The organism is Gordonia araii NBRC 100433 (assembly GCF_000241265.1).
GTDB lineage: Bacteria > Actinomycetota > Actinomycetes > Mycobacteriales > Mycobacteriaceae > Gordonia > Gordonia araii.
Genome location: NZ_BAEE01000011.1, coordinates 1 through 97306 on the forward strand (window position 1 = coordinate 1; position 97306 = coordinate 97306).

At 69.4% G+C, this 97306-nt stretch carries 67 protein-coding genes; 45 read left to right on the forward strand and 22 right to left on the reverse strand.

Features of this window, described 5'->3' with window-relative positions; genetic code table 11:
* From GOARA_RS01280 to GOARA_RS01300, 5 genes are all read left to right on the forward strand, one after another.
* Nucleotides 1-402 (forward strand): DNA alkylation repair protein (locus tag GOARA_RS01280; protein ID WP_007320465.1); only part of this gene is annotated, 402 nt, incomplete at its 5' end.
* Between the two features lie 69 nt (nucleotides 403-471).
* A complete protein-coding gene (locus GOARA_RS01285) occupies nucleotides 472-885 on the forward strand; it encodes a hypothetical protein (protein ID WP_007320466.1) in 414 nt (137 codons plus the stop codon).
* The gene (locus tag GOARA_RS01290) at nucleotides 882-1784 is read left to right on the forward strand and encodes an FAD:protein FMN transferase (RefSeq protein WP_007320467.1); all 903 of its coding nucleotides are present in this window, start codon (nucleotides 882-884) and stop codon (nucleotides 1782-1784) included. The genes GOARA_RS01285 and GOARA_RS01290 overlap by 4 nt, the downstream gene beginning before the upstream one ends.
* Complete coding sequence (locus GOARA_RS01295) at nucleotides 1781-3343, forward strand: FAD-dependent oxidoreductase (protein WP_007320468.1); 1563 nt, start codon at nucleotides 1781-1783, stop codon at nucleotides 3341-3343. The genes GOARA_RS01290 and GOARA_RS01295 overlap by 4 nt, the downstream gene beginning before the upstream one ends.
* A 160-nt stretch (nucleotides 3344-3503) precedes the next feature.
* Nucleotides 3504-4298: an LLM class F420-dependent oxidoreductase gene (locus tag GOARA_RS01300; RefSeq protein ID WP_007320469.1), complete on the forward strand. Its 795-nt coding sequence runs from the start codon at nucleotides 3504-3506 to the stop codon at nucleotides 4296-4298.
* A gap of 68 nt (nucleotides 4299-4366) precedes the next feature.
* Here the strand turns inward: GOARA_RS01300 and GOARA_RS01305 are convergent, their stop codons facing one another.
* The 3 genes from GOARA_RS01305 to mftR all read right to left on the reverse strand — a co-directional run bounded on the left by GOARA_RS01305 (nucleotide 4367) and on the right by mftR (nucleotide 6579).
* Entirely contained in the window at nucleotides 4367-4750 is a 384-nt protein-coding gene (locus GOARA_RS01305; protein ID WP_007320470.1) for a DoxX family protein, read from the reverse strand.
* Nucleotides 4751-4872: 122 nt separating this feature from the next.
* Complete coding sequence (locus tag GOARA_RS01310) at nucleotides 4873-5931, reverse strand: ferredoxin--NADP reductase (protein ID WP_007320471.1); 1059 nt, start codon at nucleotides 5929-5931, stop codon at nucleotides 4873-4875.
* A gap of 36 nt (nucleotides 5932-5967) precedes the next feature.
* Nucleotides 5968-6579 carry a mycofactocin system transcriptional regulator MftR gene (gene mftR, locus GOARA_RS01315; protein ID WP_007320472.1) on the reverse strand — a complete coding sequence of 204 codons (612 nt, stop codon included), beginning with the start codon at nucleotides 6577-6579 and terminating at the stop codon, nucleotides 5968-5970.
* 107 nt (nucleotides 6580-6686) lie between these two features.
* Between mftR and mftA the strand changes: the two genes are divergently transcribed.
* The 6 genes from mftA to GOARA_RS01340 are packed head-to-tail and all read left to right on the forward strand — an operon-like array spanning nucleotide 6687 to nucleotide 10703.
* The gene (mftA, locus tag GOARA_RS19615; RefSeq protein ID WP_138947481.1) at nucleotides 6687-6794 is read left to right on the forward strand and encodes a mycofactocin precursor MftA; all 108 of its coding nucleotides are present in this window, start codon (nucleotides 6687-6689) and stop codon (nucleotides 6792-6794) included.
* Complete coding sequence (gene mftB, locus GOARA_RS01320; protein ID WP_007320473.1) at nucleotides 6794-7135, forward strand: mycofactocin biosynthesis chaperone MftB; 342 nt, start codon at nucleotides 6794-6796, stop codon at nucleotides 7133-7135. The genes mftA and mftB overlap by 1 nt, the downstream gene beginning before the upstream one ends.
* Complete coding sequence (mftC, locus tag GOARA_RS01325; protein ID WP_007320474.1) at nucleotides 7132-8406, forward strand: mycofactocin radical SAM maturase; 1275 nt, start codon at nucleotides 7132-7134, stop codon at nucleotides 8404-8406. The genes mftB and mftC overlap by 4 nt, the downstream gene beginning before the upstream one ends.
* 54 nt (nucleotides 8407-8460) lie before the next feature.
* Nucleotides 8461-9657, forward strand: a complete 1197-nt coding sequence (gene mftD, locus GOARA_RS01330; RefSeq protein ID WP_170265687.1) for a pre-mycofactocin synthase MftD — start codon at nucleotides 8461-8463, stop codon at nucleotides 9655-9657.
* A gap of 2 nt (nucleotides 9658-9659) precedes the next feature.
* The gene (locus GOARA_RS01335; RefSeq protein ID WP_007320476.1) at nucleotides 9660-10157 is read left to right on the forward strand and encodes an SRPBCC family protein; all 498 of its coding nucleotides are present in this window, start codon (nucleotides 9660-9662) and stop codon (nucleotides 10155-10157) included.
* A gap of 6 nt (nucleotides 10158-10163) precedes the next feature.
* A complete protein-coding gene (locus GOARA_RS01340) occupies nucleotides 10164-10703 on the forward strand; it encodes a DUF1990 domain-containing protein (RefSeq protein WP_007320477.1) in 540 nt (179 codons plus the stop codon).
* Nucleotides 10704-10721: 18 nt separating this feature from the next.
* Here the strand turns inward: GOARA_RS01340 and GOARA_RS01345 are convergent, their stop codons facing one another.
* Complete coding sequence (locus GOARA_RS01345) at nucleotides 10722-11102, reverse strand: type II toxin-antitoxin system VapC family toxin (RefSeq protein WP_007320478.1); 381 nt, start codon at nucleotides 11100-11102, stop codon at nucleotides 10722-10724.
* Nucleotides 11099-11356 carry a hypothetical protein gene (locus GOARA_RS01350; protein WP_040521389.1) on the reverse strand — a complete coding sequence of 86 codons (258 nt, stop codon included), beginning with the start codon at nucleotides 11354-11356 and terminating at the stop codon, nucleotides 11099-11101. The genes GOARA_RS01345 and GOARA_RS01350 overlap by 4 nt, the downstream gene beginning before the upstream one ends.
* An 84-nt stretch (nucleotides 11357-11440) precedes the next feature.
* On the opposite strand from GOARA_RS01350, the gene GOARA_RS01355 reads away from it, so the two are divergent.
* Complete coding sequence (locus GOARA_RS01355; protein ID WP_007320480.1) at nucleotides 11441-12241, forward strand: mycofactocin-coupled SDR family oxidoreductase; 801 nt, start codon at nucleotides 11441-11443, stop codon at nucleotides 12239-12241.
* A gap of 57 nt (nucleotides 12242-12298) precedes the next feature.
* On the opposite strand, the gene GOARA_RS01360 is transcribed toward GOARA_RS01355, so the two are convergent.
* Both GOARA_RS01360 and GOARA_RS01365 read right to left on the reverse strand, forming a co-directional pair.
* Nucleotides 12299-12625: a Cif family virulence factor gene (locus tag GOARA_RS01360; protein ID WP_007320481.1), complete on the reverse strand. Its 327-nt coding sequence runs from the start codon at nucleotides 12623-12625 to the stop codon at nucleotides 12299-12301.
* 26 nt (nucleotides 12626-12651) lie between these two features.
* Nucleotides 12652-13407: an SDR family oxidoreductase gene (locus GOARA_RS01365; protein ID WP_007320482.1), complete on the reverse strand. Its 756-nt coding sequence runs from the start codon at nucleotides 13405-13407 to the stop codon at nucleotides 12652-12654.
* Nucleotides 13408-13477: 70 nt separating this feature from the next.
* On the opposite strand from GOARA_RS01365, the gene GOARA_RS01370 reads away from it, so the two are divergent.
* Nucleotides 13478-14170: a TetR/AcrR family transcriptional regulator gene (locus tag GOARA_RS01370; protein WP_007320483.1), complete on the forward strand. Its 693-nt coding sequence runs from the start codon at nucleotides 13478-13480 to the stop codon at nucleotides 14168-14170.
* A gap of 13 nt (nucleotides 14171-14183) precedes the next feature.
* Here the strand turns inward: GOARA_RS01370 and GOARA_RS01375 are convergent, their stop codons facing one another.
* Complete coding sequence (locus GOARA_RS01375) at nucleotides 14184-15110, reverse strand: SMP-30/gluconolactonase/LRE family protein (RefSeq protein WP_007320484.1); 927 nt, start codon at nucleotides 15108-15110, stop codon at nucleotides 14184-14186.
* A gap of 63 nt (nucleotides 15111-15173) precedes the next feature.
* On the opposite strand from GOARA_RS01375, the gene GOARA_RS01380 reads away from it, so the two are divergent.
* The gene (locus GOARA_RS01380; RefSeq protein ID WP_007320485.1) at nucleotides 15174-15791 is read left to right on the forward strand and encodes a TetR/AcrR family transcriptional regulator; all 618 of its coding nucleotides are present in this window, start codon (nucleotides 15174-15176) and stop codon (nucleotides 15789-15791) included.
* 1 nt (nucleotide 15792) lies between these two features.
* On the opposite strand, the gene GOARA_RS01385 is transcribed toward GOARA_RS01380, so the two are convergent.
* Nucleotides 15793-16899, reverse strand: coding sequence for a CaiB/BaiF CoA transferase family protein (locus GOARA_RS01385; protein ID WP_007320486.1), 1107 nt, complete (start codon nucleotides 16897-16899; stop codon nucleotides 15793-15795).
* Between the two features lie 156 nt (nucleotides 16900-17055).
* On the opposite strand from GOARA_RS01385, the gene mftE reads away from it, so the two are divergent.
* From mftE to mftG, 3 genes are read left to right on the forward strand one after another with little or no spacing between them, the layout of a single operon-like run.
* Nucleotides 17056-17760, forward strand: a complete 705-nt coding sequence (gene mftE, locus GOARA_RS01390) for a mycofactocin biosynthesis peptidyl-dipeptidase MftE (RefSeq protein WP_040521391.1) — start codon at nucleotides 17056-17058, stop codon at nucleotides 17758-17760.
* Nucleotides 17757-19169 carry a mycofactocin biosynthesis glycosyltransferase MftF gene (mftF, locus tag GOARA_RS01395; RefSeq protein ID WP_007320488.1) on the forward strand — a complete coding sequence of 471 codons (1413 nt, stop codon included), beginning with the start codon at nucleotides 17757-17759 and terminating at the stop codon, nucleotides 19167-19169. The genes mftE and mftF overlap by 4 nt, the downstream gene beginning before the upstream one ends.
* Nucleotides 19166-20449, forward strand: coding sequence for a mycofactocin system GMC family oxidoreductase MftG (gene mftG, locus GOARA_RS01400; protein WP_007320489.1), 1284 nt, complete (start codon nucleotides 19166-19168; stop codon nucleotides 20447-20449). The genes mftF and mftG overlap by 4 nt, the downstream gene beginning before the upstream one ends.
* 71 nt (nucleotides 20450-20520) lie before the next feature.
* Here the strand turns inward: mftG and GOARA_RS01405 are convergent, their stop codons facing one another.
* Nucleotides 20521-21009, reverse strand: a complete 489-nt coding sequence (locus GOARA_RS01405; RefSeq protein ID WP_007320490.1) for a hotdog fold domain-containing protein — start codon at nucleotides 21007-21009, stop codon at nucleotides 20521-20523.
* 139 nt (nucleotides 21010-21148) lie between these two features.
* Between GOARA_RS01405 and GOARA_RS01410 the strand changes: the two genes are divergently transcribed.
* The 4 genes from GOARA_RS01410 to GOARA_RS01425 all read left to right on the forward strand — a co-directional run bounded on the left by GOARA_RS01410 (nucleotide 21149) and on the right by GOARA_RS01425 (nucleotide 24610).
* On the forward strand, nucleotides 21149-21493 hold the full coding sequence (locus tag GOARA_RS01410; RefSeq protein ID WP_007320491.1) for a hypothetical protein: 345 nt from the start codon (nucleotides 21149-21151) through the stop codon (nucleotides 21491-21493).
* Nucleotides 21494-21529: 36 nt separating this feature from the next.
* Nucleotides 21530-22675 (forward strand): hypothetical protein, encoded by a 1146-nt coding sequence (locus tag GOARA_RS01415; protein ID WP_245548327.1) that lies wholly within the window; start codon nucleotides 21530-21532, stop codon nucleotides 22673-22675.
* A 301-nt stretch (nucleotides 22676-22976) separates the two neighbouring features.
* On the forward strand, nucleotides 22977-23501 hold the full coding sequence (locus GOARA_RS01420; RefSeq protein ID WP_007320493.1) for a hypothetical protein: 525 nt from the start codon (nucleotides 22977-22979) through the stop codon (nucleotides 23499-23501).
* 584 nt (nucleotides 23502-24085) lie between these two features.
* A complete protein-coding gene (locus GOARA_RS01425; RefSeq protein WP_007320494.1) occupies nucleotides 24086-24610 on the forward strand; it encodes a hypothetical protein in 525 nt (174 codons plus the stop codon).
* 98 nt (nucleotides 24611-24708) lie between these two features.
* On the opposite strand, the gene GOARA_RS01430 is transcribed toward GOARA_RS01425, so the two are convergent.
* Both GOARA_RS01430 and GOARA_RS01435 read right to left on the reverse strand, forming a co-directional pair.
* Nucleotides 24709-26226, reverse strand: a complete 1518-nt coding sequence (locus tag GOARA_RS01430) for a DUF4153 domain-containing protein (RefSeq protein ID WP_007320495.1) — start codon at nucleotides 26224-26226, stop codon at nucleotides 24709-24711.
* A 211-nt stretch (nucleotides 26227-26437) separates the two neighbouring features.
* Nucleotides 26438-27262 carry a tyrosine-protein phosphatase gene (locus GOARA_RS01435; protein WP_007320496.1) on the reverse strand — a complete coding sequence of 275 codons (825 nt, stop codon included), beginning with the start codon at nucleotides 27260-27262 and terminating at the stop codon, nucleotides 26438-26440.
* Between the two features lie 405 nt (nucleotides 27263-27667).
* Here GOARA_RS01435 and rpsJ point away from each other — a divergent pair, with 405 nt between their 5' ends.
* Genes rpsJ through rpsQ form a run of 11 tightly spaced genes read left to right on the forward strand, consistent with a single transcriptional unit; the run spans nucleotide 27668 to nucleotide 32986 of the window.
* On the forward strand, nucleotides 27668-27973 hold the full coding sequence (gene rpsJ / locus GOARA_RS01440; protein ID WP_007318892.1) for a 30S ribosomal protein S10: 306 nt from the start codon (nucleotides 27668-27670) through the stop codon (nucleotides 27971-27973).
* A 16-nt stretch (nucleotides 27974-27989) separates the two neighbouring features.
* Nucleotides 27990-28649: a 50S ribosomal protein L3 gene (rplC, locus tag GOARA_RS01445; RefSeq protein WP_007320497.1), complete on the forward strand. Its 660-nt coding sequence runs from the start codon at nucleotides 27990-27992 to the stop codon at nucleotides 28647-28649.
* Nucleotides 28646-29311 (forward strand): 50S ribosomal protein L4, encoded by a 666-nt coding sequence (rplD, locus tag GOARA_RS01450; protein ID WP_007320498.1) that lies wholly within the window; start codon nucleotides 28646-28648, stop codon nucleotides 29309-29311. The genes rplC and rplD overlap by 4 nt, the downstream gene beginning before the upstream one ends.
* A gap of 2 nt (nucleotides 29312-29313) precedes the next feature.
* Complete coding sequence (gene rplW / locus GOARA_RS01455) at nucleotides 29314-29619, forward strand: 50S ribosomal protein L23 (RefSeq protein ID WP_007320499.1); 306 nt, start codon at nucleotides 29314-29316, stop codon at nucleotides 29617-29619.
* 37 nt (nucleotides 29620-29656) lie between these two features.
* Nucleotides 29657-30496, forward strand: a complete 840-nt coding sequence (gene rplB / locus GOARA_RS01460; protein ID WP_007320500.1) for a 50S ribosomal protein L2 — start codon at nucleotides 29657-29659, stop codon at nucleotides 30494-30496.
* A gap of 17 nt (nucleotides 30497-30513) precedes the next feature.
* Nucleotides 30514-30795 (forward strand): 30S ribosomal protein S19, encoded by a 282-nt coding sequence (rpsS, locus tag GOARA_RS01465; protein WP_006367915.1) that lies wholly within the window; start codon nucleotides 30514-30516, stop codon nucleotides 30793-30795.
* Between the two features lie 2 nt (nucleotides 30796-30797).
* On the forward strand, nucleotides 30798-31208 hold the full coding sequence (gene rplV / locus GOARA_RS01470) for a 50S ribosomal protein L22 (RefSeq protein ID WP_007320501.1): 411 nt from the start codon (nucleotides 30798-30800) through the stop codon (nucleotides 31206-31208).
* Nucleotides 31208-32056, forward strand: a complete 849-nt coding sequence (gene rpsC / locus GOARA_RS01475; protein WP_007320502.1) for a 30S ribosomal protein S3 — start codon at nucleotides 31208-31210, stop codon at nucleotides 32054-32056. Before rplV ends, rpsC begins: the two co-directional genes overlap by 1 nt.
* A 2-nt stretch (nucleotides 32057-32058) precedes the next feature.
* Entirely contained in the window at nucleotides 32059-32475 is a 417-nt protein-coding gene (gene rplP, locus GOARA_RS01480) for a 50S ribosomal protein L16 (RefSeq protein ID WP_007320503.1), read from the forward strand.
* Entirely contained in the window at nucleotides 32475-32705 is a 231-nt protein-coding gene (gene rpmC, locus GOARA_RS01485; protein ID WP_007320504.1) for a 50S ribosomal protein L29, read from the forward strand. Before rplP ends, rpmC begins: the two co-directional genes overlap by 1 nt.
* Entirely contained in the window at nucleotides 32702-32986 is a 285-nt protein-coding gene (rpsQ, locus tag GOARA_RS01490; RefSeq protein WP_007320505.1) for a 30S ribosomal protein S17, read from the forward strand. Before rpmC ends, rpsQ begins: the two co-directional genes overlap by 4 nt.
* 143 nt (nucleotides 32987-33129) lie before the next feature.
* On the opposite strand, the gene GOARA_RS01495 is transcribed toward rpsQ, so the two are convergent.
* Genes GOARA_RS01495 through GOARA_RS18730 form a run of 5 tightly spaced genes read right to left on the reverse strand, consistent with a single transcriptional unit; the run spans nucleotide 33130 to nucleotide 37322 of the window.
* Nucleotides 33130-33741, reverse strand: coding sequence for a TIGR00645 family protein (locus GOARA_RS01495; RefSeq protein ID WP_007320506.1), 612 nt, complete (start codon nucleotides 33739-33741; stop codon nucleotides 33130-33132).
* A gap of 45 nt (nucleotides 33742-33786) precedes the next feature.
* Nucleotides 33787-34179, reverse strand: a complete 393-nt coding sequence (locus GOARA_RS01500) for a PPOX class F420-dependent oxidoreductase (protein WP_007320507.1) — start codon at nucleotides 34177-34179, stop codon at nucleotides 33787-33789.
* 25 nt (nucleotides 34180-34204) lie between these two features.
* Nucleotides 34205-35035 (reverse strand): ABC transporter permease, encoded by an 831-nt coding sequence (locus tag GOARA_RS01505; protein ID WP_007320508.1) that lies wholly within the window; start codon nucleotides 35033-35035, stop codon nucleotides 34205-34207.
* Nucleotides 35032-35850, reverse strand: coding sequence for an ABC transporter permease (locus GOARA_RS01510; RefSeq protein ID WP_007320509.1), 819 nt, complete (start codon nucleotides 35848-35850; stop codon nucleotides 35032-35034). The genes GOARA_RS01505 and GOARA_RS01510 overlap by 4 nt, the downstream gene beginning before the upstream one ends.
* Nucleotides 35851-35852: 2 nt before the next feature.
* Nucleotides 35853-37322 carry an ATP-binding cassette domain-containing protein gene (locus GOARA_RS18730; RefSeq protein WP_007320510.1) on the reverse strand — a complete coding sequence of 490 codons (1470 nt, stop codon included), beginning with the start codon at nucleotides 37320-37322 and terminating at the stop codon, nucleotides 35853-35855.
* Nucleotides 37323-37572: 250 nt separating this feature from the next.
* On the opposite strand from GOARA_RS18730, the gene GOARA_RS01520 reads away from it, so the two are divergent.
* The 6 genes from GOARA_RS01520 (at nucleotide 37573) to GOARA_RS01540 (ending at nucleotide 88817) form a co-directional block, all read left to right on the forward strand.
* Complete coding sequence (locus GOARA_RS01520; RefSeq protein ID WP_040521404.1) at nucleotides 37573-45657, forward strand: non-ribosomal peptide synthetase; 8085 nt, start codon at nucleotides 37573-37575, stop codon at nucleotides 45655-45657.
* A 2-nt stretch (nucleotides 45658-45659) separates the two neighbouring features.
* On the forward strand, nucleotides 45660-66458 hold the full coding sequence (locus tag GOARA_RS18735) for a non-ribosomal peptide synthetase (RefSeq protein ID WP_007320512.1): 20799 nt from the start codon (nucleotides 45660-45662) through the stop codon (nucleotides 66456-66458).
* Nucleotides 66455-84238: a non-ribosomal peptide synthetase gene (locus tag GOARA_RS18740; protein WP_007320513.1), complete on the forward strand. Its 17784-nt coding sequence runs from the start codon at nucleotides 66455-66457 to the stop codon at nucleotides 84236-84238. Before GOARA_RS18735 ends, GOARA_RS18740 begins: the two co-directional genes overlap by 4 nt.
* A 59-nt stretch (nucleotides 84239-84297) precedes the next feature.
* Nucleotides 84298-84522: an MbtH family protein gene (locus tag GOARA_RS01530; protein WP_007320514.1), complete on the forward strand. Its 225-nt coding sequence runs from the start codon at nucleotides 84298-84300 to the stop codon at nucleotides 84520-84522.
* Between the two features lie 210 nt (nucleotides 84523-84732).
* Nucleotides 84733-85038, forward strand: coding sequence for a hypothetical protein (locus GOARA_RS01535; RefSeq protein ID WP_007320515.1), 306 nt, complete (start codon nucleotides 84733-84735; stop codon nucleotides 85036-85038).
* A 41-nt stretch (nucleotides 85039-85079) separates the two neighbouring features.
* Nucleotides 85080-88817, forward strand: a complete 3738-nt coding sequence (locus GOARA_RS01540) for a GH92 family glycosyl hydrolase (protein ID WP_007320516.1) — start codon at nucleotides 85080-85082, stop codon at nucleotides 88815-88817.
* Between the two features lie 234 nt (nucleotides 88818-89051).
* Here the strand turns inward: GOARA_RS01540 and GOARA_RS01545 are convergent, their stop codons facing one another.
* Entirely contained in the window at nucleotides 89052-89777 is a 726-nt protein-coding gene (locus GOARA_RS01545) for an acetoacetate decarboxylase family protein (RefSeq protein WP_050947122.1), read from the reverse strand.
* A 131-nt stretch (nucleotides 89778-89908) separates the two neighbouring features.
* Nucleotides 89909-90856: an alpha/beta hydrolase gene (locus GOARA_RS01550; RefSeq protein ID WP_083834741.1), complete on the reverse strand. Its 948-nt coding sequence runs from the start codon at nucleotides 90854-90856 to the stop codon at nucleotides 89909-89911.
* 385 nt (nucleotides 90857-91241) lie between these two features.
* Here GOARA_RS01550 and rplN point away from each other — a divergent pair, with 385 nt between their 5' ends.
* The 6 genes from rplN to GOARA_RS01580 all read left to right on the forward strand — a co-directional run bounded on the left by rplN (nucleotide 91242) and on the right by GOARA_RS01580 (nucleotide 94557).
* Entirely contained in the window at nucleotides 91242-91610 is a 369-nt protein-coding gene (gene rplN, locus GOARA_RS01555; protein WP_007320519.1) for a 50S ribosomal protein L14, read from the forward strand.
* A gap of 1 nt (nucleotide 91611) precedes the next feature.
* Complete coding sequence (rplX, locus tag GOARA_RS01560; protein ID WP_007320520.1) at nucleotides 91612-91929, forward strand: 50S ribosomal protein L24; 318 nt, start codon at nucleotides 91612-91614, stop codon at nucleotides 91927-91929.
* Between the two features lies 1 nt (nucleotide 91930).
* Nucleotides 91931-92506, forward strand: a complete 576-nt coding sequence (gene rplE / locus GOARA_RS01565; RefSeq protein ID WP_007320521.1) for a 50S ribosomal protein L5 — start codon at nucleotides 91931-91933, stop codon at nucleotides 92504-92506.
* 15 nt (nucleotides 92507-92521) lie between these two features.
* Nucleotides 92522-92707, forward strand: a complete 186-nt coding sequence (locus tag GOARA_RS01570; RefSeq protein ID WP_007319192.1) for a type Z 30S ribosomal protein S14 — start codon at nucleotides 92522-92524, stop codon at nucleotides 92705-92707.
* Between the two features lie 121 nt (nucleotides 92708-92828).
* Entirely contained in the window at nucleotides 92829-93755 is a 927-nt protein-coding gene (locus tag GOARA_RS01575; RefSeq protein ID WP_007320522.1) for a TIGR03564 family F420-dependent LLM class oxidoreductase, read from the forward strand.
* Nucleotides 93756-93765: 10 nt separating this feature from the next.
* The gene (locus GOARA_RS01580) at nucleotides 93766-94557 is read left to right on the forward strand and encodes an acyl-[acyl-carrier-protein] thioesterase (RefSeq protein ID WP_007320523.1); all 792 of its coding nucleotides are present in this window, start codon (nucleotides 93766-93768) and stop codon (nucleotides 94555-94557) included.
* A gap of 25 nt (nucleotides 94558-94582) precedes the next feature.
* On the opposite strand, the gene GOARA_RS01585 is transcribed toward GOARA_RS01580, so the two are convergent.
* From GOARA_RS01585 to GOARA_RS01595, 3 genes are read right to left on the reverse strand one after another with little or no spacing between them, the layout of a single operon-like run.
* Nucleotides 94583-95104, reverse strand: coding sequence for a DUF4334 domain-containing protein (locus tag GOARA_RS01585; RefSeq protein WP_007320524.1), 522 nt, complete (start codon nucleotides 95102-95104; stop codon nucleotides 94583-94585).
* Between the two features lie 46 nt (nucleotides 95105-95150).
* Nucleotides 95151-95411: a hypothetical protein gene (locus tag GOARA_RS01590; RefSeq protein ID WP_040521406.1), complete on the reverse strand. Its 261-nt coding sequence runs from the start codon at nucleotides 95409-95411 to the stop codon at nucleotides 95151-95153.
* 20 nt (nucleotides 95412-95431) lie between these two features.
* A complete protein-coding gene (locus GOARA_RS01595; RefSeq protein WP_007320526.1) occupies nucleotides 95432-96376 on the reverse strand; it encodes an NAD(P)-dependent alcohol dehydrogenase in 945 nt (314 codons plus the stop codon).
* Nucleotides 96377-96460: 84 nt separating this feature from the next.
* Between GOARA_RS01595 and GOARA_RS01600 the strand changes: the two genes are divergently transcribed.
* Nucleotides 96461-97102, forward strand: a complete 642-nt coding sequence (locus tag GOARA_RS01600) for a TetR/AcrR family transcriptional regulator (RefSeq protein ID WP_007320527.1) — start codon at nucleotides 96461-96463, stop codon at nucleotides 97100-97102.
* Nucleotides 97103-97306: the final 204 nt, after the last annotated feature.

Below are 97306 nucleotides of genomic sequence, written 5' to 3' on the forward strand. Positions count from 1 at the left end.
GCCGCCGGGCGGGTCAACAATTGGGATCTGGTGGACTCCTCGGCGCGGCAGATCCTCGGTGAGTGGTGCCTGTCGTCGGGGGATTTCGGTGAGCTGGTGTCGTATGCGCGCGACGAATCGCTGTGGGACAGGCGCGTCGGGATCATCGGCACCCACGCGTACCTGTGGGTCGGCGATCCGTCGGCCACCCTGGCGGTCGCGCCCATCGTCGTCGACGATCGTCGGGACCTGATCCAGAAGGCCTTCGGCTGGATGCTGAGGGAGATGGGCAAGAGGGTGTCACGCGAGTCGCTGACCGACTACCTCGACGCGCACGCACCCGAGTTGGGTCGAACGGCGCTCAGCTATGCGATCGAACACCTCGAGCCAGAGTTGCGCGCGCATTACCGTTCCCTGCGCTGACGCCGCCGTGTCTTTGGTCAATCGTCCAAAGCTCTGTCGGTGTGTCTGAGTTAGGCATACGATACTTGCATGTTCACGGAACCAGCTCCACGATCGACCACGCATTTGGTCGCGGCCCGCGCCGCAGGAATCATCGCAGCCACCGCCGCGTTGGGGCTGGCACTCACCCCCGCGACCGCATCGGCCGCGAACTACAAGAACGGTTCGTTCTCGGGTACCGGGACGTACACGCTGCCGGTCGGGACCAGCGATCTCGGCGTTCAGATGGCGCTGGCGAACAACGTCGTCCGCTCGGCGTCGGTGACCTACTCCGCCCTGCCCATCTCGCGGGAGTTCCAGACGAGGTGGTGGAACGCGTCAAGGGGCAAGATCGTCGGCAAGAACATCGACCAGATCCACGTCGGCAAGACCGCCGGATCGTCGCTGACCCCGAACGGCTTCAACGGCGCGCTCGCGCAGATCAAGAGTCAAGCGCGCCGGTGACCCGGCCGCCGTCGGCCCGCCCGACCGAGCCGGGCGCGGCGTCCGACTGGGTCTTCGACGCGCTCGGCACCCAGTGGGCGATCACCGTGCCCGAGCCGCTGCCCGCGTCGGCAGTCGAAGCGGTGGAAGCCGAACTGGACCGTATCGACGTAACGTGGTCGCGGTTTCGCGACGACTCGTTGGTCGCGCACGCGTCACGCGAAGCCGGCACGTATCCGCTCGCCGCATCCGACCAGCCGCTGATCGACTGGTACCGACGGCTCTACGACGCGACGGGCGGGGCGTTCTCGCCGTTCGTCGGCCAAACCCTCGCCGACGCGGGCTACGGCCCCGGCTACTCCCTGAACCCGGCCGAATCGGTGACGCCGGTGCCAGCGTGGGACGACGTCCTGACTGGATACCGGGGCGCCTTGGAAGTCGTTGCTCCGACGATGATCGACGTCGGCGCGGCGGGCAAGGGTTTCGCCGTCGACCGGGTCGCGCGGATCGTCGCCGAGTACACCGACACGTTCATCGTCGACGGCAGCGGCGACATGGTCGTGTCCGAGCGGACCACGCCGGTTCGCATCGCGCTGGAGCATCCGGCCGACCCGATGCAGGCGATCGGTGTCGTCGAATTGGCAACCGGCGCGATCTGCGCGTCGGCCGTGACCCGGCGGTCGTGGGCCGACTGGCACCACGTCGTCGACCCCCGCACGTCGCGACCGACCGTCGATGTCGTCGCGACCTGGGTGGTCGCCGCGTCGACGATGATCGCCGACGGTCTCGCCACCGCGTTGTTCTTCACTCCGGCTGATGAATTGCACGATCGGCTCGGCATCGACTTCCGCTTCGTCACGATCTTCGCCGACGGTACCGCCGACTACTCACCGTGGCCCGGACTGGAACTGTTCTCGTGAATCGCCTTGTGCCGGCGTGGCTTTCGCCGCACCGGACCGTGCTGCTGGCCCTCGTCGCACTGGCGGTCTACACGTTCGCACTCGCCGCCGTCGACATCGGCGACGAAGGTTTCGGCTACCGGCCGGCCGCACTCGTGCGCTCGTTGGTCGTCGTCATCGTCGTATCGGCCGTCGTCACATACGCCTGCGCCGCGGTCGTGCGGGTACCGCCCAATTCCGACTCGTGGCTCATCACGGCGCTCATCCTGTTCTTCGTCATGCCGGTGGGCGTCGACGCGGGGACGCTGAAAGCGGCGGCCCTCGGAGCGGTCGCCGCGTCGTTGTCGAAGTACGTGCTGGTGTGGCGCCGGCGGCTGATCGTCAACCCGGTCGTCGCGGGCGCGGTGACCTGCTACGTCTTCTCGTACGCCCAGATCGGCGGCATCGCGTACCTCTCGTGGTGGGTGGCCTCGCGGGAATTGCTCATCCCGATGATCGTGATCGGGGTCCTGACCATCACCGCCTTGCGCGAGTGGCCGTTGATCGTCGCCTACCTCGCGGCGGCGTTGTCCACGGCGGCGATCGCCGCGGCGGTGCACCCCACCGGCCACACTCTCGCGCTCATCCTCAACTCGACGCCCCTGCTCTTCTTGGGCGTGTTCATGCTGCCGGAACCGTTGACCTCGCCGGCCACACGTCGGCCGCGGCTGGCGTACGGGGCGCTGGTCGGCACACTGATGTACAGCTCGATCTACGTGAAGGTGACCGAGACGTACGCGTTCGGTTTCGATCCGGAGATCGCACTGCTGGTCGGATGCCTGTTCGCCTTCGCCGTGCGTCTCGCGTCGGGGACCGCGCGGCGCGTGCCACTCGACGTCTCGACGTCGCCGATGGTCGCTTCGACCTATCGGGTGTCGGCCGATGGTCGGGTCGCGTTCCGTCCCGGTCAGTGGGCGACGGTGAGCACGCCGCACTGGCGCTGGCCGCTCTGGGTGCGGTCGCGCCGGGTGTTCTCGTTCGCCTCCGCGCCGAACGCGTCGTCCGACGCCGGCCTCGTCGAGTTCGGTTTCACCGTGAGCCACACGCCGTCGCGGTTCAAGGACGCCCTGATCGGCGGGGCGCGCCGGGCATACGTGGACAACGTCGGTGGTGACTTCGTGCTGGCGCCGCGGGTGCGGCGCAGCAGTAGGGTCGTGTTGATCAGCTCCGGCATCGGAATCACGCCGTTCGCGTCGATGCTGCGTTCGCTGCTCGACGACGGGGAGGATCTCGCCGGGTTGGCGATCGTCCACGTCGTCCGGGCGGCCGATCGCGCCGCGTACGCCGATCTGGTGGAACGCGCGGCTGCGTCGGGGGCCCTGGTCGGGTGCGTGGTGTCGGCGGAACTGGCCGACGGGTTCGACGCGGAGTCGTTGCGCGAGGTTCTGCCGTCCGCGTGGACTAGTGCCGACGCGACGCACTATTTCATCTCCGGCGCCCCGGCTTTCGTTGGGAGCACGGCGCGCTCGGTGCGGCGGGTGGATCCGAGGACCCTGTTGCGTCCTTGGCGGATCCACACCGATTCGTTCACCGGGTATTGAGATCCGCGCCCGTCGTCGCCGAGCGTGCCCAGTTTCCCGCCGATCGTGCCCAGATTTCCGCCGAGTGTGCCCAGTTTCTCGCCGAGTGTGCCCAGATTTCCGCCGAGTGTGCCCAGTTTCTCGCCGAGTGTGCCTTCGGTCGACGCCGTAGGATCGCCGCATGACAACGATTCGCGTGGGCGTTCAGATTCAACCTCAGCAAGCCCCCGACTACCGGTTGATTCGCGACGCGGTGTTGCGCGCCGAAGACATCGGCGTAGACATCGCCTTCAATTGGGATCATTTCTTCCCGCTCTACGGCGATCGGGACGGCGCACATTTCGAGTGCTGGACGATGCTGGGTGCGTGGGCTGAGCAGACGTCCAGAGTCGAGCTTGGCGCCCTGGTCACCTGCAACTCGTACCGAAACCCCGAGCTCCTCGCGGACATGGCGCGCACCGTCGACCACATCAGCGGAGGGCGGCTGATCTTGGGAATCGGCTCGGGCTGGTTCGAGCGCGACTACGACGAATACGGCTACGACTTCGGCACGAAGGGGTCGCGCCTGGACGATCTGGCGGAGGCGATGCCACGGATCGTCGACCGCTGGGGCAAGCTCAATCCGCCTCCGACGCGAAAAGTGCCGGTGCTCATCGGGGGGAGCGGGGAGCGCAAGACGCTGAGGATCGTCGCTGAGTACGGCGACATCTGGCATTCGTTCGCCGACGTCGACGCCTACCGGCGGAAGTCGGAGGTCCTCGCGCGACACTGTGCCGACGTCGGGCGCGACCCGGCTCAGATCGAGCGATCAGTCGCGGTCGGTGGAACCGGGCAATCCGTCGACGATGTCTTGCGTCAAGCCGACGAGATGGTCGATCTCGGGGTCGGCCTGATCACCATCGACACGGGAGGCCCGGACTACGACCTCTCGTACGCCGAGGGCCTTTGCCGCTGGCGCGACGGTCGCAACGGCTAACGAGTGGCCACTCGGCGTGGGTGAGGTGCCCACTCGGCGTGGGTGAGGTGCCCAGTCGGCGGTGGGGGTTACTCGGTGGAGGACGAGTCGGAGTCGCGCCAGACCTTGATCGCCAGCGCGATCATGGGTATCTGCAAGGGGAGCCGGGCGAGGGCCAGGCCCTTCAGCACCGGACCCTTGTCTTGCCAGAGGCGCACCATGTTCACATTGGCCGGGAAGACGGCCGTGAACAGCAGCGCCGCCAGCCCCGCTGCTCGGCGACGCAGACTCGGCACGAGCAGAGCCGCGCCGATACCGACCTCGGCGACGCCGGAGGCATAGGTGTAGTGCCGGGGATCGCCGGGCAGTTCCTTGGGCACGATCGTGTCGAAGGGCTTCGGCGCCACGAAGTGCAGAATGCCGGGAACGATGAGTATCGCGGACAGGATCTTGGCCAGCCGGTCGTTGTTCATGAATCCCGATCATAGGGGTGACTGGGCACGGTCGGCGAGATCGTGGGCACGGTCGGCGGGAATCTGGGCACGGTCGGCGGGAATCTGGGCACGGTCGGCGGGAATCTGGGCACGGTCGGCGGTCAGAACTCGATCTTGAGGCTGTCCGACGTCGGGCGCGCCTGGCAGCCGAGGATGTAGCCGTCGGCGATGTCGTCAGGATCGAGCGCGCCGGCGTTCTCCATCTCGACCGTCCCCTCGGTCAACGTGCATGCGCAGGAACCGCATTCGCCCTCTTGGCACGAGTACGGGGCGTCGAGCCCGGCGGCCAGCATGATGTCGATCAGCGTGCGCGAACGCGGCCACGCGAGGTTGTGCGTCTCGCCGTCGAGTTCGACCTCGACCTGTGCCGCCTCGGCGGCTTCTTCCTCGCTCACCGCTTCGTGCTCGACGTCGACGAACGGGTCGCCGCTCAACGAGTTGTAGACCTCGGTGTGCACGTTGTGGTGGTCGAACTTGGCCTTCGCCAGCGCCTCGTGAACGGCGTCCATGAAGGGGCCGGGTCCGCAGATGTACGCCGAATGCGTGGCGGCCATCGGCTTGAAGAACGTCGCGAGCGCGCGCACGTCGGGCAGCCCCTGCAGCGACTCCAGCCAATGCACGACGGTGAGCCGGCCGGGGTTGGCGTGGTGCAGCTCGCGGAGGTCGTCGGCGAAGATGACGTCGGACTCGCTGCGATTGGCGTAGAAGAACGTGATCGGTCCGGTGCCCGTCTTCAGTGCCGTTTTGAGAATCGACATCACCGGCGTGACGCCGGACCCGGCGGCGATGAGCAGGAGGGGGACGTGGATGTTCGCGGGTGTGAAGACCCCGGACGGCGGCAGCGCCTCGATCTGCGATCCGGCCGCCAGGTTGTCGCAGACCCAGTTGGACCCGTAGCCGTCGGGAGTGCGTTTGACGGTGACTTTCGGCTGCTTGTCGGTGGCCGGTGCCGAGGACAGTGAGTAGCACCGCGCGACCGCGCCGGTTTGATCGCTCGGGATGCGCAGGGTGAGGAATTGGCCCGGCAGGTAGTCGGTGAACTTCTCGCCCATCGACTCGGGGACCTCGAACACGATGCTGCGCGCGTCGGACGTCTCGTCGACGACCTCGGCGACCGTCAGAATGACGCTGCGCGAGCCGTGCGGGGTCAGGTCGGCCATTCGCCCTCCTCTGCCAGATTTAGAACGTGTTCTAATTTAGCGCATCGTGGGGCCGGTTTGCGAGAGCGCGGCGTCGATCCCCACCGCGAGCAACCGACTTCCCTCGACGAGGAGGGTGCGCAGCCTAGCGGCGCTCGGATCCATCGGGCTGGCCAGCCACTGCTCATAGGCGGCGAGTGCAGTGCCCAGGGCGAGCCAGCCGATCAGCTGCGGCTGGTAGTCCTCGGGCCGCCGGCCCAGCCGCGTGGCCGCATAGGCGGCGATCGCCTGGCGCCAATCGGCGTACATCAGCATCGAATGCGCCTGCAGGGCGGGAACCGTGAGCAGCAGGCGCATGCGTCGGCGGTGCCGCGCCGCATGCTCCTCGGGGAGGTCGTTGAACTCGACCAGCGCCTCGGCGAGGGCATCGGCAAGCGGCAGATCGTCGGGAAGTTCGGCGAGCAGCGCGCGCATGTCGTCGAGATGGGCGTCGAAGTCGCCCCAGGCGATGGCATTCTTCGACGGGTAGTAGCGGAACAGGGTCCGGCGGGCGATGCCGGCGGCGTCGGCGATCTCGTCGACGCTCGTCGTGTCGAATCCGCGGCGATCGAAGAGGTCGATGGCGATGTCGCTGATCCGCGTCCGCGTGGTGACCGGCCGCCGGCTCATTCCGTCCTCCTTCGGCCGGTCGCAAGAACTGGGGTGTTGTGTTTATGCACTCGGTGCCATTATATTCGATCGTGATCCACATCACTAGCCCAACAGGAGGTTGGATCATGGCCGATCAGAACAATGTCGATCAGCAAGGTGTCACCGACACGGGACTCGTCAGCGAATCGCTGGTCGAGGAGGTCTCGATCGACGGGATGTGCGGGGTCTACTGATGAGTGCCCCCGTTTCGGCAACCCACCCCGGCGGTCGCGAGGCCGCCGGGGAGGGTGTCCCGGCTTTCGACATCGGCGCCGCGTGGCAGCTCAACCCCAAGGTCGCGGTGCGCCCCGAACCCTTCGGTGCGCTGCTGTACCACTTCGGCACTCGTAAACTTTCATTCCTCAAGAACCGGACTGTCGTCGGAATCGTGCAAACGCTGCACGAGTACCCCGACGCGGACTCAGCCCTCACCGCCGCCGGCATCGACGCCCAGTCGCGCCCGCTCTATGTGCAGGCGCTCACCGCGCTCGCCGATTCCGGCATGATCATCCGCATTCAGGAGCCAGCCCAGTGACCACTCTGGAATTCCCCGCGGACGTCCGCGACCGTGAGAAGCCCCCGGTCGTCGGCCGTCTCGTCGACCAGTTCGAGCGCGGACTCGACGCGCCGATCTGTCTGACCTGGGAGTTGACCTACGCCTGCAACCTCGCCTGCGTGCACTGCCTCTCGTCGTCGGGCAAGCGCGACCCGCGCGAGCTGTCCACCGAGCAATGCAAGGCGATCATCGACGAGCTGCAGCGCATGCAGGTGTTCTACGTCAACATCGGCGGCGGCGAGCCGACCGTGCGCCCGGATTTCTGGGAACTCGTCGACTACGCCACCAGCCACCAGGTCGGCGTGAAGTTCTCGACCAACGGCCTGCGCATCACGCCCGACGTGGCCGCGCGCTTGGCGGCGTCGGATTATGTCGACGTCCAGATCTCGCTCGACGGCGCCACCGCCGAGGTCAACGACGCGGTGCGCGGCCCCGGATCCTTCGACATGGCCGTCCGCGCGTTGGAGAATCTGCGCGACGCGGGCTTCGCCGACGCCAAGATCAGCGTCGTCATGACCCGGCACAACGTCGCACAGCTCGACGAGTTCAAAGCGCTGGCCGACCGGTACAACGCGACGCTGCGCATCACGCGGATGCGCCCGTCGGGCCGCGGTGCCGACGTGTGGGACGACCTGCACCCGCTGCCGCACCAGCAGCGCGAGCTGTACGACTGGCTCGTCGCGCACGGCGACCGTGTGCTCACCGGTGACTCCTTCTTCCACCTCTCGGCGTTCTCGTCAGGCGCCGGCAGCGGCCTGCCCGGCCTGAACCTGTGCGGCGCCGGTCGCGTGGTCTGCCTGATCGACCCGGTCGGCGACGTCTACGCCTGCCCGTTCGCGATTCACGAGAACTTCCTCGCCGGCAATATCGCCACCGACGGCGGGTTCCAGGAGATCTGGCAGCGTTCGGCGCTGTTCACCTCGTTGCGCGAACCGCAGAGCGCCGGTGCGTGCGCGTCGTGCAACCACTTCGACGCGTGCCGAGGCGGGTGCATGGCGGCGAAGTTCTTCACCGGGCTGCCGTTGGACGGGCCGGACCCCGAATGCGTGCAGGGCTACGGCGAGCAACTGCTCGCCGGTGAGCGCACCAAGCCGACCGCGAACAAAGATCACTCGCGCGGCGTGCCGCTCACGCTGATGACCCGGCCACCGGAGCAGCCGCCCGCTCGGGGCTGCGACGAGAACCCGCTTGCGGGATTCCTGCCGACGACGGCGACGGGCTGCTCGTCGTCGTCCTGCAGCACCTGTTGATTCCCCGCCAACCGCACATCCCGAGGAGTACCCGTGTCCAAGTTCGCCGAGCTCATGGAGCGCAACCCGTGGCGCCGCAACCCGTGGTTCGAGACCGTCGGGGAGGCGCAGCGCCGGGCTCAGAAGCGACTGCCCAAGACGGTGTACTCGTCGCTGGTCGCGGGCACGCAGGCCGGCATCACCGTCACCGATAACGTCGAGGCGTTCAACGAGCTGGGTTTCGCCCCGCATGTCGTCGGCGCGACGCCGGAACGCAACCTCACCACGACGGTGATGGGGCAGGAGATCTCCTTCCCGGTGCTGATCTCGCCCACCGGGGTGCAGGCGGTCGACCCCGACGGTGAGGTGGCCGTCGCGCGCGCGGCCGCCAACCGCGGGACCGCGATGGGCCTGTCGAGCTTTGCTTCCAAGCCCGTCGAAGAGGTCACCGCCGTCAACGACAAGATCTTCTTTCAGATCTACTGGCTGGGCAGCCGCGAGGACATCCTCGCCCGCGCCCAGCGCGCCAAGGAAGCCGGCTGCAAGGGCTTGATCGTCACGACCGACTGGGTGTTCAACGTCGGCCGGGACTGGGGCAGCCCGGAGATCCCCGAGAAGGTCGACGTGCGGGCGGTCGCCAAGCTGGCGCCGGAAATTATCACCAAGCCGCGCTACGCGATGAGCTGGTTCCGCGACGGCAAGCTGATCATCCCGGACCTGTCGGCGCCGAACATCGCCCACAAGGGCGAAGACGGACCGACGTTCTTCGACGTCTACGGCACCTGGATGAACACGCCGCCGCCCACCTGGGAAGACCTGCAGTGGCTGCGCGAGCAGTGGGACGGGCCGTTCATGGTCAAGGGGATCACGCGGCTCGACGACGCGAAGCGCGCCGTCGACATCGGCGCGTCCGCGATCTCGGTGTCGAACCACGGCGGCAACAACCTCGACGGCACGCCCGCGACGATCCGCGTGCTGGGCCCGATCGCCGACGCGGTCGGGAACGACGTCGAGGTCCTGCTCGACGGCGGCATCCGTCGCGGCAGCGATGTCGTCAAGGCGCTGGCCCTCGGGGCGAAGGCCGTCATGATCGGCCGCGCGTACCTGTGGGGTCTCGCCGCGAACGGGCAGGCCGGCGTCGAGAACGTCCTCGACCTGCTGCGGATGGGCATCGACTCGTCACTCATGGGACTCGGCAAGGACGACGTCGCGAAGCTCTCGCGCGACGACCTGATCATCCCGGACGGCTTCGAGCGAGAGTTCGGGAACTGATCATGCGCTATCGGGATCTGCCCACCGTCGAAGTCGAGGCGAAGATCGCTGCGCCGCCGGAGCAGGTGTGGCCGGTGGTCACCGACATCACGCTGCCCGTCGAACCGGCCGGCGAGTTGTACGACGCACAGTGGATCGGAGGGGCCGTCGCTCCGGCCGTCGACGCACAGTTCGTCGGCCGCAACCGCAGTGATTTCGTCGGCGAGTGGGAGACGGTGTGCACGGTGATCGACCTCGAGCCCGGTCGGCGCTGGGTGTGGAGCGTCGGTGCGGCCGACATGGAGCCGTGGGCGCAGTGGGGGTTCGAGGTGGACCCGTCCCGGGACGGGTCGGTCGTGCGTCAGTTCGCCCGGATTGGGCTAGGTTGGTCGCCGCTCAAAGGTGCGATAGACGCCTCGCCGGAGAAGGAAGGCCGGATCATCGCGGGACGGATGGCGGTTCTGCGCGAGGCGATGACGGCCAATCTGGAGGAAGTGCGCCGGCGCTGCGAGGCCGGCTGAACCGGCATGACGACGCAGACTGTGCGGCCGCTGCGCGCCGACGACGAGCTTCGGTTGCGCGCGGAGCCGTTCACCTACGAGCAGGTGGGGCAGACGGCCGTCGGTCCGGTTGCCGGGTACCGCTGGTTCGAGAAGTCGGCCGTGCTGCGGCGCCGCGATTTCGAGCAGGCGGCCGCCGACGTGATGCGCTGGCAGATCCAGGCCCGGTCGGGTCTGCGTGTCTGGACTTCCGACTCGCCGCTGCGGGCGGGCACGGTGATGTTCATGCGTCTCGGGCCCGGTCCGCTGTCGCTGCGCATTCCCTGCCGCGTCGTCTACGTCATCGATGAGCCCGATCTCCGGGGATTCGGCTACGGCACGCTGCCCGGGCACCCGGAGACCGGAGAAGAGCGGTTCGAGCTCCGTCGGCTTCCCGGCGGCGAGTTGTCGGTGACCATATCGGCCTTCTCCCGCCCCGACACGATGATCGCCAAGGCCGGCGGGCCGGTGTCGCGGCGGGTACAGGACTACATGACGGACCGGTACCTGCGGGCGCTCGACCGATAGCGCTGTCGCCTGCCGCGATCAACACCCGACGACGTTCACCCCGCGGTTTCGTGCGACCTCGCCGAGACGTCGATCGAAGGTGGCGAGGGAGGAGGCTTCCCGCTCTGCGGCGACCAAGACGCAGCAGTCGGGCATCTTCAGTCCGGTGGCAGCGCGAATCCGCGCGAGTTCGACCGGCTCGCCCGGTGCGTGTGACACCTGCTCGATCCCGAGCTTCTCGATGACCTCGAGGGTCTGTGATTCCGTCCCCGACCGTGCGGGATGGACCAAAACCTCGGCTAGCGACAACGGGTGTATGGCCAGTCGCTCCTCGGTGTCGAGGATCTCGAGTGCTGCCTCCGCGTGAGGGTCTTCGACGCCGAGATGGGCGATCAGGATCGCCGCGTCGAGGACGATCATTCGGGCCAGTCCTCGCGGAGTTCCTCCAGGTATCGATGCGGGTAGGGGACGGTGCCCTGGGTCTGCCGCAACAGGCGTCGCCGAGCAGACCGCCGGGCCTCGCCCGACGCCTCGAGCGCTTCGGCGCCGCGGGCCATCAAGCGGACGATCAGCTCCGCGCGCGGAACACCGGGCCACTCGCGCTCGGCGACGGCCAGGGACTCCGCGACAGTCGGCGTCTGAGTGACCTGGATGCGTTTGAGGGCGGTGGGCATAACCTGAGTGTACCACTGCTGAATAAGGTGGTACACCGGTCTGTTGCTTGCCTGCCGCAAACTAGAACGTGTTACAGTTCCCGCATGGGACAGTTCGACGGCCAGGTCGTCTACATCACCGGTATCGCCCGAGGTCAAGGGCGCAATCATGCGGTTCGATTCGCCGCGGAGGGCGCGTCGATCATCGGCTTGGATATCGCGACGAAGGTCGCCGACCACCAGACCTATCCGACGGCGACCGAGGCCGATCTCGCCGAGACGGTCCGGCTCGTGGAGGAGGCCGGCGGCAAGATCCTCGCGCGCCAGGGCGACACCCGTGATCTCGCCGTTCAGCAGCAGCTCGTCGCCGAGGGCATCGAGACGTTCGGGCGTATCGACCACGTCGTCGCCAACGCGGGCATCCTCACCTGGGGCCTGACGTGGGAGCTGACCGAGGAGCAGTTCACCGACGTGGTCGACGTGAACCTCGTGGGCACGTGGAAGACGCTCAAAGCCGTCGTCCCGCCGATGATCGAAGCCCGCAACGGCGGGTCGATCACCATCATCTCGTCCACCGCGGGACTCAAGGCGATGCCGGCGCAGTCGTCGTACTCGGCGTCGAAGTTCGGGCTGCGCGGCCTCGCCCAGTCGGCGGCGAAAGAACTCGGCAGCAAGCGCATTCGGGTCAACACCGTGCATCCCTACGCGGTGAACACCCCGATGGGCGTGGAGGACTCGGAGGCGTTCAAGGCCTTCGAGACCTTCGGCGAGCACTTCCCGTCGATGATGAACCACTACCCGGTGGCTACTCTCGACGACCTTTCCGACGCGGTGCTCTACCTCGCGAGCGCCAAGGCGGTCACCGGCGCGGAGTTCCAGATCGATATGGGCAGCTCAAAGGTATAGCCGATCCAAAAGGCGGCAACCCCAAGGCGTCGCCCCGACCCCCGCGCCGGCGACACGCTATCCCTCCCGGATCGTCATCGACGCGATCTTGTCGCCGTCGACGACGAAGGTGAACCTGCTCAGCCCGTTCGCCCAGCTGCTGCGCCAGTCCGCGACCACGGTCGTGGAGTCGCCGGTCGTGGTCGCCTCGGCGACCGTCATGGTGCCCTTGGCTCCGATGAACTCTTTGTCGCTCCAGCCCTTGATGGCGTCGCGGCCGGTGAAGATCCGGCCCCAGTCGTCGACGAATCCCTCCTCGGTGAAGGCGTCGAGGAAGGCCTGCTCGTCGTGCCGGTTGACCGCCTCGATAAACAAGGTCACGGGTTCGGGCGTCGTCGTGCTCATGGGTAATCCCTTCGGTTGTTCGTCCGTCAGCGAGTGGTGTAGCCGCCGTTGGCGAAAATCGTCTGACCGGTGATCCACCAGCCGTCCGTGGCCAGGAAGGTCACGATCGGCGCGATGTCCTCGATCTGCGTCAACTGTCCTCCCATTCCCTGCGACTTGTGGAACTCCACTCGTTCCGGTGTCTCCTGACCGTAGAAGAACGGCGTGTCCATCGGTCCGGGGGCGATGGCCGTCACCGAGATGCCGCGCGGCGCGAACTCCTTCGCCGCGGCTCGGGTGAAGTGCTCCACGGGGCTCTTTCCGCCGGCATAGGTGGAGTAGCCGTCGGTGAAGGCCCCGAGCAGCGACGTGACGATCGTGACGATCTTGCCGTCGTCAGCCAGGTTGCGGCCGGCCTCCTTGATGAAGAAGTACGCGGCTTTGCTGTTGATGTCGAACATCGAGTCGTACTCCTCCTCGGTGGTCTCGACGATCGGCTTCCGCAGCACCTTGCCGACGGTGTTCACGGCGACGTCGACCGATCCCAGTGCCGACGACGCGTCGGCGAACAGCCGCTCGACGTTCTCCGGGACGGTCAGGTCGCCGGCCAGGATGACGGCCTTGCCTCCTTGTGACCGGACGCGTTCGGCGGTCTCCTCTGCCTGGGCGGCCGATTCGGGCGAGTTGTAGTGCAACGCCACATTGGCCCCCTGCGCCGCGGCGAGCTGGCTGACCAGGCCGCCGAGGTTCTTCGCGCCTCCGGCGATCAAGACGTTCTTTCCATTGAGTGAGCGAGTGCTCATCGCTGTTCCCTCCTATGTAACGGTGATATGTATACCTATAGCGGCGATACAGGTTTACTATAACGGAACTATGGAGAAACCGACAAGCGATACACGGACGCGCCTGCTCGACGCGGCGGCCGAGCTCATCGCCGCAGCCCCCGGGGAGGAGTTCTCGCTGCGCGACGTGTGCGATCGCGCCGGCGTCAAGATGCCGACGCTCTATCACTTCTTCGGCAACAAGCAGGGCCTGACGGAAGCCGTCGTGGAGCGCGGTTTCGAGCAGTACGCCGCGACGAAAGCGCAGCGAGAATCCAGCGGCGATCCGATCCAGGACATCCGGGACGGTTGGGACGCGCACGTGGAGTTCGGCTTGGCCAACCCGGGCGTCTACGCGCTGATGTACGGCACCGTCCGTCCGGGCGATCCCGCGCCGGCCCAGGCGAAGCCCACCGCGATGCTGCGGGAATTGGTCCGCCGGGCCGCCGAGCAGAACCGGCTGGTCGTGCCGGAGGAGCAGGCGGTCGGGCACATCCTGGCCGCCAACATCGGCGTGACGCTGCGCCAGATCATCCTGGCCCAGGCGGACCCGGAGCTGTCAGCGGCCATGCGCGACGGCGTCATCGCGGCGATTACCGGGACACCCGACGTCGGTACGTCGGTGCCGCGCGAGGCGCTGCTCGTCACCCTAGATCACGCGGTGCGCAACCCGGCGATTCTCGGGTCTGCCGAGACGGCGCTGCTGGCCGATTGGCTGCAGCGCCTGGTCGATTCGCAGACCTGAGGGAGGCGGCGCTCTAACGCTGGAACTGAAGCACGTTGCCCAGGTCGGTGCCGACCGCGAATCGTTTGGGATCGTGCGGATGGGCGGCGACCGAGGTCACCGGCTGGCCGACCTGCACGCCGCAGAATCTTCCACTGCCCGCGTCGACGATGTAGAGCTGTCCGGTGCTCGATGCGACGGCGAGCCGATTTCTTCCGACGCGTGCGAGGTCGTCGAGGAATCCGGGAAGCGGGGCGGTGAGGTCCGCGGCGACGGTCGTCCTGGCCGGCTCGGAGACGGGTACCCGCAGGACGCGACCGGTGAGGCTGGTCGTCATCGTGACGTAGAGGTTGTCGCCGATGACCGCTACGCCGTTGATGCTCGTCCCGTTGACGGTCGCCGTCGGCCTCAGATTCTGCGGTGCCCGTGCCGACCACGCGTGATCGATGGTCCCGTTGCGACGCAACCGCACAACCCCGCGCCAGGTGTCGCCGACGTACCCGAAGCCGTCGTCGTCGAAGGCCAGTCCGTTGGGCAGGCCAAGGCCGCGTGCAAACACTCGTGCCACCGGTTTGGGCGACTTCGGGTCGAAACGGTAGATCACACCGCTGGTCGTCAAGCCGGGAAGGCTGCTGGTGAACGAGGTGACGTACATCTGGCCGCCGGGTCCGGACCGCACGGCGCCCGGAAAGGGCACCGATACGCTGCCGACGACGCGTCCTGCGCGGTCCAGTCGTTGGACCGCGCTGCCCGCGGTGCGGGTCACCCACAACCGGCCGTCGGGGTCATAGCCGATGTTCTCGGCCCAATCGATCCCCGGAGTGCGGGGAGTCGAGGTCGCGATGAGCCGGACCGACTCGCATGTCGACGCGGCTGCGGGTCCGGCCGTGGCGGATCCGGCGCCCGCTGCCATGCCCACGGCACACGCCGCGATCGCTGTACGTCGAATGAGGTTCCGCACCGTGTGCTGCCTTCCGTTGACTGGACTGCAGAATAGGCACGCGCCGCCATATTATGCAACACTATGACGCTTAATGTGATGATGGATCGGATGAGCGAGGACGACGCGGGCCGGCCGCCAGGCCGACCACTCGAAGTGGACATCAGCCGTCGGGTCAACGACGCGGTGCTCCAACTGCTCGCCGACAAGGGCTACCACGGCTTGTCGATCAGCGACGTCGCCAAGCTTGCCGGCGTTCCGCGCTCGACCCTCTACCGTCGGCGGGAAACCACCGCGACCCTCAGCGTCCAGGCAATCAGTGCGGTGGTCCCCGCGGTCCACGACATCGATAGCGGTCAACCGCTCGACGACCTCGTCGCGTCGATCACCGACTTCGTCCGTCGTTTCACCGCCTGCGAGCACACCCCGGTGGTGATGGAACTGCACGCATTGGCGTTGCGCGACCAAGAACTGGCCAGGCTGACCGCCGCCTATCTCCGACCGCGCGGGGAAATCCTGGATCGCATGATCGCGCGAGCCCAGGCGGCCGGCGTGATCAATCCGGACATCGCCAGCGGCGTGGTCCGAGATCTCTTGATCGGTCCGCTGTTCTATCGGTGGCTGGTCCCTAAGCAGGCATTGGACGAGTCGGTCGTCGAAACCATCGTCGCCGGGGCGTTGCGCGGGGTCGCACCGCCCTGAGTCAGTCGTTCCAGATCGTCGCCGGATCGGTCGCGGCGCGCTGCGGCCCGGTCGGCGTCTGCGGTTGGGTGCGGGAGAAGCGCGGCGCCACCTGTGCCTGCATGACCCCGTCGATCTCGACGAGAGTGCCGCGCGCGGCCAGGTGCGGGTCCTGCGGCGCCTCGACGAAGTCGAGGATCGGCGAGACACACGCGTCGGTGCCGTCGAAGACCGCCGCCCATTCGTCGCGGGTCTTGGTCTTGAACACCTCGGTGAACTTGGCCTTCAGCTCGTCCCATTTGCCCATGTCCAGCTGGTGCGGCAGGGATTCGGGGTCGAGTTCGAGCCCTTTGAGGAGTTCGGCGTAGAACTGCGGCTCGATGGATCCGACAGCCATCCACTTGCCGTCGGACGTCTCGTATACCTCGTAGAACGGCGCGCCGGTATCGAGAAGATTCGCGCCGCGCTTGTCCTGCCACAGGCCGGTGCCGCGGAACGACCACATCATCTGTCCGAGCACCGATGCACCGTCGACCATGGCGGCGTCGATCACCTGTCCCTTGCCGGAGACCTGTCGCTCGACGAGGGCGGACAGGATGCCGATGACGAGGAACATCGAACCGCCGCCGAAGTCGCCGACCAGGTTGAGCGGGGGCGTCGGCTTCTCGTCGGCGCGGCCGATGGCGTGCAGCATGCCGGTCAGCGAGATGTAGTTCATGTCGTGGCCGGCGAGTTCGGCGCGCGGACCGTCCTGTCCCCAGCCGGTCATCCGGCCGTAGACGAGGCCAGGGTTGACCGCGGCCAGGTCGTCGGGGCCGAAACCGAGGCGTTCCATCACCCCGGGGCGGAAGCCCTCGATGATGGCGTCGGCCTTGGCGACCAGGTTGAGAATGGTCTCGCGGTCGGCGGGGTTCTTGAGGTTCGCCTCGACGACGCGGCGGCCGCGCAGCAGCGCGTCGGCGTTGCGGCCCTCCTGTGGCAGATCGCCCGGTCGCTGTACCCGGATGACGTCGGCGCCGAGGTCGGCGAGCAGCATCGCGGCGTGCGGGCCGGGGCCGATGCCGGCGAACTCGATGACGCGGATCGAACGCAGTGGGCCGGGCCGGCCGGAGTCGTGAGTCGCCGTCATTGCAGAGCCTCCAAGAGTTGCTGGCCGTGTGAGCACGGCCGATTCCAGTTCGGGTTGCCATCCAGCATTTCACACCAAGCGAACGCTCGGCCGAAGGTGGTCGGGACGGGTGATCGCCAGTACCGCCCGGCCGCGCACACGACTACACTCGGCCGAATGACTGATGCGCAGTTGGGGGCGCGAACGTCGACCGAAATCGCTGGCCACGATGTTCTCGTGCTGGTCCCGCTCGGCTCCACCGAGCAGCACGGCCCGCATCTGCCGCTCGACACCGACACGCGAATCGCGACCGAGGTGGCGCGTCGCGCCGCGCCGCGGATCGACGGGACCGTGCTCGTCGCGCCGCCGATCAACTACGGGGCGAGCGGCGAGCACGAGGGGTTCACCGGAACGATCTCGATCGGCACGGACGCGTTGCGTTCGCTGCTCGTCGAGTACGGCCGCAGCGCGTCCCGCTGGGCGTCGCGGCTCGTGTTCGTCAACGGGCACGGCGGCAATCTCACCGCCTTGGCCGACGCGGTGGTCCTGCTTCGCTATGAAGGCCGCGATGTCACCTGGTTCGCTTGTGCCCCGCCCGGCGGCGACCCGCACGCCGGACACGCCGAGACGTCGATCTTGCTGACGCTGGCGCCCGAGGTCGTCGACACCGGCGCCGCGGCGGCCGGCAGCACGGTCGCGCTGGCCCAGATCCTCGACGATCTGCGCACGGGAGGCGTCGCGGCCGTCAGCCCCAACGGTGTGCTGGGCGACCCCACGACGGCGAGTGCCGAGCACGGTGCGCGGATGGTCGAGGCGATGGTCGACGACCTCATCGCGTCGGCCGCCGCCTGGGCCCCGAACGAGCAGGGGCGGGTTCGGTGACGCCGACCGACACGGCCCTTCCCAAGGGCTTTCAGGCGCAGATCGACCTGCGGTGCGCACGCGACCGCGATTGGCGCCACCTCGTCGGGGGGGCGCCGACGAGGTTGTTGCGCCTTTCGGAGCGGGCGGCCGGGATGGTTTCGGCCGAGGGGCGGATCACCGTGCTCGACGATGCTTCCGGCGAGCTGGTCCGCACACTGCTCGACGCCAACGTCGCACACCCGCGCCCGATGTTCGGCCCGCACGACGAATCGGTGACCGTGGTGATCCCCGTCCGCGACAACCAGCCCGGCGTCGACCGGCTGCTCCGCGCGGTCCACGGGCTGCGGGTGATCGTCGTCGACGACGGGTCGGCCGCGCCGATCACGGTTCCCGAGGACGTGCGGCTGCTACGTTTCGACACCAACCGCGGACCGTCGGCGGCGCGCAATCACGGTGTGGCACAGGCGGATACCGAGTTCGTCATCTTTCTCGACTCCGATGTCGTCCCGCTCGCCACCCCGGGTGCTGCCGCCGATTGGGTCACCGCCCTGACAGCGCACTTCTCCGATCCCGCCGTGGGACTGGTGGCGCCACGGATCGTCGGTCTCCCAGCGGCCGAGCCGAACCTGGTCGAGCGGTACGAGGCGGGTTTCTCATCGCTGGACATGGGTCAGCGGGAAGCGGCGATCAAGCCCGGCAGCCGCGTGCCCTACGTGCCCAGCGCCGCGATGGTGGTCCGGCGCCGCGCGTTCACCGGGTTCGACGAGGATCTGCGCGTCGCCGAAGACGTCGACCTGTGCTGGCGGATGGCGGCACAGGGCTGGTGCTTGCGCTACGACCCGGTCGCCCGCGTCGCCCACGAACATCGGTCGACGCTGCCGTCGATGCTCGGCCGCCGCCGCTACTACGGCACGGGCGCGGCTTTTCTCGCCGACCGCCATCAGCGCAAGGCGGCTCCGCTGGCCATGCGGTGGCCGATCGCGGTCGCGGTCGTCGCGCTGCTGACGCGGACCCGGCTGGGATTGGCGGTCGGGCTCCTCGGCGCGGGCTACGCGGGGTGGGCGGTACGTCGGCGCCTGGGTGAGATGCCGGGGCGCGACCGGGTTGCTGCATCCCTCACCGGACAGGCCTTGGCGCACGGGCTCGTCCAAGCGGGCGGTGCGGTCTGCCGGCACTATTGGCCGATCGGGCTGGTGACGGCGCTGGTTTCGCGCCGGTTCCGCGTCCTGGCAGCGCAGGTGGCGGTGGTCGACGCCGTCGTCGCGTGGATCCGCCACGCGCAGGCCGCCGGCCGGTCGCCGAAGGTGGACCCGCTGTCGTTCCTGGTCCTGCGCCGCCTCGACGACCTGGCCTATGGCACCGGGCTGTGGCAGGGGGCGCTGGCTCAGCGCGACGCGACGGCCTTGCTGCCGGTCATCGGGCGATGATCGCCGACGTCCTGGTGGTGGGCGCGGGGAGCGCCGGTTGCGTGGTGGCCGAGCGCCTGTCGCGCAATGCCGATCGACGGGTGGTGGTGCTCGAGGCCGGACCCGAGGTCACCGGTGGCGATGTGCACCGCCTGGACCGGATGCTGCTCGGCTCGGTAGCTGCGCCGAGCCGGTACGCGCGGTGGTACCGGGCCGACCCGCCCGTCGTGCGCGGACGCGCGGTGGGCGGATCGTCGGTGGTCAACGGTGGGTATTTTCTGCGGGCACATCGCGACGACTTCGCCGAGTGGGGCGGACCGTTCACAATGGACGCGATCACCGCGGCCTACGACGAGCTGGACGGCGGGGTGCCGGGTGGTGCGCCCGCGGGGAGGATGTCGGTCGGCCCGGTGCGCGACGACGAGGTCGGGCCGTTGGTGCGGCGACTCGAAGAACGATGGGCGGCTGCGCCGCCGGGTCCTTGGCCGGGGGTCGGGATACAGCGGGTTCCGGTGAACCGGTGCGACGGGCAACGGTGGAGCGCGGCCGACGCCTATCTCGCCCCGGCGGGGGACCGCCCGAATCTGACGGTCCGCGCCGACTGCTCGGTATCCCGGCTGGTCGTCGAGAGCGGCAGGGTCGTCGGAGTGGTGTTGTCCGGCGGTGAGCAGGTGCGCGCCGGTGAGGTCGTCGTCTGTGCCGGCGGGCTGGGCAGCGCGGCGTTGTTGATGCGCAGCGGTGTCGTCGACGGGTCGTTGCCGGCCTTCGAGCATCGTGAAATCTTGGTGCGCTACGCGCCGGCGGTGCGCCCAGAGCCGGCCCCGGTTCTACTGCCCAGTGTGGCGCACACCGCCGACGGTTCCGAGATCCGTTGGTACGCCGATGATTTCGCGCGATTCATCCCGGGTCTGGCCTCCTCGACCGCCGTCGTGGGGGTTGCGCAGATGCATCCGCCGCGGCCGGGGGAGCTGCGGTGGGACGGGGAGCGGCTGGACGTCGAGCCGGCCGGGATGCGCGTCGACGAGGTCAGTGCGGCGGTGGCCGAAGTCGTCGAGGCGTTGTCGTCGGCGGAGCTGGCCGATGTCGTCGTCGACGGGTCCGTCGCGGTCGATCCGGCGGTGGGTACGTCGCAGCACGGCTGGGGTGCCATGGCGATGGGGGAGCGGACCGACTGGTTCGGCGCCGTCGACGGGGTGGCCGGGCTGCGGATCGTCGACGGGTCGATCCTGCCGAACGTGAGCAGTGGTCCGCACGCGACCGTCATGATGGTCGCGATCGTCATCGCGGACGCCCTGAGCTAACCAGTCCCGCGCGGTTTCGCCTATCCCTCATCGATCGATGACGGATCGGCGAAACCATGCTGGATCGAGGATCAGGCCGGTGTGACCCAGGTGGTGATGTCGCAGTGCACGACCTCGTCGCCGTTGGTGTCGCGGACCGCGATGTTGACGACCACGTCGCGCCCCTCAGTGAGCGAGTCCCAGTTGATCGGCTCGGCCAGGCGCGCCTCGGCGGTCAGTCGCGTCTTGGCCTTGGCCAGGTACTGCGTGTGCATCTCCTTGGGGATCCACCGATGCGTCGTCGGGGTCGTCGCCTCCATCAGCATCCCCATCGCCGTCTCGGCGAGGTTGCACGCCGCGATCGCGTGGAAGGTGCCGAGATGGTTGTGGACGCCGAACCAGTTGGGGGCGGTCACCTTGCAGTAGCCGGGCTCCATCTCCTTGACCAGGGGCAGGATGGTGCCGAAGTACGGGACTTTGGCGACCATGCCGACGGAGAAGAGGGCGTTGCCGACGGTGTTCTTCGGGAGTCGGCGGCGCAGGGCGTAGGTCGCGCTCGGGCGCGGGTTCGCATCAGACATGCGAGCTATCTTACTCCATAGTAAGATCGTTGGAGTAGGCTACTCGGCCGTGGTCGCCTGAGTCTGTGGGCGGATTGAGGCGTCGTCATCTTCGTTGTCCGAAATGCTAGGTTGGGTGCCACGAAAACGGACAAAAAGCATGCAAGGGGGACCCGTGTCAGGTGATTTCGTTCTCGATCCCAGTGCAATCACAGCCGCAACGGCGGAGGTTTCGGAGTGTGCTTCGCGGCTGATGGCGCTGTCGGTGGATGGTGCTTCGACCTTCGACCTGGCGGGCAAGTTCACGGGTGCGACGGCCGACATGGGTGGCGCTGGCGAGGTGGCGAACCAGAAGATCCAGACGACGTTGTCGAATGCGTCGGGCACGGTCGCCGCGTTTTCCGAGGCGGTGGACGGCGCCAAGAACACGACCGAGCAGACCGACCAGCGGAGTTCTGATCAGTTCAAGGCGTTGACGCCGTACCCCGCCTACCAGAGCGAATAGGACGACGTCTCGATGCCTCCGAGTTACAACGAGGTGATGGGCTGGCAGCCCGGTTCGCTGGGGGATGCCGCAACGGCCTTGGGCACGCTGCAGTCGACTGTCCACACCGAATCGTCTGAGGCCGGCGATCCTGTGCGCGATATCGAGCCTGCGGAATGGAAGGGCAAGGCCCGAGGCGCTGCGGATGCGCGGGCCGAGGCTCTGACGCGCTGGCTTCGCGGTGTGGCCGCCGAGTTCGGTGAACTCGTGACGGCGCTCAACGACGGGGAGAGGAACATCCGCGATGCGCGGACGGCGCTGCGCAACCGCACGACGCAGGCTGCCGGCGAGGGGTACATCTTGCAGCAGGCGAGTCGCAGTTACCAAGTCGACTTCGACGCCTCTCGTGCGGAAGACGAGGATGCGGAGTTTGACGCCAACACCGCCCATCAGCATCAGACCGCACTGCGCCAGTTGGGTGAGGCGGCCGACCAGGCGGTTACCGATACGCGGAACGCCATCAATGCGGCCCTCGGAGAACTAGGGGTAATGGCCCCGTCCAGTCTGGCGGCCAACCGGGGCGCCGTGGACCCGAGGCTCGCGGCTGAAGATAAGAAGGCCGTGGAGAACGGGACGGCTACGCCTGCGCAGTTCGCGCGATACTTGCGGGCCATTACTTTCACGCCGGAGCAGCTTGAGAGGATCGCGGCGGGAGATTTTAGTGGAATCAGCCCGTCGCGGCTCAAGTATTGGGAAAACCTGGGTTATAGCAAGGAAGACTTGCCAGGGCTTGCTGCATCGGGGGCGCTCTCGGCTATCAATAAAGACGCGACCATGCTAGCCAAGAATACTGATAGTTACCGGCATCGCTCAAAGGTCCATCAAGGAGCCGGTCCTAACGGGGTGGCTAGAGTCAACCAGGTTGCGAAGGTGCTGGGACGTGGGACTTTCGTCGCCGGGTTCGCATTGACCGCCTACAGCGAATGGGACCAATATGATCAGGGTAAGCAAGACGGCGGAGATATGGTCGCAGGTACGGCTGGAGGGATTGGTGGGGGTCTCGCTGGCGCTGCAGCGGGAGCCGCCTTAGGCTCGATGATTGCTCCAGGGATCGGAACTGCGATTGGTGCTGGAATTGGCGGTGCACTCGGGAGTGATTTCGGCTCTAAGGGAGTCAAATTCATTAAGGGTCTGTTTGGATGAGGATCGTTTGATGACTCGTTGTCCGAAGAATTCGAGATATGTCCGCGATAGAAGCAAGAAGGAGGATCTTGTGCGAGAGTCATCAAGTCGGAAGGGAAATCCAGGACGACACCGGCGGAAGCCGGAGTCGATCACGACTGAGGCTCGGCGGCTTGAAGATTTCCTCGGCGAGGACTTGTCAGAACGCTTGAAAGTCCTGGTGATCTCCTTACCTTCCTTGGTTACATTCATGCTCGGGTTGATCGCTGGCGGCAAAGTCTTACCATGATAGGAGAAACAGAGTCGTGCGGCGGGCCCTAGTATGATTTACGTAGTCGAGCATGTGGTCGCCAACTACGGCGGCGACCCTCAGCTTCGCGCCAACACTTCAGAGTTGGACTTCGCGCTGCCGTCGGCGTGGTATGACTTGGGTGTCGGAGAGGCTCACCGGTATATGGCGAGTCGCGTGTTGTTGCGATCGTCGGAGCCGACCCCACCGTTTGTGCCGAATGTCGCGATCCAGTACATCAGTTTGGGGATTACCGAGGTGATACGTGTCGGTGAGCTGGATACGACGATGGATCTGCATGCCCTTGATGCTGAGGTGATCGACCATGAAGTCCGCTGCGGCGGCTATCTGTGCGTCGACACCGGAACGTACTCCACGGATGGGTTCGAAGTAAAGACCCGCCGGTCACAGTTGACCTACTCGGTGCCGGGTGATTCGATGTTGGCGATCCTCACCGCCACCGCGGCTCTCGATGGGTGGGACGCAGTGGAACTTGAAATTGCGACGATGGAGGACGGGTGGCTCACGGCGACGATTCCGACAGATGGTTCCGACTGAAGACGTATTTCACGGGGCGGTTCTCAGCGCTGGTGACTTATCCGATTTTGGCCTTTGCGGTTGGATTCTTGATCAGCTATTTTCTTTAGATAGAGCGAGTAATGATTTCGGCGAGCGGTTTCACACCCGACCGGTTTCTTTCATACGCCACAGATCGGTGCGGGGTTGACGAAACGATACGGAGGCGTGTCGGGGGAGCTGGTTTCATCCCCAGTGCAGTCACTGCTGCCTTGGCGGAGGTGTGTCGGAATGTGCTTCGCGGCTGATGGCAATGTTTCGACCTGGCGGCCAAGTCCACTGCGTGTGACGGAGATTTTGTGAAGGGCTGGTTCAGTTGATGTCACCCGATAGAACTCGACGCCGGGGGGCCAAGCCACGACACCTGGCGAGGTCGAGGGCGGAGTCGTGGGGGGCTCGTCATCTACCGCCACAGCGCGGCCTGGCCAAGTACGTGGATGAAACCCAAATTGATCTGCTCGTATGGAACCTGATGTGCGGCTGCTCCGGCATTGCTTTTCTGGCCGGTCTCATTGCCGGTGACAAGGTGTCCCAGTGGTAATCGTCTCGGCCGATCGAGTGGGTCCATGATTTACGTGATGGAGCATGCGATCGCCAATTATGGGAGTGTCGCGACGCTGCGGGCATCGACGCCGGAGTTGGACTTCGTTCCTCCGTTGGCTTGGTATTACCTTGGTGTCGAGGAGGCTCATCGGTATATGGCGAGTCGGGTGTTGTTGCGTTCGTCGGATCCACCGCCGCCATTTGTGCCCAATGTGGCGATTCAGTACTTCAGCTTGGGTATCACTGAGGTGATACGGGTTGGTGAGCTGGACACGACGATGGATCTTCAAGCGCTCGGCGCCGAGGTTGTCGACCATGAAGTCGGCCGCGACGGGTATCTCTGCGTCGACAGTGGCACCTACTCCGCTGATGGGCAGGATTTACAGGTGCGTCGGTCGCAGTTGACCTATTCGGTCCCGGGCGATTCGATGCTGGCAGTCTTCACCGCCACCGCGACCGTCGATGAGTGGGGTGCAGTGGAGCTTGAGATCTCGACGATGGAGGACAGTTGGCTCGCGGTGACGATCCCGACAAGTGGTTCAGACTGAGAACCTATTTCACCGGCTGGTTCTCGGCACTGGTCACCTACCCGATCATCTCCTTCACGCTCGGGTTCCTCATCACCTATTTCTTCTAGCGAGGTCCCCTAGTAGCGAAAGTTGCCGCAGCCCGCTGGCGAGGCGTCCGTTTCGTCGGGCTTCGCGGGCGGAACTCGGTGACGGGAAACGTTGAACTCGCGCCACGACGAACTGTCGTCGTGGTTCCGGTGGAAGCGCCACATCGCGCAGGCCCGGGCCGGCTCGGGGAGCCGGTCCAACTGTCCGTACGCGTCGGACGAGAGGCCGCCCAGGTACCAGGCGTCGATCTTCTCGACGGACGTCGCGCGGTCGATGTTGGTCTTGGCGATGAACCGGTCGGGGTTGATCAGCGCGAACGCGAGCGCGCTGAACACGGTGAGGAGCACCAGGCGTCGGACGAGGGGCCGGGCGTCGAAGTTCAGGCCGACAGCAGCCAGCGCGATGATGACGGCGGCCAGGAAGACCTCGAAGTAGAGGCCGAAGATCCGGTCCTGCGTCGCACCGTAGGCGTTGATGTACCGCTCCATTCGGAGGAACGCGGAGACGACGACGAGCAGCGTCGCCGCGAACAGCCCGCCGAATAGGATGCGTGCGGTCCGGCGCTGGCGCTCGTCATGGCGATCGATGAACCACCACGCCGCGGTCGCCACGATGATGACCAGCAGGGTCACGACGAGCAACTGCCAGAAGCCGCGCACCGCGTACTGCGAGTAGGTGAGGTTGGCGGTGCGCTGCACGTAGTCGTCGCCGCCGAACAGCGCGCGGGCCTGCATGGCGAGGAACAGCACGAACAGGGCGAGCAGCGCGCCGATCGGCACGGCCCAGGCCCACACCGGCGGGTAGCGGCGTTCAGTCGGTTCCGGATAGGTGAACTGCGCGTGCGCCAGGAGCGTTCCGGTCAGCGTCACCCAGGCGATGAACACCCCCGCGACGATCGCCGCGATGAAATCGCCCGAGAAGGGGTTGGACAGGTCGAAGTCGACGAGCTTGCCGAAGGTCGGGTCGGCGCTGGCGAACAGCGAACCGAAGATCAGTAGGAGCAGCAGTGTCACCAGGGCGACGGCGCCGCCGAGCAGTGCGACGCGCACCCGCGACGCCGACGATCGCGACGCCGGACGGCGACGTCGAAACGGCTCGCCCAACGCGATGAACGGTGCGACGAGCGGCGACAGGGCGGCGAACAGCACGCCGGTGAGGTTGTGGGCCGACGTCAGCAGCAGCAAGGTCGCGCAGACGGCGACGAAGAGGCTGATGCCGTTGACCCAGCCCGCGTCGAGGAACAACGGAACGAGCAGCAACCCGGCGATGCCCGCGGTCAACGGAATCCAGTACGACCGCTGACGTGCGCGGATCTCGGCGGGGGCGGACGCGATGATCAGAGCCAGGACCGCCAAGCCCGTGACCGTGGTGCCCAGGCCGGTCTCGTCGATCCGCCAGAAGATCGCGCCGATCACGCCGGCCACCCCCGCGGCGATCAATGCCGCGTAGGGCAACGGCGACGTGTTGGCCCGCTGGGAGATCTCGGACTGTGGCCGCGGCGGGATGGGTGGCGGCGCGTACTGAGGGGTCGGTCCTGCGTAGGTCATCGGTGTCCTTGTCGTCGGCGACGGTTTGCGTCGGGAAACGATCGAATCACGATAACGAAGGGATGGTCGGATTGGTTCCGACGACCTGATCTGGGCACGGTCGGCGGGAAAGTGGGCACGGTCGGCGGGAATGTGGGCACGGTCGGCGGGAAAGTGGGCACGGTCGGCGGGAAAGTGGGCACGGTCGGCGGGAAAGTGGGCACGGTCGGCGTCAGGAGGGGGAGACGAGGAACCGTTCGCGCAGGTGGGCTTGGGCGTCCGCGTCGATGCCCAGCGCCTCGTCGAAGTAGCGGTCGATCGTTCCGTAGTCGTCGGCGACCTGCGCGAAGGAAGCGGCGAGATAGGTCTCGTCGACGCCGAGCAGGGCCCGCAGCAGCTCCGGATTGCCGCCGGCGTCGGCGAAGCGGGCGAACAGCGGCCGCAGCGCGGGCAGGAGCCGGTCGTTGGTCAAGAGGTAGTCGCGATAGATATCGGCGCGCTCGACGCCCATGAGATGCAGAAAGGTGGCAGCGGCCCAGCCGGTGCGGTCCTTGCCGGTGGCGCAGTGGAACAGCATCGGCGCCGGCTCATCGGTGAGCAGGTGGGTGAAGAAGCCGCGGAAGGCGCGTTTGGCGCTGTCGAGTTCGACGAACGCGCGGTATCCGCGGACCATGAGATCGCGCGCCTGTGCCGTGGTCATCTGCTCGGACATCGCGCGGGCGACCTCCGGATCCTCCAGCAGGGAGTGCAGGTTCGCCGGCATCGACTCCTCGGCCACATCGGCGAGGACGTCGAGGACGACCTGCGTAGCCCCGGGGAACGCCGGATCGGGAGAGGCGGATCGCTCCTTCTCGGTGCGCAGGTCCACGATCGTCTTCAGGCGCAGGCCGGTGAGACCGGCCGCGTCGTCGGCGTCCAGCGCCGCGAAGTCGTTGGCCCGGAACACCGTGCCGGGCCGCACGACCCTCCCGTCGGCGGCGGCCCAATGGCCGAGGTCGCGGAAGTTGGCCACGGACGGGAACGGACTGGGGGCGCCGGGGGCGGTACGCGCGGGCATGATGCCCACGTTAGGGCACGTGCGGCCCGGCCGAGACACCGCCGCCGGCGAGTACGCCCGAGGCGTCTCGACGCGATTTGGAATGCCCGGCGGGGATGGTGCATACTTGTCGGGTTGCCTTGATCGGGCAGCGCGGTTCACTGCGGTCTCGATCATGGGAGCCGATACTCGTGTTCACCGCGGGAATCGAGCGTGTAACGCGCGGGGGATCATCCTCCGCGGCCCGACACGCCCGACCGCGTGGACCGGATGGCAAGACCCGTCGCCGATCTCACCGGCGACACGTACAACGACAGATGAACAGCGTCGATCCGCGGCCATAGACCGCGGACTGTGATCGCCGAGTTGCCGGTGCCCACATGCGTGCGTTCGTCTGTCGAGAACAACTGACGGAAGAGGACCAGCGTGGCGGGACAGAAGATCCGCATCAGGCTCAAGGCCTACGACCACGAGGCGATCGACGCTTCGGCGCGCAAGATCGTGGAGACCGTGACCCGTACGGGTGCACGGATTGTCGGCCCGGTGCCGTTGCCCACCGAGAAGAACGTGTACTGCGTCATCCGCTCGCCGCACAAGTACAAGGACAGCCGCGAGCACTTCGAGATGCGCACCCACAAGCGACTCATCGACATCCTCGACCCGACGCCGAAGACGGTTGACGCGCTCATGCGCATCGACCTGCCGGCCAGCGTCGATGTGAACATCCAGTAGGCGAGGGATTCGAGCAATGACGAATCAGAGCAGCACGAAGGGTCTGTTGGGCACCAAGCTCGGCATGACCCAGGTGTTCGACGAGAACAACCGAGTTGTCCCGGTGACCGTGGTCCAGGCCGGACCGAACGTGATCACCCAGATCCGCACCGCCGAGCGCGACGGTTACACCGCCGTGCAGGTCGCCTACGGGGCCATCGACCCCCGCAAGGTGACCAAGCCGGTCGCGGGCCAGTTCAGCAAGGCCGGGGTCACCCCGCGCCGCCACGTCGCGGAGATCCGCGTCGCCGACGCGAGCGAGTTCGAGATCGGTCAGGAACTGACCGCCGAGCTGTTCGCCGATGGCGCGCTGGTCGACGTGACCGGCACCTCCAAGGGCAAGGGCTTCGCCGGCGTCATGAAGCGCCACGGCTTCGCCGGCCTGGGTGCCAGCCACGGTGCGCACCGCGTGCACCGCGCGCCGGGCTCGATCGGTGGCTGCGCCACCCCGGGCCGCGTGTTCAAGGGCATGCGCATGGCCGGCCGGATGGGCAACGACAAGGTGACCACGCAGAACCTCACCGTCCACAAGGTGGACACCGAGGCCGGTCTGCTTTTGATCAAGGGCGCGATCCCCGGCCGCAAGGGCGGCATCGTGGTCGTGCGTGATGCCGTGAAGGGTGGTGCAGCCAAGTGAGCACCGAGACCAAGACCAACCTGAAGCTGGACGTCAAGACCGCCGACGGCAAGACCGACGGCAAGGTCGAGCTTCCCGCGGAGATCTTCGACGCCCCGGCGAACATCGCGTTGATGCACCAGGTCGTGGTGGCCCAGCAGGCCGCCGCGCGCCAGGGCACCCACTCGACGAAGACCCGCGGCGAGGTCCGCGGCGGTGGCGCCAAGCCGTACCGCCAGAAGGGCACCGGCCGTGCGCGTCAGGGTTCGAACCGGGCGCCGCAGTTCGCCGGCGGTGGCACCGTCCACGGCCCGCAGCCGCGCGACTACAGCCAGCGCACCCCCAAGAAGATGAAGGCCGCCGCACTGCGCGGCGCCCTCTCCGACCGGGCGCGCAACGACCGCATCCACGTGATCACCGAATTGGTCAGCGGCCAGACGCCGTCGACCAAGGCGGCCCGCAAGTTCCTGGAGCTGCTCAGCGACCGTCGCAAGTTCCTCGTCGTGCTGTCACGCGAGGACGACGCCGCCTGGCGCAGCGTCTCGAACCTGCGCAACGTCGCGCCGATCGCGCCGGACCAGCTGAACACCTACGACGTGCTGGACTCCGACGAGGTCGTGTTCACCGTCGAGACGCTGAACGCCTTCATCGAGGGCAACCAAGGCAAGAAAGAGGAGGCCTAGGCATGGCTACGCACGCAGATCCGCGTGACATCATCCTGGCGCCGGTGATCTCGGAGAAGGCCTACGGGCTGATCGAGGACAACGTCTACACCTTCCTGGTGGCGCCGTCGTCGAACAAGACCGAGATCAAGATCGCGGTCGAGAAGATCTTCGACGTGAAGGTGGCGAGCGTGAACACCGCGAACCGTCAGGGCAAGCGCAAGCGCTCCCGCGGCGGCTTCGGTCAGCGCAAGTCGACCAAGCGCGCGATCGTGACCCTGGCCGAAGGCAGCAAGCCGATCGAGATCTTCGGGAGCCCGGGCGCGTAGGCGGCCGGAACCGGAGACGAGTAGAGGACTTTGACTCATGGCAATTCGTAAGTACAAGCCGACGACACCGGGTCGTCGCGGTGCGAGCGGCGCGGACTTCGCGGAGGTCACCCGTGATCACCCGGAGAAGTCGCTGGTGCGCCCGCTGCACGGCCGCGGAGGCCGTAACGCGCACGGACGCATCACCACGCGCCACAAGGGTGGCGGGCACAAGCGCGCCTACCGGCTGATCGACTTCCGTCGCAACGACAAGGACGGCGTCAACGCCAAGGTCGCGCACATCGAGTACGACCCCAACCGCACCGCGCGCATCGCGCTGCTGCACTACCTGGACGGCGAGAAGCGCTACATCATCGCGCCGAAGGGTCTGAACCAGGGCGACGTCGTCGAGAGCGGCCCCAACGCCGACATCAAGCCGGGCAACAACCTGCCGCTGCGCAACATCCCGACCGGTACGGTCGTGCACGCGGTGGAGCTGCGCCCGGGCGGCGGGGCCAAGATGGCCCGCAGCGCCGGCGCCTCGATCCAGCTCCTCGGCAAGGAGGGTCCGTACGCGACCCTGCGCATGCCGTCGGGTGAGATCCGCCGCGTCGACGTGCGCTGCCGCGCCACCGTCGGCGAGGTCGGCAACGCCGAGCAGAGCAACATCAACTGGGGCAAGGCCGGCCGTATGCGGTGGAAGGGCAAGCGCCCGACCGTCCGCGGTGTCGTCATGAACCCGGTCGATCACCCGCACGGCGGTGGTGAGGGCAAGACCTCCGGTGGCCGTCACCCGGTCAGCCCGTGGGGCAAGCCCGAGGGCCGCACCCGTAAGAAGAACAAGGCGAGCGACAAGCTCATCGTCCGGCGCCGTCGCACCGGCAAGAACAAGCGATAACAGGAGGGAGTTAGAGAATGCCACGCAGCCTCAAGAAGGGCCCGTTCGTCGACGACCACCTCCTCGCGAAGGTGGACGCGCAGAACGAGAAGGGCACCAAGCAGGTCATCAAGACCTGGTCGCGCCGCTCGACCATCATCCCCGACTTCATCGGTCACACCTTCGCCGTCCACGACGGTCGCAAGCACGTGCCGGTGTTCGTCTCGGACAACATGGTCGGCCACAAGCTGGGCGAGTTCGCCCCGACCCGTACGTTCAAAGGTCACATCAAGGATGACCGGAAAGCGAAGCGCCGGTAACCATGACTACCAAGACTGACAACCCGCAGGCCCGGGCCACCGCCCGGTTCGTGCGCACGACGCCGATGAAGGCGCGTCGCGTGCTCGCGCTGGTTCGCGGCAAGAAGGTCGACGAAGCGCTGGACATCCTGCGCTTCGCGCCCCAGGCCGCGAGCGAGCCCGTGTACAAGGTGCTCGAGTCCGCGATCGCCAACGCCGAGAACAACCAGGATCTGGACCGCCGGACCCTGGTCGTCGCCGAGGCGTTCGCCGACGAGGGCCCGACCATGAAGCGGTTCCAGCCGCGTGCCCAGGGACGTGCGTTCCGCATCCGCAAGCGCACGAGCCACATCACCGTGATCGTCGAGAGCATCTCTGACGCGTCCGCCGGCGGACGTGCCCGGTCGCGCCAGCCCAAGAAGGGAGCCCAGTAGTGGGTCAGAAAATCAACCCCCACGGCTTCCGTCTGGGCATCACCACCGACTGGAGCTCGCGTTGGTACGCCGACAAGCAGTACGCGGAGTACGTGAAGGAAGACGTCGCCATCCGCAAGCTCCTTTCGACGGGGCTCGAGCGGGCCGGCATCGCCAAGGTGGAGATCGAGCGCACGCGTGACCGCGTCCGCGTCGACATCCACACCGCTCGTCCGGGCATCGTCATCGGCCGCCGCGGCGCCGAGGCCGATCGCATCCGCGGCGACCTGGAGAAGCTCACCGGCAAGCAGGTGCAGCTGAACATCCTCGAGGTGAAGAACGCCGAGTCGCAGGCTCAGCTCGTCGCCCAGGGTGTCGCCGAGCAGCTGAGCAACCGCGTGGCGTTCCGCCGTGCGATGCGCAAGGCGATCCAGTCGGCGATGCGTCAGCCGAACGTCAAGGGCATCCGTGTCCAGTGCTCGGGCCGCCTCGGCGGTGCCGAGATGAGCCGTAGCGAGTTCTACCGCGAAGGCCGCGTTCCGCTGCACACCTTGCGCGCCGACATCGACTACGGCCTGTACGAGGCCAAGACCACCTTCGGCCGCATAGGCGTGAAGGTCTGGATCTACAAGGGCGACGTCGTCGGTGGCCGCCGCGAGCTGGCAGCCGCTGCCGCCGCTCCGGCCGGTGACGACCGTCGTTCGCGCCGTCCCAGCCGTCCGCGTCGCAGCGGTGCCTCGGGCACCACGGCGACCAGCACCGAGGCGGGGCGTGCGGCAGAGTCCGCCGTCGCCGAGGGTGCTGACGTTGCGGTCGAGGCTGCGCCCGCGACCGAGCCTGCGTCCGCGCAGGAGAACCAGGAGAGCTAGCCATGTTGATCCCACGTCGGGTTAAACACCGCAAGCAGCACCACCCGAGCCTCAAGGGGCGAGCCTCCGGCGGCACCAAGGTGACCTTCGGCGACTACGGCATCCAGGCGCTCGAGGGTGCGTACATCACGAACCGTCAGATCGAATCTGCGCGTATCGCCATCAACCGGCACATCAAGCGTGGCGGCAAGGTGTGGATCAACATCTTCCCCGACCGTCCGCTGACGAAGAAGCCCGCCGAGACCCGCATGGGTTCCGGTAAGGGTTCGCCGGAGTGGTGGGTGGCCCCGGTGAAGCCGGGCCGCGTGCTCTTCGAGATGACCTACCCCAACGAGGAGATTGCCCGCGAGGCCCTGCGCCGCGCGCAGCACAAGCTCCCGATCAAGACCCGTATCGTGACGCGAGAGGAGCGCTTCTGATGGCACTGGGAACTGCTGCTACCGAACTGCGCGAGCTCGACGACGCTGAGCTGATCGCTCGCCTCAAGGAGTCGAAGGAAGAGCTGTTCAACCTTCGCTTCCAGACGGCGACCGGTTCGCTCGACAACAACCGCCGGTTGCGCGTCGTGCGTCGCGAGATCGCCCGTATCTACACCGTCATGCGCGAGCGCGAGCTCGGGCTCGCGGGCGGGCCGGAGGCTGACGCATGAGTGAGGACAAGAACGTGACGACCGAAGAGACCCGGGCCAGCCGCAAAGAGCGGATCGGCTACGTGGTCAGCGACAAGATGCAGAAGACGATCGTCGTCGAGCTGGAGGACCGCAAGAGCCACCCGCTGTACGGCAAGATCATCCGCACCACCAGCAAGGTGAAGGCCCACGACGAGAACGGGGACGCCGGTGTCGGCGACCGCGTGCGACTCATGGAGACCCGCCCGCTGAGCGCGACCAAGCGCTGGCGCCTGGTGGAGGTGCTGGAGAAGGCCAAGTAGGCCAGCTGGTACCGCCGAGACTACAACCGGCCCGCTTCCCCCTGAGGGAGGCGGGCCGGTTGTCGTTGGCAGGCCGACAATTTCGTCCGCTGTGGCCGGTGTCGTGGTCATAGTGACCACTGATGGGCGCCCAGACGACGTTTTTAGTCGGTCGGCGACGGGTCGTCGACGATGTTGGCCGACGTGTGGTTGATCGTCGCCGCCTTGGCGGAGAGCCAGTCGACGTAGGCCAGGCCGATCGCCGAGAGGATGAATGCCATATGGATGATCGTCTGCCACATCAGCTTGTCCGTGCCGTGCGGCGTGTTGACCGTGGCGCCGGCCTCGATGAACGACTTGAGAAGGTGGATCGACGAGATGCCGATGATCGACATCGCCAGCTTCACCTTCAGCACGTTCGGGTTGACGTGTGAAAGCCACTCGGGCTTGTCGGGGTGGCTCTCCATGCCGATGCGCGAGACGAAGGTCTCGTAGCCGCCGATGATGACCATGATGAGCAGGTTCGCGATCATGACCACGTCGACGAGGCCGAGCACGATGAGCATGACCTGCTCTTCGGAGAGGCTTCCGAAGTCGGTCACCAGGTGGATGAGTTCTTTCCAGAACACCACCACGTACACGGCTTGGGCGACGATGAGGCCGATGTAGAGCGGTGCTTGCAGCCAGCGGCTGACGAAGATCGACGACCCGATGAAGCGGACGAAGGATTCCTGGGCTGGGTGCCTCGGGGAGATTTGCGGAGGAGCGGTTTCCATAACGTCGAACAGCGTAGCCGACGGATCAGCGTCGGTGCGTGCTTGTCATTCGGCTGCGCGCAACTCGATCCCGATGTTGTTCTTCGCCCCGCCCCGCAGCTTGGAGAAGAAGGTGAAACCGCGTCCGATCAATCCGTAGCGTCGGTTGATCGCGCCGTAGACGTCATTGTTCTGCGCGGGGTCGAGCAGACGCGCGACGGCCTCGACCGGTTCGCCCTTGACCTTGCCGCGCACGTCGCAGGCGGCGATCGTGACGCGCGGGGTGTTGCGGATGCGCTTCACCTTCCACGCGGACGATTCGGAGATCACCCACGCCGCGCCGTCGTCGGCCGGCGACGGCGCGATCCACACCGCGGTCGGTTTGGGCCGGCCGTCCTTGGTGAAGGTGGTCAGGCTGACGTATTGCGAGCGGGCGACGTCGTCGAAGGTCGGTGACATGTTCTCGATTATTCCCGACGATGAATCAGTTCCGCGAGGTCGCCGCCTTGGCGTAGCCGCGCAGGGCCGGATAGGCGAAGACCGCGACCAGCGCGATCGCCCATGCGACGACGATGAGGAGGTTACCGGCGACGGGTCCACCCGCGGCGAGGTTGCGCATGACCTCGATGGCCGGTGTCATCGGCTGGTAGCGCACCAGCGGCTGCAGCCAGCCCGGGTATCCGTCGGCGGGGGCGAAGCCGGAGTTGAAGAACATGAGGACACTGCAGAGCAGTGACAGCAGCGGCACGATGGGCCCGCCGGGCGGGAAGGTGACCGCCAGCGCGAGGACCAGCACGGCGAACATGCCGCCGAAGAGCAGGGCGACGCCGAAGATTCCGAGCACCGGGAGGAACCCCTGCGTGAAGCGGAACCCGATCGCGTAGCCGGCGACGAGAAGAATGCCGGTGGTGATGACGATCCGGACGAGTTCCGCGGCGACCCGCGAGCTGAGATCGGCGGTCCGGTTGATCGGCAGCGTCGCCAGCCTGGCCAGGAGGCCGGTGCTGCGTTCGGTGTTCAACCGCACGGCAGCGGCGATGGAGCCGAACATCGCACTGATCAGAATGACCATCGGCACCGTGCCGAAGGCGCTGTCCTGCCCGGTCGCCGAGCCGATGACGTCCCCGAGCACCACCTTGAACAGGATCAGCGCCAGCAGCGGGCTGACCAGCGCGGAGATGAGGGTGAACGGGTCGCGCAGCCACACCATGACCTGGCGGCCGGTGAGGATCCACGTCTGCGACATCCAGCCGCGCGGTGCTGGAGCCGCCGGTGGACCGGCAGCGACCCGTCCGATGCTCGTCGGTTGCGTCATCGCCGACGCCCCTTCCGCGCCGCGAAGAAGGTGAGGGCCGCGGCGAGCACGGCCAGGCCGGCCACCCACGCGACGGCGGCGCCGGCCCGGGTCGCCGACCCCGCGCTGTCGAATTCGCGCATGGCCTCGGCCCACACCGAGATCGGCTGGTGCTCGGCGAATCCGCGGATCCACGCCGGAAACCGCTCGGCCGGGACGAAGCCGGTGGACACCATGCCCAGAATCAGGATCGGCAGGGTGAGGATCTGGCTGGTGGCCTGCGGGGACGGCGCGAGGATGCCGAGAGCGTCGCCGATGGTGAACGCCAGCGCCCCGATCGCGGCCGCCAGCGCGAGCAGCGCGACGGTGCCGGTGACACCGCCGTGCGGGCGCCAGCCGATGAGGAGGACAACGGCCACACCGCACACCAGCGAGACTGCCAGCATCAGCAGGTTCGCGGTGAACCGTGCGGCCGGCGGTACCAGCGAGTGCATGGGCAGTGACTGGAAGCGCGCGGTGATACCGGTCGTGCGGTCGATCGAGGACCGTGCCGCGGCGGCCGACGCGGTGAAGGCGACGGATTGAAGCAGGATGATCGGCGTGAGGAACTGCGCGTAGTCCATGCCGGGCGCATCCATGACGCTGCGCAGCGGAAGGTAGAAGCACACCGCCAGGAAGGCGGGGGAGACGAACGCGAACACGATCTCGCCGCTGACCACGACCTTGCGCATGGCCCGCGCGGACAGCGTCCACCATTGGCGCGCGGCGTTGGGCGTGACGTCGGCCCCCCGGACGAGGACCGATCCGTCCGACACCGGCGGTGCGGCGATGGCCACGGCTATCGAGTCCCCGGGGGCTGGTTGCCCGGCCCGGTCAGCGCGAGGAAGACGTCGTCGAGCGAGGGGCGCCGCATGGTGATGTCGGCCAGCTCGATACCGGCGTCGGTGGTGCGCCGGACGATCTCCACCAAGACGTCGGTGCCCGACGGCGCCGGTACCGAGAGTGAGACGTCGTCGCGGTGACCGGTGTGTCCGAGTAGATCGGCCAGCACCGACTCCAGGTGGCGAAGCTCGGTGAGGTGCGCGGGCGTGACCTGGCAGTAGGAGCTGCCGGTCTGGTTCTTGAGTTGCTCGGCCGTGCCCGCCGCGATGATCCGCCCGTGATCGATCACGACGATCTCGTCGGAGAGGAGGTCGGCCTCCTCCAGGTACTGGGTGGTCAGCAGGATGGTCACGCCCTGCTCGCGCAGGCGTTCCACCAGATTCCACACGTCCTGCCGGCTGCGCGGATCCAGACCGGTGGTCGGCTCGTCGAGGAACACCACCTCCGGCGACGTCACGAGCCCGCATGCCAGGTCGACGCGGCGACGCATCCCCCCGGAATACTCCGAGACGCGCTTGGCTCCGGCTTCGACGAGGTCGAACTGGGCGAGCAACTCGTCGGCACGCTGCTGGGCCTGCGCCTTGCGCAGTCCGTGGAGCCGGCCGAACAGGACGAGGTTCTCCCGCCCGCTGAGGGACTCGTCGAGCGCGGCGAACTGGCCGGTCAGAGCGATGCGCCTGCGGACCTCTCCGCCCGCCTTCACGACGTCGTGGCCGGCGACGCTGGCGGAGCCGGAATCGGGCTTGAGCAGTGTCGTCAACAGGTTGACGGTGGTGGTCTTGCCTGCGCCGTTCGGGCCGAGGAGGGCGAGCACAGAGCCGGAGGCGACGGAAAACGTGACGCCGTCGACCGCGATCTGGCCGTCGAAGGACTTGGTCAGGCCGGTGGCCTCGATCGCCGGGGCGCTGAGCGGGACACGGGTACGGGCGACGCGGGATGCCGAGGTGCGCGGCGGGACGGGCGTCTGCTCGACGAGCCACCCGGTCGATATCGGGGCAGACGGGGGACCGGACGGCGGCTCGGCCGGGATCTCGGTGACCGGCTCGCTGCCGTAGTAGTCGTCGTAGACCTCGGGCGCATCGGCGGCGACCGGCGTGATGTTCGGCGAGGACACCGGCTCGGGTTGTTCGGGCACCTCCACGCGGGCGTGTCTCCCGGTGCGCGTCACCGGGCTCGACGGCGTGATGTTGGTCGGCCGCGGGACGGCCGGGCGGATCGGCACCGTCGGCGCATCGTCGATGAAGGCCGGGGCGGCCGGGGCCTCGGCGGCCCACGGATCGCCGACCTGACGCTGGGCCCCGGACACCGGCTGCCGCGTCGCGGCCGATTCCACATGCCACTGAATCCGCGGAGGGGTGTTCGGCGTAGGCTCGGCGTCGGAACGGTCGTACACGACCCAGCCACCGACCTCCTCGTCGCCTGCCATGGTCGCTCCCCCTCGGTGATCGGCTGCGTGACGCTTTTCGATGTCGGCGGTCGCACCGTTACCGTCGGTATACTCGGTCGTTCGTTCGGCCCAAGTGCGACGCCGCTACGGGTGTGACCCGTGAGGACCACGTTAGCGTTGCCTGGGTAAAAGGCTGCGGTGACACTCGCGGCGGTCGCCGTCGGGTTGGGTAACAACCGGGCAGGTGAACGCGAAATACTTCATTGACGCGCGTTAGGAGGTCGGGGTGATGTCGCAGCGCACGCACGGAGATGCCGTGGGTTCGTCGGATATCCTCCCGCTGACCCCGGCGCAGCGCGGGATGTGGTTCGCCGAGAACCTCTCGCCGGACTATTCGGTGAACGTCGCGCAGTACCTCGATCTGCGGTACGAACCGGGAGCTTTCGACCACAAGTTGTTCGCCGACTGCACCAAGGCGGCGTGCCAGGTCCTCGAGTCCCCGTACGTGCGCGTCGTGGACTACCCCGACGGCACGCCGGGACAGGTCGTCGATCTCGACCTGGACTATTCGGTCGAGATCCTGGACTTCCGCGACGAGGCGGACCCCGAGACGGCGGCGCTGGACTGGATGAAGGCCGAATACCAGCGGCCGATCGATCTCTACCGGGACGACCCGGTGGTCGCCAAGCTCATCCGGATCGCTGACGATCGCACCTTCTGGTACGGCCGCGGCCACCACATCGTCATCGACGGTTACGCGGCGCTGACCATGGTGCGGATGACCGTCGACCGGTACAACGCCGCGCGCCGGGGCATGGAGCTGGCGGAGAAGCCGGGCGCCACGATGACCGAGATCGTCGCGGACGAGCAGAAGTACCAGGAGAGCTCCCGCCGGGAGAGCGACGGCGCACACTGGCGCGAGGTGATGGCGGATCTGCCGGAGCGCGTGACCCTGAGCCGGCGACCGGCGGCGACCGGCCTGGCCCCGCAGAACATCGTCGCGAGCAGCGCGCTGACGCCGGAGGTGCAGGCGCGGGTCGAGCAGGTCGCCGCCGATCTCAACAGCTCGATGGCGATGGTGCTGGCCGCCGCGTACGGCGCTTTCCTCTACCGCATGACCGGCAACGACGACGTGCTCATCAGCCTGCCGGTGACCGGCCGGGCCACCGCGAAGATCAAACGGGCCGGCGGCATGCTGTCCAACATCCTTCCCGTCCGGATGAAGGGTCTCGCGGGAGTGACGGTGGCCGACCTGGTCCGTTCGGTCCAGGTCGAGATGACCGGCGCGCTGCGCCACCAGCGTTACCGGTCCGACGACATCCGTCGCGACGCGGGGCTCGACACCGACGCCGTCGGTTTCGGCCCGACCATCAACATGGTGTTCTTCGACGCGCCGATCGAGATCGACGGCGCCACCGTCGATTACCGCATCCTGGCGTCCGGGATCCTCGAAGACCTGCTGGTGAACCTGTACCAGGCCAGTCCGAGTGCGCCGTTGGTCGTCGACCTGCACGGCAACCCCTACCGCTACACCCAGGCCGAGATGGACATCCACCACCGCCGGTTCATGGCCTTCGTCGAAGGGTTCGTGGCTGACGCCGCCGCGCCGGTGCGGGCGTTGCCGCTGCTGCTGCCCGGGGAGGAGGCGAGGCTGCGGGAATTCGAGCGCGGACCGGCGCGCGAGGTCGCCGACGAGCATCTCTTGGACCGCTTCGTCGCGCAGGTGCGCTCGACGCCCGACGCGATCGCCGTCTGCGACGGCGATGCCGAATACACCTACGCCGAATTCGACGCGATCCGCTCGGCGACGGCCCGTCTCCTGCGGGAACACGGCGTCGGCACCGGCGACCGCGTCGCCGTCGTCCTGGAACGCGGAATCGCCCAGGTCGCCGCCGTCTACGCGGTGGTGACCCTCGGCGCGGCCTATGTCCCGATCGACCCGCAGGACCCCGCCGCCCGACGCGAATCCGTCTTGGCCGCGGCGAGACCGACGGTCACCGTCGACGAGCGGTTCCTCACCGACAACGACTTCTCGCCGACCGCTGCGCCCGCGGAACCTCCCGAACCTCTCGCGGGGACGGGCAGCCCGCCCTACGTCATCTTCACCTCCGGCTCGACCGGCACGCCGAAGGGCGTCGAAGTGGGGATGGCGGCCGTGGTCAACCGCCTTGCCTGGATGCGCGAAGACCACCCGCTCAGTCCGGCCGACGCGGTGCTCTACAAGACCCCCATCACCTTCGACGTGTCCGTCGGAGAGCTGTTCGGTCCGCTGCAGGTCGGTGCGCGCATGGTGATCGCCCGGCCGGGAGGGCATCGCGACCCGGAGTATCTGAAGGCGCTGATGGCGGAGCGGGAGGTGACCGTCACCCATTTCGTGCCGTCGATGCTCGACGTGTTCCTCGAGGCGGTGGGTACCTCGTCCTCGGCCGGCACCGGCCTGCCGCCTTCGCTCCGCCGGATCATCACCTCGGGCGAGGCCCTGACGTGGGAGCTCGCCGGCGGCGTGCGCGACTGCGGCGACGTCGAGCTGCTCAACCTCTACGGCCCCACCGAGGCCGCCGTCGAGGTCACCGCGTACCGGGTCGCCGGCGTCGAGGACGCCGGCGGCGTCCCGATCGGGCGGCCCGTCGCGAACACCGAGATCCTGGTGCTCGACAAGCACCTGCGACGGCTGCCGGTGGGCGCGGTCGGGGAGATGTACCTGTGCGGTTCGCAGGTGGCCCACGGTTATATCGGCCAGCCCGGGCTGACCGCCGAGCGGTTCGTCGCGCACCCCTACGCCGACGGCGAGCGCATGTACCGCACCGGAGACCTCGTCCGGTGGCGCGACGACGGCAACCTGGAATACCTGGGGCGCGTGGACTTCCAGGTGAAGATCCGCGGCCAGCGCGTCGAACTGGGCGAGATCGAGTCGGTGCTGCTGGCCGACCCCGCCGTCGACTCGGCGGCCTCGGTGGTCCGGGAACTCGACTCCGGGACCAGCGTGGTCGCCTACGTCCGTGCTCCGCACGCGGACCCGGAACTGGTCGACCGGCTCGAGAAGCACTGCACCGCGACGCTGCCCGCGCACATGGTGCCCGCCGCCGTCGTCGCTCTCGACGAGTTCCCGACGACGTCGTCGGGCAAGCTGGACCGCCGCGCGCTGCCCGAGCCCACGATCGTCGACCGGGCCGCGGTCGACTACGTCGCACCGGTCTCGGAGGTGGAGAAGAAGATCGCCAACCGGATCGAGGAGGTCCTAGGGCTGGAACGGGTCGGCTTGCGCGACAACCTGTTCGCCCTCGGGGCCGACTCGCTGGCGGCCGCGCGGCTGGCGACCCAGTTGCGGACCCGCGACGACCTGGAGGTCCCGCTCACCGCGATCTTCGCCGGCCCCGACGTCGCCGCACTCGCGCGGGCAGCCGATACCGACTCGGCGGCGCAGCACCCGCGGCTCACCGCCGCCGAGCGGCCCGACACGATTCCGGTGTCGGCCGCGCAGACCAGACTGTGGTTCATCAACCGGCTCGATCCCGACTCGGCCGCCTACAACATGCCCGGCGCGGTCCGACTCGGGCCCGAGGTCGACTTCGCCGCTCTGCGGCAGGCGATCGCCGACGTGGTCATTCGCCACGAGTCGTTGCGCACCCGGTTCGTGGAGGTCGACGGCGAGCCGACCCAGGTGATCGACCCCGTCGAGACGGTGACCCCCGACGCGGTGGTCGGCGTCGTCGAGACCGACGATGTCGACGCCGCGGTCGCTCGCACCGCGTCGACCGGGTTCGATCTCGCCGGCGGCGCGTTCCGCGCAGTGCTGCTGCGCGGTCCGGACGCGAACGTGCTAGTCGTCGTCCTGCACCACATCGTCGGCGATGGGGCGTCGCTGCGCCCGCTCATCGCCGACGTCCTGATCGCCTACAACGCGCGGCGCCACGGGTTCGCACCGTACTTCCCGCCGCTGCCCGTCCAGTACGCCGACTACGCCCTCTGGTACGACGAACTCCTCGGCGACCCCGCCGAGCCCGCATCGCTGGCGCACCGCGAGATCGAATACTGGGCTCGGCGCCTCGACGGCGCGCCCGAGGTCATCACCCTGCCCACCGACCGGCCCCGGCCGCGGCGCCCGTCCGGCCGCGGGGACTACGTCGACCTGATGCTCTCCGAATCGGTGCTCGCGTCGCTGCGCGACCTTGCCGCCGGAGCGGGCGTCACCCTGTTCAGCGTCGTGGAGGCAGCGCTGGCCGTGGTGTTGTCGCGGCTCGCCGACAGCGACGACGTGGTCATCGGCACCGCCGTCGCCGGACGCGACGAACCGGAGGTCGCCGACCTGATCGGCATGTTCGTCAACACCGTTGCCCTGCGGTCGACGATCAGGCCCGAACTGACCGTGCGCGAACTGCTCGGCCGCGCCCAACAGGGCCGCGCCGAAGCGCTGGCGCACGCGACCACCCCGTTCGAGCAGGTCGTCGACGCCGTCGCGCCCAGCCGAACCCTCGCCCACAGCCCCATCTTTCAGGTCGCGCTCACGATGGTCACCGATGCGGTCGCCGGGATCGACCACGAACTCGGCTTCGAGGTGATCTCCTCCCGCGTGCCCGCCGCGAAGTACGACTTGGCGCTGACCGCGACGGAGTATGTCGGCGCCGGCCGGATGGGCATCGAGTTCAACTACGCCACCGATCTGTTCGACCGTGCCACGGTCGAGTCCTTCGCCGACTACCTGCGGCGGGTTCTGACGTCGATGGCACAGCACCCGGACCTGTCGGTCGGCCGGATCGACCTGCTCGCGCCCCGGCAGATCGCCGACGCGGTCGGCACGGTCGAGCCGGTCGCTTCGCCGCGCACGCTGCGGGCCTTCGTCGCCGAATGGCTCGCCACCGCCTGCGCCCGCGACGATCAGGCTCTCCTGGTCGGCGATGCGACGCTGACCGCCACCGCGGCGTCGTCACGCATCAACCAGCTCGCCCGCGAACTGATCGCCCGTGGCGCCGGGCCCGCGACGACCGTCGCCGTGCGCATCCCGCGTTCCGTCGATTCAGTGGTCGCGATGCTGGCGACCGCCGTGACCGGCGCGGCGTTCGTCTTCATCGACCCGAAGAATCCGGTCGGGCGGCAGGAGGCGCTGGTCGCCGACAGCGGTGCCGTACTGGGGATCACGACCACCGCGGTCGCCGCGCCCGGCGACACCGTCGACTGGGTGGTGCTGCAGGACGAGTCGACCGAGCTGCACCTGGCCGGTCACCCGACGACCGCGGTAGCCGACGCCGAGTTGCCCCGCCCGATCCATCTCGACGAGACCGCCTACCTGATCTACACCTCGGGATCGACCGGCCGTCCGAAGGCCGTCGACGTCACCCATCGGGGATTGGCCAACCTGATCGCCAATCAGCGCTCGATCCTCGGATTGGACGGCGAATCGGTCGTCCTGCACGTGGCGTCCCCGGCCTTCGACGCCATGGTGTTCGAGCTGACGATGGCGATCGGCGCGGGTGCCCGCCTGGCCGTCGCCGCCCCCGACCGCTTCGCCGGCCCCGAGCTGGAGCAGACGATCGCCGACGGCGGGGTGACCCACGCGGTGATGACGCCGACCGTGCTCGCCACCCTCGACCCGGCCGCGGTTCCGACGCTGTCGACCGTCCTCAGCGCCGGCGAGGCCTGCCCCGACGAACTCGCCCGCACCTGGGAGGAGCGCAGCCGGTTCTTCAACCTGTACGGGCCCAGCGAGTTCACCATCTGGGCGACGGCCGACGGTCCGATCTCCGTCGGCGCTCCCATCACGATCGGGCCCGCGCTGCCCGGTGTGCGGGCACTGGTGCTCGACAGCGGACTGCGGCCGACGCCGCCCGGCGTCGTCGGCGATCTATACCTGAGCGGCATCCAGGTCGCGCGCGGCTACCGCAATCGCGCGGATCTGACGGCTGCGGCGTTCGTCGCCGACCCGTTCGGCACGGGCGAGCGCATCTACCGGACCGGCGACCGAGTCGTCCGTCGGGCCGACGGCAAGTTCGTCTACCACGGTCGAAGCGACTTCCAGCTCAAGATCCGCGGCCTGCGCATCGAACCGGGCGAGATCGACGCGGTTCTGGCAACCCACCCGACGGTCGCCAACGCGCTGTCGGTGGGCGTGAACGGGCCGGCCGGTGACACCGTCCTGGCCACCTACGTGGCCCCCCGGCCGGGCGAGACGATCGTTCCCGATGCGCTCCTGGCCTACGCGCGCGACCACCTGCCCGATCACCTGGTGCCGCAGACGGTCAAAGTGGTCGACACGTTCCCGCGGACACCGATCGGCAAGATCGACCGCGCCGCGCTTCCGGCCATCGAGTTCGCCACCGCCGCCTACGTCGCCCCGCGCACCGAACTGGAGGCCACGGTCGCCGGCGTCGTCGCGTCGGTGCTCGGACTCGACCAGGTCAGCGTGACGAGCGGGTTCTTCGAAGTCGGCGGCAACTCGCTCTCGGCGGCGAAGCTGGCCGCGCGCCTCTCGGCGACCCTCGACCGGCCCGTCGGGGTGGAGGCGGTCTTCGAGGCGCCGACCCCGGCAGAGCTGGCCGCCCGTCTCGCCGATGAGCACCGTGGCGTGGTGGCCCCGCCGCTCGTCGCCCGGCCGCGCGCCGCCATGGTGCCGGTGTCCGCGGCGCAGCGGGGCATGTGGCTGCTCAACCGGGCCGATCCGGAGTCCTCGGCCTACAACGTCGCCCTCACGCTCCGACTGTCCGGGGCGCTCGACGTCGAAGCGCTGCGCGCGGCCCTCGTCGACGTCATCGACCGGCACGAGTCGCTGCGCACCATGTACCCGATGATCAACCGGGTACCGGTGCAGGTCATCGAGAGCACCGAAGCCGTCGCCGCCCAGGTCGACCTCCCGGTCACCGACCTCACGACCGGCGGCGCCGACGACGTCGCCGCCGCGCTGGCGAACGTGACCGATACCGGATTCGACGTCACCGCGGCCGTTCCGATCCGTGCCGCACTGCTGCGAACGGCGGAGGACGAGCACATCATTTCGCTGGTCGTCCACCACATCAGCGTCGACGGAGCGTCGATGTCGCCGCTGGCCCGCGATCTGATGGTGGCCTACGAGGCCCGGCACGGCGGTGCCGCGCCGCGCTGGGAGCCACTGCCGGTGCAGTTCGCCGACTACGCGATGTGGACCGCCGAGCGGCTGGCGATCGCCGGCGACGACGGGGTGCCCGAACGAGAGCGTCAACTGGCGTACTGGGCCGGCCGTCTCGACGGTGCGCCCGAGTTGCTGGGACTTCCCACCGACCGGCCGCGCCCGGCGGCTCCGACCTTCGCCGGCGGAGTGGTCGAGTTCGAGATTCCCGCCGAGCTGGCCGACCGATTGACCGAAACGGCCCGGGCTCACAACGCGACGCTGTTCATGGTCACCCACGCCGCGCTGGTCGCCCTGCTGCACAAGGTGGCCGGCCGGACCGACATCGTGGTGGGCACTCCCTACGCCGGCCGCGGCGCGCAGGCGCTCGACGACGTCGTCGGCATGTTCGTCAACACCATCGCGTTGCGGACCGCCGTCGAACCGGGCGAACCCTTCGAGGATCTCGTGACGGCCGTCCGGCGCAGCGACCTCGCCGACCTCGCGCATTCCGACGTGGCGTTCGAGGAGGTGGTGACCGCGCTCGGGCGCGGCAGCACCGCCGGATACAACCCGTTGTTCCAGGTGTTGTTCACCTTCCAGAACCTCGCCTTCCCGACGGTCGAGCTCGCCGGTCTGCGCGTCGAGCCGGAGTCGGTGCCGACGGCCACCGTGCAGACCGACCTGGCGCTGACCCTGTTCCCCAGTGATCCGCTCACCGGCCGCGTCGACGGCGGGATCCGCGCGACCTGGACCTACGCCAGCGAATTATTCGATGAGAAGACGGTCAGGCGGTTCGCCGATTGGTACGTCACGCTCCTCGAAGCGGTCGCCGACAACCCGGCCGTCGCGGTCGGCGACCTCGCTTTGGAGACCGTCGTGCGGCCGACCGCCCCCGACGTCGACACGTCGGTGCCGCTCCCGCTGCCGCAGGCCGTCGCCGTGGCGGCCTCCTCGGCGCCGGACCGGATCGCCACCGAGCTGGACGGCGCCTCGGTCACGCTGGGCGAGTTGGCCGCGGGTGCGGCCGCCCTGGTCGCGGTCCTGCCGGATTCGGACGGCGGATCGGCACTCACGACCGCACTCTTCTCGGCGTTGCCGGGATTGGCCGTCGGCGGCCCGCAGGCGTTGGACCAGGTGCTCACCGAACTGCGGCACAACTGTGACGACGTGTTGCACGGCAACGGCGACGACGTCTTGTACAACGACGGCGACCGAGCCCGTAACGTCGACGGAAGAACCGACGAAAACCCGGCTGTAACTCTGCCCGCCTCGACGGACGAAGGAACCCCTGATTAACGATGCCCGAAACGCAGATGCGCATCGCGGCTTTGTGGGGTAGCTCGGGCGAGGAGCAACCGGTACGCGCGCTCATCGCCGCCGCGGCCGAGACGGCACCGGCCGCGGTCGCCTTCGCTGGCGCAGGCGGTCCGATCGAGTTCGGCGTGCTCGCGGAGCGCGTCGAGTCCACCGCGCAGATCTTCGAGGCCAGCGGTGTCGACGCCGAAGCCGCCGTGGCCGCGGCCATCACACCGCTGGCCGTCCCGCCGGGCAGTGCTCAGGCCGAGACCGCCTCGCGGGTGGCGGCCGCGGTGGCCGACATCCGGTCGGCGGCGGCGGGCATCCTGGGAACGACGGAGTGGACCACCCTGCCCCCCCTGCTGCGATCCGCCGCGCACCGCCATCCGGACCGCGTCGCCGTCGTCGATGAGGCCGGCGCCAGCCGAACCTACGCCGATCTCGACTGGAGCAGCGATCGGATCGCGGCGGCACTGGCCCGCGCCGGCGTGACCCGCGACGCGGTGGTCGCACTCGCCTTCCCGCCGACCGCTGACATGATCGTCGCCATCCTCGGCGTCCTGAAATCCGGAGCCGCCTACGTGGCGCTCGACCTGGCGAGCCCGGCCGAGCGGATCGCCTACGTCGTGGCGGATTCGCAGGCGGTGTCGGTCGTGGCCGACGACACTTCGATCGGTGCCCTGCCCGCGCTGGACGTGCCGGTCGAGAGGTTCGGCGACCTCGTCGCCGCCGACGCCGCCGACGCCGCCGAGGTCGTCCCGGTTGGCCCCGGCCCGGAATCCGCGGCCTACGTCATCTACACGTCGGGATCGACCGGACAACCCAAAGGCGTTGTCGTACAACATAATTCCGCTGTCCGATTCCTGCGCTCGATGCAGGAGCTGGTGCCGTTCACCGCCGACGACACGATCGGTCTGTTCGCGTCGTACACGTTCGACGCGTCGGTGTGGTCGATGTGGTCGGCGCTGGCGCACGGTGGACGGCTCATCGTCGTCGGCACCGACACCCGCGCGAGTCCCGACCTGCTCGCAGGGCTCATCGAACGAGAATCGATCACCAGCATCAACCTGACCCCGTCGGTCTTCTACCCGTTCACCGACGCCGTTCGCCCGGGTGGCCGAGTGGCGCTGTCCGACTCGCTGCGATACCTGCACCTGGCCGGCGAAGCCCTCGACATCCAGGCCGTGCGCGGGTGGTTCGACGACCGTGAGCAGGACGGCCGGGAGGTGCGCCTGTTCAACATCTACGGCCCCACCGAGGCGACGGTCCAGGTCACGCTGCGGGCGCTGACACCGGACTACCTCGCCGAGGCGGCCACCGCCGACATCGGGTTCGCGATCCCGGGCACCGAGGTCACGATCCTCGACGACCGGCTGCGCCCGGTGCCCGACGGGGTGCCCGGCGAGATCTACGTCTGCGGGCCACTGGTCACTCGCGGCTACCTGAGACGGTTCGGCCTCACCGCGGCGTCGTTCGTCGCCGACCCCCTCGCCGGGTCGACGTCGCCGTCAGGGGTTTCCCTACCGCCCGGCGCCCGGATGTACCGCACCGGCGACATGGGGCTGCGACGCGGCGGCGCGATCGAATACCTCGGTCGGCGCGACGGGCAGGTCAAGCTGCGCGGCTACCGGATCGAACTCGGCGAGGTCGAGGCGGCACTCGCGGCCGCACCGACCGTCGTCGCCGCCGGTGCCGCCGTCCGGGAAGCGGACGGCGGACAGCAGGTGCTGGTCGGCTACGTCGTCTCCGACGCTGCGCCGCCCGACACCCAGGCCATCCGCGACTCGGTCCGCGCCCATCTACCCGGATACATGGTCCCCGACGTCGTCCTACCGTTGGACGCGCTGCCACTGTCGACGTCGGGCAAGCTCGATCGCGCCGCGCTGCCCGCCCCCGATTTCGGCGTCGAGGCCGAATACGTCGAACCCGCCACCGATGCCGAGCGGGACATGGTGCGCATCGTAGAAGAGGTGCTCGGCGTCTCACCGATCAGCGTGACCGCGTCCATTTTCGACCTCGGCGGCAATTCGCTCATCGCCGCGCAGGTGGCCGCGCTCTGCGGTGAGGAACTCGACCTGGCGGTATCGGTGCGCGATGTCTTCGACGCGCCGACCGTGCGGGAACTGGCGAGCCGGGTGGCGGGCAGTCACCGGGCGCGGCGGCCAGAACTCGTCGCCCACGAACCCCGCCCGGCGGTCATTCCGCTCTCCCATGCGCAGCGCCGGATCTGGTTCATCTCCGAACTCGATCCCGAGACGGCGATTTACAACATGCCGTTGGTGCTCCGTTTCGACGGGACGCTGGACCCGGCAGCGCTGGCCGGCGCCTTCGACGACGTCGTCGCGCGCCACGAGGTCATGCGCACGCGCTTCGGCGTCGAGGACGGCGTGCCCTACCAAGAGGTGCTGGTCCACGGGAGCTACGCGCCCGATGTCGCGATCGATCCGCCGACGCGGCTGGAGCCCGGCCGGGCACCGCTCGACGCCGCCGTCGCGGAGGTCGCCGGCCGGGGCTTCGATCTGCGGGCCGCGCCACCGGTACGAGCGCGGCTGTTCCAGCGCGGACCGGACGATTTCATTTTCGTGCTGATCGTCCATCACGTGATCGCCGACGGCGCGTCGCTGGCGCCGCTGTCGGGCGACCTGGTCGCGGCCTACGTCGCCCGCACGGCCGGCGAGGAGCCGCGCTGGCCCGCGCTGCCGGTGCAGTACGCCGACTTCACGTTGTGGAGCCACGAGCTGCTCGGCGATCCCGATTCGCCTGCGTCGGTGGCCGGCGGTCAACTGGGCTTCTGGGAGAAGGAGCTGGCCGGCGTGCCGGAAGCGATGGCGCTGCCCACCGACCGGCCCCGCCCGCCGGTGCAGTCGCAGCGCGCGGCCGCCCACGCCTTCGACGTGGACCCGCGGCTCGTCGAACTGCTCGACGACTTCGCACGGCACCGCCAGACGTCGCGGTTCATGGTCCTGCACGCGCTGTGGGCGGCGTTGCTGCACCGGTTGACCGGGGATCGCGACATCGTGATCGGAACCCCGTACACCGGTCGCGGGGAGCGGGCCCTCGACGACCTCGTCGGCATGTTCATCAACACCGTCGCGTTGCGGACGCCCGTCGATCCCGCGGCGACGTTCGCCGAGCTCGTCTCGACGGTACGGGCGCGCGACCTGGCCGCCCTGGACAACTCTGACGTGCCCTTCGACCTCGTGGTCGAGCGCGTCGACCCGGCGCGCAGCACGTCGCACGCGCCGATCTTCCAGGTGATGCTGCTGTTGCACGAGGCCGACGACGCGAGCTTCGCGCTGCCGGGCGTCGCGGCGGAGATCGTCGAGGTCTACCGCGACCTCACCGACAACGACATGGCGATCACTTTCATCGAACGCGGTGCCGGCGAGGAGAGCGGTCTGCACGGCGTCGTCGAATACAACACCGACCTGTTCGACGAGACGACCATCCGATCGTTCACCACCATGTTCGACGTCGTGGCGCGCGAACTGCTCACGGCACCGGAAACCCCCGTCGGCGATGCGGTGCTGCTTGCGCCCGCGCAGCGCGACGCGGTCCTGACCGCGGACCGCGGAGCGCGCATCGACGTTCCCGACTGGACGCTGGCCGACGCCGTCGCCGCACAGATCGCCGCGACGCCCGACGCGATCGCACTGAGTCACCGCGACCGCGACGTGACCTACCGGGAGTTCGGCGCACGAGTCGCGACCCTCGCACGCGAATTGATCGGTGCGGGCGTCGGGCCGGATGTGGCAGTCGCCGTCTGTATCCCGCGATCGGTGGAGATGATGGTCGCCATCCACGCGGTGGTCGCCGCCGGCGGCCAATACGTCCCGATCGACGTCGACACGCCCGCCGAGCGGTTCGACTACATGGTGGAGACCGCCGGGGCCCGCGTCGTCCTGATCTCCGCGCACGAACAGCGCCCGGCAGCGCTCGGCACGGCCGACGACGCCGTGCGGATCCTGCCCGTCGACGCCGAGGCGCCGGTCGACGAGCGGGTCGCGCCGGTGACCGACACCGAGCGGCTCGCGCCGCTGCGGACCGATCACGCCGTCTACACGATCTTCACCTCCGGCTCGACCGGGCGGCCCAAGGGCGTGACCCTCCCGCACGACGCGGTCGTCAACCGGCTCCACTGGGGCTTGCACCAGCTGCCGATCACCGGCGCCGGGAGCGCAGCGAGCGGGCCGAATCACCACGAGTCCGACGATCTGGTGGTCCTCAAGACGCCGTACACCTTCGACTGTTCGGCGGCGGAGATCTTCGCCCCGCTGATGAACGGCACGCCGCTGCTCGTCGCCGACGCCGATGGGCATCTGGATCCGGTGTACATGGCCGAATTGATGGCGCAGCGCGGCGTCACCATGGCCCACTTCGTTCCGTCGATGCTGGCGGTGTTCCTGGAATTGGCGGGCGAATCCCGGCTCGCCCGCCTCGACCGGCTCCGCATCATCTCCACGACCGGCGAAGCGCTCCCACCGTCGGTGGCCGCGCAGGTCCGCGCCGCGCTGCCGCACGTCACGCTCTACAACCTCTACGGGCCGACCGAGGCGGCCATCGAGATCACCTACGCCGAGATCGGCGACGACATCGGCCATACCGTCCCGATCGGCGTCCCGGTGTGGAACTCGAGCGCGCACGTGCTCGACCCGCGGCTGCACCCGGTGCCCGACGGGGTCGCGGGCGAACTCTACGTCGGCGGTGTACAACTGGCGCGCGGTTACGCGGCCCGTCCCGACCTGACCGCCGACCGCTTCGTCGCCGACCCGTTCGCGGGTGAGTCCGCACCCCCGGGCGCGCGCCTGTATCGCACGGGCGACCTGGTCCGGCGCAACCGATCCGGCGATCTGGAATACCTGGGCCGCACCGACTTCCAGGTGAAGCTGCGCGGCCAGCGCGTCGAGCTCGGGGAGATCGAGGCGGCGCTGACGCAGGCGCCCGGCGTCGTTCACGCCGCCGCGACCGTGGCCAAGGGCCCCGACGGCGGCGAACACCTCGTCGCCTACCTCGCCGGTGCGCCCGAAGAAGGGGGAGCGGCGGCGATCGACCTGGCGGCGGTCAAGGCGGCGATCGCCGGGCCGCTACCGGAGTTCATGCGTCCCACCGTGTGGATGCTGCTCGATGAGGCGCCGCGCAATTCCGCCGGCAAGCTCGACCGCAACGCGCTGCCGCCGCCGGAGTTCACGGCGGGGGAGTACGTCGCTCCGGCGACCCCCGCGGAGAAGGAGATCGCCGAGATCGTCGCCGAGGTGATCGGTACCGAGCGCGTCGGCGTCACGGATTCCTTCTTCGACGTCGGCGGCAACTCGCTCTCGGCGACCCGCGTGATGGCACGCGTCGGCGAGGCGTTCGGCGTCGACCTGGGTGTCCGGGCGCTGTTCGACGCGCCGACGGTGCGCGAGCTGGCTCGTGTCGTCGACGAGGAGACCGGTGGGCAGTCATCCACGAGCGCGTCCGTCCCGCTCGTCGCCCAGGAACGGCCCGAGCGCATTCCGCTCTCCTTCGCCCAGCAGCGGATGTGGTTCATCAACCAGTTCGACACCTCGTCGGCGGCCTACAACATTCCAGTGGTCCTGGATGTGACCGAATCCGGGACCGGCGCCGGGAGCGGTAGCGAGCGGGCCGAATCCGGAACCGGTTCGCTCGACCTCGCCGCTTTGCGGCTGGCGGCACACGATGTCCTCGCCAGGCACGAGGTGCTGCGCACGACCTACCCGGCCGACGAGAACGGCCAGCCCTATCAGCTCATCGCCGATTCCGCCGATGCGGCCGAGCGTCTCGACTTCGCCGTCGTGGAGGCCGGCGATCCGGCCGGTGTCGTGGCCGAGGAGGTCGGCCGGGGATTCGACGTGTCGGTGCAGCTGCCCATCCGGATCCGGTTGATCCGGCAGGAGCCGGACCGTTCGACGCTCGTCGTCGTCCTGCATCACATCGCGGCCGACGGCGAGTCGGGTCCGGTGCTGGCGGCCGATTTGGTGACCGCTTACCGCGCCCGTGCGGTCGGTGACGCGCCCGGCTGGGCGCCGTTGCCGATCCAGTACGCCGACTACGCGCTGTGGCAGACCGCCGTGCTCGGATCCGATGACGACGACGATTCGCTGGGTGCCAGGCAAACGGGGTTCTGGACCGCCGAGCTGGCCGGTGTGCCCGAAGTCCTCGACCTGCCCGCCGACCGGCCGCGACCGGAGTCGTCGTCGGGGGCCAGCGGGTCGGTCGACTTCGGCGTCGGCGCCGACGTGCGCGACCGTCTCGTCGAACTGGGCCGCGAGCACGGGGCTTCGCTCTTCATGGTCGCGCACGCCGCGGTGGCGACCCTGCTGGCGCGCCTGTCGGCGACGACGGACATCACGATCGCCACGCCGGTCGCCGGTCGAGGACTCGGCGCCCTCGACCGACTGGTCGGCATGTTCGTCAATACGCTGGTGCTGCGCAGCGAGTTCGACCCCGCATCGACAGCCGGAGACCTGCTCGTCCAGATCCGCGACCGCGATCTCGCGGCCTTCGACCACGCCGACCTGCCCTTCGAGAAGGTCGTGGAGGCCATCGACCCGGTGCGCTCGGATTCCTTCGGGCCGCTCGCCCAGGTCCTGCTGGTGTTCGTCGCCGCCGAACAGCGGCCGATCACCGTCGACGGCCTGACACTGACCCCGGTCGATCCCGGTGCCGGGGCCGCCAAGTTCGACCTCACCTTCGGCGTCGCCGACCGGCAGGGAGCCGGTTTGGGCGGGTCCCTCGTCTATGCCGCCGATCTGTTCGACGAGTCGACGGCGCGGTGGTTCGCCCGTGGCCTCGAGGCGGTGCTCACCGCGCTCGCCCGCACCGGGGGCACCCTGCGGCTCGGTGACGTGGATCTGCTCGACGACGCCCAGCACCGCGCGGTGGCCGCCGCCTCGGTGGGCCCCGCCGTGCCGCTGCTGCCCGAGACGATTCCGGATGCCGTCGATGCCGCGCTGCGCGGCAACCCGGACGCGATCGGACTGGTCACCGACGACGCCGAAGTCGCCAACGGCCGCTTCGCGGGGCTGGTCGCCCACTACGCGCGCATCCTCATCGCCGAGCACGGCGTCGGCCCCGACGTGGCGGTCGCGGTCTGCATGCCGCGCGGGCTCGGCATGGTCCTCGCCATCCACGCGGTGCTGGCGGCGGGCGGCCAGTACGTCCCGGTGGACACGTCCCTGCCGCCCGACCGCGCCGACTACATGTTCGACGACGCCCAGGTGCGGGTCGTGCTGCTGGCGCCGGGCGACGAACCGGCGCCGATGGCGGGTCGCACCATCGCGACGGTTGCCGTTGACCCGGATGCCGCGGTGACACCGGAGTCGTCGGCACCACTGCGGGCCGTCGAGCGGCTGGCGCCGCTGCGCGGGGACAACGCCGCGTACACGATCTTCACCTCGGGGTCGACGGGCCGGCCCAAAGGCGTGACCGTCTCGCAGCGGTCGGTGCTCAATCGCCTGCGCTGGGGATTGGCGACGTTCCCACTCGGTGCGGACGACACGGTCATCCTCAAGACCCCCTACACCTTCGACGTCTCGGTGCCGGAGCTGTTCGCGCCGCTACTCGCCGGGGCGCGCATGTTCATCGCGCGCGACGGCGGCCACGCCGATCCCGACTACCTGATCGACGTGCTGGAGACCAAGGGCATCACCTCGGTGCACTTCGTGCCGTCGATGCTCGCGGTGTTCCTCGACGTCGTCGACGACTCTCGCCTGCGGGCGCTCACCGGCATTCGCTACGTGTTCGCCTCCGGTGAAGCACTGCCGGCGTCGCTGGCCAAGCGGACCCGCGAGATCTGGCCGTCGTCGGGTTTGCACGACCTGTTCGGTCCGACCGAGGCGGCGGTCGAGGTCAGCCACGCCGATCTCGATGTCGTCGGGCACACGGTGCCCATCGGCTATCCGATCTGGAACACGGCCACCTACGTCCTGGACTCGCGGCTGGCCCCCGTCGGCACCGGCGTGCCCGGCGAGCTGTATCTCGGCGGTGTCCAGCTGGCCCGCGGCTACGCCGCGCGGCCCGACCAGACCGCCGACCGATTCGTCGCCGACCCCTTCGCCGGGTCGACGACGCCGGGTCGAGCGGAGCGAGGGGGTCATTGGTCGGGGGTGTCCATTCCGTCCGGTGCCCGGATGTACCGCACCGGCGACCTCGTCGCCCGCAACGCCGACGGCGCGCTGGAATACCTGGGACGCACCGACTTCCAGGTGAAGCTGCGCGGCCAGCGCATCGAACTGGGCGAGGTGGAATCAGTCCTCGCCGCGGTGCCCGGTGTCGTCCACGCCGCGGCAACGGTGGCGAGCGCGCCAACCGGTGCCGAACACCTCGTCGCCTACCTTTCCGGACACTCCGACATCGACCTGGACGAGGCGAAATCGAGCGTCGCGCAAGCACTTCCGGAGTACATGGTGCCCACCGTGTGGCAGGTGCTCGACGAGGTGACGCTCAATTCGGCCGGAAAGCTCGACCGCCGCGCGCTGCCCGAGCCCGACTTCGCGTCGGCCGTCGCGGGCGCCGACCCGGTCGCACCGCGATCGGCGGCCGAGCGGCGCATCGCCGATATCGTGGCGGGTGTCCTCGGCGTCGACCGGGTCGGTGTCACCGACTCCTTCTTCGCGCTCGGCGGCGACTCCATCATGTCGATCCAGCTCTCGTCGCTGTTGCGGGCAGAGGGCTTCGAACTGGGACCGCGCGACATCTTCGAGCAGCGGACCGTGCGCGGCCTGGCCGCTCTCGCGTCGACGGCCGAGGCGACGGTCCTCGACGAATTGCCCGGCGGCGGAATCGGTGAGGTCGATCTGACACCCACCATCTCGTGGATGCTGGAGAACTCCCCGCGCCCCGGGGCCTTCCGCGACTACTCGCAGGCCTTGGTGTTGGCGCTGCCCGCGGAGGTCGACGATGACGGCGTCGTGACCGCGCTCGACGCGGTCATCGCCCGGCACCCCATGCTTTCGGCGCGATTGGCCGACGGCGGGGACGGGCGCGCGACGATGACGGCGGGCAACGACGTCGGCTCGGTCGCCGACCGGCTCACCGTCGCCTCCTCGCCGGCCGTCGTGGGGTCCGCCGAATTCGACGACGCGCTCCGAGCGGGCCACCGCGAGGCGCTGGCCAGGCTGGACCCGGCGTCGGGTGCGATGGTGGCCGCGGCCGTTGTCCGCGCCGACAGCGGTGTCGGGCGCCTGATTCTCGCCATTCACCACGCCGTGGTCGATGCCGTGTCATGGCGCGGGATCGTCGGCGATCTCGTCGCCGCCTCGGCGCGCCTCGGCGCGGGGGAGCCCGCCGACCTGCCGCCCGCCTCGGGAACGTCGATGCGGCGCTGGGCGCGCGCCCTCGCCGAACTGGGTGAGAAACGGCGCAACGAGATACCGCTGTGGCGCGAGCACCTGCCCATCTCGCCCGCGCTGGCATTGCCGGAACCGGGGCTGGTGGCCGAGACGTCGAACATCGCCGTCACGGTGCCGTCCGAGGTGACCGAGACGGTGCTGACCCGGGTGGCCGACGCCTTCCGCGCCGGTGTGGACGACGTGCTGCTGGCGGCGTTGCTGATCGCTGTCGCCCGCCTCGACGGCGGCAGCGCGGAGTCGGCCGCGGTACTCGTCGAGGGCCACGGCCGCGTCGAGTCGGTCGCACCGGGCGCCGACCTGTCGAGCACCGTCGGCTGGTTCACCAGCGTCTCCCCGGTGGCGGTCGGCACCGCCGACCTGCTCCGGGACGATCTCGTGCGCGCCGTCAAGGCCGTCAAGGAGGCGGTCGCCGCGCGGCCCGACGACGGGATCGGCTTCGGCCCGTTGCGCTGGGGGCCGGGCGCCGACCCGGATCTGGCGCACCGGCCGCTGCCGCCGATCGTCTTCAACTACCTCGGCGCGGCCACCGCGGGTGCCGCCGCGGCCGGCGGCGTCGACGAGATCGCCTTCGCACCTGTCGCGGACGCGCCGGCGCTGCCCGGAACGATCACCGGTGAGATGATCGCGCCGGCGCTCGCGGCGAACGTCAACACCGTGAGCGACCCGACGGGCCGACGATTCGCCATCGACCTCGCGGCGCCGGAACGCGTCCTCGACGCCGCGGCCCTCACGGCCCTCGGTGAATCGATGAGCCAGATCCTCGCCGACCTCGTCGACGAGGTATCCGAACGGGATCCCGGGCCTAGTCCGTCGGACCTGCCCGGACTGGACCTGGACCAGGACGAGATCGACGCCATCCGCGCTGCTCACCCGGGCGCCGAGATCTGGCCGCTGTCACCGCTGCAGCACGGACTGCTCTTCCAATCCGAACTGGCCGCCGAGTCCGCGGGCGGAACCGACCCGTACCTGATGCAGGCGGTCGTCGAATTGCGCGGCGACCTCGACGGCCAGCGCCTGCGCGCCGCCGCCCAACAGTTGCTGGACCGCACGGCCGTGCTGCGATCGGCCTACCGGCGCACGGCGAACGGGCAGGGAGTCGCCGTCGTCGCGCCGCACGTCGAAGCCCCGTGGCGCACCGTCGACCTCCGCGACATCGATGACGAGCGGGCGCGCTCGGCCGCCGACGAGGTGGCTCGCGACGAAGGGTGCGCCCGGTTCGACCTCGCGCATTCGCCGCTGATCCGGTTCGTCCACGTACTGCTTCCGGGCGAGGCAAGCAAGCTCGTCATCACCAATCACCATCTGCTCGCCGACGGATGGTCGAGTCCGCTCGTCCTGGGCGAGCTGTTCGCGTCCTACGCCGACCCGGCCCGCGCGGACACCGGTGAACGGACCGACTACCGCGACTTCCTCGAATGGGTGGCCGGCCGCGACGAGGAGGCGTCGCGGCAGGCGTGGCGCGAGTTCCTCGCCGACGTGTCCGGGCCGACTCTCGTCGCACCGCGGACCCCGCGGCCCGACGAGGTCAGCGTGGACCACCGCATCACGTTGGGGCCCGAGACGACCGCGAAGCTGACCCGGTTCGGGCGAGAGCATGAGATCACCACCGCGACGCTGCTGCAGTTCGCATGGGCCGTGGTGCTGCACCGGTTCACCGGGGCCGACACGGTGATTTTCGGTGAGACCGTGTCCGGCCGACCGCCGGAGCTGGCGGGCGCCGAGTCGATGATCGGCCTGCTCATCAACACGGTGCCGGTCGCGGTCACCGTCGACGGCGACGCGACTGTCCTCGACGCTCTGGGCGATCTCGGGCGCCGCAAGGCGGGTGTGCTCGAACACCAGCACCTGTCGCTCACCGCGATCACCGCGGCGGCCGCCGGTCCGAAGGCAAGCTCGCCGCTATTCGACACGCTGACCGTCTACGAGTCCTACCCCGTCGACGCGCGAGGGCTGTCGGCCGCGGGCGAGGCGCTCGGCGTGCACATCGCCGACGCGACGGCGAGCGACTCGACGCACTACCCGCTGACCCTGGCGGCGGCGCCGGACACCGGCGACGGGGTGGCCGATATCGCGCTGACGCTCAAATACCTGCCGAGCCTGTTCTCCCGCGACGAAGCAGCGTCCTTCGCGGCCGCGGTCACGTCGGTGCTGGCGGCGGTAGCCGAAGGCGACGGTCGCCGGGTGGCGGACCTGCCGCTGGTCGCACCCGATGCGCCGGCCGGGCCGCCACTGCGGCCCGGCGTCGAGCCGGTACTCCTGCGCGACCTGTTCGCAGTGGCGGCGAGCAAGCACCGCGGCCGCGTCGCGGTGATCGCCGGATCGTCGTCGATGACCTATCGCAAGCTCGACGAGGCCTCCAACCGTCTCGCGCGCGTGTTGCTGGAAGACGGCGTGGGTCCGGAAGTGCTCGTCGCGCTCGCGATCCCCCGGTCGGTCGAATTGCTCATCGCGATCTGGGCCGTCGCCAAAACCGGCGGCGGCTACGTGCCGATCGATCCGGATTACCCGCCGGCGCGGGTGACCGCGATGCTGGAGGACTGCGGAGCCGAGACCGGTCTCACGACATCGGCCGCCGACGGTCTGCCCGGCCTCCCGGGCGGCGACTGGCACCGCATCGACGGCGGGGATCTCGTCACCCGCTACCGGGCTGCCGACTCGGGGCCGCTGGCCAAAGCCGACCTGCCGCCGACGAGCGTCGACAACACGGCCTACGTCATCTTCACCTCCGGCTCCACCGGCCGCCCCAAGGGCGTCGCGGTCACCCACCGCGGGCTCGCCAACTTCGCCACCCAGGAGGCGCGACGGTCCGGCGTGGGCGAGGGCGCCCGGGTGCTCGGCTTCGCGTCGCCGAGCTTCGACGCCTCGGTGCTCGAATACCTGCTCGCGACGATCTCCGGCGGCGCCCTTGTCTATCGGTCCGCCGACGCCGTCGGGGGCGAGGCGCTGGAGCGGGTCGTCGCGGGCAAGGCCGTGACGCACGGATTCCTCACCCCGTCGGTGGTCGCCTCCCTCGACCCGGACGTGTGGGAATCGCTGCACGCCCTGTTCGTCGGGGGCGAGGCGGTTCCCGAGTCTCTCGTCGAGCAGTGGGCGTCGGCCGGCCGACGCGTGCAGAACCTTTACGGGCCCACCGAGACGACGATCGGCATCACCATCAGCGATCCCCTGCAGCCGCGAGAACCGGTCGTCCTGGGCGAACCGCTGGACGGCGTCGGGCTCATGGTGCTCGACGACCGGCTGCGTCCGGTTCCGCACGGCTTCCCCGGGGAGCTGTACGTCTACGGCAACGCCCTCTCGCGCGGCTACCTCGAACGGCCGGGGCTGACCGCCGACCGCTTCGTCGCCAACCCCTACACCCCCGGCAGCCGCATGTACCGCACCGGCGACCTCGTCACCTGGTGCGGCGATCCGCGAGACCGGCTGGTCCTGCGCTACCACGGCCGCAACGACGACCAGATCAAACTGCGCGGGCTGCGCCTCGAACTGGGCGAGATCGAGGCGGCCCTCGCGCGGGCCGACGGTGTCACCGCGGCCGTGGTCGTCGGCGTGCGTGCGGACGGGGCGATCGCCGAGCCGGGGGACAACGTCGTCTCGGCACTCGCCGCCTACATCGTCGCCGGGCCCGAGGTCGACATCGACAGCGTTCGAGAGCAGATCGCCGCCGACCTGCCGGCGCACGCGGTGCCGTCGACGATCACCCCCATCGGCACCCTGCCGCTCACCCCGGTCGGCAAACTCGACCGCCGCGCGCTGCCCGCCCCGACCATCGCGGCCGGCGGGGCCGGCCGTGTCGAGCCGGCGGGGCCGGTGGAGAGCGCGATCGCGGGAATCTTCGCCGAACTGCTCGGCACCGACGACGTCGGAGCGACGGACTCCTTCTTCCTCCTCGGCGGAAACTCCCTGTCGGCGGCCCAGCTCGTCGCCCGGGTCGGCCACGCCTTCGACACCCGGATCGGCATCGCCGACCTCTTCGACGCCCCGACCGTTCGCGGCCTCGCGGCCGTCGTCGGCGAGTCGACGGCGCCCGCACTGCCGCCCATCACTCCCGGCTCCTCCGCCGAGACCCCGATCCCGCTCACCTACGCGCAGCAACGGATCTGGTTCATCAACCGCTACGACCCCGATTCGGGCGCCTACAACATCCCGGTGCTGCTCCGGATGCGCGGCGCCGTGGACATCGACCGGCTGCGCGCAGCGCTGCTGCGGGTGATGACGCGCCAGACGGTCCTGCGGACCGTCTTTCCGATCGACTCCGATGGTCGGCCCCGGCAGCAGCCCGTCTCGGCCGACGTGGCGGACCAGCGGCTGGACTGGGCGGTCGTCGACACCGCCGACGCGGCGCGCGCCGCATTCTCCGACGGATTCGACCTCACCCGCGACCTGCCGATCCGCGTCCGGATCGTACGCGAAGGGCCGGACTCCGCGGTGGTCGCGATCGTCGTACACCACATCGCCGCCGACGGCCAGTCGATGCCGGTCCTCGCACGCGATCTGCTGGCGGCCTACGGGGCGCGGGGCGGTGGCCCGGGCGAGGAGCCCGAAGTCACCTACGGCGACTACGCGCGGTGGCAGCGCGAGAACCTCGGTGCGGTCGACGAACCGGAATCGGTGCTGGGCCGCCAATGGGATTATTGGCGCCAACGCCTGGCCGGCTTGCCCGAGGTCACGGATCTGCCGATGGACCGGCCGCGCGGCGCGGAGTTCGACCCCGCGGGCGGCCGGCTGACGGTGACCATCGACCCGGACGCCGTGAATTCCCTGCGCCGGCTCGCGGAGGACACCGGCACGACCGTCTTCATGGTGTTGCACGCGGCGCTGACCGTCCTCGTCGCGCGGCTCACCGGCTCGGGTGACGTCGTCGTCGGCACGGCGGTCGCCGGGCGCGGCGATCGTGCCCTCGACGCGCTCGTCGGCATGTTCGTCAACACGGTGATCCTGCGAACCGCCGTCGACCCGTCGCACACCGCCGCCGAGGTCTTGGCGTCGGTGAAGGCGACCGACGTCGAAGCGATGGCCCACGCCGACCTGCCGTTCGAGGAACTCGTCGAAGCGCTGGCCCCGGCGCGTTCACGGTCGCACTCGCCGCTGTTCCAGATCGGCCTCAACCACGTGCTCGTCGCGGCGGACACCGCGACGACGTTGGAGGTCGACGGCGTCGCGGTCGAGCAGATCGACCCGGGGCCGCTGCCCGCGAAAGTCGATCTCACGGTCGACGTCCGCGAATCCGTGGACGCCGGCGAGCCCATCAGGGCCGAGTTCACCTATGCGACGGCGCTTTTCGACGAGGAGACGGTCGCCGGGTTCGCCGGGGCGTGGCAGGCGATTCTGTCCGCGATGACCGCCGACCCGTCGATGCCGGTCGGTGACGTCGAGTTGTTGCCCGAGGGACTCGGCGGCGAACTGGTGCCCGCGCACGGGCCGGCGCCCAGCGCCCCGGCGACGGTCCGGGAACTCCTCGCGTCCGTCGGGCCCGACCCGTCCCGCGCTGCCGTCGTCGAGGGCGATGTCGCGGTGAGCTATGCGGACTTCGAGGCCCGGACCAATCGCCTCGCCCGGTTGCTGGTCGAGCGCGGGATCGGCGCGGGCGATGTGGTCGCCGTGGCGATGCGCCGATCGATCGACTCGGTCGCCGCCACGTGGGCCGTGCTCAAGGCGGGGGCCGCCTACCTGCCGGTCGACCCGCGCCTGCCGTCGGCGCGAGTGACGGGAATGCTCGACGACGCGCAGGTGCGCTTCGGCCTCACGCGCACGGTCGAGTCCGGCTTCTCGGCCCCGGGGGAGTGGGTCGCCGTCGACTCCGCCGAGACCGTCGAGGCGCTGTCGCGACAGGACGCGACCCCGGTCTCCGATGCCGAACTCGTCCGCGTGCCGACGGTCGACGACGTCGCCTACGTCGTCTTCACCTCGGGCTCCACCGGGCGTCCCAAAGGCGTGGCCGTGACCCATCGCGGCATCGCCAACCTCGTCGGCTCGCTGCGCGGGCTGACCGGCACGGAGGTCGCCGAGCCGCGCGTGCTGCACGTCGCCTCGCCGAGTTTCGACGCGGCCTTCTTCGAGATGGCATGGGCCTACTTCGGCGGAGCCACGCTGGTGGTGTCGCCCGCCGACGTGTTCGGCGGCCGCGAACTCGCCGGCGTCATCGCCGGCGGTGCGGTCACTCACGCCGTGATCACGCCGTCGGTGCTGCGCACGGTGGAGGCGAGCGGTGTGCCCGGCCTCCGGGTCATCGCGACGGCGGGCGAAGAGCTGCTTCCCGAACTCGTGCGGTCCTGGACCGGCCGCCGGTTCATGAACCTGTACGGACCGACCGAAACGACCGTGTGGGCCACCGTGTCCGAGGCCGCCCCCGACGAACCCGTCGTCATCGGGCGCCCGGTCGCCGGCATCGGCGCGATGGTCCTCGACGCGCGGCTGCGCCCGGTCCTGCCCGGGGTCGTCGGCGAGCTGTACCTGGCCGGCGACCAACTGGCGGCCGGCTACCTCGGACGGCCGGGACTGACGGCGGGCACCTTCGTCGCGTGCCCCTTCGGGCCGCCCGGATCGCGAATGTATGCCACGGGAGACCTGGTTCGATGGCGCAGTGCGGGCGGGCAATGGCAGCTCGAGTTCGCCGGTCGCGACGACTTCCAGGTGAAGGTCAACGGCCAGCGCGTCGAACTCGGCGAGATCGACGCGGTGATCGGCTCCTACGCCGGAGTCGCGTCGACGGTCACCGTCGGCAACGACGACCAGAACGGCGTCACCCGGCTGGTGACCTACGTCGTCGGCACATCGCTCGACGTTGAGACTGCACCCGCGCTCATCGTCGATCATGCCCGCGAGCATCTGCCCACCTACATGGTCCCGTCGGCTGTCGTAGTCCTCGACGCCCTGCCGCTCACGGCGGTCGGCAAGCTGGATCGCACAGCACTGCCGACCCCGGAATTCGGCGCGCAGACGCCGTTCGAGGAGCCGGGCACCCCGACCGAACACGCGGTCGCCGAGGTGTTCGCCGCTATCACCGGCGCCGACCGGCGCGTCGGGGCCCGCGATTCGTTCTTCGACCTGGGCGGCACGTCGTTGGCGGCCACCCGGGCGGCCGCGCAGCTCGCGGACCGGCTCGGCGTCGACGTCACCGTGCGCGACCTCTTCGACGAGCCGGAGGTCGCGGGGCTGGCCCGTCTGCTGGGCGCCCGGGACCGGCGCACGAGCCCACCGCTCGGTCCCCGCGACCGGCCGACCCCGCTTCCGCTCTCGGCGACCCAGCGTCGCATGTGGTTCCTCAACCAGTTCGACACCGACTCGGCCGCTTACAACATTCCCATCCCGGTGCGGCTGCGCGGGGAACTCGACCCGGCCGTGCTGCGCGAGGCGGTGGGCGATGTGATGGCCCGCCACGAGGTTTTGCGCACGGTGTACCCGTCGGGGACGGATGGGCCGCGCCAGGAGATCCTCGCCGCCGACACGGCGCGCGCCCGGCTGGACGCCGCGGCCGTCGGATCGTCGGCGGAGCTGCTCGCGGCGGCCGGGCAGGGATTCGACGTCGGCGAACAGCTACCGCTTCGCGTGCGATGGCACCAGCATGCGGAGGACGGTGAACCGATCCTCGACCTGCTCGTCGTGGTGCACCACATCGCGTTCGACGGGCAGTCGGCGCCGGTGTTCGTCGGCGATCTCGTCGCCGCGTACCAGCGCCGCGCCGGCGCCGGGAGCGAAGCGAGCGGGCAGGCCCCGCTTCCGGTGCAGTACGCGGACTATGTGCTGTGGCAGCTCGAAGTGCTGGGCGACGTCACTGATCCCGATTCCGAGATGGCCCGCCAGTTCGCCCACTGGCGCGAACGGCTGGCCGATCTGCCCGCCGTCACCAACCTGCCCATGGATCGTCCGCGTCCGGCCGTCGCCGACCAGCGAGGCGCCCGCCTGCGCATACCCATCGACGAGTCGACGGTCGCCGGGCTCGCCGAGCTGGCCGCGCGGCACGGAGTCACGACATTCATGACCCATCACGCGCTGCTGTCGGTGCTCGTCGCACGGATGGCGGCCACCGACGACGTGGTCATCGGCACCCCGATCGACGGGCGCACCGAGACGGCGCTGCACGGACTGGTCGGCATGTTCGTCAACACGCTCGTGTTGCGTACGCGCGTGGACGCCGGGATGCGTCTCGACGAGTTGCTCGCGCACGTGCGCGGAGTCGACGTCGAGGCCTTCGACAACGCCGCCGTCCACTTCGAGCAGTTGGTCGAGGCGCTCGCGCCCGAGCGGTCCACCGCGCACGCGCCGCTGTTCCAGATCGCCCTCGCCGTCACCGATGCCTCCGCGCAGCCGTCGGGTTCGGTGGAGCTCGAGCGAGCCGGCGTGCGGGTCGAGCCGCTGCCGGCCGATGTGGACGAGGAGAAGGTCGACCTGACGCTCAGCGTCGTCACCGGCGGCGAACGGGACGAGAACTACCTCGAGTTCTCCTACGCCACCGCCCTGTTCGACGAGTCGACCGTCCGGCGCTTCGCGCAAGTGTGGCAGCGCATCGCCACGGCCGCGATCGCCGATCCGGGGGTACCCGTCGGCGACATCGACATCGTGGGCTCGACCACTGAGGGGGCCACGTCCGCTCATTCGGGTGGTCGAGTGGACGCGACGAAGGAGCGGCCGTATCGAGACCCGGTGGGCCGAGGGCCTGGGCCGGGTGGTCTCGATACACCGACTCGCTCCGCTCGTCGGCACTCGACCACCGAAGGGGCCACCACCGCCCATTTGGGTGACTCGACCACCGAAGGGGCGACCACCGCCCATTTGGGTGACTCGACCACCGAAGGGGCGACCACTGCCCATTTGGGTGACTCGACCACCGAAGGGGCGACCGCCGCCCATTTGGGTGGTCGAGTGGACGCGACGGAGGAGCGGCCGTATCGAGACCCGGTAGGTCGAGTGCCTGGCGAGCCTGCGAGCCAGGTGTATCGAGACCTGGTAGGTCGAGTGCCTGGCGAGCCTGCGAGCCAGGTGTATCGAGACCCGGTGAGCGAAACCGGCACCCTCGTCGACATCCTTGCCTCCCGCGACCTGGATCCGTCGCATCCGGCGCTGATCTGCGGCGACGCACAGCTGGACTACGCCGAGTTCGAGTCCAGGACGAACCGCGTCGCCCGTGCTCTCATCGCCCGCGGGGTCGGTCCCGAGGACGTCGTCGCCGTCGGCATCGTCCGCTCGATCGATTTCGTCGTCGCGGTGTGGGGGATCGTCAAGTCGGGCGCTGCCTACCTGCCGATCGACCCGGCCTACCCCGAGCAGCGCATCGCCTACATGCTCGACGACAGCCGCGCAGCGCTGGGCATCACCGCGGAGGGAGCACTCGACGCCGCCGACGGTGAATGGCTCGACCTGGCCGCGCTGCTCACCGGCGCCGGAAGCGAAGCGAGCGGGCCGAATTCGAGCGTCGGCGGGGGCGATGCCCCCGTCGCCGACGGAGATCGGCGCGGCTCGGTCTACCTGAACACCCTCGCGTACCTGATCTACACGTCGGGCTCCACCGGCACGCCCAAGGCCGTGGCGGTCAGCAACGCCGGCATCGCCGACCTCGTCGCCGCTCACCGGGCGGTGACCGGCAGCCGCGTCGACGATCCGGATACCCGCGTGCTGCACGTCGCGTCGCCGAGTTTCGACGCCTCCTTCTTCGAGATGATCTGGGCCGTCGCCGCCGGGCACACGCTGGTGATCGCACCTGCCGAGGACTACGCGGGACCTGCGCTCGACGAGGTCATCGAGGCCGGCGAGGTCACCGACATGGTGATCACGCCCTCGGTGCTCGCGTCATTGGATCCGGGCCGGGCGGAGACGGTCCGCAACCTGGCGACGGCCGGCGAGGCCTGCCCGCCGGAACTCGTCGAGCGCTGGGCGGCGCGCGGACGCCGGCTGTTCAACTTCTACGGGCCGTCGGAAACGACCGTGTGGGCCACCAGGGGCCGCCTGCTCCCGGGAAAGCCGGTGACCATCGGTCGCGCGATCGGCGGCTTCACCGCCCACGTCCTAGACGCGCGGCTGCATCCGGTCCCGACCGGCGTGGTCGGCGAGCTGTACCTGGAGGCCGACGGCCTCGCCCGGGGCTATCTGGGACGACCGGGTCTGACCGCGACCAGCTTCGTCGCCAACCCCTTCGCGGGGGGTGACGCGAGCGGGTCCCGCCTGTACGCCACCGGCGACCTGGTCCGTATGACGGCGTCGGGCGACCTCGAGTTCGCCGGCCGCTCCGACCACCAGGTAAAGATCAACGGCCAGCGCGTCGAACTCGGCGAGATCGAGGCGGTCCTCGCCGATCAGCCCGGCGTGCGCCAGGCCGTGGTTCTGGGCGTCGACGACGAGAGCGGGGCGACGCGTCTCGTCGGCTACCTCGTCGGCGACGGCAGCGCCTCGGTGGAGACCGACTCCGTCGCCGCAGCGGCGGCGCGCCGCCTGCCCGGCCACATGGTGCCCGCACATCTGATCGAGATACCGGAGTTGCCGCTGACCCCGTCGGGCAAGCTCGACCGGGAGGCCCTGCCGGTGCCCGACGGTGGGACGACCAACGAGTTCGTCGCGCCGGCCACCGATGCGGAACGCACCCTGGCCGGAATCGTGGCCGGTCTGCTCGGGCGAGACGACGTGTCGGTGACCGAGTCCTTCTTCGCGCTGGGCGGCGACTCGATCATGTCGATCCAGCTCGCCTCGGCCGCGAAGGCCGCCGGGCTGGCGCTGACCCCGCGGGAAATCTTCGAGTACCGCACCGTGCGCGCGATGGCGCGGGCGGCCGCCGAGGAAGCGACGGTGGCGGCGCTGGCCGAACCGTCCGGCGGGGCCGACGGCGAGGTCCCGCTGCCGCCGATCGTCGCCTGGATGATCGAGCAGTCCGATGGTCCGAGTGACTACGCCGATTTCTCCCAGGCCATGGTCCTGCGAGCGCCGCGAGGACTCGACGAGTCGGGGTTGCGGACAGTGCTGGCCGCGGTCGTGCAGACCCATCCGGCGCTGAGCGCGACGCTGGACCAAGACTTCGCCACCGCGATCCTGCGAACCGGGTCGACCGAACCCGACGACGCCGTGTGGACCTCGCATCGCGTAGTCGATTCCGCGGTCGGGAGCGAAGCGTTCGCCGACGCCGTACGCTCGGCCCACGCGGATGCGCTGGACCACCTGCATCCGACAGTCGGGCTGCTGGTCGCGGCGGTGCTGCTCCGCGACCCGAGCGGCGACGGACGCGTCGTGCTGGCCATCCACCACCTGGCCGTCGACGCGGTGTCGTGGCCTATCCTCTTCGAGGACCTGGCCACCGCGTGGGGTCAGTACCGCGACGGGCGGCCGATCGAGCTCCGCGGCGAGGCGACCTCGGTGCGCGGCTGGTTCACCGCGGTGGCCGAGGAGGCATCCGCGCGTGCCGACGAACTCGGCTACTGGCTGGACCGACTGCCGGAAACACCGACTGACTTGGGGGGCCGACGATGAGCGCGGCGCGGACGGTGCACATCCGGGTGCCCGCGGACGTGACCGAAGCCGTGCTGGGCACGGCTCCCGAGGCTTTCGCGACGGGCAGCACCGAGATCATGCTGGCGGCCCTGGCCCGCGCGGTGCGCGGCTATCAGCGCGATGCCGGAATCGTCGACGACCGTCCGGTCTCGGTGCAGGTCGAGCGCCACGGGCGCGACGACGCGGTGATCGCGCACAGCGAGGGTCGCGCCGACCTCACCCGCACGGTCGGGTGGTTCACCACCATCGCGCCGGTGCTCCTCGATCCAGCCGACGATGCGGTCCACGCGGTGAAGGCGGCGAAGGAGGAACTCGCCGGTCAGCCCGACGCCGGTGCCGGATTCGGCGTCCTGCGCTACGGCGCGGATTCGCCGCTGCGGCAACGGCCGTTGCCGAGCATCGGGTTCAACTTCTTCGGCGCGGGTGCGGCCGCCGGAGCCGACACCGCGCCGGATCTCGCTGACGAACTCCTCCCCGCCGCCGACGGGCCGGTGCTGCCCCCGTCGCTCAGCGCGCGCATGCGCCCGGCCAACGCGTTGACCGTCAATGTGAGCACGGTCGCGAGCGACGGTGGACGAGAGCTGGCGGCCGATGTCGGCTACGACCCCGCCGTCCTCGACGAGGACGAGGCGGCAGACCTCGGACGACGCTGGGTCGACGAGCTGCGAGCGATCGTCGAGTCCGTGGCTGCTGGCGATGTCGGTCTGAGCCCGTCGGACGTCCCGGGCGCGCAGATCACCCAAGCCGACCTCGACGATCTGGCCGCGCGTTACCCGGGCGCGGCCGTCTGGTCGTTGTCGCCGTTGCAGCGCGGCCTGTACTTCCAGCACGAGTTGGTCGCCGACGAGACCGACGGGCTCGACGTCTACGCCACGCAAGCGGTCATCGGTTTCGAGGGCAAGGTCGACGAGGCGCGGTTGCGCTCGGCGATCGCCAACGTGCTCGCCCGCCACCGCGCGTTGCGGGCCGGCTTCGTCCGTGCGGCGAGCGGGACGGTGGTCGCCGTCATCCCGTCCGAGGTCGATCCGCCGGTCGAGGTCCGCGACGTTTCCGACGATCCGGACGCCCTGGACGCGCTGGCCGGCGCGGAACGTCTACGGCCGTTCGATCTCGCCGCTCCGCCGGTCATCAGATTCGTCCTGGCGCGCGGCACCGGGAGCGACAGCCTCGTGGTGACCAACCACCACATCCTGTTCGACGGCTGGTCGGGGCCGCTGGTCCTGGCCGACCTGCTGAGCTACTACGCGACCGGCGGGCCGGCCATCCCCGGCGCCGATGTGCGGCCGGGGGCGCAGGGCGACTTCGCGGACTATCTCGCGCAGATCGCCGCGACCGACCAGGCGACGAGTATCGCCGCATGGCGCACCGCGCTGGCCGGACTCGACGGCCCGACCCTCGTGGGCACCGGTGCGGGAGTCGACCGCGACGGTTTGCCCGAGCAGGAGCGCTCGCACCTCGGGCCGGAGCTGACCGCACGGCTCGCCGCGATGGGACGCGAGCGGCAGGTCACCGTCAGCACGGTTCTCCAGGCGGCCTGGGCGGTGTTCCTGTCGCGGCTGACCGGCAACACGACCGTCTGCTTCGGCGAGACCGTCTCCGGCCGGCCCGCGCAGCTCGACGGGGTCGAGACGATGATCGGCCTGTTCATCAACACGCTGCCGGTCGCGGTCACCGTCGACCCCGATCAGACCGTCACCGAGCTGGTCGACGGCATGCAGCGCGCGAAGGTCGACGTCCTCGACCACCAGCACGTGAGCCTCGCCGAGATCGCTGGCGCCGTCGGCGAGCAGGTGCTCTTCGACACCCTGACCCTGCACGAGTCCTACCCGATCGACGCCGAGAGCCTCGAGAACGCGGCCCCGGCCGGCGACGGCCTCGCCGTGCGCGACATCGACATGGTCGACGCCACGCACTATCCGCTGAACCTCTACACCGCGCCGATCCAGGGTCGGGAGCCGGGCGAGCAGAACGAAACGGTTGCCGCAGACGACGTCGCCGTCACGTTCAAGTACCTGCCGGGCGAGTTCAGCGCCGCTCAGATCCGGGCCTTCGCCGAGGTCTACTTCGAGATCCTGCGGACCATGGTCGCCGACCCGGACCGGCGCCTGCGCGATATCGACCCGGCGTCGGAGGGGCTGCGCCGCGAGGCGCTGGACCGTGCCGTCGGGCCCGTGGTGGAGATCTCGCGGGACACGCTGCCCGACGGACTCGCCGCGCAGGCGGCCAAAACCCCGACGGCCGTGGCGCTGCGGTTCGGCGACCGAGAGGTGACCTACCGCGAGTTCGCGGCCCGGGTGAACACCCTGGCCCGTGAGCTGATCGCGCTCGGCGTCGGTCCGGAGGATGCGGTCGCGGTGTGCATGCCGCGTTCGGTCGAGATGTTGATCGCGCTGCACGCCATCGTGGCCGCCGGTGGCCAATACGTGCCGATCGACACCGAAGCGCCCCCCGAAAGAACCCAGTACATGCTCGACACGGCGGGCGTGGCCCTGGCGCTGGCGACCGACGCGGACATCGAACCGCTGCGCGGAACGTCGGCGCGCACGGTGGTCGTGGACGCGCGGGAGCCGGTCGACGAGGCGGCCGCGGATACACCGATCGCCGACGTCGACCGCCGGAGCCCGCTGAGGCCGGCGCACGCGGCGTACACGCTGTTCACCTCCGGCTCGACGGGCCGGCCCAAGGGCGTGACGCTGTCGCACGAGGCCGTCGTCAACCGGCTGCTGTGGGGCAACGACGAGTTCGGGTGGGGCGCCGACGACATCGTCGTGCAGAAGACCCCCTACACCTTCGATTGCTCGGTGCCCGAACTGTTCGCGCCGTTCCTGGTGGGGGCCGCGCTGGTCATCGCGAAGCCCGGCGGACACGCCGATCCGCTCTACCTCGCCGACCTCGTCGCCACGACCGGAGCGACGTCGATGCACTTCGTGCCGTCGATGCTCTCGGTCTTCAACGACATCGTCGGGGGAGTGCCCGGCGTACGCGACGGGCTGGCGAGTCTGCGCTGGATCTACACGACCGGCGAGGCGCTGCCGCCCGCGGTCGCCGCGCGCACCCGCGAACTGATCCCCGGGGCACGGTTCTACAACCTGTACGGGCCGACCGAAGCGGCGATCGAAATCACCTATGAACCCGTCGAGACGGTCGGCGATCGCATCGGCATCGGTGTGCCGGTGTGGAACTCGACGGCGTACGTCCTCGACGAGCAGCTGCGGCCGGTCCCGCCGGGGATGCCCGGCGAACTGTATCTGGGCGGGGTCCAGCTGGCCCGCGGCTATGCCGCCCGCCCAGATCTGACCGCTGAGCGGTTCGTGGCCGATCCATTCGCCGGGACGACGACGCCGTCGGGGGAATCGACACCTCCGGGGTCGCTGCTGTACCGCACCGGCGACCTGGTGCGCATTCTTCCCGGCGACGATTCGGCCGCCGACCGCCTCGAGTACCTCGGCCGCACGGACTTCCAGGTGAAGCTGCGGGGGCAGCGCATCGAACTGGGCGAGATCGAATCGGCGATCGCCGGGGCACCCGGGGTGGTGCACGCCGCGGCCACCGTGGTCAGCGCACCCGGCGGCGCCGAGCACCTGGTCGGCTACTACGCCCCCGCGAGCGCCGACGAGGGGACCGTCAAGGCTGCCGTGGCCGACGCGCTGCCGGAGTACATGCGGCCGACGCTGTGGGTGCCGCTGGACGACATCGTGCTCAACACGGCCGGAAAGCTGGACCGCAACGCGCTGCCGTCACCCGAGTTCGCCGCCGAAGCGGCGTTCCGCGCACCGTCGACGCCGGCCGAGGCGGCGATCGCCGATACCTTCGCCGACCTGCTCGGCCTCGACGAGGTCAGCGCCGATGCCGACTTCTTCGATCTCGGCGGCAACTCGCTCACCGCCACCCAGTTGGCTGGACGCCTGTCGGCACTGACCGGCACCCGCGTCGGGGTGCGCGTCCTGTTCGAGTCGCCGACGCCGGCAGCTCTCGCCGCACTCCTCGATCTGGACGGGTCCGCCGGTCGCGACGATCAGCCCGTCGCCGAACGGTCCGCCGAACTCCCGCTCTCGCTGGCCCAGCAGCGGATGTGGTTCCTCAACACCTTCGACCCCGATACGACGGCCTTCAACCTGCCGCTCGCCATGCGCCTGCTCGGGCCGCTCGACGACGCCGCCATGGCGGCGGCCGTGCACGACGTCCTCGAGCGTCACGAGGTGCTGCGAACCCGCTACCCGGCGACCGACGACGGCGGCGCGCGTCAGGAGATCGTCGACGCCGACACCGCAGCGGCCGAGGTCGGGTACGCCCGGCACACGGTCGCCGATCCGATCGCCGCGACGGCGGCCCTCTGCGGCCAGACCTTCGACGTCACCCGTGACATCCCCATCCGCATCGCGGTGTTCGCCGCGCCGGAGGGCGGCGAACAGGTGCTGGCGGCCGTCGTCCACCACATCGCCGCCGACGGTGTCTCCCTGGGGCTGATCGGCACCGAAGTGATGACCGCGTACGCGGCGCGGGCCGCGGGCACGGCGCCGCAGTGGCAGCCGCTGCCCGTCCAGTTCGCCGATGTCGCGCTGCGCCAGCGCGAACGTCTCGGCTCACTCGACGACCCGCAGTCGGAGTTGGCGAAGCAGTACGCCTACTGGCTCGACGCGCTGTCCGGTCTGCCCGAGGTCACCGAGATTCCCGGCGACCGCGCCCGTCCGCCGGTGGCGTCGATGGCCGGCGACACGACCTACTTCACGGTGCCGCCCGAGGTCGTCGACGGAGTGCGCGACGTCGCGCGCTCGACCGGAGCCACCGACTTCATGGTCGTGCACGCCGCGCTCGCCGCCCTCATCGCCCGGCTGGCCGGCACCGCCGACGTCGTGGTCGGCACCCCCGTCGCCGGGCGCGGCGACCCGGAGACCGCGGGCACCGTCGGCATGTTCGTCAACACCCTGGTCCTGCGCACGCCGGTCGATCTCGCCGGCGACGGCGAGGAACTGGTGCGCGCCGTGCGGGCGGTGGATTCGGCGGCCCTGGACAACTCCGAGGTGCCGTTCGAATACCTGGTGGAGGCGCTCGCGCCGACGCGGACCGAGGCGCACACGCCGCTGTTCCAGATCCAGCTCGCCTTCCAGAACTTCGCCGCCGGCAGCGACGGGGCGGGCGGCGTCGCCGGACTGGTCGTCGAACCGGTTCGCCCGCCGGTCACCGCCGTGCAGAACGACCTGACCTTCGTTTTGGCGCCCGACGGTGCCGGCGGCTGGACCGGGCAGCTGCCGTATGCGACCGACCTGTACGACGACGAGACCGCGCAGCGATTGGCGCGGCGCTTCGTCGACCTCCTCGCCGGACTGGTCGCGAAGCCTCACCTGCCCGTCGGCGACCTGCCGGTCCTCGACGACACCGAGCGCAGTGAGATCGAGCGCTGGTCGCGCGGGGAGGACCGGGAAGTCGCGGACGACCTCATCCCCGAGATTCTGGCCGCGCGCGCCGCGGCCGCCCCCGATTCGACCGCGCTGGTCTTCGAGGGGCGAACGGTCTCCTACGGCGAGTTCTCGACGCGGGTGAACACCCTGGCCCGCGAGTTGATCGCACTCGGCGTCGGGCCCGAGGACGCGGTGGCCGTGTGCATGCCGCGTTCGGTGGAGATGCTCGTCGCGCTGCACGGGGTGATCGCCGCCGGCGGCCAGTACGTGCCGATCGACACGACGGCGCCGGCCGAGCGGGTCGAGTACATGCTCGACACCGTCGACGCGAAACTGCTGCTGGTGCGGCCCGACGACACGACGCATCCCGTCGCGAGGGCAGCCGCGGCGGGCGGAGCCCGCGTCCACCCGCTCGACGCCACCGCGGCCACCGCCCCCGCCGCCCCGGTCGTCGACGCCGAACGCCGTGCGCCGCTGCGACCGGACCACGCCGTGTACACGCTGTTCACCTCGGGATCGACCGGCCGGCCCAAGGGCGTGACGCTGAGCCACCGCGCGGTGCTCAACCGCCTGTGGTGGGGGCTGGACGAGATCGCGTGGAACGCCGACGACGTGATCGTGCAGAAGACGCCCTACACCTTCGACTGTTCGGTGACCGAGCTGTTCGCCCCCTTCCTCGTCGGCGCCACCCTCGTCGTCGCGCGCCCGGGCGGACATGCCGACCCGCGCTATCTGGCCGACCTCATCGCGACCGAGCGGGTGACCTCGGTGCACTTCGTCCCGTCGATGCTCGCGGTCTTCCTCGACGTCGTCGACGACGAGCAGATGGCTCGGCTGACCGACCTGCGCCACGTGTCGGCGACGGGCGAGGCGCTGCCGCCCGCCGTGGCCGCGGAGGTCCTCGACCGTCTCGACGTCGACCTCTGGAACCTCTACGGCCCGACCGAGGCCGCCGTTGAGATCACCTACTCCAAGATCGGCGAGGTCGGCGATGCCATCCCGATCGGCAAGCCGGTGTGGAACTCGACCGCCCTCGTGCTGGATGCCCGGCTGCGGCCGGTGCCGGCGGGCGTTCCCGGCGAGCTGTACCTGGGCGGCGTGCAACTGGCCCGCGGCTACGCGGCGCGCGGCGACCTGAGCGCCGAGCGCTTCGTCGCCAATCCATACGGCGCGCCCGGCGAGCGGATGTATCGCACCGGCGATCTGGTGCGATGGAACACCGCGGGCGCCGGGAGCGAAGCGAGCGGGCCCATTCGACACGGCGAACTCGAATACCTGGGCCGGACCGACTTCCAGGTGAAGCTGCGCGGGCAGCGCATCGAGCTGGGCGAGATCGAGTCGGTGATCGCGGCGGCACCCGGCGTGGTGCACGCGGCCGCGACGGTGGTCCCCGGCCCGGGCGGCACCGAGCACCTGGTCGGCTACGTGAGCTCGGCCGGCGGTCCGGCCGTCGACACAGAGGCGGTCAAGGCCTCTGTGGCCGCGTCGCTGCCGTCCTACATGGTGCCGACGGTATGGGTCGCACTCGACGACGTCGTGCTGAACACGGCCGGAAAGCTGGACCGCAACGCGCTTCCCGCCCCGGATTTCGAGACGGTCGCCGCGGAGTTCGTCACTCCCGCGTCGCCCGACGAGACGGCGGTGGCCGGCGTCTTCGCCGAGGTCCTGGGCGTCGAGCGGGTCAGCGTCACCGAATCGTTCTTCGATCTGGGCGGCAACTCGCTCTCGGCGACCAAACTGGCCGCGCGGGCCGGCGACGCGCTCGGTGCCGACATCGCGGTGCGCGACGTCTTCGAGGCGCCGACGGTCCGCGACCTGGTCGCCAGGATGGCCGGCGGCGCACCGGTGGCCCTGCCGCCGGTGACCGCGGTCGAGCACCGCCCGCACCGCATCCCACTGACGAACGCGCAACGGCGGATGTGGTTCATCAACCGCTTCGATCCGACGCTGCCGACCTACAACATTCCGATCGGGCTGAGGATCGGCGGAGACCTGGACCTCGACGCGCTGCGGGCGGCCGTCGACGACGTCATGGCGCGGCACGAAGTGCTGCGCACGCTGTTCCCCGATCACGACGGCGTGCCCTACCAACTCGTGTTGCCGGCCGACGACGCCGCCGACCTGGTCGACTGGGGCGTCGTCGAGGATGACGAAGCCCTGGCGACCGCGGCCGGCACCGGCTTCGACCTCGCCGAGGAACTGCCCATCCGGATCCGGCTGCGGCAGGTGGCGGCCACGGAACACGTCCTGCTGGTCGTGGTGCACCACATCGCGGGCGACGGGCATGCCGGCCAGGTGCTGGCGCGCGACCTGATCGGCGCCTACCTCGCCCGGGCCGCCGGCACCGCGCCGACGTGGTCGCCGTTGCCGGTCCAGGTTGCCGACGTCGCCGTGTGGGAGGAACAAGTCCTGGGGGCCGCGGACGATCCCGGCTCGGTGCTCGGCGCGGAACTGGAGTTCTGGCGCAAAACACTCGAGGCGGCGCCGGATCTGCTGGAACTGCCGACCGACTTCGCCCGCCCGCCGGTCGCGTCGATGCGCGGGGCCCGGACCGATTTCGAGCTGTCCGCCGCGACCGCCGGCGCGGTCACCCGGTTCGCCCGGGAGCACCGGGTGACGCCGTTCATGGTCGTGCACGCCGCGCTGGCGGCGCTGCTCGCGCGATTGGCCGGCACCGACGACGTCGCCGTCGGCACCCCGATCGCCGGCCGGGGACGGCGCGAACTCGACGACGTGGTCGGCATGTTCGTCAACACGCTCGTGTTGCGCACCGAGGTCGACCCGCGCGCGAGCTTCGCCGAACTGGTCGATGAGGTGCGGCGCGTCGACCTCGACGCGTTCGCCCACGCACATCTTCCGTTCGAGTACCTGGTCACCGAGCTGGCGCCGGTCCGCTCGGAGGCGTTCGCGCCGTTCGCGCAAGTCCTCCTGACTGTCGAAGAAGGTGCCGGCCCCCAGCCGGGCGACGAGACGGCCGGCGGCCTGTCGCTGTCGCCGCTGGACGTGGGGGAGGTGCCGGCGAAGGTCGACCTGCTCGTCGGCGTGGTCACCGATCCGCGAGACGGCCAGCCGTGGCGGGGGAGCATCGAGTACGCGACCGACCTGTTCACCGCCGAGACCGTCGCCGCGTTCGCGGCCCGGTTGGAAGCGCTCCTCGCTGGCTTCACCGCATCGCCGGAACGGCCCGTCGGATCGGCACCGTTGCTCAACGCCGCCGAGCGCGCCGAACTGCTGCCCATGCGGTCGGGTCAGGGCGTGGCGCCGGTGGTTTTGGCCGACTTGTTCGCCGCTGCGGCGGCAGAGGCGCCCGACGTGCTCGCCGTCGTCGACGGAGACGGGCAGCGGTTGACGTACGGCGAGATCGACGAGCGTTCCAACCGGCTGGCGCGGTGGCTGATCGGTCGCGGCGTCGGGGCGGACGACCTGGTCGCCTTGGCGATCCCCCGATCGGCCGAACTCCTGGTCGCGGTGTGGGCGGTGGCGAAGACCGGTGCCGGATACGTCCCGATCGACCCGGACTATCCGGCGCAGCGGCGCAGCACCATGGTCGACGACAGCGGCGCCCGCGTCGGGCTGATCGCCGCCGGACTCGACGACAACGGAGACGCCGGCGAGTGCCGGTGGGTCCGCTTCGGCGCGGAACTCGACGGCGAGCTGGCCGGGCTGTCGTCGTCGGCGATCGCCCCGGCCGAGCGAGTGCGGCCGGTCACCGCCGAGAACCTCGCCTACGTGATCTACACGTCCGGCTCGACCGGCAAGCCCAAGGGCGTCGCGGTGAGCCACGCCGGCATCGCGAACCTCGCCGCCGCCGCGGCCCGCGACGTCTCGGTGCCCCGCGCCGCGCGGGTGCTGGGCTTCGTCTCGCCGAGTTTCGACGTGTCGGTCTTCGACTACCTCGTGGCCACGACCGCGCGGGCCACCCTCATGTACCGACCGGGCCCCGTCGTCGGCGGTTCCGAACTGGAGCGGTGGATCGTCGACAACCGCGTCGAGTACGGGTTCCTGACTCCGTCGGTGCTCGCCTCGTTGGACCCGGCGAACACCGGTTCGCTTCGAGTGCTCTACGCCGGCGGCGAGGCGATTTCGAAGTCGCTGGTCAACCGCTGGGCCCCGCACCTGGAGCTGCGGAACCTCTACGGGCCGACCGAGGCGACGATCGCCGCGACGCTGTCGGCACCGCTGCGGGCGGCCGATGAGCGGGTGCCGCTGGGTGCCCCGGTGCTCGGGGTCGAGCTGTTGGTGCTGGATTCCTCGCTGATGCCGGTCCCGGTCGGCGTGAGCGGAGAACTGTATCTGTCGGGCCCCGGTCTCGCCCGCGGCTACCTCGGCCGATCCGCACTGACCGCCGAGCGGTTCGTCGCGGACCCGCACGGTGGGGCGGGCCGGCGCATGTACCGGACCGGCGACGTGGTCCGCTGGATGCGCGATCACGACGGCGCGCTGATCCTCGACTACGTCGGCCGCAGCGATCACCAGGTGAAGTTGCGCGGCCTGCGGATCGAGGTCGGCGAGATCGAGACGGCACTCACCGGCGCCACCGGGGTCGCCGCCGCGGTCGTCCTGGGAGTGAACGACACGGGTGTGCAGTCGACGGGCGAAAGCACCGGGGTCACGGCCCTGGCCGCCTATGTCGTACCCGAGCGCGGGGCCGGCCTGGATCCGAACGACATCCGGTCCGAGATCGCGGCCGGACTGCCGGCCTACATGGTGCCCTCGTCGATCACCGTCATCGACGAGTTGCCCATGACCCCCGTCGGCAAGCTGGACACCGCCGCGCTGCCCGCACCGGTGTTCGCCGCGGCCGACGAGCACGTCGTACCGCAGACGACGGCCGAGCAGGCGATCGCCGCCGTGTACGCCGACCTTCTCGGCGTCAGCCGCGTCGGATCGACCGATTCCTTCTTCGACCTGGGCGGCAACTCGTTGTCGGCGACGCGCCTGGTGTCGCGCGTCGGCGAAGTCCTCGGCGTCGAGATCGGGGTCAGGGACGTCTTCGAGGCGCCGACGGTCGGGGAGCTGGCCGCCCGGGTCGCCCGGGCGACCGAAGCGGCGCTGCCGACGGTGACCCGGGTCCAGTCGCGCCCGCCCGCCCTCCCGCTGTCGTTCGCGCAGCGGCGGATGTGGTTCATCAACCAGTTCTCGCCCGGTGCGTCCGCGGGCTACAACGTGCCGTTGGCGGTGCGCCTGACCGCGGACGCCGGGGGCGCAGGGCTGGACGTCGCCGCGATGCGCGCCGCCGTGGCCGACGTGATGGCGCGCCAGGAAACACTGCGGACCCGCTTCGTCCAGACCGCCGACGGGGAGGTCGTCGCGGTTATCGCCGATCCCGCGCGGGCGGCAGGCGAACTGGACTGGCTGGAGCTGGCCGCATCGAGTCCCGACGAGGCGACCGCCACCGCTGCCGACATCGTGACCAGGGGATTCGACGTCTCGACCGATCTTCCGATCCGTGGCGCGGTCATCGAGCTGGCGCCCACCGATCACATCGTCGTGCTGGTGCTGCACCACATCGCCGCCGACGGTCAGTCGCTGACGCCGCTGCTCGACGACCTGGTGCGCGCCTACCTTGCCCGGTCCGCCGGGCGGTCGCCGGATTTCGCGCCCTTGCCGGTCGACTACGTCGACTACTCGCTGTGGCAGCAACGGGTGCTGGGCGACCCGGACGACCCCGAATCGCGGGCCGCCCAGCAGCTGGCGCACTGGACCGGCCAACTCGCGGGACTGCCCGACGTGATCACCCTGCCGACCGACCGGCGCCGCCCGGCCGTCGCCAGCATGCGCGGGGCGGCCGTCGACTTCACCGTCGACGCCCAGGTGCGCGCCGCGGCGCGCCAGCTCGCGGCGGCACACGGCACCACCGAGTTCGCCGTGACCCAGGCGGCGGTGTCGGCGCTGGTCGCCCGACTGTCGGGTACCAGCGACGTCGCGATCGGCATACCGGTGGCCGGTCGCGGCCAGCGGGAACTCGAACCCCTGGTCGGCATGTTCGTCAACACCCTCGTGCTGCGGGCCGAAGTCGAGTCGTGGGACTCCTTCGACGCGCTGGTCGACCAGGCGTCGGGCGTCGTGGTCGACGCCTTGTCACACGCCGACGTCCCGTTCGAGCACGTCGTCGAGGCACTCAACCCGGTGCGTTCGGAATCCTTCGCTCCGCTGACCCAGGTGTTCTTCACGTTCGAGCAGAACGATCCGGTCGACGTCGACCTGGGCGGGCTGCGGGTCCGGGGCGTCGATCCGGGCGCGACCGCGGCCAAGGTTGACCTGAACTTCGCACTGTCGGTCGATGCGCGCACCGACGGCTACGCGGGCCAATTGATCTACGCGACAGACCTCTTCAACGAGCAGACGGCCGCCGCCATCGCCGGCCGCTTCACCGCGCTGCTCGGGGCCCTGGTGCGTTCGCCGCACGCGGCGGTCGGCGACCACCTCATCCTCACCGACGCCGAGCGCGCGCACCTGGCGGCGCAGACGGCGCCGGTCGCCGACACCGAGCACGCCGACTCCTCACTGGTCGAACGATTCGCCGCGGCGGTCGCCGCGAACCCGTCGGCGACCGCGGTGCGGGCCGGTGCGTCCGAACTCCGCTACCGCGACCTCGACCGGGCATCGAGCGCCATCGCCGCCGCCCTGGTCGAGCGCGGCACACGTCCGGGGGACCTCGTCGGCGTCGCGACGTCGCGGTCGACCGACCTGGTAGCAACGATCCTCGGGATTCTCAAAGCGGGTGCCGCCTACCTGCCGTTGGACACGACCAATCCGGTCGAGCGGCTGCGCTACATCGTCGACGACGCGCACCCGCGCGCTGTCGTCGTGGACGAGCACACCGCCGACCTGCCGGTGTGGTCGACGATGCCGGGTTCGGTCGCCGTGCTGCGCGTGGACGAGCTGCTGGACGCCTCACCGCTCCCGGATCCGGTCGCGCTGCCGTCGGCGGCCCGCGCCTACGTGATCTACACGTCCGGATCGACCGGCCAGCCCAAGGGCGTCGAGGTGACCCATCGTGACGTGCTCGTCCTGCTGGACACCGCGCAGGCCGACTTCGGGTTCGCCTCCGACGACGTATGGACGATGTTCCACTCGTACGCCTTCGACTTCTCGGTGTGGGAGATGTTCGGCCCCCTACTGACCGGCGGATCGGTCGTCGTCGTCGACCGCGACGTCGCCCGCTCGCCCGACGAATTCCTGGAGTTGCTGGCCGCCGAGTCGGTCACCGTCCTCAGCCAGACACCGTCGGCGTTCGCCCAGCTCGCGCTCGCCCGTAGGCGACGGCCGGCGGAGCTGTCCCTGCGCCATGTCGTGTTCGGCGGCGAGGAGTTGCCCTTCGACCTGGTTCGCCAGTGGTTCGACGACAACCCGGCCGATACGGCGACGCTGGTCAACATGTACGGGATCACCGAGACCACCGTGCACGTCAGTTACCGGCCGCTCGACGCCGCGACGGTCACCGGCGGGGAGGCCAGCCTCATCGGCCGGCCGTTGCGCTCATTGGCCATCCACATCCTCGACGACCGGCTGCAGCCGGTCCCCGACGGCGTCGTCGGCGAGATGTACGTCGCCGGAGGGCAACTCGCCCAGGGGTATCTGGGCCGCCCGGGACTCACCGGCACCCGATTCGTGGCCAACCCGTTCGGCCCCGTGGGCAGCCGCCTCTACCGGACCGGCGACCTCGCACGCCGGGTACGCGGCGACATCGAGTACCTCGGCCGCGGCGACTCGCAGGTCCAGCTGCGCGGCTTCCGCATCGAACTCGGGGAGGTGCGCTCCGCGCTGCTCACGGTCGGAACGGTGCGCGACGCCGCGGTCGTGATCAGCGGCGAGGGCGCCGGGGAGATGCTCGTCGGATACGTCGTCACCGACGACGGCACGGTCGACGCGGCAGCGGTGCGCGAGGCCGCCGCGCGGCTGCTGCCCGCCTACATGGTCCCGTCGGCGATCGTCGCGCTCACGGCGCTGCCGCTGACGGCGAACGGCAAACTGGACCGGCGGGCACTGCCGAAGCCCGAGGCGTTGCCGACGGCGGCGGTGGAGGCCGTCGGACCGCGCGAGGAGATCGTCGCCGCGATCTTCGCCGAAGTGCTCGGCGTCGACGAGGTCGGCGCGACCGACTCCTTCTTCGACATCGGCGGCAACTCGCTGTCGGCCACGCGCGTGGCGGCCCGCGTCTCCGAGGCGCTCGACACCGGCGTCACCGTGCGCGACGTTTTCGAGGCGCCCACCGTCCGCGACCTCGCCGCCCGTTCGGGGGGTGCGATCGCGCGCGGCCCGCTGGTGGCCGGGACACGACCGGAACTCGTCCCGCTGGCCTACGCGCAACAGCGGATGTGGTTCCTCAACCAGTTCGACACCTCGTCTCCGGCCTACAACATCCCGGTGGCCCTGCGGGTGCGCGGCGGTGTGGACACCGACGCACTGCACGCCGCGCTCGGCGACGTCGTCACCCGCCACGAGGTGCTGCGGACCGTCTATCCGACCGTCGACGGAGCACCGGTTCAGCGCGTGCTCGACGCCGGCACGGCCCGTTCCCAGCTCGACTGGGCAGTGGTCGCGTCGGCGGGTGAGGCGCTGGAGCTGGGCTCCCGCGGCTTCGACGTGACCGTCGATCTGCCCATCCGAGCGCGCGTCGCCGCCGATGTCGACGGTCACGTCGTGATGATCGTCGTCCACCACATCGCCTCCGATGCCGAGTCGATGCCCGTCTTCACCAGAGACCTGATCGCCGCCTACGTCGCACGGACCGGCGGGTCGGAGCCGGGTTGGACGCCGCTGCCGGTGCAGTACGCCGACTATGCGATCTGGCAGCGCGAGCAGCTCGGCGACCCGGCCGACGACGATTCGGTTTTGGCCGGGCAGACCCGCTACTGGGCCGAGAAGCTCGCCGAGCTGCCGGAGGTCACCGACCTCCCGGCCGACCGGCGTCGGCCGGCGGTGGCCGACCTGTCCGGTGCCGCGCTGCGCTTCGAGTTCGGGCCGCGGCGCTCGGCGGCCGTCCACCGGATAGCGCGGCACACCGGAACCACGCCGTTCATGGTGCTGCACGCCGCCCTGGCCGCGACCGTCTCGCGGTTGGCGAGCACCGACGATGTCGCGATCGGGGCGGCGGTCGCCGGTCGCGGCCAGGCCGAACTGGACGAGCTGATCGGCATGTTCGTCAACACGGTCGTGTTGCGCACCCAGCACCGCGGCTCCGATACCGCCGAACAGTTGCTCGGTCAGGTCGCCCAGGTCGCGATGGACGCGTTCAGCCACGCCGACGTGCCCTTCGAGCAGGTGGTCGAGGCCGTGGCGCCGAACCGATCCACCGCGCACGCGCCCCTTTTCCAGGTCGGGATCAACTACCTCGCCGGGGAGGTGCGGAACGATACCGCCACGGGGCCGTCGTCGATCGAGGTGATCGACGAGGCGCCGCCGATCGCCAAGGTCGACCTCCATGCCGCGTTCACCGAGGCGCCCGCCGCCGCCGACCGCCTGCTGCGCGGCGAGCTGACCTATGCGACGGCGTTGTTCGACGAAGTCACCGTCGCCGGATTCCGCGACGTGTTCCTGACCGTGCTCGACGCGATGACCGACGATCCGGCCGCCGTCGTAGCCGACGTGGACGTCCTCGACGAGACCGATCGGGCCGAGCTGGTCCCGGTGGTCGGGGATCGCGGTGGACTCGAGCCGGCCACCGCGCGCGAGATCTTCGCCCGCCGGACGCTCGACCCGGCGAGGCCGGCGGTGATCGAGGGAACCAGGTCGCTCGACTACGCGTCCTTCGAGGCACTGACCAACCGTTTGGCGCGCGAGTTCATCGCACGCGGGGCCGGTCCAGAATCGGTCGTCGGCGTCGGGCTGGCCCGTTCGCTGGAGGCCGCGGTGCTCATCACGGCCGTGCTCAAGGCGGGCGGCGCCTATCTGCCCCTGGACCCCGCGCTCCCGCCCGAGCGCCTGCACCACATGGTCGCCGATGCCAACCCGCTGCTGATCGTCGTGCGCCCGCGCGACCGGGCGGCGTTCGACTTCGCCGATGCGGATCGCATCGTTACCGTCGGCGACCTCGCCCCCGCGCCGACCGCGTCGATCACCCCCTCGGCCGATCTCACACCGCGGGCGCTGGCGCGGCATTCCGACGGGCCGGTCGCCGGCGGCGAGCTGCGCGGCCGACTGGACGTCGATTCGCTCGCCTATCTCGTCTACACGTCGGGCTCCACCGGCCTGCCCAAGGCCGTGGCCGTGAGTCAGCGCGGCCTGGCCAGGCTGAGCCAGCAGCATCGCGAGTGGACCGGGGCGGCACCGGGAGCTGGCGAGCGGGCCGAATCGATATCGCCGGGGGCTGGCGATACTCGCGTCCTGGCGGTCGCCGCCATCGGCTTCGACGGCGCGTTCTTCGAGCTGTTCGCCGCCTTCGGGCTCGGGCTCACCCTCGTCGTCGCACCGGCCGACGTCTACGCGGGCGATGCCCTGGTCGACGTCATCGTCGAGCACGGCGTTACCCATGCGGTGATCACGCCGGCGGTGCTGGCGACGATGGATCCGGCCCGGGTGGTCTCGCTGCGGCATCTCGGCACCGCTGGTGAAGCGGTGGCCCCCGAGGTCGTATCGCGATGGGCCGACTCGTCCGACCGTGAGATGTTCAACGGCTACGGGCCCACCGAGACCACCGTCTCGGCGACCGGTGCGGTCCTGGCCCCGGGCGAGCCCATCCGGATCGGCCGGCCGGTTCCGGGCATGGCGGCCCTGGTGCTCGACGAGCGGCTACGGCCGGTCGGCCGCGGCGTCGTCGGCGAACTGTATCTGTGCGGTGACAAGCTGGCGCGCGGCTATCACGGCCAGCACGGACTCACCGCGGCGCGCTTCGTCGCCAACCCCTACGCCGCCGACGGGTCGGGCGAGCGGATGTACCGCACGGGCGATCTCGTGCGGTGGGTCGGCGAACCGGCCCAGCTCGAGTTCGTCGGCCGCTCGGACCACCAGGTGAAGATCAACGGGCAACGCGTCGAACTCGGGGAGATCGATGCGGCCCTGGCCGACCAGCCCGGCATCTCGTCGGCGGTGACCATCGGCGTGGCCGACCGGCACGGCCGCGATCGACTGGTCGGGTACCTCGTACCCGAGACCGTCGCGACGATCGACACCGGCGCGGTGCTCGACGCGCTGCGCCGGCGTCTGCCGGCGTACATGGTCCCGGCGGCGCTGGTCACCGTCGATGAACTCCCGCTTACCGTGATCGGCAAACTGGATCGCCGACGGCTGCCGATACCGGAGTTCCCGGACGACGCCGAGGGCTACGAGGCGCCGGCCAATGCCACCGAGCGTCTCGTCGCCGACGTGTTCGCCGAGGTGCTGGACGTCGACCGGGTCAGCGTCGTCCAGAGCTTCTTCGACGCCGGCGGCAACTCCCTCTCGGCGACGCGGGTGGTCGGCGCGCTGCGGGAACGGACCGACGCCGACATCGCCCTGGCGACGCTGTTCGCCGATCCGACGCCGCGCGGCGTGGCCGCGGCACTCACCGGCGCTGCCGGGGTCGCCAACGACGTGCTGATCACGCTGCGCGCCGACGGTTCCCGGCCGCCGATCTTCTGCATCCACCCGGCCGGCGGGTTGGCGTGGTTCTACGGCGGATTCGCCCCCTACATCGAGGACCGGCCGATCTACGGGCTGCAGGATCCGCATGTCGTCCTCGACGAACCGGAGGCCTCGTCGGTCGAGGAGCTGGCGGCCCGCTACGCCCGGGAGATCCGTGCCGTGGCGCCCCACGGGCCCTATCACCTGCTCGGCTGGTCGATCGGCGGCTATCTGGCCCACGCCGTCGCCGTCGAGTTGCAGCGCGCAGGGGAGTCGGTCGCCTACCTGGGGCTGATGGACTCGATCGCCCTCGGGGGCGATGTCGCGACCGACGGCTCGCCGGAGGTCGACGCGCACACCGAGGCGGACGCCGCCGACCTCCTCGGTGGCTGGCGCGAGTTGTTCGACCTCGGCGACGACGTCACCGCGAGCAGTCCGGAGGAGGTCGCCGACGTGGTTCGCCAGCAGATCGCCGGCATGGGGCTGCTCGACGCGGGGCAGGTGGACCGCGTGATGGACAGCTTTGCCAACTCCGCGCAGATCGGCGCCGAGTACCGGCCGGACGTCTTCGACGGATCGCTGCAGGTGTTCACCGCGACCGCCGACAAACCCGATCCCGCCGCCGTCGCGGCAAGTTGGCGCCCCTACGTCACCGGTGGCATCGCTAACGTGGATGTCGACACCCACCACCTCGGCATGGCCGACGCCGATGCGCTCCCCGTCGTCGGACCGGCGCTACAGCGCGGGCTCGATGCCGTGGACCGTGACGTGCCGCGAGTACGGCGAAGCAGCAACGTGAAACGACGCACGACCTAGCCCCGATATCGAACTGTATGGATCCTCGCGACCACGGTCGCGGGAGAAGGAGAGAACCGATGACGAACCCATTCGACGACGAGAACGGCCGCTTCTTCGTGCTGGTCAACGACGAGAACCAGCACTCCCTGTGGCCGACGTTCGCCGATATTCCGGTCGGGTGGACGAAGGTCTTCGGCGAGGACAGCCGCGAGGCGTGCTTGGCCTACGTCGAGGAGAACTGGACGGATCTGCGGCCCAAGAGCCTCATCGAGGCGATGGAAGCCGACGCCAAGGGCGAATGAGGGCCGTGCCGCTACCTACCGTTGGTCACAACATGGTGACCTCGGCGGTTCGGTTGGATAACCGACCCGGCTTTCATCTACCGCAAATCGGCAGTTTGGGGTAGCTGATCCGCTCGACACATGTCATACTGTGAATGTTCTGGGAGTTGCCTGGAGCGTTGCGCAAAGTTCGAGGAGCTTTCGCACCCAGTGAGGGATACGGGGTTCGCCATGATGACGCAGGTTATCGACCACGTCAGTACTCGTGCGCAGGCTACGCCGCGCCTGACCGCCGTCCGCTTCGGAGGCAAGGCGGTCTCCTACGGTGAGCTGGGCAATTCGATCGACTCCTATGCCGACGTGATGAGCCGTCACGGCATGAGCGCCGACGCGTCGCTGGTCGCCGGCATCGTGAACTCCATGCCCGCCGTCGCCGAACTGGGCGAGAAGACCGGCGCAGCCGTTTCACAGGTCATCGACTGGTTGGGCCGTGAACTGGACAGCTCCGGCGGAACCCACCTGCGCGCCGTCAGCTAGTAACTCGGCCGCCGCCGACCGCGCCTGACAAACTGGAGCGCGTGGCAAGTACCAGTCGGCCTGAGCCGACCGAAGTCCTCGTTCTCGATGATCTCATCCGTGGTGACGGGCCGTCCTATGCCGTCAACGCGCGGCCCGGCGTCGGCCTGACTTCCGCCCATCCCTGGGGATACCGCTTCAGCGGATCCGCCGGGCAGCGCTGGCGGGCAGTTCTCGCGGGGACCGGGCTGGAAGGCCGCACCATCCCGGCCGACCGAGTGCTGCGCTACGCGGTGTTCCCCGTGTTCGACGCCGACGAGCCCGATGTTCGCGACGGATATGCCGCCACCGCCGTCGCCGTCGACCTCGTCTTCACCGACGGGACGCGGCTCTCCGATATCGGGCCGACGGATCAGCTCGGCGTGCCGATCGACGCGCGATCGCAGTACGACGCGCGGATGCTCTCGGTCGACCAGTGGTCGTCGCGGTCGGTCTCCCTGCGCGGCGCCGACGGGCGCACCGTCGAGCGGGTCGAATTGACCGCGTTCGCCCCGGCCCGCGCCGAGGCGGGGTCCGGACCGCGCCGGCAGGTCGGCTTCGTCGACCGGATCGACGTCGTCGCAGAGCGGCCCGAGGCCGTTGACCCGGTCGACTTCGTGAAGACCACGAGGGGTACCTTCTCGTCGGATCGCTTCTCCCGCGGCGGCTGTGCTCCGCTGGTGGCGGTCCCGCACGGATTCGTCTTCGGGCTTCCGATGACCGACGGCGGCAATCGGGGCTGGCCGTACTCGTATCACGAGGCGAGTCGCGTCGTGTCCAATCCCCCGCAGGACGAATCGACCGACGACGCGTCGGTCGTCCCGTTCCTGCAGGCCTTCGCGACCTCGCACATCCCGTCGCCGTGGATGGGGGACAGAGGCAGCTTCCAGGTGTTTCCGCATCCGTTGTCGCACCCCAAGCCCGATCGCGACGATCGGGCGTTGCCGTTCTCGCACGACGAGGAAGTCGATCGACCGCATCTGTACGGTGTGGTGCTCGACGACGGCGTGCACCCGCCGATCCGTGCGGAGCTGACCGCGGGCTCGCACTCGATCTGGTTGCGCGCGACCTACGGCGGCGACACCGGCTCGCTCGTCTTCGACCAGATCGACAACGACGGCCACCTCGATCTGCCGGACCCCGTGCCGGGCCAGCCGTACGTCGCGACCGGCTACGTCGACGGCCCGGGCGGGCTGACGCACGTGCCGCGCACGTACGTCCACGTCGAGGTCGACGGTCGCGTTCTCTCGGCGACGCGGTTTCCCGGCCACGAGCGCGAGGCCGTGCTCGGCGCGCTGACCGTCGGCCTGCGAGGCGACGCCCGGTCGGTGACCGTCGCCATCGGCACCTCGCACATCAGCGTCGAGCAGGCCAAGCGAAACCTGGCGACCGACCGGGAAGCGGCTATGGGTGGTCAATTGGCCGTGACAAGGGATCGAGATTCCGTGACTTCCGTGGGTGGTCGAGTGCCCGCAGGGGAACGAGACCCGGCGACTCCAATCGGTGGTCGAGTGCCCGCAGGGGATCGAGACCCGGCGACTCCAATCGGTGGTCGAGTGCCCGCGACGGAGGACCAAGAGCCGGCCGCGACTCCAATGGGTGGTCGAGTGCCCGCGACGGAGGAGCGGGTGTATCGAGACCCCGCAACCTTCGATGCCATCGCAACCCACACCCGCGACCGGTGGAACGAGCTTCTGGGCCGCCTCGACGTCGACGGCGCCACACGCGATCAGCTCACGTCGCTGTATTCGAGCCTCTACCGGGTACACCTGTACCCGAATACCGCCTCGGAGCTCACCGAGGACGGCTGGAAGTTCGCATCGCCGTTCGCCTACCGGCAGGACGTCGACGACACCCCGTCGACGACGGTACGGCGCGTCGTCGACGGTCGGCTCACCGTCACCGACGGGTTCTGGGACTCGTATCGGGCGAGCTGGCCGTTGCGCACACTGATCGCGCCGAAGCTGACCGGCGCACTCCTCGAGGGCTTCGTCGAGCACTACCGCGACGGCGGGTGGGTGAGCCGCTGGTCCGCGCCGGCGCCGGCCGACATCATGACCGGCACGTCCAGCGACGCGGTGTTCTCCGACGCGGCGGTGGCCGGGCTGGCCGGGTTCGGTGAGTTCTCCCTGCTCGACGCCTACGATTCCTGCCTGCGCAACGCCACTGTCCCGTCGCCGAGCCGTTTCGTCGGCCGCAAGGGCATGGAGCGTTCGATGTTCACCGGATACGCCGACACCGAGGCGCACGAGGGAATGTCGTGGACGATCGATGCGGCGATCAACGACGGCGCTATTGCCGCGTTCTCGGCCTATCTCGCCGCGCGGTTGCCCGACCATGAGCGGCACGCCGAGTTCGTCGCCAACGCGGACTGGTTCGCCGCGCGCGCCCAACGGTATGCGTTGATGTTCGACGCCGAGACCGGATTCTTCCGCGGCCGTGAGCCGTCGGGACGATGGCGGTCGGGACCGTTCGACCCGCGGAACTGGGGAACCGACTACACCGAGACCAACGCCTGGGGCACCCGCTTCACGGCACCGCAGGACGGGCAGGGTCTGGCCGAGCTGTACGGCGGTCGTGCTGAGCTGGAGGAGAAGCTCGACGAGTTCATGGCGCTACCGGAGACCGGGCGACCGGAGTTCATGGGCGGCTACCCGGTCGTGATCCACGAGATGCGCGAGGCGCGCGACACCCGGATGGGGATGTTGGCGCTGTCCAACCAGCCGGCGCACCACATCCCGTTCATGTACGCCTTCGCGTCGCGCCCGGGCAGCACCGCGCACGCCAAGACCCAGGCGATCGTGCGCGACGCCGTGCAGCGGCTGTTCGTCGGGTCCGACCTGGGCCAGGGCTACCCAGGCGACGAGGACAACGGGGAGATGTCGGCGTGGTACCTGTTCGCGGTGTCCGGACTGTATCCGCTGACCATCGGGAGCGGGCAGTTCGTCCTATGCGCGCCGGCGTTGCCCCGGTTGACGTGGACGCTGGAGAACGGGTCGAAGCTCGACATCATCGCGCGCGGCGACGGTATCGCCGCCGATACCCCGGTACCCGCGTCGAGCTGCTACATACAGGCCGTCCGCGTCGACGGCGAGCCATGGGAGCGCATCACCATCGAGCGCGATCGCCTCGTCGACGGCGCGGTCATCGAGTTCGAACTCGGCTCCGAGCCGTCGGGGTGGGCCGCCGGGACGGTACCGCCGTCGCTCACACCGGAGGGTGCCGCGCCGATGCCGCCAACCGACCTGACTGTGCCCGCCGCCGCCGGCGAGCGTGCGTTGGGTGGGTCGGACGCGGCCAACGCCTTCGACGATTCGTCGGGGACCGAATCGGTTGTCCTCGGCGACGGAGGATACGTCGGCTGGGACCTCGGCGCGCCGACGGTCGTCGATCATTACACACTCACCGTCGTCGAACCCGGCGAGTACTCATGGCGCTTGCAGGGTCGAGGATCCGACGGCGAGTGGTCGACGTTGAGCACCCAGCGGGCAGGATTCCGGTGGGAGCGACAGACGAGGGTATTCGCGGTGCCGCAACGACTGCCGCTGGACACCACCGACGGTCCGGTCGATCCGACGGGCACTGCCGACGGTCGGGTCGATCCGACGGGCACTGCCGACGGTCGGGTCGATCCGACGGGCACTGCCGACGGTCGGGTCGATCCGACGCGGTGGTCACCCGAGCCGATGACCGCCTACCGGCTGGTCTTCTCAACGCCTGTCGAGGTCGCGCAGCTGGAACTGCTCCGCCTGAACCGCTGATCGTGCCCACATTTTCGCCGACCGTGCCCACATTTTCGCCGACCGTGCCCGGAATCTCGCCGACTGTGCCCGGAATCCCGCCGACCGTGCCCGGAATCTCGCGGCCAAGTGCTCACTCGGCGTGGGTGGGGTGCCCAGTCGGCGTGGGTGGGGTGCCCAGTCGGCGTGGGTGGGGTGCCCAGTCGGCGTGGGTGGGGTGCCCAGTCGGCGTAGGTGAGGTGCCCAGTCGGCGTCTCAGCAGACGGTTGCGTCCTGGAACTCCATTTGCAGTCGAGAGACCGACGAGGTCATCAGCGCGTGGCTTGAGAGATCGAGGCCGCGCAGTTCGTCCGCGATCGGGTGGCTGCCGAGAATCAGCTTCGCGCCGCCGATGCGGGTGCGCACTCCGCTCGTCTCCGAGAGCTGCCACGGGGTCCGACGCGTAACCCCGTCGAGGTGGGAGTACGCCTGCAGCGTGGCGCCGCCGGACTGGTCGGGGACCGGAATGCCCGGGGTGATCGTCAAGTCGACGATCTCGTGCCCGTCCGCGCGCACGGCGCCGTGCTTGCGCGAGGAATCGTGGTCGACATCGAACTCGGCCATCGTCTTGGGGAAGCCCCAGATCCCGCGACCGGCTGCCAGGGTGAACTCGCCGTCGACCGGCAGATGGTGGATCAGGGCGCGTGCGTCGCCGCGAACCAGGGATCGCATCGACTGCAAGACCGACGCGGCGGGCTGATCGGGATCGTTCACGAGGAAGCAGACGCCGAACTCGTGATACGGGCCCAGGTCCCCGTCGATGTACTGCACGAAGACCAGCATGGCGACCGTGCGCGCCTGCCCGAACCGCCGTGGGTCCAGACTGCGCGGATTGATGACCATGGGGGTCAACCCGGTGGGCGCGATGGCGTCACGTACGGCCTCGGCCGAGGCGCTGAAGCCCGCGACGAAGCAGCGTGCGTCGCGGATGCGTACCGGCATCTCGACGGTGGTCCCGAGGACCTGGTGGGCATTGGGCACGACGACTCCAAGAAACTAGAACGTGTTCTCGTTCTTATCGTCGCATATCGAACCGCGGGCCGCGGCGAGAACCGTCGACCCTCCGACGCCGGTCAGCGGGTGCCGAGGTCTCGGGCGAGGCTCGGCCAGGTGCTGTGCAGGTCGTCTTCCCAGTAGCCCCAGGAATGGGTGCCTCCCGGGCGGGTCGTGAGCTTGAACGGGATGCGCAACGACCGCAGGCGCTGGGCCATCTCCTGCGTGCACACGTTGACGGCGGACTCGATCAGCCCGCCGACGATCGTCTGGTTGGCCAGCGTGCCGGGGTCGCCGGCGATGCCCTTGTTCTGCAGGTTCTCGTGCTTGCCCGGCGCACCGGTTCCGGTGGTCATGTAGATCTTGGTGCCGCGCAGCCGAGGCGCCTGGATGTACGGATCGTTGGCGATCCAGCCGCGACCGCCGAGCGGCCCCCACATGTTCGCGATGTTGCCCTGACCGCGGTCGATGACGAGCTTGATGTACTGCTGCCCCAGCGGATCGCTGGTCCGCGCGCAGCCGCTGAACGCCGCGACCGACCGGTAGAGCCGGGGCTTGGCGATCGCGAGGTTGAAGACCGACGTTCCCGCCATGGAGATGCCGGCGATCGCGTTGCGGCGCGTCGTCTTGAAGTGCCCGTCGATCAGCGGGGGCAGCTCCTTGGTGAGGAAGGTCTGCCACATCGGCTTGCCGATCGCGGGGTCGCGGCGGACCCAGTCGGTGTAGTAGCTGAACGCTCCGCCGACCGGGGTGACCACGTAGACGTTCTTGTTCTTGAAGTACTTCGTGTAGCTCGTCCGGGCGGCCCAGGTGGCGGAGTCCTCGCCGCCGCCCGCTCCGTTGAGCAGGTAGAGAACCGGACGCGGCTTGCTCTTGTCGCGGGGGAGGAGAACCGTCACCGGGAACGACTGTCGCATCGCCGCCGAGTAGACGATGAGCGTGTGTTCCTGCGGGCCGTCGTCATACGTGCTGACGATGCGGGACACCGGTGCGGCGTGCGCGTGGGCGGCACCGAGGGTCAGCGCCATCGCGGCCGCCAGCACGATGCCGATCAGTCGGAGTGCTCGCACGGTGTCTTCCTCCAAGGGGTTGGGGTCTCGCGGGGACTACCGATCCCGCGACGGCATACGTTACCGGGCGTTTCGCACGGTAGCCGAGTCGGTAACCTGTCCGAGACCTGTGAATCTGACGGCCGCCCCGGGCTCGGGCATCCTCGATTTGGCTGCGACCTGCAGGTTCACCTACACTTAGACGGTTGCCTGCGGCGCATCTGCGTCGCGAGTCGGCATGCGAACCCACTGGAGTCGACCGGGAAACCGGAAAACCCCAGGCAGGCGCATGTCCGGTGGTAGCAGACCGTGCGCGTCGGGTCGGAAATCCGGCGGGCTAAATAATCCAGGTCAGGAGAACCGAGTGATTCAGCAGGAATCTCGCCTGCGGGTCGCCGACAACACCGGAGCCAAGGAAATCTTGTGCATCCGTGTGCTGGGCGGCTCATCGCGGCGATACGCCGGCATCGGCGACGTCATCGTCGCCACCGTCAAGGACGCGATCCCCGGCGGCAACATCAAGAAGGGCGAGGTCGTCAAGGCCGTCATCGTCCGCACGAACAAAGAGCGTCGTCGTCCCGACGGCAGCTACATCCGCTTCGACGAGAACGCGGCCGTCATCCTCAAGGGTGACAGTGACCCGCGCGGCACCCGCATCTTCGGCCCGGTCGGGCGCGAACTGCGCGACAAGCGCTTCATGAAGATCGTTTCGCTGGCTCCGGAGGTGCTCTGACATGAAGGTGCACAAGGGCGACACCGTGATCGTCGTCTCGGGCAAGGACAAGGGCGCCAAGGGCAAGGTCATTCAGGCCTTCCCGCGGCAGCAGCGAGTCCTCGTCGAGGGCGTCAACCGCATCAAGAAGCACACCGCCGCCTCCGCTGACGAGCGCGGCGCCTCCTCCGGCGGCATCGTGACCCAGGAAGCCCCGATCCACGTGTCGAACGTGATGGTCGTGGACTCCGACGGAAACCCGACCCGCGTTGGCTACCGGACCGACGAGGAGACCGGCAAGCGCGTCCGGATTTCCCGCAAGAACGGGAAGGACATCTGAGATGACCACCTCTGAAAAAGTGCAGCCTCGCCTCAAGCTCCGCTACCGCGAGGAGATCAAGGACTCCCTGAACAAGGAGTTCGACTACGTCAACGTCATGCAGATCCCGGGCGTGGTGAAGGTCGTCGTGAACATGGGCGTCGGTGACGCCGCTCGCGACTCCAAGCTCATCAACGGCGCCGTGAGCGACCTCGAGCTGATCACCGGCCAGAAGCCGGAGATCCGTCGCGCCCGCAAGTCGATCGCGCAGTTCAAGCTCCGCGAGGGTATGCCGATCGGTGCGCGCGTCACGCTGCGCGGCGACCGCATGTGGGAGTTCCTCGACCGCCTGGTGTCGATCGCCCTCCCGCGTATCCGCGACTTCCGCGGCCTGAGCGACCGTCAGTTCGACGGCAACGGCAACTACACGTTCGGTCTCAACGAGCAGTCGATGTTCCACGAGATCAACATCGACTCGATCGATCGGCCGCGCGGTATGGACATCACCGTTGTCACGTCGGCCACCAACGACGACGAGGGTCGTGCGCTCCTGCGTGCGCTCGGCTTCCCGTTCAAAGACAACAACGCGAAGAACTGACGGTAGGGATAACCAATGGCAAAGAAGGCTCTGGTCAACAAGGCCAACAAGAAGCCCAAGTTCGCCGTGCGCGCCTACACGCGCTGCAACAAGTGCGGTCGCCCGCACTCGGTGTACCGCAAGTTCGGCCTGTGCCGTGTGTGCCTGCGCGAGATGGCGCACGCCGGCGAGCTGCCGGGCGTGCAGAAGTCCAGCTGGTGAGCTGAGACTCTCTAGTCGACGCGACGACCCCGCCTCCGGTAACCGGAGGCGGGGTCGTCGTGCTTCCGGCGATTCGAGGGCCTTGTTGTGGGCGGGCCTGCGGCGCCGATAGGTTGGCAGGGTGGAGATCACCATCATGCACGCGGTCGACGGCCGCAAGACCCTGCACCTCGACGAGTACCTCGCGACCCTCGTGACCCTCGAGTCGGAGGGCTTCCGACGGATCTGGGCGACGCAGATGCCCAACGACGGCGATGCGCTGACGGTGCTCGCCGTCGCCGGCCGCGAAGTTCCGCGGATCGAGTTCGCCACGGGCGTGCTGCCGATCCAGACGCAGCACGCGATGAAGCTCGCCCAGCAGGCGCTCACGGTCAACGCGATCACCGGCGGTCGGCTCACCCTCGGCATCGGCCTGACCCACAAGGTGGTCTCCGAGGGCATGTGGGGCATCCCGTACGAGCGCCCGCTGCGCCGCATGTCGGAGTACCTCGACGGCCTGCTGCCGCTGCTCGCCGGTGAGATGGCCGATGCCGCAGGCGAGCTGACGACGACGCGCGGGGTCATGACCCTCAGCGAGGTGCCCGCGCCCCCGGTGTACCTGGCCGCACTCGGCCCGCAGATGCTGGCACTGGCCGGTCGGCGCACGGGCGGCACCGTGACCTGGATGACCGGGCCGAAGACGTTGCGCGACCACATCGTGCCGAGCCTGCGCGCCGCCGCCGAGGAGGCGGGCCGCTCCGCGTCGGATGTGCGCACCGTGTCCTTCCTCCCGGTCGCGGTGACCGACGACGTCGAGACCTCGCGGGAGACCGCGGCCCGGCAGTTCCGGATGTACGACTCGCTCCCGTCCTACCGGACGATGCTCGACCGCGAGGGCTACGCGGGCCCGGCCGACGCAGCCATCATCGGCGACGAGAAGACGGTCGCCGCGCGTCTGCGCGAATTGGCCGACGCGGGTGTCGACGAGTACGTCGGCATCGTCTTCGACCGTGACGAGCAGGTTCGGGCCCGCACTCGCGCGCTGCTGCGCGAGCTCGACGGCGCGTAGGCTCGTGCCGGTGAGACCCGAGCCCACCGCCCCCGTTTTCGCGGACTGCCCCGTCGAGCAGGAGCCGTACACGGCCACCTACCGGGTGCGCGGCAGCGACATCGACGGCCGGATGCGGGTCCGGCTCGACGGCATCGCTCGATACCTGCAGAACATCGGCGAGGACATGATCGAGGACTCCGGGTTCTTCGACAGCGACCCGTTCTGGATCCTGCGGCGCACCGTGATCGAGGTCCGCGAGCCACTGAGCTGGCCCGGCGACGCGCGCGTCGAGCGCTGGTGCTCGGCCACCTCCAGTCGCTGGGTGTCGATGCGCCAGCGGGTGACGGGGCTGCCCGAAGCGTCGCCGTTCAACCCCGGCGACCGGCCCGCCGGGCTGGTGGAGACCGAGTCCTTCTGCATCAAGATCAACGATCAGGGGCTGCCGTCGCGGATCAGCGACGAGGCGCTCGAGGCGTTGAGCCGCGGCGTCGACGAGCAGCGCCTGCGCTGGCGGGCGATGAACCCGGCCGAGCCGGGCGAAGGCACCGTCGAAGGGCCCGGGTTCCGGTTGCGCGCCACCGATCTCGACCAGTTCAAGCACGTCAACAACACCGTTTACTGGCAGGTCGCCGAGGAGGTCCTCGCCACCCGTCCGGAACTGCTCGAGGCGCCTTACCGCGCGGTCATCGAGTTCCTGCGCCCCGTTCCGCCGGATACGCAAGTGCGCGTCCTGCGGACCGACGTCGACGACGGGTTCGATCTCTGGCTGCTACTTCCCGACGATGCGGTCGCCACCACGATCGGCCTGCGCCGGATCTGACGTCATACAGCTCAGTCGCGACAGCTCAGTCGCGCTCGAGCAGGAAGAAGTAGGTCTGGTCCGACCCGCGCTGGTCCATCGCACCGAGGACCGTCTTCTCGTCGAGTCGACGGAAGTGGTCGATCACCGGGATGTCGTCGTAGACCATCGCTGCGCTGGTGGCGCCGTGGAACTCGACGAGACGCAGGCGGGCGCGGGGCTTGGTGGTGCGCATCGCCTTGAACGCGGTCTGGCCGCCGGGCGGCAGCACGCGGGGCATCTTGGTGCCCAGGCGATTGAGGGTGTTGAACGGGATGAGCCGCGGATTCACCGCGTACAGGTCTCCCGGCTGACCGAAGAGCAGCGGGTGAACGGTGTCGGCATCGACGAACTCCTTGCCGTACCAGCCGCTGACGGCGAGCAGTCCGTCCATCTGGTGGCCGGTGGGGACCTCCGAACCGTGCCAGCGACCGATCATCTCGTCGATGGTGACCGGGGGCAGGGAGTCGAAAAGCTCATTGGCCGCAATGGCACTCAATCCCGAGCGCAGGTCTGCTGCGGTAGTCATCGTTATCCTCTCCAAACGGTCGCGTTGAACGCCGTCTGGTGCCAGCTTAGGGCTCGACTCCGGGGACCTGATCCTCGGTAGCCCGTGGGCGGCGTCCCTTGATGAGATAGAACAGCGGGAACAGGCCCGCCGAGCTGATCATGGCCAGACCCCCCGACCACAGCGCCTTCGGGCCGTTGACCTCGTCCTTCGACCGGCTGCCGAGATCGCGTAGCGCCCACGCCCGCAGGCCGGCGTCCACGGCGGCGACGCCGATCACCAGGCCCTTGGACCGCGGGGACATTTTGCTCCACTGTTTGCGTGCCATAACCCCACGGTACCGGCGGATCAGCAGCGGACCACCACATTGCCGACCTTGCGCCCGGAGTCGACCCGGCGGTGGGCGTCGGCGATGTCCTGAAGATCGAGTACCTCGTCGAGGACGACGCGGAGGGTGCCGTCGGCAACCAGTCCCAGAAGATGTGCGAAGTCCTCGGAACGTTCCGGTGCGACACCGGCTTTGACCTTCCCGCGCGCGAAGATGTTGTCGCTCAGGCTGGCGGCCGCGAGGATGGCGGTCCCGTCGTCGGTGAGCAGGCGCGGCGCCGAATGCCGGTCCAGTACTCCGACGGTATCGAGGACGACGTCGAAGCGGCGGTCGACGCGAGGCAACGGGGTGACGGTGTAGTCGATGACCTCATCGGCCCCGAGGTCGGTGACAAGTGCGGCATTGCGCCCGCTGGTCACTGCGGTGACATGCGCGCCGAGCTGCTTGGCCAGCTGGACGGCGTTGGTGCCGATCGCCCCCGAGGCTCCGTTGACCAACACGGTCTTACCCGGGCCGGTCTGCGCGACGCGGAGGAACTGCAGAGCGGCGGCGCCGCCGAACAACAGACCGGCGGCCTGCTCGTGTGTCACCGACGCCGGTTTGCGAGCCAGCTTCTTCGCCGGAGCGGCCACGTACTGCGCATGAGTGCCCATCGCCACCCCCGTCATGCCGCACACCTCGTCGCCGACCGCGAACGCGTCGACCTTGGCGCCCACGGCCTCGACGACGCCGGAGAAGACCCCGCCCAGGACCGGTCGTCGAGGCCTGCGCAGGCCGAAGACGAGCCTCGATACCCGGCCGAAGCCGTCGGGGAAGTTGGCGCCTCGGATGCGCGCGTCGCCGGAGGTGACAGCGGCGGCGTCGACCCGGACGAGTACTGCCGTGGGGGAGATGCGGGGAAGGGGGAGGTCGCGCAGCTTCACAACCTCGGGAGGTCCATATTCTTCGGCGACGGCGGCGATCATGGCTTCTCCTTACGGGTGTAAGTCTGACGGGTCGAATGCTAGCCTTACGGACGTAAGTCCGCAACCGGGGAGGGGAACGAGCAGGTGGCACGCGTTGGGCTGAGCCGCGAGAAGATCATCGACGCGGCGGTCGCGGTCGCCGACGACGGGGGGCTGGGGCAGGTCAGCATGCGCAACGTCGGACGGCAGCTCGGCGTCGAGGCGATGTCGCTCTACCACCACGTCGCCGACAAGGACGCCATGCTCGACGGGATGGTCGACTGGATCTTCACCCGGGTCGAACTCCCCGCCGACGACGACGGATGGCGCGACGGCATGGTCCGCCGCGCCGACTCGGCCCGATCGGTCCTGGCTGCACACCCATGGGCGCTCGGCCTCGTGGAATCGAGGCGGACGCCGGGGCCCGCGCTGCTGCGCCATCACGACGCGGTACTCGGGTGCCTGCGGCGCAACGGCTTCTCGGTCGCTCTGGCCCGACACGCGTTCTCCGCCATCGATTCCTACGTCTACGGCTTCGTGCTCACCGAGATGAACCTCCCGTTCAGCGACAGTGCCGACGACTTCGTTGAAGAATTCACGACCGCAACATCGATGGACGACTATCCGTACCTGGTGGAGTCGGCCGCGGCGATCATGGCCAGCAGCTTCCAGTACGGCGACGAGTACTCCTTCGGTCTGGGCCTCATCCTGGACTCCATCGCTCGGCGACTCGAGCAGGGCGGCTGACCGCGCCCGCTCGGGGCCTCCTGCGAGGCAGGTCCCGAGCGGGCGTCCGGCCTCACCGGCGACGGGCGCGCGGGGCGCGCCGGCGCTTGCGTGACCGGGCGGCCTTCCGGCGCTCGCGCCGGGGTGGTCGGGCTATCGCCGGGCCGCCCGTCGCGGTGCACTCCGCCGCCGACCGGGTCGGCGAAGCCGGCACGCCCAGGAGGG

Excerpts from the sequence above, each read along its gene's own strand:
- GOARA_RS01285 (WP_007320466.1), top strand. The coding sequence starts at position 472 with ATGTTCACGGAACCAGCTCCACGATCGACCACGCATTTGGTCGCGGCC.
- GOARA_RS01300 (WP_007320469.1), top strand. The coding sequence starts at position 3,504 with ATGACAACGATTCGCGTGGGCGTTCAGATTCAACCTCAGCAAGCCCCC.
- GOARA_RS01305 (WP_007320470.1), bottom strand. The coding sequence starts at position 4,750 with ATGAACAACGACCGGCTGGCCAAGATCCTGTCCGCGATACTCATCGTT.
- GOARA_RS01310 (WP_007320471.1), bottom strand. The coding sequence starts at position 5,931 with ATGGCCGACCTGACCCCGCACGGCTCGCGCAGCGTCATTCTGACGGTC.
- mftR (WP_007320472.1), bottom strand. The coding sequence starts at position 6,579 with ATGAGCCGGCGGCCGGTCACCACGCGGACGCGGATCAGCGACATCGCC.
- mftA (WP_138947481.1), top strand. The coding sequence starts at position 6,687 with ATGGCCGATCAGAACAATGTCGATCAGCAAGGTGTCACCGACACGGGA.
- mftB (WP_007320473.1), top strand. The coding sequence starts at position 6,794 with ATGAGTGCCCCCGTTTCGGCAACCCACCCCGGCGGTCGCGAGGCCGCC.
- mftD (WP_170265687.1), top strand. The coding sequence starts at position 8,461 with ATGGAGCGCAACCCGTGGCGCCGCAACCCGTGGTTCGAGACCGTCGGG.
- GOARA_RS01335 (WP_007320476.1), top strand. The coding sequence starts at position 9,660 with ATGCGCTATCGGGATCTGCCCACCGTCGAAGTCGAGGCGAAGATCGCT.
- GOARA_RS01340 (WP_007320477.1), top strand. The coding sequence starts at position 10,164 with ATGACGACGCAGACTGTGCGGCCGCTGCGCGCCGACGACGAGCTTCGG.
- GOARA_RS01345 (WP_007320478.1), bottom strand. The coding sequence starts at position 11,102 with ATGATCGTCCTCGACGCGGCGATCCTGATCGCCCATCTCGGCGTCGAA.
- GOARA_RS01350 (WP_040521389.1), bottom strand. The coding sequence starts at position 11,356 with ATGCCCACCGCCCTCAAACGCATCCAGGTCACTCAGACGCCGACTGTC.
- GOARA_RS01355 (WP_007320480.1), top strand. The coding sequence starts at position 11,441 with ATGGGACAGTTCGACGGCCAGGTCGTCTACATCACCGGTATCGCCCGA.
- GOARA_RS01360 (WP_007320481.1), bottom strand. The coding sequence starts at position 12,625 with ATGAGCACGACGACGCCCGAACCCGTGACCTTGTTTATCGAGGCGGTC.
- GOARA_RS01365 (WP_007320482.1), bottom strand. The coding sequence starts at position 13,407 with ATGAGCACTCGCTCACTCAATGGAAAGAACGTCTTGATCGCCGGAGGC.
- GOARA_RS01370 (WP_007320483.1), top strand. The coding sequence starts at position 13,478 with ATGGAGAAACCGACAAGCGATACACGGACGCGCCTGCTCGACGCGGCG.
- GOARA_RS01380 (WP_007320485.1), top strand. The coding sequence starts at position 15,174 with ATGACGCTTAATGTGATGATGGATCGGATGAGCGAGGACGACGCGGGC.
- GOARA_RS01385 (WP_007320486.1), bottom strand. The coding sequence starts at position 16,899 with ATGACGGCGACTCACGACTCCGGCCGGCCCGGCCCACTGCGTTCGATC.
- mftE (WP_040521391.1), top strand. The coding sequence starts at position 17,056 with ATGACTGATGCGCAGTTGGGGGCGCGAACGTCGACCGAAATCGCTGGC.
- mftG (WP_007320489.1), top strand. The coding sequence starts at position 19,166 with ATGATCGCCGACGTCCTGGTGGTGGGCGCGGGGAGCGCCGGTTGCGTG.
- GOARA_RS01405 (WP_007320490.1), bottom strand. The coding sequence starts at position 21,009 with ATGTCTGATGCGAACCCGCGCCCGAGCGCGACCTACGCCCTGCGCCGC.
- GOARA_RS01410 (WP_007320491.1), top strand. The coding sequence starts at position 21,149 with ATGCAAGGGGGACCCGTGTCAGGTGATTTCGTTCTCGATCCCAGTGCA.
- GOARA_RS01415 (WP_245548327.1), top strand. The coding sequence starts at position 21,530 with ATGGGCTGGCAGCCCGGTTCGCTGGGGGATGCCGCAACGGCCTTGGGC.
- GOARA_RS01420 (WP_007320493.1), top strand. The coding sequence starts at position 22,977 with ATGATTTACGTAGTCGAGCATGTGGTCGCCAACTACGGCGGCGACCCT.
- GOARA_RS01425 (WP_007320494.1), top strand. The coding sequence starts at position 24,086 with ATGATTTACGTGATGGAGCATGCGATCGCCAATTATGGGAGTGTCGCG.
- GOARA_RS01430 (WP_007320495.1), bottom strand. The coding sequence starts at position 26,226 with ATGACCTACGCAGGACCGACCCCTCAGTACGCGCCGCCACCCATCCCG.
- GOARA_RS01435 (WP_007320496.1), bottom strand. The coding sequence starts at position 27,262 with ATGCCCGCGCGTACCGCCCCCGGCGCCCCCAGTCCGTTCCCGTCCGTG.
- rplC (WP_007320497.1), top strand. The coding sequence starts at position 27,990 with ATGACGAATCAGAGCAGCACGAAGGGTCTGTTGGGCACCAAGCTCGGC.
- rplW (WP_007320499.1), top strand. The coding sequence starts at position 29,314 with ATGGCTACGCACGCAGATCCGCGTGACATCATCCTGGCGCCGGTGATC.
- rplB (WP_007320500.1), top strand. The coding sequence starts at position 29,657 with ATGGCAATTCGTAAGTACAAGCCGACGACACCGGGTCGTCGCGGTGCG.
- rpsS (WP_006367915.1), top strand. The coding sequence starts at position 30,514 with ATGCCACGCAGCCTCAAGAAGGGCCCGTTCGTCGACGACCACCTCCTC.
- rplV (WP_007320501.1), top strand. The coding sequence starts at position 30,798 with ATGACTACCAAGACTGACAACCCGCAGGCCCGGGCCACCGCCCGGTTC.
- rplP (WP_007320503.1), top strand. The coding sequence starts at position 32,059 with ATGTTGATCCCACGTCGGGTTAAACACCGCAAGCAGCACCACCCGAGC.
- rpmC (WP_007320504.1), top strand. The coding sequence starts at position 32,475 with ATGGCACTGGGAACTGCTGCTACCGAACTGCGCGAGCTCGACGACGCT.
- rpsQ (WP_007320505.1), top strand. The coding sequence starts at position 32,702 with ATGAGTGAGGACAAGAACGTGACGACCGAAGAGACCCGGGCCAGCCGC.
- GOARA_RS01495 (WP_007320506.1), bottom strand. The coding sequence starts at position 33,741 with ATGGAAACCGCTCCTCCGCAAATCTCCCCGAGGCACCCAGCCCAGGAA.
- GOARA_RS01500 (WP_007320507.1), bottom strand. The coding sequence starts at position 34,179 with ATGTCACCGACCTTCGACGACGTCGCCCGCTCGCAATACGTCAGCCTG.
- GOARA_RS01505 (WP_007320508.1), bottom strand. The coding sequence starts at position 35,035 with ATGACGCAACCGACGAGCATCGGACGGGTCGCTGCCGGTCCACCGGCG.
- GOARA_RS18730 (WP_007320510.1), bottom strand. The coding sequence starts at position 37,322 with ATGGCAGGCGACGAGGAGGTCGGTGGCTGGGTCGTGTACGACCGTTCC.
- GOARA_RS01520 (WP_040521404.1), top strand. The coding sequence starts at position 37,573 with ATGTCGCAGCGCACGCACGGAGATGCCGTGGGTTCGTCGGATATCCTC.
- GOARA_RS18735 (WP_007320512.1), top strand. The coding sequence starts at position 45,660 with ATGCCCGAAACGCAGATGCGCATCGCGGCTTTGTGGGGTAGCTCGGGC.
- GOARA_RS18740 (WP_007320513.1), top strand. The coding sequence starts at position 66,455 with ATGAGCGCGGCGCGGACGGTGCACATCCGGGTGCCCGCGGACGTGACC.
- GOARA_RS01530 (WP_007320514.1), top strand. The coding sequence starts at position 84,298 with ATGACGAACCCATTCGACGACGAGAACGGCCGCTTCTTCGTGCTGGTC.
- GOARA_RS01535 (WP_007320515.1), top strand. The coding sequence starts at position 84,733 with ATGATGACGCAGGTTATCGACCACGTCAGTACTCGTGCGCAGGCTACG.
- GOARA_RS01545 (WP_050947122.1), bottom strand. The coding sequence starts at position 89,777 with ATGCCGGTACGCATCCGCGACGCACGCTGCTTCGTCGCGGGCTTCAGC.
- GOARA_RS01550 (WP_083834741.1), bottom strand. The coding sequence starts at position 90,856 with ATGGCGCTGACCCTCGGTGCCGCCCACGCGCACGCCGCACCGGTGTCC.
- rplX (WP_007320520.1), top strand. The coding sequence starts at position 91,612 with ATGAAGGTGCACAAGGGCGACACCGTGATCGTCGTCTCGGGCAAGGAC.
- rplE (WP_007320521.1), top strand. The coding sequence starts at position 91,931 with ATGACCACCTCTGAAAAAGTGCAGCCTCGCCTCAAGCTCCGCTACCGC.
- GOARA_RS01570 (WP_007319192.1), top strand. The coding sequence starts at position 92,522 with ATGGCAAAGAAGGCTCTGGTCAACAAGGCCAACAAGAAGCCCAAGTTC.
- GOARA_RS01585 (WP_007320524.1), bottom strand. The coding sequence starts at position 95,104 with ATGACTACCGCAGCAGACCTGCGCTCGGGATTGAGTGCCATTGCGGCC.
- GOARA_RS01590 (WP_040521406.1), bottom strand. The coding sequence starts at position 95,411 with ATGGCACGCAAACAGTGGAGCAAAATGTCCCCGCGGTCCAAGGGCCTG.
- GOARA_RS01595 (WP_007320526.1), bottom strand. The coding sequence starts at position 96,376 with ATGATCGCCGCCGTCGCCGAAGAATATGGACCTCCCGAGGTTGTGAAG.